This is a genomic window from Variovorax sp. PAMC28562 (assembly GCF_014303735.1).
GTDB lineage: Bacteria > Pseudomonadota > Gammaproteobacteria > Burkholderiales > Burkholderiaceae_C > Variovorax.
Genome location: NZ_CP060296.1, coordinates 1,533,548 through 1,643,727 on the forward strand (window position 1 = coordinate 1,533,548; position 110,180 = coordinate 1,643,727).

Below are 110,180 nucleotides of genomic sequence, written 5' to 3' on the forward strand. Positions count from 1 at the left end.
GACATCGAGGCGTTGCTCGGTGGCGGTGGCCGCGACTTCCTTCGCCTCGCGCGGCGTCTTGGGCAGATCGGGAAGACGTTCGGGCAAGGTCAACTTGGCGGCTTGCTCGTCGGTCAAACCCAGGATGCGAACCAGCTCCTCGCGCGCAGCGGTGGTGGCGTGCTGCGCCAGGGCGAGTTGGGTCGTCGCGTCTGCGTATAACACTTGTTGGCGTGCACGCTGGAGCTTGCTGAAGTTCCCAATGAGCTGCATCCGGCGCGCGAGTTCGGCGCTGGCCTGGGCCGCCTTGTTGACCTGCTCGGCGTACTGCAGCGACTGCTGGGCAGCCACCGCGCGGACCCAGGCCTGCCTGACCTGTGTGACCTGGTCGACAACGGCCCCGGTCAACTGCACCTTGGCCTGGTTGGCCTGACCCTTCGAAATCGACAGACGCTGCGGCAGCAGGATGAGGTCCACCAGGCCGAAGGACAACAGCCGTCCGAGCTCGAGTTCGCTGTTCAGGCGCATGCGCTCGAACGTGAAAATCGGGTTGGGCAGCCGGCTGGTCTGGTTGGCCGCAGCAATGTCGCCCCAGCTCTGGGCAATCAGGGCCTGGACCGACGGACTGTTGGCCAGTGCGAGCTGCACCGCGTCGCTTTGCGACAGCGGCTTGGCGAGCAATTCCTGAGACAACGCCGCGCGGCGATCCCGCTGCTCCTGGGTCCGGCTGAGCTCGAGCTTGCCGCCGGTGAATTGGTGCGTGTTGGCGTTCGTGTCGTTCAGGGCGTCGTCGATACCGACCGAGGCGCAGCCGGCCAGGAAAGCGGCCGCGAGGGCGATGGCCGTCAAACGCAAGGCGCGCTTCATGGCTTGTCCTTCTTCGCGGGCGCACCCGACATGCCGGGCATGCCTGGCATGGCCATCGAATGGCTTGGCGGCGAAGCGGGTAACGCGGCGCCGCTCTTGGGCGATTCGGCCCCGGTGTTGCCCGAGCCAGACGCTTCTTTGGCATAGGCCTGCCAGCCGCCGCGGCGGTAGACCGTCTCGTTGGCCTCTTTCCAGGGAATGGGCTTTTCGTCAGCGAAAGGCTGATAACCCTCGAGCGCGGACTTGTAGGTCAGGACGGGCGGCGTCGAGGTTGTCGGCGTTGTGGAGCCGGCAGGCGAAGGCTGAGCCACAGCGCGGACGGCGGTGAAAGTTGTCGAAGCTGCCATGGCAGCCGCGGCGAGAAAACGGAATGCTGCCAGCCGACCGGCCGACGATGAATGGAACATGGCGTCCTCGCAAGTTCATGAACGGAGTGCGTCAGTGGTGCCCGAAAAGGGCACGACGCAGGCGATGCATGAGCGTTCGCAGATTCCGTGACGGGACGCCACGGCCAGGCGAACGCGTTAGGCGCGAGGAGGTTTGTCGAGGACGCGGAGAGTCAATGACGCCACCGCAGAAAACGGTTCTGCCATTGCCGCAGGTGGCAAGGCGGGCGCGATCGCGACGGGCGTGGTGCCAACGAGTGCGACCGAGTGGCAGGCCCCGCAGGTGCCGCACTTGTGGGCCGAATCGGCGTCACTGGAAGCCTGATCGTGATGATGCGGCGTGCTCTCGACATCCGACGCCGAATCCACATGTCGACTGTCGTGCGCGTGCGACTGCGGTTTAACGTGTTCGTGCGGTACGACAGGCTCCAAAACTGTTTCTGCCATCGCCGGTACTTCACCCGCTGCGCAGAATTGCATGGTCGCAGCCGCATAGCCTTGAAAGGGCACTGCGAGCATCACAGCCCAGAGCAGAAGTTTTCGAACAAACGACATTCTCTGAAGTATGAACGTTGACACTGTGACAAGGTCAAGCGATTTTTGAGTCGAAGTTAGATCGCATGAGCCACGGAGCGTCAGTGCTCGTGCCGATGGTGCGCGTCCGGCACGTGCGCGTGCTTGTACGGAAGCGGTGTATGCACGTGCCCATGGGGCTGTGCGAGCCTCTTTCAAAATCGTCGTGCACGTGATCGTGATGCCCGTGCAGGCACCGAACGACGCGTATCCAATCTTCAAGAAAGAAGACGGGACGTCGCAGGGGCGCTTGCGCCCGCGGAGTAAATGCGCTTTGCGAATTGAAGGTGTTGGGGCTATCGATATGGCCCCGTATTCTTGCCGGACGTCTTGCTGCCTATCATTGCGTGTAGCAAGGCGAGCAAGGTCGCTTGCTCAAGGGCGGGTTCAAACAGAGGGGCGCGCAACGCGCACTGCGCAGCAAGACGATCGAGCATTGCCGGCTCGTCGCGACAGCGTTGCAGCAATGCGGCAAGGGCCGCGGAGTCGCCCAGTTCGAAATAGCCACCGTAATCCTCCCCCAACATTCCGATGTTTCCCGCGATCCGGCTGGCGAGCACCGGCGTTCCGCTGCACACCGCCTCCATCACCACGTGGGCGCCGCCTTCGATCACGCTCGGATGCACCAGTACGTGGGCTGCCTGGATGCGGCGGCGTGCGTCGGCATGCGGCAGGGGTCCAAGCCAACGGTAGGCTGGACATGCTCGCTGCGCCGATTTCGCTTCGATACTCCACGCCGGGTCCAGCGCGGCGCCGATGTGGTCCAGCAGGATGTCCGGACGATCAAGGAGTCGACGAGCTGCGCCGAAGTACGTCTGTGGCGCCTTCTCCGCGCGCAAGTGACCCACCATCAGCGCACGCAAATGCCGATGCGGCTTGCGAAGCGGTGCCAGTGAGCGGGTCGACTGGAAGCAGGCAGTGGCTTTGTCGCGGTACAGCACCGGCAGGTCGTCGACTGCGCGTTCGTGCAGCACCACCAGCCGGTCGGCCAGCGCCAGTGAGCGCTGTGCGCTCGCATCGAACTGGATGTCCCGGTACAGGTCCGTGCCCGTCAGAACCACTGCCAGAGGCTGGTGCGGTTGGGTGCCGCACCAGCGCTCGATCGACGCCGCCGAACGTCGCGCATGCAGCGCAACCATGACGTCGGCCGGCGTGCCGTCCCAGTGATCGACCAGCGCAATTCGATAATGTTCGCGCAACATCTTTGACCATCGCAAAGCTGTTTGCCAGTTGCCGTTGTTGGAACTGGCCAGCGCGGGTGTCACGATGCAAAGCGAAGGGCGAGCCATGAACGAGGTTATACCGGTGGACAACCTGGACAACCTGGACAACCTGGACGACACCATGACATTCACGAGCGCAGAGGCGATGCGCAAGGCCGGACCCGCTGAGATCGAGGCCGCGCTCACCCGAGGCCGCACCCAGTTGTTGAGCTTGTTCGACGGTTTCGAAAGGGGGCTCGGACCGAATGGCCTTCGGATTGCACAGGATGCTGCTGTGAATTTGCCGCTTTGGGAGTTGGGGCACATCGGCTGGTTCGAAGAGTTCTGGTTGTCGCGCAACACGGAGCGCGGCCTCGGGTTAGCTTGCGATCCTTTCGCACCACGACGCACATCAGTGCTGCCGCGCGCCGATGCGCTCTACGACTCGTCGAACGTCGCGCATGGCCTGCGCTGGCAACTTGTGCTGCCCGACCCTGCGGCCACGCTCAGCTATCTAACGGCAGTGCGTGAGGCCACACTGACCTTGCTCCGCGTTTGCAGCACCAAGGAAGAAGACCTGTACTTCTTTCGGCTCGTCCTGTTCCATGAAGACATGCATCGGGAAGCATGGCACTTCATGGCGCAGCGGCTTGGTATCGATCTTGGCCCTGGCATGACGGGTCGCGCGCCGCGCCCGGCAGTCGCCTCAGGTTCGTGGGACATTCCGGGCGGGCTGCGACATGTCGGTGTAGACAACGCCGGCTTCGCTTTTGACAACGAACTGTGCGCTGCAAACATCGAAGTGTCTGCGTTCAGCATCGATCGGGCGCCGGTGAAGTGGGACGCTTTCCTCGCCTTCGTCGACGGCGGCGGCTACACAGATGACAGCACCTGGACGCCGGCTGGTCGCGATTGGCGGCGGCACAGCGGTGCAACGCATCCGCTGCATCTGCGGCGCGGGCAAAGTGGATGGGAGCGATCTCAGTTTGGTCGTTGGTTACCTGTCGATCCGTTGGCACCGGCCGTGCAAATCACTGCCCATGAGGCGGAAGCGTGGTGCCGTTGGGCTGGTCGCCGCTTGCCAACCGAGGCCGAATGGGAAACCGCTGCGAAACTGGCTGTTGAGCAGGGAGAAGTCTTCGAATGGGGTGAGGTTTGGGAGTGGACTACGAGTCCGTTTGAGCCGTATTCGGGGTTCGTCCCGCACCCCTACCGTGACTACTCGCAGCCATGGTTCGATGGCCGGTCGGTGCTGCGCGGAGGATCGTTCGCGACTGTGCAGCACATGAAGCATCCAAGCTACCGCAACTTCTTTCCAGCGGACCGCAACGATGTGTTCGCGGGGTTTCGCAGCTGTCCTCAGCGGTCTTGGTGAAGGCGTGGGTCGTCGACTTCTACCTGAAGGGCATGACGTCGAACCCTTGCCGCGTGACCTCGGTTTGGCGCGACGTGTCAGCAGGCTGGGAATTCATTCAGGGTACGGTGAGCGCGACGACCGCGGCGCACTTAAGGTGCGCTGAAATACGGACTCCTCGATGGAGAGCGTTGATTGCGCCGCGCGCTGTTGCTCAGCTGGAGCCCAATGACTGCAGGGGACCCGTTGATTCAGCGGCTGACGCGGCTGCTTGGCAACTCGAAGAGTCTGGTCCCTCGCGGGCGGCTGCAAGTTCATGAAAAGTGCATCCATCGTCACGATGCAGCCAGATGCCCGGATAGGCCCACCCGCCGCTTGAGACACTTATCGGCGGTGGATGGGCAACGTGTTCAGCGGGATGCGCAGGTAAGACACGCCGTTTTCGTCCGCCGGAGGCAGTTGCCCAGCGCGAACATTCACCTGAATCGAGGGCAAGATTAGCGTCGGCACTTCTAGCGTGGCGTCGCGTGCCTGCCGCATCGCGACGAACTCGTCTTCGGTGATGCCGTCGCGCACATGGATGTTCAGGGCTTTCTGCTCGGCCACCGTCGTTTGCCAGTGGGCAGGCCGCGAAGCCGGCGGGTAGTCATGACAGACATACATCGTAGTCTCGGGAGGCAGGGCCAGAAGGCGGTGCATCGAGCGGTACAGCTGGTGTGCTTCCCCGCCGGGGAAGTCGGCGCGAGCGCTGCCGACGTCAGGCATGAAAAGCGTGTCGCCGACGAAGACTGAATCGTCGATGAGGTAGGCCATGTCGGCCGGGGTATGACCGGGCACCAGCATCGCCGTGGCCTCGACCTCGCCGATCCGAAACGTTTCACCGTCTTTGAACAGGTGGTCGAACTGGCTACCGTCGGGAAGGAAGCTTCGCTCCAGGTTGTAGAGCTTCTTGAAGGTGGCCTGCACCGTCCGAATGTTTTCGCCGATGGCGATGCGGCCACCGACGCGCTGCTGCAGGTAGCGCGCACCGGACAAATGGTCCGCGTGCGCGTGGGTCTCGAGAATCCAGTCGACATGGAGCGCGTGTTCGACGACATAGGCCAGCACCTGATCCGCCGAGGTGGTGCTGGTGTGGCCCGATTTGAAGTCGTAGTCGAGCACCGGGTCGATGACCGCAGCTCGCAGCGTGGCAGGGTCCCACACAACATAGGTCACTGTCCAGGTCTTCGGGTCGAAGAAGGCTTGTGTCGTGATTCGAGCGTTCATAGTGAACTCCGATTTTGGTTGTCGATATATTGAAGTATAGTATATGTATACATATAATGAAGAGAACCGATTGACCTGCTGTCCGCTCAACTTACTGCTGCACTGACGCTCCATGAAGCGCCCGAAAACCGTCATCGATCCCGAAGTCCTGCGCCATGCCGCAGACGAGGCTGTCAGCGCCCTCAAGCTGCTGGCCAACGTCGAGCGCATGCTGCTGCTGTGCCAGCTTTCGCAAAGCGAGATGTGCGTCAGTGAACTCGAAGAACATCTGGAAATCCGTCAACCAACGCTTTCACAGCAGCTCGGCGTTCTGCGCACAGAGGGGGTTGTCAGTACGCGCCGTCAGGGCAAGAACATTTTCTATAGCGTCGCCGATCCAAACCTGCTCGAGATCCTGGCTGTGCTCTACCGGCTCTACTGTCCCAAGGAACAATGATGTCCATCGCCTGGAATGAATTCACCCCCTGGTCCGCCTTGGCCGGAGGGATGCTCATAGGTCTGGCCGCGGCGATGTTCGTGCTGCTTAACGGCCGCATCGCCGGTATCAGTGGCGTCATCGGCGGGCTGTTCAAGCCGAACAAGGGCGACCTGGCCTGGCGTGCCGCATTCGTGCTGGGCCTCGTGGGTGCGCCCTGGGTCTATGAGTTGCTCGCGGCGCTTCCCCGACCCCGAATCGATGCGTCTTTTGGTGCTTTGGTGATCGCCGGCCTGCTGGTGGGTGTGGGCACTCGGTACGGGTCGGGTTGCACCAGTGGACATGGCGTGTGCGGGTTGGCGCGTTTGTCGCCGAGATCGATGGTCGCCACTGGGGCCTTCATGGTCGCTGGCTTCGCGACCGTGTTCATCATCCGCCATTGGCTTGGCATCTGAGGAGACATTGAATGACGGTTTTTACATCGTTGCTGGCCGGCCTCGTCTTCGGACTTGGCCTCATCGTGTCTGGCATGGCTAATCCGGCCAAGGTGCTGGGCTTCCTGGACCTGGGTGGCGCCTGGGACCCTTCGCTGGCCTTTGTGATGGCGGGCGCGATTGCCGTCGGAGCGCTGGCGTTCGCGATGGCCAGGAAGCGCACCGTGTCATTCCTCGGTGCGCCGATGAAGTTGCCCACGTCGCGCGAGATCGACAGTCGTCTGCTGATCGGCAGCGTCGTATTCGGTATCGGATGGGGTGTCGCCGGTTTCTGCCCCGGCCCCGGTCTGGTCGCACTGGGAATGGGCGAGGTCAAGGCGCTTGTCTTCGTAGCGGCGATGCTAGTGGGCATGGGCGCCTTCGAACTGCTCGAGCGGCGCAAGCAGCCTGCCGGCGTTCGACCCGCCTGAGTCAGAGCGATGTCCGCCGTCCTGGCTTGGCTGAGTACTCTGGTGACCATCGCAGTGTTGGTGGCGTACGAGACGGTGCTCATGGTCGCGCAGCGACGCCGCCCCGAGCGCATGGCACGCAGCGCGCATGCGGCGCTGCGGGAAGACTGGTTCATTGCCGTGTCGCAGAACCCTGGCTCGGAGATCCTCGCGGTGCAGACGCTGCGAAACATCGCTGATGTCGGCGACCATGACGGCATCGACAGCGATGCTTGGATTGATCGGCACTGTCACTCTTGCTGCACCCTCACTGCATGCGGGCTTGGATGAAGCGGCGATGCTGCCGAGCCTGACTCCGAAGCTGGTGCTCGAGCTCCTGTTGCTACCTTGAGCCGATGAACTGCACACCCCTTTGACAACGTCGGTCCCCTCGGCTTGCCTGCCTGCATGCATGCAAGTTCTGAGAAGATTGCCTATGGCTTATCAATTGCATTACTGGCCGACCATTCAGGGCCGCGGTGAGTTCGTGCGACTGGCGCTCGAAGCTGCCGGCGCCGAGTACGTCGACGTCGCGCGTCAATCGCCTGCGAAGGGCGTCGGCGAAGCGGCGCTGAGGCACAGCCTGCAAGATCCGAAGAATCCGCGCGCATCGTTCGCGCCGCCGTTCCTTGTCGATGGCGAAGTTGTGGTCGGGCAAACGGCCGCCGTCCTTCTATACCTCGGGTCGCGGCTCGGTCTCGCGGGCGCGGGCGAGGTCGATGGCCTGTGGACGCACCAGTTGCAATTGACCATCGCCGACGCGGTGGCCGAGGCGCACGACACGCACCATCCGATCTCGGTCGATGCCTACTACGACGACCAGCGTGCTGCCGCCTTGGAGCGCGCCAAGGCTTTTCGGGAAGAGCGCATGCCGAAGTTCCTGGGATGGTTCGAGCAGATCTTGCAGCGCAATCCGGCTGGCGATCTGCATCTGGTTGGCAGTGCGCTCACTTACGCGGACCTGTCGCTGTTCCAATTGGTCGCCGGTCTGCGCTATGCGTTTCCTAAGGCCACTGCACGCGTGCTGGCCGACACGCCTCTCGTTGCCAAGCTTCACGGCAATGTGAGTCGCCGCGAGCGGGTGCATGCCTATCTGCAGAGTCCGCGCCGCATTGCCTTCAACGAAGAGGGCATCTTCAGGCACTACCCGGAACTTGACGGCTAATCGTTCGGCTCGTCGTGGAGATCGCTGTTCGTGTGGTGGTCGCCATCATTTTTGCTCCCGTCTTTGCGGATGCGCAGCGCAGTGTCGTAGAGCGCGTTGCGCGGCGCGCCGCTTATCTCCGCGGCGAGGCGCACGGCGGTCTTCACCGGCAGCTCTTCGAGCAGCAGTCGCAGCACACGTTCGCCTTCCGCGCCATCATCGACAGCGACTGCCATCGGATGCAAAGCGAGTGCGAATTCCCCGCGCGTGCGGTCTCGTCCCGCGGTGAACCACGCCGGTAGCTCGCTGGCAGCCAGGGTAACGATCTCTTCGAATTGCTTGGTCAGTTCACGACCGATAGTGATCCGCCGGTCGCCCAGCACGGTCAGCGCTCTGGCCACGGCTTCGATGCGGTGCGGTGCTTCGAGCAAGACGACAGCGCGCGGTTCCAACGCGAGCGCTTGCACGGTCGTGTCGCGTTCGCCAGCCTTGCTTGGCAGAAAGCCCGCGAAGACGAAAGCGCTGCTGTCGTCACCACCCGCGACGAGACCCGCAGCGCTGATCAGCGTGGTAACGGCGCTCGCGCCCGGCAAGGGAAGCACGCGAAGCCCGGCTGCGCGCACGGCAGCCACCAGCCGCGCGCCGGGATCGCTCACGCCCGGCGTGCCGGCGTCGCTTACGTACGCGATGCGTTCGCCTTGAGACAGGCGTGCGATGACGCCCTGCGCCCCTTCGGCTTCGTTGTGCTGGTGCAGCGCGAGCAGCTGGCCGCCAGGTCGGTCGATGCCATAGGCCCGCAACAAGCTTTGCGTATGCCGAGTGTCTTCGCAGGCGACAGCGTCGACCATCTGCAAAACATGCAGCGCGCGCAACGTGATGTCGGCAAGGTTGCCGATCGGCGTAGCGACGACGTAGAGCGTGCTCTGGGGATAATCCTGCCTGCCCGCGGCATCGCCAGCGGCCGAGAGGGCTGCGCCGAACGACGCGGCGGTGATTGAAGCCAATGGTTTCTCCGGGACAACAACAGGATCGCAGGGATGGCGACAACTAAAACCACCAAGCAGCGTGGCGATGCAGCCGAAGACGCCGCGCTCGAACACCTGCAGGACGCCGGACTGGTACCGATCGCCCGCAATTATCGAACGCCGGGTCGCGGCGGCGGCGAGATCGATTTGATCATGCGCGATCCACGCGACGGCACACTGGTGTTCGTGGAGGTGCGGCAGCGAGCGAGCGGTACGCATGGCGGCGCCGGCGGCAGCATCACCGGCGTCAAGCAGCGCCGCATCATCTTCGCCGCGCGCCACTACCTCAGCCGGCTGCGCACACTGCCGCCGTGCCGGTTCGATGTGGTGCTGGTCGAGGAAAAAATCGAGTGGCTGCAAGCCGCCTTCGACGCGGGTCACTAATGGATCGAACGATTTGTTGCAGTGCCTGTCGCTATCATCCGACCCCAAATGCTTGAGCAACGGATACAGCAGCACTTCATCGACAGCGCCGACCTCAAATACCAGGCGGGCCCGGCGCTTAGCAAACCGATTTCGCAAGCGATGCAGGCGCTGCTGGCCTGCGTGACCAGCGGCGGCAAGGTGCTGACCTGTGGCTCCGGCGTGTCGGGGCTGCTGGCAGCGCAGTTCGCTGCTCACTTCGTCGGCCGGTTCGAGCGCGAGCGACCCGAGCTCGCCGCCATCGCCTTGCCCGGCGACGCCACCGATCCGGCGGCCGACACGCCTGGCGCCATCGACAGCGACCGCTTTGCGCGCCAGGTGCGGGCGCTAGGCCACGCTGGCGATGTTTTGCTGGTGCTGAGCGCCAGCGGCCAGTCGTCCGCGGTGCTGGCGGCGGTCACGGCGGCGCATGCGCGGGACATGACCGTCGTTGCGCTGTTGGGCCATGCGGCCGGCAGTGGCGGCGCCATCGGCCGCGCATTGCGCGAAACAGACGTACAGGTCACGGTGCCGCACGAACGGGCGGCACGCATCCACGAAGTCCACCTCCTCGCGCTGCATTGCCTGTGCGACGGAGTGGACGCCCAATTACTCGGAGAACAGGAAGGTTCCACATGACGATTCCAACGACATCGACCCGCAGCATCGCCACCGCGATGGCCGCACTCACGCTGGGCGCCGCCTTGGTGGCTGGCCTTTCCGGCTGCGTGCCGCTGGTCATCGGCGGAGCCGCGGCGGCCGGTGCCGGCCTGGTCGCGACCGATCGCCGCAGTTCCGGCGCCCAGCTGGACGACCAGGGCATCGAGCTTCGCGGCGCCGCACGCATCCGCGAGATCGCGAACGACGACATGAACGTCACGCTGGTGAGTTTCAACCGGCAGGTGCTGATGGTCGGTACCGTCGGCAGCGAGGCCGACAAGCGTCGTGCCGAAGAGGTCTTGCGACGCGTCGACAACGTACGGTCGGTAGTGAATGAACTCGTGGTCGGCCCGTCGAGCTCGTTCCCGCAGCGTTCCAACGACACCTACATCACCGGCAAGGTCAAGGCATCGTTGCTCGACGCCAAGGACATCTTCGCCAACTCGTTCAAGATCGTGACCGAGCGCGGCACCGTGTACATCATGGGCATCGCGACCCGTCGAGAGACCGATCGCGCGACAGACATCACGCGCGGCGTTTCGGGCGTGGACCGCGTCGTGCGCGTCGTCGAAATCGTCAGCGACGCGGAATTGGCGAACCAGGTCCGTGCAAACGGTGCACCGGCGCCGGTGTCCTCGCCGTCCTCCAGCGTCGCGCCGGCTCCGACCTCACGCTCGAACGTCCCGCTGCCCCCGATGGAGCCGATGCCTGCGCCGAGCGGCGGTATTAGCACCACGCCGGTCCGCTAGCAGAGGGAGCGCAGTTCCTATTTCAGCCTGGTGATCAGGCTGGAGGTATCCCAGCGCTTGCCGCCGGACTGTTGCACGTCGGCATAGAACTTGTCGACCAGTTGCGTCACCGGCAGTTGCGCGCCGTTGCGTTTGGCTTCGTCGAACACCAGGCCCAGGTCCTTGCGCATCCAATCGACCGCAAAGCCGAAATCGAACTTGCCCTCGATCATCGTTTTGCCGCGGTTTTCCATTTGCCAGCTCTGCGCTGCGCCCTTGCTGATGACACCGAGCACCGCTTCCATGTCGAGACCGGCGCGCTGGCCAAAGGCGATGGCTTCCGACAATCCCTGCACGAGTCCCGCGATGCAGATCTGATTGACCATCTTCGCCAACTGGCCCGCACCGCTGTCACCCAGCAGGGTCACCGCGCGTGCGAAGGCGTCGATCACCGGCTTGACCTGTGCGAACGTGGCGGCGTTGCCACCGCACATCACTGTCAGCGCGCCGTTTTGCGCGCCCGCCTGCCCGCCCGACACCGGCGCATCGATGAACTGCAGGCCCAGAGCCAAGCCAGCTTTGGACAACTCGCGCGCGACATCGGCCGAGGCCGTGGTGTGGTCGACGAACACCGAGCCCTTCTTCATGCCCGCAAAAGCGCCATCGGCACCCAGCACCACCGAGCGCAGATCGTCATCGTTGCCTACGCAGCAAAAAACGATGTCCGCATCGGCCACCGTTTCGCGCGGCGTTGCCGCATGACCGAGCTTGGCCACCGCGCCCGCTGCAGCAATCTCCTTTTGCCAGGCAGCGGACTTGGCGGCGGTGCGGTTGTAGACCGTCACACTGTGCCCCGCCAAAGCAAGGTGCCCGGCCATTGGGTAACCCATCACGCCCAGGCCGAGAAAAGCGACCTTGTGCGAAGGGACGAGGGAATAGATTTTGGTATTGAGGCTGCTCATGCCCCGAGCTTAGCGCCGCGAGCTCAGACTATGGCGAAATGCTCGGTGCCGGCAGACAGATCTTGCGACTTGGCGCGTCGGCTGTTCAGCTTGATCTGCAGACGCAGGTCGTTCGCCGAATCGGCATTGCGAATGGCGTCGTCGAAAGTGATCGCGTTGTTCTCGAACAGATCGAACAGCGCCTGGTCGAAAGTCTGCATGCCCAGGTTGCGGCTCTTCTTCATGATCTCCTTGATCTCGCCGACTTCGCCCTTGAAGATCATGTCGGAGATCAGGGGCGTGTTGAGCAAAATCTCGACCGCTGCGATGCGCCCCTGGCCGTCTTCGGTCGGAATCAGGCGCTGCGACACCAGGGAGCGCAGGTTCAGGGACAAGTCCATCAACAACTGGTTGCGGCGCTCTTCCGGAAAGAAATTGATGATGCGGTCGAGCGCCTGGTTGGCGCTGTTGGCATGCAGTGTCGCCATGCAAAGGTGACCGGTTTCGGCGAATGCGACGGCATGCTCCATCGTCTCGCGATCGCGGATTTCGCCCATCAAAATGACGTCGGGCGCCTGGCGCAGCGTGTTCTTGAGAGCGGCCTCCCAGCTGTCGGTGTCTATGCCCACTTCGCGCTGCGTTACCACGCAGTTTTTGTGCGGGTGCACGAACTCGACCGGGTCTTCGACGGTCACGATGTGGCCGTATGAATTTTCATTGCGCCAGTCGATCATGGCGGCCAGCGTGGTCGACTTGCCCGAGCCGGTGGCGCCGACCAGGATGGTCAGGCCGCGCTTGGTCATCGCCACGTCTTTGAGCACCTGCGGCATACCGAGACCGTCGATGGTCGGAAGCTTGGCGGGAATGGTCCGCATCACCATGCCGACCTTGCCCTGCTGCACGAATGCGTTGACGCGAAAGCGCCCGACACCGGTCGGCGAGATTGCGAAGTTGCATTCCTTGGTCCGCTCGAACTCGGCCGTCTGGCGGTCGTTCATGACCGATCGGGTGAGCGCCAGCGTGTGCTGAGAACCGAGCGCCTGGCCCGACACCTTGGTCACCTTGCCGTCGACCTTGATGGCCGGCGGAAAGTCGGCGGTGATGAACAAGTCGCTGCCGTTGCGGCTCACCATGAGCTTGAGCAGTTCGTTGATGAACTGGCTGGCCTGATCGCGTTCCATGTGTCTGCTCCGGAGAGATCCAGAAAAAAAATCAGCCCGGGAAGTTCTCGGGGATCTTGGCTTTGCCGCGTGCCTCGGCAGATGAAATCACGCTGCGGCGCACCAGGTCGGTCAGGTTCTGGTCGAGCGTCTGCATGCCCTGACCGCTGCCAGTTTGAATCGACGAGTACATCTGCGCAACCTTGCCCTCGCGGATCAGATTGCGAATGGCCGGCGTGCCCAGCATGATCTCGTGCGCCGCAACACGGCCCTGGCCGTCCTTGGTCTTGCACAGTGTCTGAGAAATCACCGCTTGAAGCGACTCCGACAGCATGGCGCGGATCATGTCTTTTTCTTCGCCCGGGAACACGTCGATGATCCGGTCGATGGTCTTGGCCGCCGACGAGGTGTGCAGGGTGCCGAACACCAGGTGGCCCGTTTCAGCCGCCGTCATGGCCAGGCGAATCGTTTCCAGGTCGCGCATTTCGCCGACCAGAATCGCATCAGGATCTTCACGCAGGGCAGAGCGCAGAGCGGCCGCGAAAGACAGCGTCATCGGCCCGACTTCGCGCTGATTGATCAGGCACTTTTTCGATTCGTGGACGAATTCGATCGGGTCTTCTACCGTCAGGATGTGGCCGTACTCGGTTTCGTTCAGGTAATTGACCATCGCGGCGAGCGTGGTCGATTTGCCCGAGCCGGTCGGGCCTGTCACCAGCACCAGGCCGCGCGGCTTCAATGCGAGTTCGCCGAAGATCTTGGGCGCGTTGAGTTGCTCCAGCGACAGGATCTTCGAAGGAATGGTCCGGAATACCGCCGCAGCGCCGCGCGACTGGTTGAAGGCATTCACCCGAAAGCGGGCCAGGCCATCGATCTCGAAAGAGAAGTCGACTTCCAGAAATTCTTCGTAGTGTTTGCGGTGCGTGTCGCTCATGATGTCGTACACCATGGCGTGCACCGCCTTGTGATCGAGCGCGTCGACATTGATGCGCCTCACGTCACCATGCACCCGGATCATCGGCGGCAAGCCAGACGAGAGATGCAAGTCCGAAGCCTTGTTTTTGACGCTGAATGCCAGCAGTTGGGTAATGTCCACGGGGTCCTCGAATGGGTCGGTGACGTTTTGATACGCTTTTGACGATTATGACGATGATTCGTGACAACCTCCAGCAAGTTACCTCCCGGATCGTGACGGCTTGCACAGCCGCCGGACGGGATCCGGCGAGCGTGCGCTTGCTTGCAGTGTCAAAAACCTTCCCCGCAGAGGCGGTCCGCGAAGCGTATGGAGCAGGTCAACACGCTTTTGGGGAAAACTACATTCAGGAGGGTGTGGGCAAGATCCAGGCCCTGGCGGACATTCGTGCCGAACTCGAGTGGCACTGCATCGGCCCGCTCCAGAGCAACAAGACGCGTCTGGTGGCCGAGCATTTCGACTGGGTCCACAGTGTCGACCGGTTGAAGATCGCGCAGCGCCTGAGCGAGCAGCGGCCGGCCGGTTTGCCACCGCTTCAGGTTTGTTTGCAGGTCAATGTCGATGGCGGCGCCAACAAGTCGGGTGCGTCGCCGGACGAGGCGGTGGCGCTTGCGCAGGCTGTTGCGGCGTTGCCACGGTTGCGACTGCGGGGGCTCATGGCGATCCCGGAACCGGCGGCCGGCTTCGACGCGCAGCGGGCGCTTTTCCTGATGGCGGCTGCGGTTTTCGACCGGATAAACGCAGCGGGCATCGCACTCGACACTCTGTCACTCGGCATGAGCGCCGATCTGGAAGCAGCCATCGCTGCCGGCAGCACGATGGTGCGCGTCGGCACCGCCATCTTCGGCGGGCGCTGACCGCGTCGGCATAACGCCCTGCGCTGCGCGCATAAGTCATGGCGCAGTCGCAGGGCAAGGTCTATCGTCGACGGCATCCACCCAACACACGGAAGCCTCGAATGAGCGAAAAACTTTCCTTCGTCAATCCCACACCCACCAGTCCGTGGGGGACATATTTGCAGCAGGTCGACCGTGTGATGCCTTACCTGGGCGACCTGGCCAAGTGGGCTGAAACGCTCAAGCGACCGAAGCGCGCGCTGATCGTCGACGTACCGATCGAAATGGACGACGGCCGGATCGCGCACTATGAAGGCTATCGCGTGCAGCACAACATGAGCCGCGGGCCGGGCAAGGGCGGTGTGCGTTTCCACCCCGATGTCACGCTGGAAGAAGTGATGGCGCTGTCGGCCTGGATGACGGTCAAGACGGCTGCGGTCAACCTGCCGTACGGTGGCGCCAAGGGCGGCATTCGCGTCGACCCCAAGAAGCTGTCGCTCAAAGAGCTGGAGAAAGTCACGCGCCGCTACACCAGCGAGATCGGCATCATCATCGGCCCGCACACCGACATCCCGGCGCCCGACGTCAACACCAACGGCCAGATCATGGCTTGGATGATGGACACGTATTCGATGAACACCGGTGGCACTGCCACCGGTGTCGTCACTGGCAAGCCTTTGCACCTCGGTGGTTCGCTGGGCCGCGTCAAGGCGACCGGCCGCGGCGTGTTCGTCACCGGCCGGGAAGCCGCTCGCCGCCTGGGCCTCGACCTGCGCGGTGCGCGTATTGCGGTACAGGGCTTCGGAAACGTGGGTTCTGTCGCAGCCGAGCTTTTTGTCGAGGCCGGCGCAAAGATCGTCGCTGTGCAGGATCACACCGGCACCATCGTCAACGAGAAAGGGCTCGACCTGGCCGAGCTGATTCCGGTGTCGCGCACGCCGGCCGGCGCGGTGAGCTTCAAGGGTGGCGACGTCGTGCCAAACGAAGCCTTCTGGGACGTGGCCTGCGACATCCTGATTCCAGCTGCTCTCGAAGGCCAGATCACCGCGGCACGTGCCAAAAAGACCACCGCCAAGCTGGTGCTCGAAGGCGCCAACGGCCCGACGGTGCCCGAGGCCGACGACATCCTGGCCGAGCGCGGCGTGCTGGTGGTGCCCGACGTGATCTGCAACGCCGGCGGCGTGACGGTGAGCTACTTCGAATGGGTGCAGGATTTCTCGTCGTTCTTCTGGGACGAAGACGAGATCAACGTGCGGCTCGACCGCATCATGATGAATGCGTTGAACCAGATCTGGGACACGGCCGACAAGCACAAGATCAGCTTGCGCACTGCCACCTATGCGGTGGCCTGCGAGCGCATTTTGATGGCGCGGCAGGAACGCGGTCTGTACCCTTGAGCTCACGTTCGAGCGTGAAGTAGGGGCGCCCGTTTCTGGGCGCCGGCAAGTCGCCGGTGATTTCGCCGCTAGCATCGACACGCCATGTCCACAGTCTTTTCTTCTCGCGCTTTCGTCTCTTTTTCTGCCGCGCTGGCTGTCGCCGCTGCGCTGCTTTTGTCCGGTTGCGGCGGCACGCCGAAGCCTGTCTCCTACGAGCCGGAAGAGTTCGATTCGACCACCACCCACACCCGCAGCTATTCGGCCAGCGAAGGACAAACCTGTGAAGCGGCGCGTCGCGCTCTGCTGAGTCAGGGCTACATGCTCACGGCGTCGAGCACCGACTTGGTGACGGGCCGCAAGAGCTTCCAGCCGACCGGTGAGGTACACGTCGAAGTCGAGTTGCGCGTGGTCTGCGCATCAGAGGTCGCCAAGGGTCACCGCACCGTGACCTTCGTGACGGCGCTGCAAGACCGCTATGCGCTGAAAAAAGTCAACAACTCGGCAAGCGTGGGTGTCGGCGCCATCGGCTCACTTTCGCTGCCGTATTCGTCGAGCGACGATGCCATGGTGAAGATTGCGAGCGAGACGCTGACCGACGAAGGCTTTTACGATCGCTTTTTTACGTTGCTCGAACGATTCCTGAAGGCTCAGCAGGGTAGCGAGCCCTCGGTATCGCCGGCGGCGCTGGGCGCGCCAGAGGCCATGCCGGCCGCGCCCGCCATTCCGGCAACAGCGCCACTCAAATAATCGACAGAGCGAAGGTTCAGGCCGCGCGGGCCGTCGCCAGCGCGGCTTCGAGCTGCTCGACGGTAAACGGTTTGGCGAGCCAGATGGTTCCGGGCATCGGATCGTCGGGCTGTATTTGCCCGCTCGCAAAAATCACCTGAATGCGATGGCCCGACGGCAGGCTTTGCACCAGGTCGTAACCCGACAGGGCAGGCAGGCCGATGTCGGTGAGCAGCACGTCGAACGCGCCGTCCATGAAGCGCGACTTGGCCACTTCTGCACTCTTGACGCCCGTGGCCCAGTGGCCGAGCAGCTGCAGCAGTTCGACGGTGGCCGACAGTGCCGCAGCGTCGTCCTCCACCACGAGTACCCGCAGTTTGCCCGGCACTGCGGACGCTCCCTCGGGATTCGGTGGATTGTCTCGGGCGTCGTTGGAGTGGGGCACGTCGGTCGTCATCGGAAAGATCCGGTCATGAATGAACTTTAGGGCCAGCGCCTGCGACATCGCCGTCTCCTCCGGCACAAGCTGGCGTAGGAGGCGCGCTTTTTTCAAGCAGGCCGCTCAATTACGCGTCACCGCGTCAGTGTCGACTTCCCAAAAAGACTCTCGATCAACGCCACCGCTACTTCCGCGGTCTGGTTCCGCACATCCAGTGCCGGGTTCAATTCGACCACATCGAGCGACCCCAGGCGCCCGGTGTCCGCCGCCATTTCCATGCACAGCTGCATCTCGCGATAGGTCGGCCCGCCGCGCACTCCCGTTCCCACACCGGGCGCATCCGCCGGATCGAGGCAATCGAGGTCGAAGCTCACGTGCAGGTGCGTGTCTTCGTCGACGTCTTGCAGCGCCTCGGTCATGGTGTGGCGCATGCCGTGCTCGTCGATGTGGCGCATGTCGAACACGCGCAGGCCCATGGTGCGGATCGCTTCCTTCTCGTCATCGTCGACGCTCCGAATGCCGATGAAGCGCACCGCTTCGGGAACGAGCGCCGCACGTTCGCCGCTCCAACCGGTCAGCGCGGCCGGGCCGTGGCCGAGCAGGCACGACACCGGCATGCCGTGGATGTTGCCGCTCGGGCTGGTGGTGTCGGTGTTGACGTCGGTGTGCGCGTCGAGCCACAGCACCCGCAGTTTCTGCCCGCGCTTGCGCACATGCCATGCGATCGCGCTGATGGAGCCGATGGCCAGGCAGTGGTCGCCGCCCAGCATCAGCGGCACGCGTCCGGCGCCCAACGCAGTGTCGACCGCGTTGTAGACCGCACGGTTCCAGGCGATCACTTCGTCCAGATGCCGCAGGCCATTGGTCGGTGCGGCCCAAGGCGTCGCCGGGCCAGCGAGGTTGCCGCGATCGACGACGGAAAAGCCCTGGCGCGTGAGCGTCTCGGCCAGGCCAGCGACGCGCAGGGCGTCCGGACCCATACCCGCGCCGCGCACGCTGGCGCCTACGTCGGTCGGGGCGCCGATGAGTTCGAGCGTGGCGGTCATGGTGTGGTGCGAGTCATGGCTCCAGCCTACCCTTGCGCGTGCAAAAGCTGCAAGCGACCGGGTGGAAACACTGAAGCCTCGGGGCCCTTTTTTCAGTGACTGCACGGTATCCTGACAAGCGCCTTTGAGAGCGTAATCAAGGAGACAACATGAAACACCTGAGCGGCCTCGACGCCACCTTCCTGCATCTTGAAACCCCTGAGATGCCTATGCACGTGGGTTCGCTCAACGTGCTGGACTTGCCGCCAGGCTACAAGGGCGATTTCTACGAGGACGCCAAGGCTTTCATGGCCAGCCGGATTCATCTGGCCGATGTGTTCACCCGCAAGCTCGCGCTGATGCCGTTCGACCTGTCGAATCCGGTCTGGGTCGACGAGGAAGACATGGACATCGACTACCACGTGCGGCACATCACGCTGCCCAAGCCGGGCACCAACCGCCAGTTGCAGCAGTACGTGGCGCGCCTGCATTCGACGCTGCTCGACCGCAGCCGCCCGCTGTGGGAGTTCTTCATCATCGACGGCTTGCAAAGCGGCCAGGCTGCGCTCTACACCAAGGTGCATCACGCTGGCATCGACGGGCAGGCCGGCGTCGCGCTCGGCAAGGCGATCTTCGATCTCGACGCGGTCGGCCGTGTCGTCAAACCGCCGCGGGCCCGTGCGCGCAGCAACAACTATTCGCTCGGCATGGCCGAACTCGCGGGCGCCGCGCTGCGCAATACGGCGCAGCAGTACGTGAAGCTGTTCAAGATGGCGCCCGCCTTTGCACGCGCCATCGGCGGCCTCGCCAAGCCGGACGAAAAAGCCGCCGAGAAATCGCTGACGACGGCACCGAAAAAGTTCAAGCTGCTGGCGCCGCGTACCCCGTTCAACGTGTCGATTACAAACCAGCGCACCTTCGCTGGCCGCACCATTTCGCTGGCCGAGACCAAGCACATCGCCAGGCATTTCGGCGTGACGCTGAACGACGTCGTCATGGGCACGGTGGCGGGCGCCATTCGCAAGTACCTGAAAGACAGCAACGAGCTGCCCGAAAAGTCGATGGTCGGCGCCATTCCGGTGAGCCTGCGCGAAGCCGGCGACGAAACCGCCAACAACCAGGCCAGCATGATCCTGGTGAGCCTCGCGACCGACATCAAGGACCCGGTGGCACGGCTGAAGCAGATCAACGCGTCGTCGAACGCGTCGAAGTCAACCATGAACAAGTTCAAGGCGGTCATCCTCGACGACTTCCCGATGTTCGGCGCGCCCTGGCTGATCTCCGGCGTGGCTTCGATGTTCGGGCGCTCGGGGCTGATCAACGTGATTCCGCCGGTCGCCAACGTCGCCATCTCGAACGTGGCCGGTGCGCCGTTTCCGATGTACTTTGCGGGCGCGCTGGTCACCTGCTACTACCCGGTGTCGATCGCCAGCCACGGCATGGCGCTGAACGTGACGGTGCAAAGCTACAACGGCCGCATGGACTACGGCCTGATCGCCTGCCGCCGTGCGGTGCCCGACATCACCGAGATCGGCGACTACATGCTGGCCGAGCACAAGACGCTGATGGATCTGGCCGGACCGATGGCGGCGGCGCAGCCGGTGGCTGCAGCCGCAACCGCTGCTGCAGCCCCAGCGCTCGAAGTCGTTGCGAGAGCGGTGCGCAAGCCGAACTTGAAAATCGTCGGCAAACCGGCCGGAAAACCTGCCGGCAAGAGCACTGCGAAAGCCGCGGCCAAGCCGATCCCGAAGCCGATCCCGAGACCGATCGTCAAGGCAGTGACCAAGCCCGCTGCCAAGTCAACGCGCAAGGCGCCGGTGCCGGCCAAGCGGGCGCGCGCCGGTGCGACCGCAAGCTCGTGAAATCATCAAAAAATTGGGGCAATTGGACTAACTTTCTCCCGCTTCTAGTTATCGCGGCCTAGGCATTGCCGAAGAAGATCGGGCCATCGCAAACCAGCGACCCGATCAACTTCAAGGAAATTTTCATGTCTACGCAAACCTTCTCTTCCGTTGCCGTCCATGTCGTCGGGCAGTACAACGAAGCCGGCAAGACGCTCGTGAGCGCCTACCGCACGGGCGCGCATCGTCTGCTCGGCGGCGCGGCTTCGCGCTTGTCTGCGCGCTTTGCTGCAGCCCAAAAGGTCACTGGCTTCCTGGCCAACCGGCTCGACATCGACACCAGCCGCGTCGTCGCGCTGATGGACCGTGTCGCTGCTGCCAGCACCAACGGCATCGAATCGGTCGCCGGCCGCGCTGCGCAGATCGAATCGCCGGTCGCCACGTCGATGTTCAAGACGCTGAACGCCATCAACCTGCCGATCGCCAACGTCTCCGCCCAAATCGCCGACAAGATCGTCGAGGGCGCCAAGCAGATCGAAGTGCGCGTGAGCGGTGTCGATCTGCCGAAGGCCGTTCGCACCGTCAAGGCCAAGGTCCGCGCCGCTGCAAAGCCGGTTCGCCGCGCTGTTCGCAAGGCAGCTTGAGGTGGTGACCAGGGCGCCGACTCCAAAACTGGCGCCTGCCAAAAAGGCTGCTGCGCCCAAGGCACCCGTTGTCAGAAAGCGGGCCGCTGCCGGCAAACCTGCTGGACCCGCCGCAATAGCCGCTGCATCCATAGCTGCACCTGCACCCAAGGCGAAACCCGGCAAGGCGGAAGTCTTGCTGCGTGCGGGACTGAAGGCGCTGGGCAACGTTCGCGACGATGTCGTCAAGCGCCAGACCAACGTCATCGAAGGTCTGCTGGGCATCCAGCCCAAAAGCGATGCCGTACCGGGCCGCGGCTTCCCTAGCCTCGACAGCTTCGGCATCCGTAAGTTCGAAGACGTTTTCGACCAACGCGTGGCAACGGCGTTGCAGCGGCTCGGCATGCCGACACCGCAAGAAGTCCAGGCGCTGCGAGACGAGGTGCGCGAACTTCGCGAGCAACTCGATCGAATCGGAGGGGCTGATCGTTCGGTTCGCACCGCGGCAAAGACGCCCGCCGCGCCATCCCGGCGCAGGCGCTGAACTCGTCAGCAGCGCGGCGGCTGTCTCATCACCTGTGGCAAGTCCCAACACACGCGACCGCATTCTGCTGACCAGCCTCGCGCTGTTCAACGCAGACGGTCTGGCTGCCGTGTCGACCCACAAAATCGCGGCCGAACTCGGCATCAGTCCAGGCAACCTGCACTATCACTTCAAGGCCAAGGCGCTCATCGTCGAATGGCTGTTCCGGCGTTTCGAGCAACGGCTCGAAGCGTTGAACACGTCGTCGACCTCGATCGCCGCCATCGACGATCTCTGGCTCGCGCTGCACTTGCGTTTCGAGGCCATCAACGAGTACCGCTTCATCTATCGCGACATGGCTTTCCTGTCGAGCGAGTACCCGTTGCTCGGCCAGCGGGCGCAAGACCTCACCGCGCACAACCTGGTCGCAGCGCAGGCGCTGTGCGAGGGGTTGGTGGTGTCAGGCGTGATCGAGACCAGCGCCGAGCAGGCCCGAATCCTCGCGCTGCAGATGGTTTTCACCACGACTTGCTGGCTGTCGTTCGAGCGGCTGGTGCCGGGGCGCGATGCCTTGGCGAAGGCCGACCCCGGGCTTGCGGCTTTCTACACGCTGACGCTGGTTTCGCCTTACGTTTCAAGCGAATCCAGGGCTTACCTTGATTACCTGCGCGGCAAATACCTCGGATAAATGGGCCTGATGTCCCACGGCCCGAGACACCCGCCAAGATCAGTTTCGACAACAATTCAGACAAGGAGAAATCACATGACCGTTGCCGCCCAAGCTGCAATCGACCCAAGCCGCCAGGAAGCGATCAAGCCGCCGTCGCGCCTGCTGCTGCTGGCGGAAGTCCGAGCGCTTTGGGAGACGGGTGCCGGCATCGCCATGTGGCCTCTGCTGCAACTCACGCCGCGCGGCGATGGCCATCCGGTGCTGGTGTTCCCGGGCCTGGTCGCCAGTGACACCTCGACCGGGATCCTGCGCCGCTACCTTGAAAGCCGTGGCTACGACGCGCATGGATGGGGTCTCGGACGCAACATGGGTCCGCGCGCAGGTGTCGAGGCCGGCATGGTCAAGTTGCTGCGAGAACTGCACGACAAGGACGGCCAGAAGGTGAGCGTCGTCGGCTGGAGCCTCGGCGGCGTGTATGCCCGCTTGCTGGCATCGGCACATCCTGAACTCGTGCGCAATGTCATCACACTGGGCAGTCCGTTTTCTGGCAGCCCGCGTTCGACCAATGCATGGCGCGTGTACGAAGGCGTGAGCGGCCAAAGCTCGCACGACCCCAAGCGCATGAAGTACGTCAGCCCGACGCCTCCGGTACCGACCACTTCGATTTTCAGCCGCACCGATGGCGTGGTGGCATGGCAATGCAGTCTTGAGAAGACCGGCCCGCAGTCGGAAAACATCGAGGTGATCGCCAGCCACATCGGCCTCGGTGCGCACCCTGCGGTGATGTACGCGCTGGCAGATCGCCTGTCGCAGCCTGAAGGACAGTGGAAGCCATTCAACCGCACGCTGCTCGGGCCCCTGGTCTACCCCAATCCCGATAGAACTTAACGCGTTCCGTTTGCCTGGGCTAATTAGTTACTTGCCCAGACATCCAGCACGTAGCGCTGCTTGACGAGCATCCCTGCCATCCACGTCGCACTGTCCTCTCCATGCTCGCGTGCGATGTCGCTCAAGGTACGGCGCACATCGGGCTCCATGCGCGAGCCGTCGCCACATACGTACACCGTGGCGCCAGCCACGATCAGTTTCCAGACTGAGCCGGCTTGCTCGCGAATCAGGTCCTGCACATAGGCCTTGCGCCCTCCGGCCCGCGAGAACGCGGTGTACAAGTCGACCAGGCCATCCTCTGCCCACGCCTTTAATTCATCCGCGTAGATGAAGTCCTGCTCGGGATGCCGGCAGCCGAAGAACAGCATCGCATCACCGATCACCGTGCCCTTGGCCTTCTGCGCAGCACGCTCCTGCAAGAAGCCGCGAAACGGCGCCAGCCCGGTACCGGGGCCGATCATGATGACCGGCTTGCTCGCGTCGTCAGGCAGGCCGAAGCCGTCCGCGGTGGTCGCACGGACGAAGCCATGCACCGTGTCGCCGGGTTCGGCGCGCGCGAGAAAGTTGGAGCACACACCCTCGAAGGTGCCGCGCCCCGATCGCGCCGGCGCACTCACCACACCGACCGTCACGCTGCAGCGCGACGCGTCGACTTTGGGCGACGACGAGATGGAGTAGTAGCGCGGCGACAGCGGCGACAGCATTTCGAGATACACCGCCAACGGCAACTCGCACGCCGGAAATTCCTCCAGAAGATCGAGCACCGATTTGCGCGGCATCAGCACTTCGCTCTTGTAGTGAGCCGCTGCCGCTTCGTCTCCACCTGTGCTCGCGCCCAACGCGTTCTGCGTGACCGGGCAACGGGTGTGCTCTGCCATGGTGCCGATCTGCTTGCGCGTGGCGACGTCCTGCAGTTCGACATAGTCGCCGAGCAGCCGCTCGACCGCGATCACTTCATCGACTGGCAAGAACGCCTTGCGCCCGGTGGCGGCTTTGAGCCGAACGTGCGCGTCGCGCGACAGGCCGAAGCGCTTCATCGCCCGCTCGACCTGGGCCGGGCTGTTGCGCGGCACCACGCTCAAATGGTCGCCGGCGCGATAGCCGACGCCTTCCGGCAGTGCGAGTTCGATGTGCCGGGTCGAGCGGTCGGACGGCGTGGCGCCGGTCGTGGTCTGCAACTCATCGTTGACGATGACGCGCAGCGCCACCGCACCGAGGGATTCGACCAGCCCGCTGGTCTGCGGCGGCGGCAACTCTTCGAGCGTGTAGAGCGCTTCGGCCTTCGCTGCGTTCGCGTCGGCCTCGATGTGGAAGCGGCTATTGAGTACCGGCCACAACGCGTCGGCCCAATCCTGGAAGGCGCCGTCCATGTCTTCGCGCGCATCGCCTTCGCCACGCGCATGGATGCGCTCGGCGCCGAGCTGCGCCAGCTTCTCGTCGATGCGCCGCGGCACCGCCTGGTACGTCGATGCCCAGTCGGTGTTGCCGCAGCCGAAAACGCTGTAACTCACGCCGTTCAACGAGTCGTCGGCTGAATCGAGCCAGCGCCAGAACTCGACGGCGTTGTCTGGCGCGGTGCCGTTGTACGACGCGCTGACGATCGCCACCGCACCGTTGGCCGGCAAGCGCTCTGCATAGTCGTCGAGCGATGCGATGGTGGTGGAGAAGCCGCGCATTTCTCCGGCCTGCGCGAGCTGCCTCGCGAGGTCTTCTGCAGAGCCGAGATTGGAGCCATGCAGCACCAGCAACGATGTACCGTGCCTTGCGCCGCGCGTTGTCATCGGCACTGCCAACGCACCCGCGACTTTCGATGCAGCAGCATCCGCCAGGGCCACACCGGGCCGGCTGCGCAACGCCATCGGGTCGCGCGGCTCGACTTTGATCTTGAAGCCTTCAGGCTTGATCGTCAGCGCCTCCTTGACCTTCAACTGGTAGTCGGTGTGATCGATCAGCCTGAAGCGCTGGATCACCACGCCGAGCGTGAGCACTGCTTCCTGCAAGGCGAACTGGCGACCGATGCAGGCGCGCTGCCCGTTGCCGAAGGGCTTGAACGCATTGGCTGGGCGCGTGCGCTCGGCTTCGCGGGTGAAGTGCTCGGGATTGAACTGGTCGGCGTTCTCGCCCCAGATGCCTTTGTCGCGATGCAGTGCGAGCGCATGCATGATGACCATGTTCTTCTTGTGGATCGTGTACTTGCCACCGATGGTGGTGTTCTCTTTGGCGCGCATCGAGATGGCCGGCGCGGTCGGGTACAGCCGCAGCGACTCCTTCAATATCTGCAGCACGTACTGCAGCCGATTCACCTGCGCATAGGTCGGCCGCACCGTGAGATCGGTGCCGAACACGCTGTCGACTTCGGCCTGCGCCCGCGCCAGCACGTCGGGATTCTTGATGAGAAAGTAAGTCGCGAAAGACAGCAATCCGCTGGTCGTCTCGTGGCCCGCGATCAAGAACTCGATGCACTCGTCGCGGATCATCTTGTCGTCGAGCTTCTCGCCGCTCTTCTTGTCGACGCCGGCGATCATGTAGCTCAGCAGATCGGGCTTGCTGGCGATGTCGGCCCCGCTCTCGCGCCGCTCCTTGATGATGTCCTCGACCATCGTGTGCATGTAGCGGATGTCCTTGCGCTGCTGCGCAAGCTGCTTCTTCATCATGAATTCTTCGAGCGGCAGGCCGCGCCGGTCTTGCACCGTTTCGAGCGTGCGCACCATCGCATCGACGAAGGGATGAAAGCCCTCCCGATAGAACGAGTTGAAGCGATAGCCGAAGCCGCACAGGCCGATGGTGTCGAGCGTCAGCGCGGTCATGTCGCGCGTGACGTCGACCTCGTCGTCGAAGTTGAGACGCTCCCACTTGGTGACGAGTTGCTCGGCGATGTCCAGCATCATCGGGTGGTAGGCCTGCATCGCGCGCTGGCTGAAGTTGGCCAGCAGGATGTTGTGCGGTTTGCTCCAGGTCGCCTCGTGCGTGTCGGAGGTGAAGAGCCCGTGCGATGCGGCACGGAGGCGCCGCAACGCGCCCTTGGTGCTCTTGTCGAAGCGCGCTTCTTCGCACAGTTCGTCGACCAGTGCAGGTGACGACACCACGATCACCGGCATGCCCGGCATGTCGAGCCAGTAGATGCCGCCCAGCTCCTGGGCGATGCGCCACATGTCCATCACGGGGGACGCGGAATCGATCGACAACAGATTGCCGACGAAGGGCTTCTTGGCCGGATGGGGAATCGGATAGAGCGCGTTGTTGCCTGCCATGGGGAGCCTTGTTGGAGTCTTGCAGAGACTTGCTTTTCGGGTCGAAATGACTCCCGCAGTATTGGGACCACGACGAGGGGCGACGTGGCGGGGTATTCCCTTAGCGCAGGCCGATCACGCGCCACGCGTAGGTGCACAGCGTGCGCACCATTTCGTCGGTCGACAGGCGCCCGTCGGGCCGGTACCAGGTGTAGCAAAAGCCGGGCAGGCTGCAAGCGGCCAGCGCGGTGATCTTGGCATCGCCGAAATCGAGGTCGCCGTCATTGCGCGCCTCTTCGAGCAGCGGACACATGCGATCGTAGAAATGGTGCGCCAGCTTGAGCGCTGCGGCCCGGTATTCAGGCCGATAGACCTGTGGCTCGCGGTAGGCGAAGAACGCGCAGGGGTGATGCGCGATGGTCAGGCGGATCAACCGCTCGATGCCTTCCATCACCTTGACCACGGCACGTCGGCGATCGTCCGCGGGGAAGTCCATCGCCGTCAGGCAATCGACGGCCGGGCGCCAGGACAGCGTCTCGAAGATCTCCTGCTTGTCGCGAAAGTAGTAGTAGACGAAGGGCTTGGTGACGCCGAGCGCGCGCACGATCTGCGCCATTGTCGTGTTGGCGTAGCCCTGGTCTGCGAAGAGCTGCGCCGCGACCTGAAGGATGCGCTCGCGTTGCTGGTCGGTGCGTTGCGTGGCGGCGCGCTGTCGGCCTGTGGCGGCAAAGGGTTTGCTCTGTGTTGCCGACGCTGTTCCCGAAGTTATACCCATCAGTAGGATTGTTGAAGCACCGTGCGGGCAAGGCAAGCACTCGCCTCTATCGATAACCCTGACAAAGACGCCATGGGGACTGCAGAAGACACGCGAACGACGGTGCCTGCCCAAAGACAAGGATCGAAGTGTTCAAGAAGGTATTGATTGCCAACCGCGGCGAGATCGCGGTTCGGCTGGTGCGCGCCATGCGCGATGCGGGCATCGCCAGTGTCGCGGTCCATGCGCAGGACGATGCGGCGGCTTTGCACGCGAGGTTGGCCGACACGGCGGTGGCGCTCGATGCGACGGGGCCGGCCGCGTATCTCGACATCGCCTGTTTCGTCGCCGTCGCGCGTGCGCATGGCTGCGACGCGGTGCATCCGGGCTACGGCTTCCTGAGCGAGCGGGCGGACTTCGCAGAGGCCTGCGCGGAAGCCGGCCTGACCTTCATTGGCCCGACGCCTGAGCAGCTCGCGTTGTTCGGCGACAAGGCGCGCGCGCGGGCGCTGGCCATGCGGTGCGATGTGCCGGTGATGCCGGGCAGCGCGGGCGCCGTCACTTTGGCGGAGGCGCGGAGCTTCTTCGCGGAGCAGCAGGCGCTGGGTGCCGCGATCATGCTCAAAGCCATCGGCGGCGGCGGTGGCCGCGGCATGCGCACGGTGTTGAACGCGGACGATCTGCCCGAGGCCTACGCTCGCTGTACGTCGGAAGCCAGAGCGGCTTTCGGCGTCGAGGGTGTGTACGTCGAGCGCCTGATGCGCAACGCGCGCCACATCGAGGTGCAGGTGCTCGGCGACGGTACATCGGTCGCGAGCCTGGGAGAGCGCGAGTGCACCTTGCAGCGGCGCTTCCAGAAGCTGATCGAAATCGCGCCGAGTCCATCTTTGCCCGAAGCACTGCGCGAGCAGATCACGCAGGCGGCACTTCGGATAGCGAAGGCAGTGGGCTATCGCAGCCTCGGCACTTTCGAATTCCTGGTCGACACCGAATCGACGACCTTGCCCTTCGTTTTCATCGAGGCCAATCCACGGCTGCAGGTCGAGCACACGGTGACCGAGGCGGTGACCGGGCTCGATCTGGTTCAGCTGCAACTGGATATCGCGAGCGGCGCATCGTTGCACGACTTCGGCATTGCGCCCGATCGGACCGTGCCGCAGCGTGGCTTTGCAGTGCAGTGGCGCATCAATGCCGAGACGCTGGACGCGCAGGGCAATGCACGGCCGTCGGGCGGCACGCTGACGCGCTTCGATCTTCCGTCAGGACCGGGCGTACGCGTGGATACGCACGGCTATGTCGGCCTCGCGCCATCGCCGCACTACGACACGCTGCTCGCCAAGCTGATCGTGCATTCGTCATCGCCAAAATTCGCAGACCTGTTGCGACGTTCGCACGGCGCGCTGGACGAATGCCGTGTCGATGGGCTTGCCACGAATCTTTCGCTGTTGCGCGCTCTGGCCGCACGGCCAGAGTTCGCGACGCAAGCAGTGCACACGCGTTTCGTCGAAGAAAATCTGGTGAAACTGCTGGCCGACGCGTCGCACATCGATCACGCAGTTGCTCCAGTCGAGCCGCCAATAGAGGGCATGGCCACTGCGGCACAGCACGAAAAACGAGATGCATCGATGGTCCGCGCACCGATGCCCGCCAAGCTCGTGCAGTTCGACGTGGTCGTGGGCGACGTGGTGCCTCTGGGTGCGCAGATCGGCGTGCTCGAAGCGATGAAGATGGAGCATCTGCTGCACGCGCCCTTCGCGGGCCGTGTCGTTGCACTGCGTGCGGCGCCGGGCGACTATCTTGTCGAAGGCCAGTCGCTGGTGCAGCTCCAAGCGATGGACGCCGAGGCAGTGCAGGCCGTTGCAGGCACCGCGCAAGACCTCGACACCCTCCGCCCCGATCTGCAAAAGGTGATCGACCGTCACGCGCCTACGCTCGATGCCAATCGCGGCCCGGCAGTCGCAAAGCGGCGAGCGCAGGGCGGTCGCACTGCTCGCGCCAACATCGCGGACCTCTGCGAGACCGTCGAGAACCCGGGCAATTTCATCGAATACGGTGCCCTCGCCATCGCAGCGCAAACACGCCGCCGCACGCTCGAAGACCTGGTCGCCAACACACCGGCCGACGGCATGATCACCGGCATCGGCAGCGTCAACGCAAAGCAGTTCGGCGCGGAGAAGTCGCGCTGCGCCGTGCTGGCCTACGACTACACGGTGTTGGCGGGCACGCAGGGCATGCGCAACCACCAGAAGACCGATCGAATGCTGTCGATCGCGCACCAGCTCAAGCTGCCGGTGGTGCTGTTCGCCGAAGGCGGCGGCGGCCGGCCGGGCGACACCGACATGCCCATCGTGGCCGGCCTCAACAATCACACCTTCAGCCAGTTCGCGGGCCTGTCGGGCAAGGTGCCTGTCGTCGGCATCGTGCATGGGCGCTGCTTTGCCGGCAACGCTGCCTTGCTCGGTTGTGCCGACGTCATCATCGCAACGAAGGCCAGCAACATCGGCATGAGCGGGCCGGCCATGATCGAAGGCGGTGGGCTCGGCACCTTCTCGCCGGAGCAGATCGGGCCGAGTGGCGTGCAGTCGAAGAACGGCGTGATCGACATCCTGGTCGACGACGAGGCCGCAGCCGTCGCGGCGGCAAAGCAATACCTCGCGTACTTTCAGGGCACGACCCAAGACTGGCACTGCGCCGACCCGCGCACCTTGCGCCACGTCGTGCCCGAGAACCGCCTGCGCGTGTACGACGTGCGCGCGGCGATGCGCGGCGTGGCCGACACCGGTTCGTTGCTCGAATTGCGCGCGGGCTTCGGCGCCGGCATCGTCACGGGGCTGGCGCGCATCGAAGGTCGGCCCATCGGGCTGATGGCGAACAACCCGCAGCATCTCGGTGGCGCCATCGATGTGGAGGCTGCCGACAAATCGGCGCGCTTCATGCAACTGTGCAACGCGCACGGATTGCCGATCGTCGCGCTCTGCGACACCCCTGGCTTCATGGTCGGACCCGAGATCGAAGCGCAAGCGCAAGTGCGCCATGTGTGCCGCATGTTCATGGTGGCGGCGCACCTGCGCGTGCCGTACTTCGCGGTCGTGCTGCGCAAGGGCTATGGGCTCGGTGCGCAGGCGATGACGGCCGGCGGTTTCGATGCGCCGGTGTTCACCGTGGCCTGGCCGACCGGCGAGTTCGGCGCGATGGGGCTCGAAGGCGCCGTGCGGCTCGGCTTCAGAAAGGAACTCGGCGCGGTAGCCGAAGGCGCGGAGCGCGATGCGCTGTTCAAGCAACTGGTGGCGCAACAGTACGCGAATGGTGAAGCCATCAACATGGCGCAGACGCTGGAGATCGATGCGGTGATCGACCCGGCCGACACGCGCAGCTGGTTGGTGCGCGGGCTCGAATCGGGATCGCGAGGGGTGCGCGAGGCCACGCCTTACGTCGACACCTGGTAACACCTGCGTATGGCGGCCGATCTCCCGACCCGTCATGCGGTCATGATGGCTCTCTACACTGAGCCACTTTGCCCGCATGAGTTCGATTTCGTTCCTTTTGCCGTCGCGACGACGGCCATGGCAGGCGGCCGTCGTCGCGTCCCTCCTCGCCACAACGGCTGTCTTGCCGTTCGCGGCTGCGCATGCTGCAGACAATGCGCCTCGCTGGACGGCCAGTTGGGCAGTCGCCGCCCGCGACTACAACGAGCCGTCTCCAGTGCCCGGCATCGCGACGCCGCCCGCACTGACGCTGCACGATCAAACGGTCCGTGTGCGTGTCGACCCTGCAGCCGGCGGCACGTCGGTGCGCGTGCGCTTTTCGAATGCGTTCGGCACCGCGCCGCTGCACATCGCGGCTGCGAGTGTGGCCCGCGGCACGGGCGGCGACGCGCTGTCGCCCGGGTCCATTCGGCCGCTCCGTTTCATGGGGCAGCGCGACGCCACCGTCGCACCCGGTGACCAGGTATGGAGCGATGCAGTGCGCCTCACCGTCACGCCGCGACAGCCGCTTGCGGTCAGTGCATACATCGATGCAGAGACGCGTGCCGCAACGGCGTACACGGGCCCCGCGCCGCTGAGCTGGCTGGTGCCCGGCGACGCGACCGGCACCGCGAAACTGCAGGGCGCCGTCGTGTCACCCTGGGGTCACTTCGTGACCGGCATCGATGTGGCGCGGGAGCCGACCGGAGCGTCGGCATCGACACCGCCTGTGGTCGTCGCGTTCGGTGACTCGATCACCTACGGCGTGGGCGCTGTCAGCGGCACCGACGGCAGCTACCCAACGCGCCTCGGCCAACGGCTGCGTGCGCAGCCGGGAGGCGTCATCGAGGCCGGCGCTACGACAAGAACCACCAGCGTCGCGAGCGTCATCAACGTCGGCATCGGCGGCAACCGCCTGCTCACCGACGGTATCGGGCAGAAGGCGCTCGACCGCTTCGATCGCGACGTGCTGTCGCAGAGCGGCGTGACGCACACGATCATCCTGATAGGCACCAACGACATCGGCCTGAGCAGTTTGCCGAGTGCCGCGCCGGTGAGCGTCGACCAGCTCACTGCGGGCCTGCAACGGCTGATGGACGCCGCGCGCACGCAGGGCGTCAAGGTGCTGCTGGGCACCGTCACACCGTTCAAGGGTTCGGGCTATTGGTCGATTGAAAACGAAGCGACCCGACAGGCGTTGAATCGATGGATTCGAGGTCGCCAAAACATCGCTGGCGTGGTCGATTTCGACGTCGCGCTGCGTGATCGCAAGGACGCGGTGGCAATGAATCCGAAGTACGACAGCGGCGACCACTTGCACCCCAGCGATGCGGGTTATGCGGCGATGGCCGAGGCAGTCGACGTGCGCGAACTGCAGCCCTGACCGCAAGAGTTGCTGAAACAGATACACACAAGATTTCGCGCGGTGCTTACACGTGCTTCACACCGCGCCAGCAGCATGAAGGTTCTTATCACTCATGAGGAGTCAGCCATGAAAAAACTTGCAATCACTTTCGCCATGGGCGCCGCTGCACTGGTGTCGATCGGCTCGCTGACTGTGCCGCTGGCCGCACAGGCGCAGCCTTCCATCACGATTCAAACCGCGCCGCCGCCCCCACGTGCAGAGCGTGTACCGCCGCCGCGCCGAGGCTACGTGTGGGCGCCCGGCCACTACGAAGCACGTGGACGACACTATGTATGGGTGCGCGGCGGGTATGTACGTGCTCGGCCCGGCTATGCATATCGCGCGCCGCATTGGCGTCAGGACGGTGGCCGATGGAACTACAACCGCGGCGGCTGGGATCGTGATGGCGATGGCGTGCCGAACCGCTTCGACAACCGTCCGAACAACCCGAATCGCAACTGATCGCGGCGGGCGCTCTATCGCTCAGAGCAGCCTGAACACCAATGGCATCAGCAGCGCCGCGAGCACCACTTGCAGGCCTAGCGCCAAGCCCGCATAGGCACCCGCATCTGCGTTGACATGCAGTGCCCGCGCGGCACCGATGCCATGCGCCGCAGTGCCGAGTGCGAAGCCTCGCGCGGCCCAGCCGCGTGACGTGGTCGCGATACGCAACGCATCGAAGAGGTACTTGCCCGAAAGCGCGCCGATCATCCCGGTCAGCACCGCGAACACCGCCGACAACGCCGGGATGCCGCCGATCTTTTCCGCGATGCCCATCGCGACCGGCGCAGTGACCGACTTGGGTGCAAGCGATAGCACCACGTCGTGCGGCAGCCCCACCGCCCAGCCCATCAGCAGCGCGGACCCGCTGGCCGCGGCGCCACCGAGCAAGGCTGCCAGCAACAGTCGCCCATAGCGCTCGCGCAATTCGGCGCGACGCAACCACAACGGCCAAGCGAGCGCGACGACGGCAGGTCCGAGCAGGAAGTGAATGAACTGCGCACCTGCGAAGTAGGTCGGGTAGTCGATGCCGGTCGCAAGCAACCCGCAGGCGATGACCACCACCGACCACAGCACCGGGTTGGCCCACGGCGCGTTGTCCAGTCGGCTGTACGCGGCTTGTGCCAGCAGATAGACCACGAGCGTGGCAGTGAGCCCGAACAGCGGCGTGGCGGAGAGATAGATCCAGAGTTCGACGAAGCGCGGCATGTCAGCTCTCCGTGACTTTGAGCGCGTCGTCGTCGACAGTCTGACGCCGGTCGGGCCAGTACAAGACCAGCGCCGTCACCGCGAGGCCGATCCAGGTCGACACTGCGATGACCACCAGCATGCGGCCGCCGTACTGGCTCAACAGCGACAGGTGCGTCATCACGCCGACACCCACCGGCACGAACAGCAGCGAAAGATGCGACAGCAAGAAGTTGGCGCACTCGCCGACCGATTCGCGCACCAGCGGAAACCGCAACGCGATCAACAGCAGGATGAGGCCAAGCACCGGCCCCGGCAGCGGCAACGACAAGCCGCGCGACGCCGCCTCGCCGATCGACTGGAACACCAGCAACCACGCCAGCCCGCGCAAGCCTTGCATCCGGCCGCTCTCAGAAGCGCGGAAGGTCGGCGAAAGGCAGTGTCTTGCCAGCGCGGAACACCTGTTTGCCGTACTCGGCGCAGCGCTGCAGCGTCGGGATCACCTTGCCGGGGTTCAGTAAGCCGGCCGGATCGAACGCACGCTTGACACCGAACATCATCTCGTTCTCAGCCGCGGTGAACTGCACGCACATGCTGTTGAGCTTTTCGACGCCCACGCCGTGCTCGCCAGACACGGTGCCGCCCATCGCGACGCTGGTCTCCAGGATGTCGGCACCGAACAGTTCGCAGCGGTGCAGCTCGTCCGGGTCGTTGGCATCGAACAGCACCAGCGGGTGCAGGTTGCCGTCACCCGCATGGAACACGTTGCAGCAGCGCAGGTTGTATTTGATTTCCATCTGCTGAATCGCCAGCAGGATGTCGGCCAGCCGCTTGCGTGGAATCGTCGAATCCAGGCACATGTAGTCGGGGCTGATGCGGCCCGATGCCGGAAAAGCGTTCTTGCGGCCGCTCCAGAACTTGAGGCGTTCGTCTTCGTTGGCGCTGACTGAAATGGCGGTGGCACCGCAGCGGCGCAGCACCGCCGTCATGCGGCCGATTTCTTCTTCGACTTCTTCGGGCGTACCGTCGGATTCGCACAGCAGGATGGCGGCGGCGTCGAGGTCGTAGCCGGCGTGAACGAAGCCTTCGACCGCGGCGGTCATGGGCTTGTCCATCATCTCCAGCCCGGCCGGGATGATGCCGGCTGCAATGACGGAGGCCACCGCGTCTCCGGCTTTGCGCAACTCAGCGAAGCTCGCCATGATGCAGCGCGCCAGTTGCGGCTTGGGCACCAGCTTGACGGTGACTTCAGTGGTGACGGCCAGCATGCCTTCGCTGCCGATGACCAGTGCGAGCAGGTCGAGCCCCGGGCTGTCGAGCGCCTCGCCGCCGAACTCGATGGCCTCGCCCTCGCACGTGAAGCCGCGCACGCGCATTACGTTGTGCAGTGTCAGCCCGTACTTCAGGCAGTGCACGCCGCCCGAGTTTTCGGCCACGTTGCCGCCGATGGTGCAGGCGATCTGGCTCGACGGATCCGGTGCGTAGTAGAGGTTGAATGGCGCCGCCGCCTCGCTGATGGCCAGGTTTCGAACGCCGCATTGCACGACGGCGGTGCGGCTCACCGGATCGATTTTCACGATGCGGTTGAACTTGGCGAGCGACAGGGTGACGCCCATGGTGTCGGGCATGGCGCCACCCGAAAGGCCGGTACCGGCGCCGCGTGCGACCACCGGCACGCCGAGCGCATGGCAGGTCTTGAGCAACGCCGCCACCTGCGCCTCGGTTTCCGGCAATGCGACCACCAGCGGCCGCGCCCGGTACGCCGTGAGGCCGTCGCATTCATACGGGGTGGTGTCTTCGTCGTGCCAGATCAGCGCGTGCGACGGCAGGTGCGCCTGCAGCGCGCGCACCACCTGCGATTGGCGCTCGGATTTCTGAAGCAGATCGTGCTGCGTGGGCGTGACGGGAGCGTTCATTCAGCCACTCTACGTCACGATGCCGAGCTCTGCTACTTGAAGACTACTGTCCGGTGTCCGTTGAGCAGCACGCGATGTTCGCTGTGCCATTTGACGGCGCGCGCCAGCACCTGGCTTTCGGTATCCCGGCCGCGTGCCGTCAGCGCTTCGACCGTGTCGGTGTGGTCGGCGCGGGTCACGTCCTGCTCGATGATGGGGCCTTCATCGAGGTCGGCGGTCACGTAGTGGGCGGTCGCACCGATGAGCTTCACGCCGCGGTCGTGCGCCTGGTAGTAGGGCTTGGCGCCCTTGAAGCTCGGCAAGAACGAATGGTGGATGTTGATGGCGCGGCCCGACAGCTTTTTGCACAGATCGTTGCTCAAAATCTGCATGTAGCGCGCCAGCACGACCAGTTCGGAGCCCTCGGCCTCGATGATTTCCATCTGCCTGGCCTCGGCCTGCGCCTTGGTCGTCGCCGTCATCGGGATGTGATGAAAGGGCACGTTGTAGCTGGCGGCCAGTTGATAGAAATCGCGGTGGTTCGAGACGATGGCGCGGACGTCGATGGCGAGCAGGCCGCTCTTCCAGCGAAACAGCAAATCGTTAAGACAGTGGCCGTCCTTGCTGACCAAAATGACCGTCTTCATCGGTTCGGCGGCGGCGTGCAATTGCCAGTGCATGCCGAACCCTCCGGCAAAGGTCATGAGTTGCTCGCGCAGCGCGGCTTCCGGGTGATCGCTGCAGGCGAATCGAACCCGCATGAAAAAGAGGCCGGTGGTCGGGTCGTTGAATTGCGCCGCCTCCTCGATGTTGCCGCCGCGCTCGAGCAAAAAGCCTGAAACGGCATGCACGATGCCGGTGCGGTCGGGACAGGAGAGGGTGAGGATGTAGGCGGGCATGGTCATCAGGGGCGTGATTGTCGCAAAATGATTTCCCTGCGCCGCGGGTCTGCCCGGCGGCCTTATTCACCACGCGTCAACATCGGGAGCGTTTCATGGCCTACAGCGACTTCAACATGGACAACCAGTGGTTGCCCTTCACGCCCAACCGTCACTTCAAGAAAGACCCGCGCGTTTTCGTCGCGGCCGACGGCATGGAATTCACCACGCACGACGGCAAGAAGGTCATCGACGGCATCTCGTCGCTTTGGTGCGTCGGCGCGGGGCACAACCGCAAACCGATCAACGAAGCCATCAAGAAGCAACTCGACACGCTCGACTACGCCACGGCTTTTCAGGTGAGCAACGACAAGGCGTTCAAGGCCGCAGAAATGATCGCCGCGATGGCGCCTGGCGACCTGAATCGCGTGCTGTTCTGCAATTCGGGCAGCGAAGCGGCAGACACCTCGATGAAGGTTGCGCTGGCCTACCACCGCGCGCGCGGCGAAGGCCATCGCAACGTATTCATCGGCCGCGAGAAGGGCTACCACGGCGTTGGTTTCGGCGGCATGTCGGTGGGCGGCATTCCGGGCAATCGCAAGGTGTTCGGCTCGGCGTTTTTGCCACGCGTCGACCACATGCGCTTTATCCATGATCCGGTGAATCACGCCTACATCCATAACGAGGAACCGGTTTGGAACGAAGATCCGCTGGTCGAGCTCGAGTCGCGCATCCTGCCGTTGCACGATCCGAGCAACGTGGCCGCGATCATCGTGGAGCCGGTGGCGGGTTCGGCGGGCTGGTACCTGCCACCCAAGGGCTACCTGCAAAAGCTGCGTGCCATTTGCGACAAGCACGGCATCCTGCTGATCTTCGACGAGGTCATCACCGGTTTCGGCCGCATGGGCACCAACTTCGCGGCGGACTACTACGGCGTGGTGCCCGACATGCTCAACTTCGCCAAGTGCGTGACCAACGGCGTCATTCCCCTGGGCGGCGTGATCTGCCGCGACAAGCTCTACGACGCACTGATGAAGACCGACGCGCCGGAGCACGTGGTCGAGTTTTTCCATGGCTACACGTACTCCGGGCACCCGGTGTCTTGCGCGGCAGCCATCGCCACGCTCGAGCTGTTCCAGAAAGAGCAGCTCTTCTCGCGCGCCGCCGAAATGGGCCCGGTGCTGGGCGACGCGTTCCACAGCGCCTTCAGAGGCCTGCCGAACGTCATCGGCATTCGCAGCCTGGGCCTGGCCGCCGCCGTCGAGCTGGCGCCCATCGCCGGCCTGCCGGGAAAGCGCGCCTACGACGTCTTTCTCGATTGCTTCCACAAGGGATCGCTGGTCCGGGCCGCGGGCGATGTGCTGGTGATCGCGCCGCCTTACATCGTCGAGAAATCGCACATCGACACGCTGGTCAACACGCTGGCGGATTCGATCAAGAAGTTCGCCTGAGCGGACGCCGGCGCGGCCAATGCGCCGGCACCGGCTTCCGTCAGCCCTTGCGCAAGGAGGCGCAGTAGTCCTTGTCGGGCAGCGCCGGGGTCATCCAGATCGCGTCGTAGCCCTTGGCCTTTCCTGCGCCGCCGGCCTGCAACTGGATCGATCTGATCGACAGATCGGTCGGCAGATGCTGCGCCACGCCGATCGTCTTGGTCGCGTGCCCTGCGCCGCTGATCAGCAGCACCGTCTTGCCCGGCTGGCGCGCTTTGACGATAGCCTGCGCCATGGCGCGGTCGCGTGCGATCTGCACGCGGGTCATCGGGCCGATTTGCGATTCGGGCAACAGGTCGCAGTGGCCGGCGCGGACGGCAGCTTGCTGCGTTTCGCGGCCGCTGTCCGAGAGCTGCGCGTCGAGCGACACGTCGGCCATCGCGTCCTTGATACGAGCCAGCGGCAGGTTGGCGCCGACCACCGGCACGCCGGCGCGCACTGCCACCATGATGGCCGGGCCGTAGTCGTCCCAGCCCCAGGCCTTGTCGTTCCATTTCAAGGCGTCCTGAACCTGGGCTTCGGTCGCGCCGGCCGGGAGCTTGGCCGTGCCGCTACCTTCTTCCGCCATCTCGATGGCGAGCGCGGCCAGCTTGCCCTGCGTCACCAGCGCTTCCACCGCCTCGCGTTCGATGCGGTGATGGTCGGCCGCGTCGTGCTGCTCCCCCAGCAGGATGACGTCGGCAGGCATCAAAGCGTCGATGCGCCGTGCGACGGGGACGTCGGCAGCGACGGTGCTGGGAGCGCCGGGGAGCATCGAGCAGCCGGCAAGCCACAAGGCGGCGCCGAACGAGACAACCAAAAGACGAGATGAAGTCCGCAACGAGGCCAGCCATCGAAACCGCATTGCGGACAAACGAGCCGAAGAATTGAGCGAATGCATCTGCGAATACTAGCGAGGAGCGAGGAAAGGAGCGCGCGGTTCAATCCATCTTGGCTCAGGCGCCGACTCGACGAATGCTCTCAATGAACGAGTACCGGTTTCTGCGCCAGCTCCGCATAGCCCTCGAGCGTGTCTTCGACTTCTTCCTGCGTTGGCGTGTTGATCTGCCAGGCAGTGATCTGTTGCTGGAACAGTTCGGCCCACGAGCCGTCGAGGTAGACCTCTTTGCCCGAGCGCTTGTCGACGATCTCGAAACCGTGGCGCGCCAGCACCGGCAGGTGCGGCGCCAGCGGCTTGTCGCCCTCTGTGGGCTGCACGTGCACGACCGCGTACGCGTCGGAGTCGTACAGCATGTGCATGGCGGAACTGGAAAGGATGTCGAGAGCGTTCATGGAGGTTAGATAGCAATCAACGCGCCAGTTTCAAGAATGGATCGCAAAAACAGGATTTTCGAGCGATTTTCCGGCGCGCAGACTTGCACCGATTGGTTTGCAACCCGCGCTCAACCTGGCGGCTTCATCGCAAGTTGTTCGCGCAGTTGCATGTCGGCGAAGTCGCCGTTGGGCTGGGTTTGCTTGATGCGGACGGGCAGGTAGCCGAGGTCTGGCGCCAGCCACAGCTCGATCCGGTCGTCGAATTCGCGACGCGCGCTGCGCGTCAATTTGCGCACCGTGAAATCGCCGGCCGGCAGGCTCAACTTCTCTTCGCCCTCGACATTGAAGGTCCAGATCTCGGCATCGCGCGAGCTGACCGTCTGGACCGAAATGGCGCTGCCGGCCGGATAGCGCGCCGGATCGCCGGCCAGCATCGCACCGAGCTGCAGCACCACGCTCAGTCGGTCCTGCGCGCCGGCCAGCAAAGGCACACTGGGCGCGTTGTTGCTGAAGACCACCTTGCCTTGGTCGCGCACGAAATGCGAGGCGATCTCGGTTTTGCGATTGTCTGAAAAGCGCTGCGGCTCGATACCGGTCGGTCCGATCACGCCGCTGCTGTGCTGGGTGCGCAGCGTGCGGAACAAAAAAGTGAGCGCCAGGCGCGCGTCGTAGGCGTTGCCGTCCTGCAGCCAGTCGAGCCGCCCGAAAACCCCCTGCATCGGCGACGTGCCTTGCTGGCCGGTCACGGCGAAGGCGAGTTGCACGGAACCGGGCACGCGCAAGGCCGTCGGGCCGGTCATGGCGCCTTGCGGGCTCGTGCCGCTGCCGGCGTTGCCTGCGGAGGCTGCGCCGCCGGAGCCGCCCGGCGCACTGGCGGCGGCTTCGGGCGCTGTTGCAGCCGTGGTGTCGGCGGGCGTCGGTTCGACGGCCGGCGCCTTGGCCGCTGGCTCGATCACGGGTTCGACGGCAGGCTGCGGCACGGCCTCATTCGGCGGTGGTGGTGGCCGCGGCGTTTCGACAGGCGCGCGTGGCTTGGGCGGCGTGATCGTCCGCGCGGCGCGTGGGTGTACCGGTTTTGGCGCGGACGCTGCTGCGGGCGTGCCTGCTTGTGCGGGCGTGGCAGCAGAACCAGCAGCAGGCTCCGCACTCGGCGGCGGCGCGATCACGATGGTCCGCGTGCTGAACTTGCCGGCCAGCGGTGCCGGCTGTGGACCGACGGCCATCGGCGTCAGTCCGAGCAGCGCGAGGTGGACCAGGGCGACCGCCAGCGTCACCGTCACCAGCGCGCGCCAGGGCGGCCGCGGCAGGTCGGGCAAGGGAGGAGCGGTCAACGATGACGACATGACGAATGGAGTGAAGCGCAAGGCAGCAGGTTCACCTTGTGTCATGAGCTCACTCGGTAAACTGCCGCCGCCGAGACAGTTTCTCCAGTTTCCCAGATTAGCAAGCCGCCACCATCATGAAACTCGCCACCCTGAAGGACGGCTCCCGCGACGGGCAGTTGGTCGTCGTGTCCCGTGACCTTACGCTCGCCCACTACGCCACCGGCATCGCCAGCCGGCTGCAGCAGGTGCTCGACGACTGGGGCTTCATGAGCCCGCAGCTGCAGGACCTGTACGACGCGCTCAACCAAGGCCGCGCACGCCATGCGTTTCCGTTCGATGCGGCGCAGTGCATGGCGCCGTTGCCACGGGCCTATCAATGGGCCGACGGTTCGGCGTACCTCAACCACGTTGAACTGGTGCGCCAGGCCCGCAACGCCGAAGTGCCAGAAAGCTTCTACGCCGACCCGTTGATGTACCAGGGCGGCAGCGATGATTTCCTCGGTGCGATGGACGAGGTGCCGGTGCCCAGCGAATCGATGGGCATCGACTTCGAAGCCGAAATCGCGGTCGTCACCGGCGACGTGAAGATGGGCGCGAGTCCCGAGCAGGCGCTCGACGGCATTCGCCTCGTGATGCTGGCCAACGATGTCAGCCTGCGCAACCTGATTCCTGCCGAACTCGCCAAGGGCTTCGGCTTTTTCCAGAGCAAGCCGGCCACCGCATTCAGCCCTGTGGCCGTCACGCTCGACGAGATCGGCACTGCCTGGCAAGACGGCCGCGTGCACCTGCGGCTGGAGAGCACCTGGAACGGCCGCAAGGTCGGCCTGTGCGATGCCGGACCGGAGATGACCTTCCACTTCGGCCAACTGATCGCGCATATCGCGAAGACACGCAACGTGCGCGCGGGCAGCATCGTCGGCAGCGGCACGGTAAGCAACAAGGGCGTCGAAAAAGACGGCCGCATGGACTGGCCGAAGGGCTATTCGTGCATCGCCGAAAAGCGCTGCATCGAGACCATTCAAGACGGCGCGCCCGCGACCGAGTTCATGAAGTTTGGCGACACCATCAAGATCGAGATGAAGGGGCTGGACGGCAAGTCGCTGTTCGGTGCGATCGATCAGGAGATCGTGATGGCGGGGGAGGTGGCTTTGGCCAATGTGACCAGAACCAGGCGCGGGGCGAAGTCGTTGACGGACGCGGAGGAGGCGGCTGCGGGTTTGGACGCCGAAGAAAACAAGGACTCGTGAACAACTGGTGAGTGCGACCTGTTGCCGAAGGTGGCAACTCGATTTCCGCCCTTATCATCCCCGCCAGCTGCGCACGGGGCATTCGACCCTGAGCAGCTTTCGTGCGATGGCAGCCGTCATGCGGCTTCACGCAAATCAAAAAAGATCAGGGAGTTTTTCCAATGCGTACGTTTACCTTGGCCGCCATCGTCGCGGCCACCACCCTTGTTGTCGGCTGCGAGACCATGAAGACGATGGACACAGCCAAGCTGACCGATGCCGGCAGTACGGCTTACAAGGCCATGTCGTTGAGCGATGGCGATATCGCTTCGATGTCGGACCAGTCGTGCGCCGCCATGGACCAGAAGAGCCAGATCGCCGCGCCCTCCAGCAAGTACGCGGTTCGCCTCGCACAGGTGGTGCGCGGCATGCCCACCAGCGTCAACGGCAAGACCGCCAACTACAAGGTCTACACAACCCCGAGCGTCAATGCCTGGGCCATGGCCAACGGGTGCATCCGCGTCTACAGCGGCCTGATGGACCTGATGAACGACGACGAGTTGCGCGGTGTGATCGGCCATGAAATCGGTCACGTGGCGCTGGGTCATTCGAAGGCGCGCATGCAGACGGCCTATGCCGCTTCTGCAGTCCGTGGCCTGGCGGCATCGGCCGGAGGTGTGGCAGCGGCTCTGTCGCAATCGCAGGCCGGTGATCTGGGCGAAAAGTTCATCAACGCGCAGTTTTCGCAGTCGCAGGAAAGCGCTGCCGACAACTACTCTTTCGATTTGCTGACGTCCAGCAAGCTCGAGCGCAAGGGGCTGGTTACGAGCTTTCAGAAGCTCGCGAAGTTGAGCGGCACGGCCAGCACCGGCAGCTCGATGATGAGTTCGCATCCGCCATCGGCCGATCGCGCAGCGGCCATGCAAAAGCGGCTGGACAGCGGCAAGTAAGTTCGAGACAGCCGCAGGCGTAGCTACTTCGCGAACGCCTTGCGCGACCCGTCTTCGAAGACTTCGTCGTCGCGCTGCAGCTTGCCGTTCTCGTCGAACGCACGTTCCCGCGTGACGCGGCCCTTGTCGTCGTAGACCGATTCGGCGACCAGCACGCCGTTGTCGTTGAAGCTCTGGTGCGTGCCGATCGGCATCTGCCGCGACGAGCGGCCGGCCGCAAGGTAGCGTCCTTGCATAGATCGCTGTCCGTTGTCATGGATTTGCGCCATGTCGACAGTGCGCGCGTCGCCCGTCCCCGCGTAGACCGACTTGCTGCGCGGCTGCCCATTCAGATAGAAGCTGTCGTCGATCAACGGTTCGGCGGCAGCGTTCCAACGCTGGTCGCGCACCAGCGAGCCTTGCTCCGAGAACTCTTGCTCGCGCTGCTTGACGGCGCCGCGTTCGACCAGCAACTAGAGTACCTCGCGCCGCTTCACACCTTCGGAGGAAAAGCGTCGCTCGGTGCGTTGGTTGCCCACGATCTCATCTTGCGTCTGGGGTTTGCCGTTGTCGTACAGGTTTTCGTTGCGCACGCGCTTGCCCGCGGCATAAGAGACGCGCATGCGCACCGTGCCTTTGCCATCGAACAACTCGACCTGCGACGGTGTACCGGCCGAAGCAAAGCCGCACAACTTGCTGTCGTCGATGACCGGTGCCAGCACGGGTTTGTCGGCACAACGCAGCGCCGACAACTGGCCGCGCTCCGTGTATTCGATATACGCACGTTCGCCGCTGCTGCCGGCCTCGGAGGACGCAAAACTCAGTCGCCGCAATTGCCCACTGGGATAGAAGCCGCGCACCAGCCCGACTTCGCTGCCATCGCTGTACACCGCGTCGCGCAGCATTTGGCCGGTGGCGGGGACGAACTCCCTCGCGCGGCCGTCCATGTTGCCCTTGGCGTTGACGCTGTGCTCTTTCAACAGCTTGCCTTTTTCGTAGTAGCGCACGATGCCCATGAAGACGCCGTTCTGCAACTGCTGCTCGCGTTGCACCTCGCCGGTGTCGCGGTCCTTGCAGCGGATGAGGCCGGTCTTTCCAGCCGTGGTGTTGCCGTTGGACGTGTTGATGGGTGCGCCGTCGAGCTCGCAGTCCTGTATGGCGTGTGCGGCGCCAGCGGCACCCACAAGACACGCGCCGATGAAAGCCAGCCGCCTCACTTGTCGTAGACCGTAGCGAGCGAGCGAAAGCCCTTGACCTCGATCGGATTGCCGAACGGGTCGCAAAAGAACATGGTCCATTGCTCGCCTGGCTGGCCTTCGAAGCGAACCTGCGGCTCCAGCACGAAGTCGGTGTGCGCCGCTTCGAGCCGCGCCGCCATCGCCTTCCAGTCGGGCAGTTCAAGCGCCAGGCCAAAGTGCGGCATCGGCACCATCACGTCGCCGACGCGGCCGGTGTTGGTGGTTGCGAAAGGCTCACCCAGATGCAATGAAATCTGGTGGCCGAAGAAGTCGAAATCGACCCAGGTGTCGGTGCTGCGGCCTTCGGTGCAGCCGAGCACGCCGCCATAGAAGCGACGGGCGACATCGAGGTCGCGCACATGAAAGGCCAGATGAAAAATGGTGTGCATGAGAGGTCTCGATCGCTGGAAAGCGGAGTGTGCCTCAAGCCATAATCGCAACCGATGTTCACCCCGCGCCGCCCTCGCTTCCACGTGCAGTTTCTTGCGCGCCTGGTGCTGGCGTGGTTTGCGCTGTCGCTCGGCGTGGCCATCGCGTCACCCGTCGTCAACCCGCAGGCGATGGAACTGGTGTGTTCGAGCGCCGGCGCGTTCAAGGTCGTGGTGCAAACCGACGATGGCGCGCAAGACCTGGGCACCATGCACATGGATTGCCCGCTGTGCATGCTCGCTGGTGCGCCGCCGCCTTTGCCGGTGGTCGCGGCCATCGCGCTTGCGTTGCCGCTCGGCCGGGCGGTGCAATCGATTCCGGCCGCGCGCATCGCCGCGGCCACTGCCGCGCCGCCACCGGCGCGCGCGCCGCCCGCTTTCTCCTGATCCTCTTGTCGATGTCGTAGCGCGCTGCGCCCGAAGAGGGTGCCGCGTCGCCGCCTTCCTTGCAATGGAGCGTCGCCTCGTGGCGACGTGGAGAATTTCACTTGAACAAGACCCTTCTTTCGCTCGCGCTCGGCGCAGCGTTCCCGTGGCTGGCGTTGCCGGCTTTGGCGCAAAACGCAGTGCCTGTCTCGAGACCCTCCGCCGCGCCGGCAGCATCCGCGGACGAAACCCCCGAGCGCGTGAAGTCGCTCGGCGTCGTCACCGTCACCGGTGGTCGCCCGACTTCGCTGCCCACGCAGATCCCCACCACCATCGAGGGCGTGACGCGAGAAGAAATCGAGACCCGCATCAACGCCACCGACAGTGAAGACGCGCTCAAGTACCTGCCCAGCCTGTTGGTGCGCAAGCGCTACATCGGCGACTACAACCACGCGATCCTGTCGACGCGCGCCTCCGGCACCGGCAACAGTGCGCGCTCTGCCGTCTATGCCGATGGCATCCTGCTGTCGAACTACCTGGGCAATGGCATCGCCAACGGCACCAATTACGCGCCGCGCTGGGGGCTCGTCACACCCGAGGAGATCGAGCGGGTCGACGTGATGTACGGGCCTTTTTCTGCCGCCTATCCGGGCAACTCGGCGGGTGCGGTGGTCGACTTCGTGACGCGCATGCCGACCAGGCTCGAAGCGCACGTCAAGGCCGGCTACTCGTCGCAGCCCAACGACCTCTACAGCACCAGCAAGACCTTCAACAGCTGGCAGACCAGCGCATCGCTCGGGAGTCGCAGCGGCGAGAACAACGAGGGTCCGTGGTCGTGGTGGGTCGACATCAACCGCACCGACAGCCATGGCCAGCCGCTGACCTTCACTACAGCCACGCTGGCCTCTGGCGTGGCTGGTACGCGCGGCACGCCCGTCGCTGGCGCGGTGGCCGGCCTGAACACCACCAACACGCCGTGGTACATCCTGGGTACCGGCACGGCGTATCACACGATCCAGGACCACGCCAAGATCAAGTTGGCCTATGACTTGACGCCGACCATCACCGCCAGCTACACACTGGGCTATTGGCAGAACACATCGGAGGGCCGCTCGGCCAGCTATCTGAACAATGCGGCTGGCTTGCCGGTCTACAGCGGCCCGGTCAACATCAACGGCCGCAGTTTCACGCTGGCGCCGACGGCCTTTGCGCTGACCAACGACAGCCAGACCCACACCATGCACAGCCTGTCTTTGAAGAGCCACACGCAGGGCGTGTTCGACTGGGAGGTGTCGGCCAGCCTGTACGACTACTCGAAAGACCAGCAGCGCGCACCGACCGTCGCATTGCCGCTGGCCGCTTTCGGGGGTGCCGGCACGCTGCAAGACCAGGGCGACGGGCGCACCGGCTGGAACACGCTGGCGGCCAAGGGCACGTGGCGCCCGCAAGGCGTCGGCGGTGCGCATATCGTCGACTTCGGTGTCGGGCGCGATGCGTACAAGCTGGGCATCCAGAAGTCCAATGTGGGGGGCAGTTGGGTCGACGGCCCGGCGCTTGGGTCGCTGTCGCAAGTCAGCAATGTCGGCGGCCGCACCGAGACACTCAACGCATGGGTGCAGGACAGCTGGCGTTTCGCGCCGAAGTGGAAGACGGTACTGGGCCTGCGTTACGAGGACTGGCAGGCGACCGATGGCTTCACGGCCACCACTGTGGCCAGCACGCTGCCTTATGCCAAACGCAGCGAGTCCGACGTGTCGCCCAAGGCGGCGCTGGCCTATCAGTTGACCGACGATACGGTGCTCAAGGCATCGGTCGGGCGCGCGGTGCGCTATCCGACCGTGGGTGAGCTGTATGGCGCGACATCGGGTGGTGCGCTGTCGTTCATCAACGACCCAACCCTGAAGCCGGAGAAGTCGTGGACCGGTGAACTGTCGCTAGAAAAAGACCTGGGCAACGGCACCGCGCGCGCTACGTTGTTCCACGAGACGACGAAGAACGCGCTGTTCAACCAGCTGATCCCCGGATCGACCGTCTCTCGCGTGCAGAACGTGGACAAGGTGCGCACCACCGGCGTCGAGCTGGCGTACACCGGGCAAGACGTGCTGATGAAAGGGCTCGATGTCGGCGGCAGCCTGACCTACGCGAACTCGAAGACGGTGGCCGATGCGGCGTTTCCTGCAGCGGTCGGCAAGTGGCAGCCGCGCGTGCCGCGCGTGCGCTCCACCGCGTACGCCACGTACAAGCCGGACGATCGATGGGCCTTTACCGTGGCAGCGCGCTACAGCGGCAAGCAGTATTCCGCCCTTGATAACAGCGACGTCAACGCCTATGCCTACTTCGGCGCCAGCAAGTACTTCACCGTCGATTTGCGCGTCCGCTACCAGATCGACAAGCAATGGTCGGCCGCCTTCGGCATTGACAACGCCAACAACTACCAGTACTGGAACTTCCACCCGTACCCGCAGCGCACCTACACGGCCGAACTTCGCTTCGACCTGTGACTCACACACACCAAAGGACTTCCTCAATGACCACTTCGACCGCCCTCAGAACCATTGCCGCTTGCGTATTGCTCACCGGCACCGCTGCCGCCCTGGCCCATGTCACGCTACCCCTCGGCGGCGCGACGGCAGGCAGCGACTACCGCGCGGTCTTCCGTGTCGGCCATGCCTGCAAGGATGCTGGGGCGACCACTGGCATCGGCGTGCGCCTGCCTGTCGGCTTCATGCTGGCGAATGCCGAGCCACGGGCCGGCTGGAAGCTCGACGTGCAGCGGGCTGCGGCCAATGCGGCGCCCGGAGAGGCCGAGGTGCGCTGGACGGCCGAGTCGCCGCAAAACGCGTTGCCGGGCAAAGAGCGCGCCGAGTTCGTGCTCAGCGGCAAGGCGCCCGCCGCGCCGGGGCCACTCTGGTTCAAGGTGCTGCAAACCTGCGATGTCGGCAGCACGGATTGGGCTCAAGTCCCGGCCAGCGGCACGTCGACCGACGGCATGGCTGCACCGGCGGCGCGACTGATGGTGGTCGCGGCGGGCGTTGCCACTGTCGACGTGCGGGATGCCTACGTGCGTCAGTCGGTGGCAGGGCAGAGTGGCACCGGCGCTTTCATGAAGCTGACCTCGCCATCGGGCTCACGGCTGGTCGGCATCTCGACGCCCGCAGCCGGTGTCGCAGAAGTGCACGAGATGAAGATGGAAGGCGACACCATGAAGATGCGCGCCGTGCCGGGCGGCGTCGACCTGCCGGCCGGTCAAACGGTAGAGCTCAAGCCAGGCGGCTATCACGTCATGTTGATGGACTTGAAAGCGGCCTTGCCCAAGGGCATATCTGTGCCGGTGACGCTGCGTTTCGAAGACGCCAAAGGCGCGAAGACTTCTCTGGAACTGAAGCTGCCCGTCGGTGCACCAGAAGGCGCTCCGGCCACCCCGATGCAGCACATGCACTGACGCTGAAAACGCGGTCCCCTGGAGTAAGCTGACGGCACAAAAAACCTCCAGGAGACACCTGCCATGACCGATGCAAGCAAGCCCTTTGCCTTCAGCCAGTTCGTTCCCGGCTTCGATTTCCTGAAGAACCTCGCTACCGGCAGTGCTGGCGGCGGTGGGACCGGCGGTATCGGCGCGGGAAATGGTAGTGCGCTGCCGGGGTTGTCGAGTTGGGTGGCGCCCACGCTGAGTGTCGAAGAGGTGGACAAGCGCATCCAGGAGCTGAAGACGGTTCAATACTGGCTCGAACAAAACGGCCACGCCCTCAAGGCCACGATTCAGGCGCTCGAAGTGCAGAAGATGACGCTGTCGACCCTGCGCGGCATGAATGTTCGGATGGAAGACATCGCGAGTGCGTTTACGCGAGCTGCCGCGCCTGCTGCCGAGGCCTCGGCGTCGCCATCGGCCTCTTCTTTTTTTACGCCATCGTCGTCACCTGCGGCTTCGAAGCCCGAGGGAGAGGCAGAGGCAGCAGCCGAAACCGACGCGAAGGCCGAAGGCGCACCCACAGGCGCTGCCGGCGTGGTCGATCCGTTGAAGTGGTGGGGCTCGCTCACACAGCAGTTTCAGGAGATCGCTGCGTCGGCACTGCACGACGCAGCGCAACTCAAGATGCCTGCCATGCCGAAGCCGCCGGCCGAAGCCGCAGACAAGTCCAAACCCAAAGCCAAAGCCGGCAGCCCGCTCACCGCAAAGAAGAAATCGCCCGCCTCTCGCAAGACCAGCCCGACAGGCAGAAAATCTCCAGAGAAACCCGCCGCGGCGCCCAGACGCCCGGTCGCAAAACGATGAACCCATGAAATTGTTTCCCACTGGTCACGCCACCCATCCGCAATGGCGCATGGCGGCCGGCCTCGTGCTCGCCCAGTTGCGAGCGCAAATGACTTTGCCCGACTACGCGTCGTCCCCGACGCTCGGGCTGCTCTACATTACCGATCACTACGGCGCCGATGCACAAGACATCCTGGCGCATTTGAGTGCCGAGCTGCCGGAGGTGATCGACTGGTCCGGCACCATCGGCATTGGCGTGGCGGCCAACAACGCCGAGTATTTCAACGAGCCTGGCATCAGCTTGATGCTGTGCGCGCTGCCGAGCGATCAATACCGCGTGTTCTCCGGCGTGGCGCCATTGGGCAGCGCCGAGATGAGCGGCTTCGAGGCGCACACAGCGCTGGTCCATGCCGACCCGGCCACGCCTGAACTCGCCGAGTTGATCACCGAAATGGCGGGTCGCACCAGCACCGGTTACCTGTTCGGCGGTCTCTCGTCTGGGCGCGCCGGTGCGCTGCAATTCGCAGTCGGGGGCAACGGAAACATCCGTGGACACGGTGCGGCGAGCGGCGTGTTTTCAGGTGGCTTGTCCGGCGTCGTCTTCGGCGAAGGTGTGCGACTGGTATCGCGTGTCACGCAAGGCTGCCAGCCGATTCGCTCGGGCGCTGCACGCGAACGAGAGATCACCGAGGCAGACGGCAATCTGGTGCTGAAGCTCGACGGTCAGCCGGCGCTCGACGTGCTGCTGGCCGACTTGCAGGTATCGCTCGAACGGCCGCAGGAAGCCATCGATGCTGTGCGCAATACGTTGATCGGCCTTGCCACGGCGGGCAGCGACGGCATTCGGCGCACCGGTGATCTCGGCTCCGACGTACTGGTGCGGCACATCATCGGACTCGATCCGACGCGTCGCGGCATTGCCATCGCCGACCAGGCTGAAGCCGGGATGCGACTCACGTTCTGCCGCCGCAACGCGCAGGCCGCACGCGCCGACCTGATGCGCATCTGCGCCGAGATTCGCGAAGAGCTCGAGCCCGAAGAACAGACACTGGCAGTGGCGAGTGCCGTCGCTGCCGGCGAAGCAGAAGCCGCACCGCATCCGGCACGCCGCATTGCAGGCGCGGTGTACGTGAGCTGTTCGGGCCGCGGCGGACAGCACTTCGGTGCCCCCAGTGCCGAACTTCAGATCGTTCGCCATGCGCTCGGTGACGTTCCGCTCGTCGGCTTTTTCGCAGCCGGCGAGATCGCGCGCCATCACCTCTATGGCTACACCGGCGTACTGACAGTTTTCACCAGCGAATAATCGGCGATCAGCGTGCGGTCGTTGACGGAAATGTGCCGCTGTCTCACCTTGTCTGACACATTGAATTGCGGGTCGCGCGAGACTCCGCGTGTCACTGCACAAGGGAAGAGACATGAAACGAAGCCTGCTTCGGCTGGACGAAGGTTTGTCCAGACTGATCGTATTTTCCGGCGCTCACGCGCTGCTGGGGCGCGACGGTGTTTGCGACGTCGTGGTCTCCGACACGAGCGTCAGCCGTCAGCACGCATGCATTGAAATGCCGGACGACGCGCCGGCTGCCATCCGCGATCTCCACAGCTTGAACGGCGTCTTCGTGAACGAACGCCTCGTCGACGAGCGGCAGGCTTTGCAACACCTCGATGTGTTGAAGATAGGCAAGACACGCTTTCGGTTCTTCGAGGTCGAGAGCTATCGCGACTCCGACCTGATGATCTCGAGCAGTTGAAAAACGCGAGGAGTCGGAGTCCGTGGGTGATCAGCTTGCCCGCGTAGCTCCTAAAAGTCACATGTCATTCACATGTGGATGTGAGGACTTTTACATTTCAATTTTTGTTTTGGCGGTATGTCACAGAAGCGTGTCAAGAACTGTGTCATCCCCTTTCCTCCTATGTAGAGGCTGAACACAATCGCCTCAGTTTCAAGCCTGTCACACAAAAAATCCCGGTCACCGGGGAGGAATTTCACAATGAACAAGTCTCACCGTTCCATCTGGACTGATGAAAGCGGCGTCGCCAATGTCGAAGTGACGGGCGATCGGTAATGCCCGCGCTCACCCCGGTCAGCACCAGCGCCAGCACCAGCGGCAGCGCAATGTCGTCCAGCAGGGCGCAGCCATACGCGTACGACACCGGTTCATCCGCAAAGACGATCGCATTGCTCGACCCGCTCGGGAGCACGCGTGCCCGCACCTGGAAAATTCTCAAAGGGCTTCGGCTTCTTGCGGCGCCGTTCGACCGTGCGAGCGATCTGTTGTCTTGCTACGTTTCAGGGCAACAGTTCGGGATGCTGGTTGTGAGCTTTGCCGGCTCGAGCGCAAGCGCTCGGACAGAGCTCGATTTGTTGTGTCGACTGGCAGGGGCACAAACGCCGATCGCGTTGCTCATGCAGCCGAACCAGGTCGAACTGGCGACCCACGTGATGGGCAGCGAGCGCAACGACTTCTTGCTGCTTCCCGCGAGCGACGACGAGCTACAGCAACGGTTGTCGCGTCTTCACGCCATGTGGGGTGTCAAGCCGGCAGATTGGTACCAAAACGAAACAGTGCCGCCAATGACCCGTCGGAGCTGATGTGCAGCCTGTGGGATCGAACGCTTTGTTCGGCGGACCCTCGGAAGCGCGCCTGCGCGTGGCCTTGCTCGAAGACTCGATCGACGAAGCCGATACGGTCACGGATCTGCTTCGGCGCAATGCGCACGATGTTGTGCACCTGGCCAATGGCGATGCCTTCTACGACCTGCTGCAGCGAGACAGCTTCGACTTGCTGATGCTCGACTGGAACGTGCCCGGTCTTTCGGGCTATGAAGTACTGCGACGAGTGAGGGGCGACATGGGCTCCAACGTGCCGGTGCTGATGTTGACTGCGCGCGCCGGCGAATTCGAAACGGTGCAAGCGCTCAACGGCGGCGCTGACGACTACCTCGTCAAACCGTGCCGACCCTTCGAACTGCTGGCCCGCATCAACGTGCTGATGCGCCGTTTGACGGTACCGACCCTCACGCAAAGCGTCGAGCAGACCGAAGGCATGCACTTCGATGCAGCGCAGCGGGTCGTGACGCGTGACGGTGTTGCAGTGAAGCTCACGCACAAAGAGTTCGAAGTCGCCCGTTTGCTGTTCAAGCACTTCGGTAGTCCGCTGTCGCGGGAGCACCTGAACCAGGCGATCTGGAATGGCCAAGCCATGGCACGCACCATCGACACGCACGTATCGCGCGTACGCACCCAACTCGGTCTCACGGTCGAGAACGGATTTCAGCTACAGGCGGTCTATGGCTTCGGATACCGGCTGGAACGATTGCGAGTGGAGGGCTGAACGTGCGCCGTCTTGGCGGAGTGTTTCTGAAGGCAGCATCTGCTTTGTCGTCTGCAGTGCGATGCCGGAAGCGCTAGCGGCGCAAGCGCGTGAACAGTTCGAACTCCCAGTTGCGCATGCCCAGCAGCAGCGTGTAGCCCTCGCGATCCTTCGGGGATAGCTTCTGGTCGGTCTGGTGCTGCTGCGCGAAGTCTTGCGCGACGCGCTGCAGTCGTTCGAGAAAAGCCGGCGCCAATGATTGGCTGATCGATCCGTGCACCAGCAGCAGGCCTTCTGCCGGCCCGTCGAAGCCGCCTCGGTAGTAGTCGAGCACCACGTTCTCGCGAAAGAACTCCATCACCGGCCCGTGCGGCCGCCAGCGAAAAGTCTTGGCAAGCTTGAGCCGATACCGGTTGAGCGGCCGCAGTTCGATGATGCCGATGCGGTCCAACTGCGCGAAACAGCCGATGCACTCCGCCTCGCTGATCCGATACGCGGTGACGATCTGCTCCAGCGTCCACTGGCTCAGCACGCTGATGGCGACCAGCAGCAGCTTCTTGTCGCGCACCACGGCTTTTTCCTGCTCCTGCGTGAGTTCCTTGAGCAGCGGCTGAGCATCGGCAACACGCCTCGCCAACTCGGCGAAATCCATCTTCAGCGCACGACAGATCGCGTCGACGCGCGACAGCGGCATGTCGCCCTTGGCCAGCATGCGTTTAACGCTCGATTCCGCCATGTCTAGCGCACGCGCCAGATCGGCGTAGGTCATGCGAGCGTTCTTCAGTTCGTTCTTCAGGGCGAGGACGAGGTCGACGGTGGTGCTCATAGGTTGCTCGCAGGTTCGGGCGGTTGAGTATTGAAAACTGGTACCGAGGGGCGTGAATTGGTACCCCGTATCGATTTTCGATGCCTGCGGAGCGATTGACAACTTAAATTCCGGCCGACTGCGAACCACTACCCGCCTACGGAGCCCACCATGCACCTGCCATTCTTGCCCGACCTGTCGTTACCCGCATCAACTCGCCGCGAGCGCATCTTGTTCGCCGCATTCGCATTGCTGGCGCTTTTCGCCGTTGCATGCCCTGCGTTCAGCGGGCCCGACGCGGTCTCTGTTTTTGCCGATGACCGTGGCTGGCACAGTTTGCCGAACGCGATGGACGTGTTGAGCAACCTGCCGTTCCTCGCGATCGGCCTGCTGGGGCTGCGGTGGCTTCGTTGGCTCGATCGGCCGGAGCTGTCTGCCACGCCGACAGCCGCATCGGCTGGAGAGCCGGTCGACCTCGGCGTGAGCCAACGTCTGGGCAACAGCTTCGACTGCGCCTGGATGTTCTTCGCCGGGCTGATCGCTTGCGCAGTCGCCTCGGTGGTCTATCACCTGCAGCCCGACACGTTGCGGCTCGCTGCCGACCGCGCCGGCATGGCGATCGCCTTCGCTGGACTCATCGGACTGGCCGTGTGCGACCGGGTAAGCCAGCGTGCCGGTTGGGCCGCCGCCTGGGCCACATTGGCAGGCGGGTTGCTGGCGGTGGCGATCTGGTTCGAAACAGGCAACGTCGCGCCGTGGGCCACGGTGCAGTTCGGCGGCATGGCGCTGGTGCTCATGCTGGCGTTGACCAAGCCGTTGCCCGAAGTGTCCGGAAGTGGGGGCGCGGTGGGGCTCAAGCTCGGTTGGGTCATCTTTTTCTACGCGCTCGCCAAGCTGTTCGAGCTGTCGGACCACGCGGTCTACGAGGCCACCCACCACATCGTGTCGGGCCACAGCGTGAAGCACCTCACGGCGGCGCTTGCCGGCTTGCCCGTGCTGCATGCTTTGCAGACCGTCGGGCGCAGGACCCTGCGGCACAATCCGGGCGCGGCCGCGATCACGGCCTGAGGAGCCCGCGAGGGACACATCGAATGACCACACCCGCTGCTGCCGTCACGGCCTCACCAGCTTTGCAAACGCCCGACGCCAACGCGCACGCCAACCAGTTCGCGTTGCTGAAGCAGCGGCGTTTCGCACCTTTCTTCTGGACGCAGTTCGCCGGCGCGGCCAACGACAACCTCTTCAAGTTCGCCTTCACCGTGATGGTGACTTACCAGCTGCAGTTGAGCTGGATGCCGCCGGCCATGGCGGGCTTGGCGATCGGTGCCCTTTTTATCCTGCCGTTCCTTTTGTTTTCCGCGACGTCTGGCCAGCTCACCGACAAGTTCGACAAGACGAAGATGATCCGCTTCGTCAAGAACCTCGAGATCGTGATCATGCTCATTGCGGCATGGGGCTTCATGAGCGCCAATGCGGTCGTGCTGCTTGGCTGCGTGTTTTTGATGGGGCTGCACTCGACTCTTTTCGGCCCGGTCAAGTTCGCCTACCTGCCGCAGGTGCTCGATGCGCGCGAGCTCACTGGCGGCAATGGCATGGTCGAGATGGGCACCTTCGTGGCCATCTTGCTGGGCCAGGTGGCGGGCGGGTTGCTGGTCGCGGTGCCGCAGATCGGGCACACGTCGGTGGCGGTCGCTTGCGTGTTGCTGGCTTTGGTCGGGCGCGGCGTGGCACAGGCGATTCCGCGCGCACCCGCGACCGACCCCAACCTCGTCATCAACTGGAACCCGTTCAGCGAAACCTGGCGCAACCTCAAACTGGCGCACGGCAACGTGGTGGTTTTCAGGTCGCTGCTCGGCATCTCCTGGATGTGGTTCTTCGGTGCGGTGTTCCTGAGCCAGTTTCCGAGCTTCGCCAAGGAAGTGCTGCACGGCGACGAGCAAGTGGCGTCGCTGCTGTTGGTGGTGTTTTCGATCGGCATCGGCACCGGCTCGCTGTTGTGTGAAACGTTGAGCCGGCGCCAGGTCGAGATCGGCCTGGTGCCGTTGGGCGCGATCGGCATGAGCATTTTCGCGATCGACCTGTACTTCGCTTCACGTGCCTTGCCGGCCCTGGCCGAGATGGGTATCGGCGACTTCTTAGTGCGCCCGGCGCACTGGCGCGTGATGGCCGACCTCGGACTCCTGTCGCTGTTCGCGGGTCTGTACAGCGTGCCGATGTACGCGCTCATTCAGTTGCGGAGCCAGCCGACACATCGCGCGCGCATCATCGCGGCCAACAACATCCTCAACGCGCTTTTCATGATCGCGAGTTCGGTGATTGCCGGCGCCTTGCTCGGCGCCGGCTTCACCATTCCGCAGATCTTCTTGTTCACCGGCATCGCCAACGCCATCGTCGCTTTCTACATCTTCATGCTGGTGCCGGAATACCTGTTGCGCTTCGTCTCCTGGGTGTTGTCGCGCTTCATCTATCGGTTCAAGGTGTGCGGCGACGAGCACATTCCTACCGAGGGCGCTGCTATCCTCGTTTGCAACCACGTGAGCTTCATCGATGCGGTGCTGCTGATGGCCGCGAGCCCGCGACCGATCCGTTTCATCATGGACCACCAGATCTTCAAGGTGCCGGTGCTGGGCTGGCTTTTCAAGCTGGCCAAGGCGATCCCGATTGCACCGAACAAAGAGAATCCTGCGGCCTACGAGTCGGCGTTTGCACAGGCCATTGGCGTGCTGCGCGAAGGCGACCTGCTGGCGATCTTTCCGGAAGGTGCGCTCACACGCGATGGCGAGTTGCAACCTTTCAAGGGCGGCATCATGAAGATCGTCGACATGGCGCGCAGCGAGGGCATGGAGGTGCCGGTCGTGCCGATGGCGCTGACCAATCTGTGGGGCTCTTATTTCAGCCGCATTGAAAAGCGAGGAGACAAAAACGTGGCGATGGTCAAGCCGTTCCGGCGTGGCCTCTTCAGCAGCGTCGGTCTGAATGTCGGTAGCGCCGCGGCTCCGGCCGACGTCCAGCCCGAACTACTGCAACAGCGCGTGCGTGCGCTGTTGACTGCATGAAGCACCCACGGAGCACTTTCTGAGCTGGCATCTACTGACCCTTCTGGGCGACAGCGGTCTGCTGTTGCCTTGTGCCGCGCTGATCGCGGTCTGGCTCGGCGTCTCACCACGCACCCGCAACGGCGCGATCCGCTGGGTCGTGATCTTCGGGCTCGGCAGCAGCATCGTTTTTGCGTCCAAGCTGGCGTTCCTCGGCTGGGGCATCGGCAATGCGCGGCTCGACTTCACCGGCGTCAGCGGACACACCATGCTGGCGACCAGCATTTGGCCCGTGGCGTTGTGGCTGATGGCCTCGCGCTGGGGCCATGCACCGCGTGTGGCCTTCGCCATCGCCGGCTGGTTGCTGGCCTTCGTCATCGGTGTCTCTCGATTGGTGCTCGAGGCCCATTCCATCTCCGAGGTGTTGGCGGGCTACCTGATGGGGGGCATCGTCAGCATCACCTTTCTGGCGATTCAACACAACCGGCCGCACCCGAAGCTGCGCTGGCCCTGGGTGGCGGTCAGCCTGGCGCTGCCGCTGGTGTTCGTGCCCATTGGAGCGCCCGCTCCGACGCAAGACTTGATCGAGCGGATAGCGGTCCGGGTCGCACATCTCGAGCGGCCCTTTACGCGCGACGATCTTCATCGGCACTGAGCCGTTGCTCGCTGCGCGGTATCTCCTGCGGATACCACGAGCCCATTGCGCCGCCACCAGCGCATGAATTCGCCTCCTTCATGCGGTGTGCGACCCATCATCCGCACACCTTCACTTTGCCGCGAGGCACTTCACCGTCATGAACCGCTCCAGTTGCCATTCTCGTGATCGCCGTCAGCACTGCAGCGAGTGCTGTCGTGGCGATACCGGCGGCGTCATCGACCGTGCGTTGCAGCACAAGGAGAGGCTGACGTGATTCGTCGAATCACCAACTTCGCGTCTTACGAGGCCGAGCGGGCTGCCAAGGTGCCCCGCTGGCAGCGCGTGCTGTGGGCGGCGTTGCGCATCGTGCTGCTGGCGCTGGCTGTCAGCTTGGCGGGGCTCTTTCTGTTCCCGACCAAGACGGCCCATGCTGAAGTTCAAAGCCATAAGCTGACCACCCTCACGTTCGGCCCGATCACCTCACTTACGCTGTAAATAAAAATGAGCAAATCCTTACGTCTTTCCGAAAAATGGTTTCGCCGCGGCCTCTGGCTGGTGTCGGTGGTGTTCGCCGGATTCTTGATCGGCCTCGGCAGCACGCTGGTCGGCGATTTGCCGCAGGTCGAGCGCGTGCGCCAGATGGACGACTTCATCGACCATGTTGCGGCCGATCCGCTGCGCGCCACCGTCAAGACTTCGGAGGCGGCAGAACATAAGGCATCGCAAGAGCTTGAACAGGCCGAGTTGCAGCTCAACGTCGCGCAGCAAGCAAGCCGGAATGCGCGCGAGACTTTTGGTAACTGGATCGCGACTCGGCGCGCCACCGCGCAGCCGGATCAGGACAGCGAGTTGATCGCACGCACCAAGGCGCTCGATGCTTTGAAGGCCGCCGAAGACAAAGCCGAGGTTCGCTTGAGCGCGCAGCAGCAGATCGCGCTCGACGCGCGGCAGGCACAGGAGCGTGCGCAGGAACAACTCGGGGTCCTCGAGCACGATGCCAACATCAAGCTCGAAGCCGAATACCGGCGTATCGAATTGCGCGTGTTCGGCTATCGGCTGGCGCTGACCTTGCCACTCCTCGCGGTTGCCGGCTGGCTCTTCGTGAAGAAGCGCAAGAGCACCTACTGGCCGTTTGTCTGGGGCTTCATCTACTTCGCGTTATTCGCATTTTTCGTCGAGCTGGTGCCTTACCTGCCGAGCTACGGCGGTTACGTGCGCTACATCGTAGGCATCGTCATCACGGTGCTGGTGGGGCGCTACGCGATCGTCGGCCTCAACCGTTACCTCGCTAAACAAAAGCTGGCCGAGCAGCAGCCCGATCAAGTCCGGCGCGAGGAGCTGAGCTACGACGTGGCGCTCGCGCGGCTCGCCAAAAGCGTGTGTCCCGGTTGCGAGCGCCCAGTCGACTTGAAGAGCACCGACATCGACTTTTGCCCACATTGCGGCATTGGCCTGTACGACCACTGCGGGCATTGCGCCGCGCGCAAGAGTGCCTTCTCGAAGTTCTGCCATGCCTGCGGTACATCGGCTGCGGCGTCGGCTACCAATTCGGCTGTGACCCCGCCGGCCGACTCCAGGGCGGCCGGTCGGCTGACAGGTCCGGTGGCTGCGCTGTAACAGGGTCGTCGCAGGCCCGTGATACAACGAGATGCTGCTTCGCGGTCACCGAAAGGTGCGGCGACGGCAGGTTCGGGAAGGGCCCGATTCAACCACCATCCTTCACCTTCTACGGAGCAAAAACATGAGCATTTTCGGCAGCATTTTTTCCAAGATTTTCCCTTCGGCCCATGCCGCTGACGCTACGGCCACGGCTGCTGCTCCCACGCCAGCACCTGCGCCTGCCGGTGCCCCGGCCGCGGCTGCACCACCACCGGCCATTCCGCTGGGCGACGTGGCCGCTGTGCTCGACGCCATGCCGGGCGCCAAAAACCTGAACTGGCGCACTTCGATCGTCGACTTGATGAAGCTGCTCGGCCTCGACAGCAGTCTGGACGAGCGCAAGAAGCTCGCCGCTGAACTGAGCTATGGCGAAGACACCAGCGACAGCGCCAAGATGAACATCTGGCTGCATCGCCAGGTCATGACCAAGCTGGCGGCCAACGGCGGCACGGTGCCAGCTGAGCTGCGCGACTGACCTGCGCTCATCCGCGCTCTGGCTTATGCCGGATGCGGACGACAAGAAGCCCGGCTTGCCGGGCTTTTTGCTTGGTGCATGGTCGGCAAGATCAGGTCCAGCCTGCATCGACCACGTAGTCCTGTGCCGTGCACATCTTCGAGTCGTCAGCAGCCAGAAAGAGCGCCATGCTGGCGATGTCTTCAGCCATGACGCGGCCCGGCAGGCACTGGGCCGCATCGATCTCGGCCGCCGACTCGGGCTTGACCCACAAGCGCAATTGCCGCTCCGTCATCACCCAGCCCGGCACGATCGAATTGACACGGATGTTCTGCTTGCCCAGATCTCGCGCCAGCGACCGCGTGAGCCCGCGTGCCGCAGCCTTGCACGCCTGGTACACCGGATAGCCGGCGCCCTTGATCATCCAACTGATCGAGCCGAAGTTGATGATTGATCCGCCGCCGAGCGAGCGCATGTCTCCGGCCACTGCTTGCGCCGCGAAGAACTGGTGCTTGATGTTGACCGCGACCAGCCGGTCGAAGTCTTCGCTGGTGACATCGGCCATGTCGTGGCGCCGGTCGTTCGCCGCGTTGTTGACCAGCACGCCGATCGGGCCGAAGTGTTTGCGTACCGTATCGATGGCGCCGTGCAGCGCGGCCACATCGGTGACGTCGCAGGTCAAGAAGAGGGCTGCATTGGGCCCTTTCAGTCGCGCAGCCAATGCGGCGCCGGCAACGGCGTCCAAGTCGCAAAAGCCGACTCGCGCGCCCTGCGCATGGAATGCGCTGACCAGCGCTTCGCCGATGCCGGTCGCACCCCCGGAGATAAACACGACGCGGCCTTCGAGCGACGGGTACCGCGCCGAAAGCGAAGCGGAAGGCGAGGTCGAGGGCGGGGGAGTCGAAGGCACGATGGACGATGTCATGCTGCAATTTTCGTCGACCTTGTTCACGCCCGATACCCGTGTGAACGAGAATGCCGCGATCGAGGCGATTCGCCCGCAGGACCTGCATGAACCCAGTCGAAGTCCCGGACCAGACAGCCGATGCTCTGGTGCATCTCGAAGCCGGCGCGCTGCGCATGACGCTGGCGCCATCGGTCGGCGGCGCCATCGCTGCCTTCTGGAGCGAACGCGACGGTGCGCGCACTGACTGGCTCCGGCCGGCGACGCCAGCGGCACTGGCGCAGCGCAACCCGTCTGGCATGGCGAGTTATCCGCTGTTGCCTTGGTGCAATCGCATCCGCGATGGCCATGCCCGCTTCGGCGTCCGGGAGATCGACGTGCCACCCGGACATCCCGCCTCGCCTTCAGGTCGTCATCCACTGCATGGCCTCGGGTGGCTGCGGTCCTGGACGGTCGACGAGGCGACGCCGGCGCGTGTAAAGCTCTCATTGCAGGTGAATGCCTGCGCTGCGTGGCCCTGGCGTTTCGAGGCATCGCAGGTTTTCGAGCTCGATGCGACTGGCTTGGTTGCGACGATTGTGCTGACCAACCGTGATGACGTGGCGATGCCGGCCGGCATCGGCCACCACCCTTACTTTCCGCACCACCCGGGCACGCGCCTGCAGACCGTGACCGACGCCATGTGGCGTGGCGATGCCGAGGTGATGCCCGTCGCGCTCGAAGCGACACCCGACGTGGCGATGCTGCGCGATGGCGTCGGCCTCGATGCGCTCGACCTCGACAACAACTTTGCCGGCTGGCAGCACAGCGCACGCATCGAGTGGCCCGGCAGCGGGCACGCCATCGTCATGGCGGCCGAGTCGCCGCTGGATTTCTTCGTGCTGTATTGCCCGCGCGGCGCCGACCACTTTTGCGCCGAGCCGGTAAGCCAATGCACCGACGCCATCAACCTGTCGGACCGCTACCCGGTCGAGACTTTGGGCGGCACGGTGCTGGCGCCGGGCGCATCGTTGACGGGTCGTTGGACGTTGCGTCCCGAAAACTAGATCCCGCGTGCGCGGTCGGCCTTGAAGCGTGCGCGCAAGTCGGCAAAGCGCCCCACGTCGAGCGCCTCGCGGATCTCTCGCATCAGGTTCAGGTAATAGTGCAGGTTGTGGATGGTGCAAAGCATCGGCCCGAGCATCTCGGCACAGCGGTCGAGGTGGTGCATGTAAGCGCGGCTGAAGCCATCGCGCCCGCCATCGTCCCAACTCACGCCTGATGTGCCTGCGCAGGCGTGGCAAGTGCAGCTCGGATCGAGTGGCTGCGGGTCGGTCTTGTGGCGCGCGTTGCGCAGCTTCAAGTCGCCATAGCGCGTGAAGATGGTGCCATTGCGCGCATTGCGCGTGGGCATCACGCAGTCGAACATGTCGACGCCATCGGCAACGCCCTGCACCAGGTCTTCCGGCGTGCCGACGCCCATCAGGTAGCGCGGCTTGTTCGTGGGCAGCCGGTGCGGCGTGTGCCCCATGATGTGCAGCATCTCTTCCTTTGGCTCGCCCACGCTCACCCCGCCGATGGCATAGCCGGGAAAGTCCATGTCGACCAGCGCGGCCAGCGACTCTTCGCGCAGGTTCTCGAACATGCCACCCTGCACGATGCCGAAGAGCGCGTTGGGGTTCTCGAGCCGCTCGAACTCGGTCTTGCAACGCGCGGCCCAGCGCAGGCTGAGTTCCATCGACGTGCGGGCTTCGGCCTCGGTCGTGATGTGGCCTGCGGTGTCGTACGGCGTGCACTCGTCGAACTGCATCGCGATATCGCTGTTCAGGATGGTCTGGATCTGCATCGAGACTTCGGGCGTCAAGAAGAGCTTGTCGCCGTTCACGGGCGATGCGAACTTGACGCCTTCTTCGCTGATCTTGCGCATCGCGCCGAGCGACCACACCTGGAAACCGCCCGAGTCGGTGAGAAGCGGCTTGTTCCACTTCTCGAACTGATGCAGTCCGCCGAAGCTCGCCATCACGTCGAGTCCCGGACGCATCCACAGATGGAAGGTGTTGCCCAGGATGATCTGTGCGCCCATCTCTTCCAGGCTGCGCGGCATCACGCCCTTGACGGTGCCGTATGTCCCGACGGGCATGAATATCGGCGTTTGCACGACACCGTGGTTGAGGGTGAGCGTGCCGCGTCGCGCGTGGCTTGCCGGGTCGGTCGCGAGCAGGTCGAACTTCAGGCGGGGCAGGGTGGACGTGTCGGTCATTTTTTTGGGGAGGGCAGCAACATGAGGATGGTGCGATTGAGGTCTTCGACCACCAGCAGGCGGCCCTGGCGGTCGACGGCAATACCGGTGGGCTTGCCCATTGGGCGCACGCCGGGCTTGGGGTCCCAGCCCGAGAGCCAGTCGATCGGCTTGCCTGAAGGCAGCCCCTGCGCGTTGAGCTTGTAGCCGACCACGCGGTGACCCGGCGGTTGGTGGCCGCGCCATGCGACCAGAACCTGGCCGGCGAAGCGGCTGCCAGTGGGGCCGACCATCATCTGCAGTGGCGCGACGTGCGCTGGCCAAAGCATGAGCGGAGCTTCGGTCGTCTTGCAGTCGTACCGGTCCTCGTAGCCACGCGCGGGCTGGCGATTGCCGACGCAGTAAGGCCAGCCGTAATCGCGGCCGGCCTGCAGGCGGTTGAGTTCTTCGGGCGGCTGACCGACTTCTTCATAGTCGATGGAGTTCTCGCCTTGCAGCACCGTGCCCTTGGCCGGCCCGTCGGGCAGGACGGTCAGCGCGACCGAATTGCGCAGGCCTGTCGCAAAAGGCTTGAAGCTCTGCAGCTTGAAACCCGGCGTCGCCAACACGGCTTCGTAGACCGCAGCGCGAGGCTTCGGTCTGGCCAGGTCCGGGCAAGGCAGGGGGAACTGCTTCGCCGTGTCACGGCAATTGTCGGAATCTGAGCCGACGTTGACGAAGAGATGCCCGTCCGGCGCGAACGCCAGTTCCTTGAGAGGATGCGTGCCGTTGCCGGGCAGGCCGTCGATCAACGGCTCGCGCTGCAGCGCGCCGCCGAGAGCAGGGATCGGCGTGCGCCAGATCGCGCTCGACTCGCCGATGTACGCCTTGCCGTCCGGTCCGATGACGAGTCCCAATGGGCGATCGAGCTGCTCAGCCAGTACGGTGAACCGCGCCCGCCGCGGGGCCGGGCCGTCGGTCGGCAGCGTCATCTCGAGCAGTCGGCCATGGCGCGGCTCCCATGAGCCCATGTCGACCACCCAGTAGCGGCCCGGCGCAACTTCGAGGATGCGGCGCGGTGCGCGCAGGCCCTGGGCCTCATCGGCCAGCAGCGCGACGCAGGTGCCGGTAGGACTCGTGATGTCGAGCCGTGCGTAGTCGCCGCACATGCCTTGCGGTGTGTAGCCGCGTGCTTGACCGGCGAAAGGCGCCAGCCCGCACAAAGCCAGCGCGGCAAACGATGCAAAGCGGGTGAAGGTCATGACGGTGCGCGCGCCAGAAGCATGGCGTCACCGTAGCTGAAGAATCGATAGCGCCGAGCGATGGCGTGCGCATACAGCGCCATCACGTGTTCGTAGCCGGCGAAGGCGCTGACCAGCATCATCAAGGTGCTCTTCGGCAAATGGAAGTTGGTGACCAGTACATCGACATGCTGGAAGGCGAAACCGGGCGTGATGAAGATGCGCGTATCGCCCGAAGCCTCACCGCTTCTCGCCCAAGATTCGAGCGTCCGCACCGTGGTCGTGCCAACGGCGACGACTCGGCCGCCGCGTGCCTTGCAGGCGGCAATGGCGCGCTGCGTGGCTTCGGGCACTTCGTAGCGCTCGGCGTGCATCGTGTGCTCTGCGATGTTCTCGGTCTTGACGGGCTGGAAGGTGCCGGCGCCGACGTGCAGCGTGACGCTCGCGCGCTCGATGCCGCGGGCCGCGAGTTCCGCGAGCAGGGCTTCGTCGAAGTGCAATGCGGCCGTCGGCGCAGCGACCGCGCCAGGCACGCGCGCGAACACGGTCTGGTAGCGGCTCTCGTCGTCGGCCGAATCGGTGTGGGTGATGTAAGGCGGCAAGGGCACGTGACCGCAACGGCTCATGAGCGCGTACGGGTCGTCGCCGGCGTCACTGTCGAAAGCGAAGCGGAACAGCGCGCCTCGTTCATCGGGCCAGCGTCCGAGCAGCGTCGCGTTGAAGCCGCCGACCATCTGCAGCGTGGTGCCGACCAGCGGCTTTTTGCTGACCTTCATGTGAGCCACGACTTCGTTGCCGGTGAGCACGCGCTCGACCAGAAGCTCGAGCTTGCCGCCGGTCGGTTTCTCGCCGAAGAGGCGGGCCTTGACGACGCGCGTGTCGTTGAAGACCAGCAGGTCGCCCGCGCGCAGCAGCGAAGGCAGGTCCTTGAAGATGCGATCGACCACCGTGCCTGCTGAGCCCGCTGTAGCCGCGGTGCTATCAAGCAGGCGGGACGACGTGCGTTCGAGGGCCGGGTGTTGTGCCACCAGTTCAGGGGGCAGATCGAAGTCGAAATCGGAGAGCGTGAAGTTGCGCATGCGCTTGAGGGCTGGACAGGCCCGTTCCAAGGTGGCGGCGAGTGTGCCGAGGAAAAATCAGGACGGATTGTCCCACCCCCGATTCAACGCCACCGGTTCCCAAACTCAAATCTTGTTCAGGCGGCAGAATCGATTGCATGATCTCTTCATCCGACTTCGCGGCGCCGGTTCGTTTCGGCACAGGTCCCGCCCATGTGCTGGTCACCGGCGGGACCGGGTTCATCGGTCGACTGCTGATCGAGGCGCTGCAGGCCGACGGGCACTCGGTCAGCGTCTGGACGCGCGATGCGACGGCGGCCACGCAGCTCTTCGGCACGGGCGTGCGCTGCGTCCGGCGACTCGAAGAAATCCCGCCCGTGCCGGCCGTCGATGTGATCGTCAACCTGGCGGGCGCGCCCGTCATCGGCCCGCGCTGGACCACACACCGTCGAGCCGAGTTGCTGGCCAGTCGTGAAGGGCTGACGCAAAAGCTGGTCGAGTGGATCGGCACGCGGGCGGTCAAGCCTTGGCTGATGCTGTCGGGATCGGCCATCGGCTACTACGGGGTGCAGTCACAAGACGACACTGCCGAGCTGACCGAGTCGAACCCGCCGCAAAACATCTTCATGTCGCTTTTGTGCCAGCGCTGGGAGGCCGCAGCGCACACGGCGGCACGCCATGGCGTGCGCGTGGCGTGTCTGCGGTTCGGTCTGGTCCTGGGTCATGGCGGGGCGCTGCCCAAACTGCTTGCGCCGATCCGGCTCGGCGCCGGTGGACGGTTGGGAACAGGGCGGCAATGCACGTCGTGGATTCACGTGCATGACATTGTTCGCGGCATGGCGCACGTGTGGCGCGTCGCGGCGCAGCCCGATGCCCCGCTGGCACCGCAGGCCTATAACTTCACTGCGCCGGGTCACCTCTCGCAGGAGGCGTTCGCGCGTACCGCGGCGCAGGTTCTGCATCGGCCCTGCTGGCTGCCGACCCCAGCCTGGCCGGTCCGGCTGGCGCTGGGCGAGCAGGCGGACGTGCTGCTCGAAGGACAGCGCGTGGTGCCGGCGAACCTCGAGAGAACCGGCTTCCGCTTTCGCTTCCCGGATGCGCTGAGCGCGTTGCAGGATCTTTGCTGACCGTGCCCAAGGCGTCGCTCCGGAAGAACAAGTCAGCGCCGGCGACGGCGGGTATGGCGGTCGCGACCCCCGCGGCTACAGCCGGACCACCCGCGCCACCTGGCGCCGGGCTCAGCCTCGTTCAGCGCGCACTGCGCAAGCTCGGCCTCGTGCGCGACATCGACTTCGCGCTCTACCTGCCGATGCGCTACGAAGACGAAACGCGCATCGTGCGGTTGGCCGACGCGCGCGAAGGTGACCTGGCGCAGGTCGAAGGCGTGGTGACCGAAAGCGAAGTCGCGTTTCGTCCGCGCCGCCAGCTTCTCGTGAACATCGACGACGGCAGCGACACCTGCCAGCTGCGCTTCTTCAACTTCTATCCATCACAGCAAAAGCAGCTCGAAGTCGGCGCGCGGGTGCGGGTGCGCGGCGAGGTGCGCGGCGGGTTTATCGGCCGCACGATGATGCATCCGACCGTCAAGGCGGCAGGCACTTCGTTGCCCGATGCGCTGACGCCGGTCTACTCGACCATCGCGGGGCTCGCGCAACCGGTGCTGCGGCGCGAGGTGAGATCGGGCCTCGCGCGTGCTGCGCTAGACGAGACCGTGCCGGAGTCCGTCGGGATTTCGATCGATGCGCAAGAGGTGTGGGACTTGCGCCGCGCGCTGTCGTTTCTGCACTACCCGACGCCCGACGTGGCGATGGCAACGTTGGAAGACCGAAGTCATCCTGCCTGGCAGCGCATCAAGGCCGAAGAGTTGTTGGCACAACAGCTGTCGCAGTTGCAGGCACGGCGCGAGCGCGCCGCGCAGCAGGCACCTCCGCTGCGGTCGATGACGTCCGCCACGTCGTTGCACGCGCAGTTGATGGCGGTGCTGCCGTTCGGCCTGACCGGCGCGCAGCAGCGAGTCGGCGAAGAGATCACGCGCGACCTGGAACGGTCGATTCCGATGCATCGGCTGCTGCAGGGCGACGTCGGCTCTGGCAAGACAGTGGTCGCTGCGCTGGCGGCCGCACGCTGTATCGACGCCGGCTTTCAATGTGCGCTGATGGCGCCGACCGAGATCCTGGCGTCGCAGCACTTCGGCAAGTTGGTGGGCTGGCTCGATCCCTTGCTCGCGGAGCGCGGCTTGCGTGTGGCGTGGCTGACCGGCAGCCAGAAGAAGAAGGAGCGCGACGTCATGTCGGCAGCGGTGGAGAGCGGCGAGGCGGCGCTGGTCATCGGTACGCACGCCGTCATCTCGGAGAAGGTGCGCTTCAGGCGACTGGCGCTGGCCATCATCGACGAGCAGCATCGCTTCGGCGTGGCGCAACGGCTGGCGCTGCGCGGCAAGGCCGTCGGGCACCTCGAGCCCCACTTGCTGATGATGAGCGCCACGCCGATTCCGCGCACGCTGGCGATGAGTTACTTTGCCGATCTCGATGTGTCCACGCTCGATGAGCTGCCGCCCGGCCGCACGCCCATCGTCACCAAGCTGGTGGCGGACCACCGCCGCGACGAAGTCGTCGCGCGCATTCAGGCGCAGCTTTCGCAAGGGCGGCAGGTCTACTGGGTCTGTCCGTTGATCGAAGAAAGCGAAGCGGTCGATTTGCGCAATGCGACAGAAACGCGCGACGAGTTGGCAGACGTGCTGGGTCAGCCGGTCCATGTCGGTCTGCTGCATTCGCGCATGTCGACGCCAGACAAGCAGGCGGTGATGGCTGCCTTCACCGCCAATCAGATCCAGGTGCTCGTCAGTACGACGGTGATCGAAGTCGGCGTCGATGTGCCGAATGCGTCGCTGATGGTGATCGAGCACGCGGAGCGCTTTGGGCTGTCGCAGTTGCACCAGTTGCGCGGGCGGGTTGGTCGCGGCGCAGCGGCATCGGCCTGCGTTTTGCTCTACGCGCCGAACGAAGCCGGCCGCGTCGGCGAGGCGGCGCGCGCGCGCTTGAAGGCAATGGCGGAAACCGGCGACGGCTTCGAGATCGCACGTCGCGACCTCGAGATTCGCGGACCCGGCGAGTTTCTCGGGGCGAAGCAATCCGGCGCGCCCCTGCTTCGCTTTGCCGATCTCGAAACAGACGCGTTGCTGCTCGATTGGGCGCGAGATCTCGCTCCTCGTATGCTGGATCAATACCCTGAGCTAGCGCAGAAGCACGTGGACCGCTGGCTCGGCACCAAAGCCGAATATCTCAAAGCATGAGCTCGCTAGCCTACGGGGCGACTGCGCATAATTGTCGGAAGCTATGACCCTTACCGAACTCAAATACATCGTCGCAGTGGCGCGCGAACGCCACTTCGGCAAGGCCGCCGAATCCTGCTACGTCTCTCAGCCCACGCTGTCGGTCGCCATAAAGAAGCTTGAGGACGAACTCGAAGTGAAGCTGTTCGAGCGCAGCGCAGGCGAGGTCACGGTCACACCGCTGGGCGAGCAGATCGTGCAGCAGGCGCAGAGCGTGCTCGATCAGGCCGCCAGCATCAAGGAGATTGCCAAGCGAGGCAAAGACCCGCTGGCCGGCGCATTGAACCTCGGCGTGATCTACACGATCGGCCCTTACCTGTTGCCCGACCTGGTGCGCCAGGTGATCACCCGCACGCCGCAAATGCCGTTGATGCTGCAAGAAAACTTCACCGTGAAGCTGCTCGAAATGCTGCGCGCCGGCGAGATCGATTGCGCCATCATGGCCGAGCCTTTTCCGGACAACGGCCTGGCAATGGCCGCGCTGTACGACGAGCCCTTCATGGCCGCACTGCCGATCAACCACAAGCTAGCGGGGAAGGATTCGATCACTTCCGAAGAACTGCGCAACGAGACGATGCTGCTGCTCGGAACCGGCCATTGCTTTCGCGATCACGTGCTGGAAGTCTGCCCCGAGTTCGCGCGCTTTTCGAGCAATGCCGAAGGCATCCGCAAGAGCTTCGAAGGCTCGTCTCTGGAAACCATCAAGCACATGGTGGCTTCCGGCATGGGCGTCACGCTGGTGCCGCGGCTGTCGGTGCCAGCAGAGGCGCTCAAGCCCAGGGGCAAGGGCAAGAAAGACAACGAGCAGATGGTGCGCTACCTTCCGGTCGTCGATGGCGAAGGCCGCGAGCCGCCGACGCGCCGCGTGGTGCTGGCATGGCGCCGCAGCTTCACACGCTACGAGGCGATCGCCGCGCTGCGCAATGCGATCTATGCGTGCGAGCTTCCGGGTGTGAAGCGGCTGTCTTGAAGGCACAGACCATCGCTGCCATAGCGACGTGCTGTTGCGGTACCAGCGCTCCGCTCACAGAATCTTAATTTTGAACTTACATCGAAAAGAGATCACTTCGTCATGACCAAAGATCTGAAAAAAGCTAAATCGTCCAACCCCGTGGCTGCGTCCGGCAAGGTGCCCAAGAAGGGCGGAACGGTGGTGTCGACGGAGTCGGGCAGTCGCAACGCGCCGATCATCAACATCGGGATCGAACGGCAAGACCGCGCGGACATCGCCGAGGGTTTGAGCCGCGTGCTGGCAGACACCTATACGCTCTATCTCACGACGCACAATTTCCATTGGAACGTGACCGGCCCGCATTTCAACTCGCTGCACGCGATGTTCATGGGTCAGTACACCGAGCTTTGGAATTCGACTGACGTGATTGCAGAACGCATCCGCGCACTCGGCCACTACGCACCGGGCTCGTATGCCGAATTCAGCAAGATCGCTACCGTGCCCGATGTGCCGCAGCATCCGCCGAAGGCGATGGAGATGGTCCGCATTCTTGTCAAGGGCCACGAAACCGTCTCGCGCATTGCGCGCGAGTTCATTCCGGTGGCCGAAGAAGCCGGCGACGACCCGACCGCCGACATGCTGACCGCGCGCTGCACCGTGCACGACCAGACGGCGTGGATGCTGCGTTCGCTGCTTGAAGACTGAGGCGATGGCCTGTTCGAGAAACGCCGCGAAACCGGCTTTGCCGAGCCGCTGGCGTTGCCCCCTCGGGCGGGGAAGCGGCTATACGAAGTGAGCAAGCTAAGGGGGCGGCATGTCTACCTTGATCTGATTCGCTGGAATCGGCCCGCCGGTTGGTTGCTGCTGCTCTGGCCCACGCTGGGTGCGCTTTGGTTCGCCGCCGATGGTTGGCCGGAGTGGCACTTGTTGATCGTGTTCGTGCTCGGCACGTTTCTGATGCGCAGCGCGGGCTGCTGCATCAACGACGTGGCCGATCGCGATTTCGATCGCCATGTGAAGCGCACCGCACAGCGGCCGGTGACGAGCGGAGCGGTGTCGGTGAGAGAAGCATTGACGCTGGGGGCAGTGCTGGCGTTGCTTGCTTTTGCTCTGGTGCTCACAACCAACTGGCTGACCGTCCTCTGGTCATTCGCGGCGCTCGCCATCACGCTCGCGTATCCCTTTGCCAAGCGCTTCGTCTCGATCCCGCAGGCGGTTCTCGGCATAGCTTTCAGCTTCGGCATCCCGATGGCGTTCGCGGCGGTGCAGTCGGTAGTGCCGGCCTTCGTCGTGCTGCTGCTCGTGGGCAATCTGTTCTGGGTGCTGGCCTACGACACCGAATACGCGATGGTCGACCGCGACGACGACTTGAAGATCGGCATGAAGACCTCTGCCATCACCTTTGGGCGCTTCGATGTTGCTGCGGTCGTGGCGAGCTATGCGGCCTTTCTGTTGCTGTGGACCATTGCGGGTGCGAGCCGCGGTCTGGGCCTGGTCTTCTTCATCGCTATTGTCCTGGCTGCCGCGCAAGCCGCCTGGCACTGGCGCCTGGTTCGCACGCGCACGCGCGACGGCTGCTTCAAGGCATTTCGCCTGAACCATTGGCTCGGCTTCACTGTGTTCGCGGGGGTCGTTGCCGGCTATGCGCTGCGCTGAGCGCGCTTCGCTCGAAAGGCTGGCTTTGGCCGGCAATCAACCTTTGCCGAATTCTTCACCCAACTCCGCCGCGCGTTTTTGCGCCGCAAGAATGGCGGTCTTGAACTGGGCTTTTACGTCAGCGGCTTCAAGAGACTTGATGGCAGCGTAGGTCGTTCCACCCTTCGACGTCACCCGCTGTCGCAACACCGACGGCGCCTCCGTTGCGCTCTTGGCCAACGCCGATGCGCCGGTGAAGGTGCCGATGGCCAGGCGCTGCGCCTGGTCGGCAGGCAATCCCATCTCGATGCCCGCCTCTGTCATTGCTTCGATGAAATAGAAGACGTAGGCCGGGCCCGAACCGGACATCGCCGTCACGGCGTCGAGATCGCTTTCAGCGTCGACCCAGAGCAGTTCGCCGGTCGGTGCCAGCAGCTGTGCGACGAGCGCTCGGTCTTCGCTGCTCGTTGCCGGTCGGGCGAAAAGGCCGGTCATGCCCTGGCCGACGAGCGCTGGCGTGTTGGGCATGGCACGCACGATGCGCTCGCTGCCCAGCCAGCGCGCGATGCTGTCCGAGGTAATGCCCGCCGCGACGCTGAGGTGAAGCGCATCGGGTGCGAAGGCGCGCACCGGTTTCGCCGCGTCCGCAAAGGTTTGTGGCTTGACGGCCCACACGACGACGGCGCAGCGCGCGAGCGCAGGGTTCGCTTCAGTCAGAGCTGCGATGCCAAACTCATTTGCAAGCCGCGTTCGGGCCTCGTCGAATGGCTCGACCACCTCGAAAGTGCCGGCCACCGTGCCTTGCCGAATCAAGCCACCGATGATGGCGCTCGCCATGTTGCCGCCACCGATGAAGGCGATCGGCGGGAGTGGTGTGGCGGCGTTGCGGGGCAGAAAGGTGACGGCGATGGTCATGTGGTCATGGGTCGGTCGATAAATTCGAATGCGGCGAATTGGGTAATTTGCAGCGGATTGAAATTGTCGTCGCTGACGACCACCAGCGTGCGGCGCCCGTTGGCCAGCGGCGGGCCCCAGCACATGCCCTCACTGTTGTCGAGGCGCGAAAGGCCTAGCGTCGCAAAGTCGGCGACGAGCGTCTTGTTCGCTGGGCGATGGTTGGATGGCGTCAAAGTATCGAGCGCCAGCACGTCGCTGGCGGTGCTCGTGTCGATCTCGTAGAGACGCAATGAATTGCCGACGCCGACCGCGTACGCCCGCTCCAGAACCAGCATGCGGTGTGCATCGATCATCAGCACCTCGCTGACGCCGTTGTCCGCGAAGCCACCTGGAAAGGTAGGGCGTTGCGGGATGGCGTCAGGGATGTAGGCGATCTGTCGCGTTGCGCGGCCCGAAGCGAGATCGATCTGCGTGAAGCGGCAGGGCCCACCGGGGGCTTCGAGTGTTGGCACGGGCCCGTCTTCTATCAGAGCGTTTTCCATCGCCAGCCAGGCGTGGCCGCCGTCCGGCGTCAGGGCAAGGCCTTCGAACCCGAGGTTGTCGCGTGGTCCGCGTCGCATGGAAGCATCGGCCTTGAACATCGAAGGCAACGTGAACTCGCGCAGGAAGCGGCCATCGCGTGTCGATTCATAAAGCGCCGGGCCGAAGCCGCGCGCCACGTCGCCTTCGCTCGACCAAAGAATCGTGCCTGTCGCAGGACGCAACCTGAGGGACTCCGGATCCGGAACGGGCGTGCCCTCGACGGCCTTGGCGCGCCCTGGCCACGGCCCGCTGCCCGGACGCTGCAGGAAAACGACGGAAACTGGTTCGGGCGGCGCGGTGGCTGGATCACGCCATCGCGCCGTATAGAACCGAACTGGCGCGAGATCCGATCGGTCATCACTCAACAGCAGATACTCACTGTTCGCGGCGTCGAAGTCGATTCCTGAGAGGCCGCCCGTGGGCGTTTCCGCTATTTGGATCCGGTGCGGCCAACGGGCTTCAGCGATCAGGCGCAAGCGGACGGGTGAAAGCGGACCGGCGGTCCACTGGCCGCTCGACGAACCGTTACAGCCAGTCAACCCGAAGACGATTGGGTTTGCCGAGAGCAGCATGGCAAGCAGGCGGCGACGCGTCATCGCCGTCGAGATGGCTTGGTGCGGGTCGTTGTGTTGCTTGGGATGCACAGACTCCAGTCTAGTTTCTGGCTTCCACCGGCCCAGCGCAGTTGACGCACCGTCGAACGCATGGCACAATCGCGGGCTTCGCTCTAAACGAGTGAAGCTTCTGCCCAGCGGAAGTGCCCCGAGTGGTTCGGGGTGCGGACGACGGGCCCAAGACTGACTGCAGTGAACCCGCCTTCGGGTTCGCATCGGTACAAGTTGGGAACTATTCGAAATGATCCAAGCTGAATCCAGGCTCGAAGTAGCCGACAACACAGGGGCGAAATCCGTCCTGTGTATCAAGGTGCTGGGTGGCTCCAAGCGACGTTACGCCAGTGTGGGCGACGTTATCAAGGTCAGCATCAAGGAAGCCGCTCCGCGTGGTCGCGTCAAAAAAGGCGAGATCTACAGCGCGGTCGTGGTTCGCACTGCCAAGGGCATCCGGCGCGCCGATGGTTCCCTCGTCAAATTCGACAGCAACGCAGCCGTGTTGCTCAACGCAAAGCTGGAGCCGATCGGCACCCGCATCTTCGGACCGGTGACGCGCGAGTTGCGCACCGAAAAGTTCATGAAGATCGTGTCGCTGGCTCCTGAAGTTCTGTAAGGACAACAACGCCATGAACAAGATTCGCAAAGGCGACCAGGTTATCGTGTTGGCCGGTCGTGACAAGGGTAAGCGCGGTGTCGTTTCGTTGCGCAAGGACGACTCGCATCTGATCGTCGACGGCATCAACACCGTCAAGAAGCACACCAAACCGAACCCGCTCAAGGGTACGACCGGTGGCATCGTCGAAAAGACTATGCCTATCCACCAATCCAACGTGGCGATCTTCAATGCCGCGACCGGCAAGGCCGATCGTGTGGGCATCAAGATCGCGGACGGCAAGCGCTTTCGCGTCTTCAAGTCCAGCGGCGACGAAATCAAGATCGCCTAAGGGGTACTCACATGGCACGTCTCCAAAAACACTTCCGCGAAAAAGTCTCCAAAGACTTGATCGAAAAGTTCGGCTACAAGTCGCCGATGCAGGTCCCGCGCATCACCAAGATCACGCTCAACATGGGCGTGGGTGAAGCGGTTGCCGACAAGAAGGTTCTCGACAATGCTGTCGCTGACCTGACGAAGATCGCCGGCCAAAAGCCAGTCGTCACCAAGTCGAAGAAGGCCATTGCCGGATTCAAGATTCGGGAAATGCAGCCGATCGGTTGCATGGTCACGCTGCGCGGTGTGCAGATGTATGAGTTCCTGGACCGTTTCGTGACCGTGGCGCTGCCGCGTGTCCGCGACTTCCGCGGCATTTCCGGCCGTGCTTTCGACGGTCGTGGCAACTACAACATCGGCGTCAAAGAGCAGATCATTTTTCCTGAGATCGAATACGACAAGGTCGATGCCTTGCGCGGTCTCAACATCAGCATCACGACAACGGCCAAGACCGACGAAGAAGCCAAGGCGCTTCTCGCTGGTTTCCGTTTCCCGTTCAAGAACTGAGGCGAACCGTGGCTAAACAATCTTTGATCCAGCGCGAACTCAAGCGCGACAACTTGGTCGCCAAGTACGCCGCGAAGCACGCGGAATTCAAGGCAATCGCAAACGATGCCAAGAAGAGCGACGAAGAGCGCGCCGCAGCCCGTCTGGGTCTGCAGAAGCTCCCGCGCAATGCGAACCCGACGCGTCAACGAAATCGTTGCGCCATCACCGGTCGTCCTCGCGGCACGTTCCGTCAATTCGGTCTGGCTCGCGCCAAGATCCGTGAACTGGCTTTCGCTGGCGACATCCCCGGTGTCACCAAGGCTAGCTGGTAAGCCCGGCAGGAGCAAACAACATGAGCATGAGTGATCCCATTGCCGACCTGCTGACGCGTATCCGTAACGCGCAGATGGTGGCGAAGCCCAATGTGTCGATTCCATCTTCCAAAGTGAAGGTCGCGATCGCACAGGTGCTGAAAGACGAAGGCTATATCGATGGTTTCGAGGTCAAGACCGAGTCGGGTAAGTCCGAACTGGTCATCACCTTGAAGTATTACGCTGGTCGCCCGGTCATCGAGCGCATCGAGCGTGTGAGCCGTCCCGGTCTGCGCGTCTACAAGGGCAGCGCTGCCATTCCACAAGTCCAGAACGGCCTCGGCGTCGCCATCGTCACTACCCCACAGGGCGTGATGACCGACCGCAAGGCGCGCGCTACCGGTGTCGGTGGCGAAGTCCTGTGCTACGTCGCCTAACCGAGACATCGAGGAGTTACTGAAAATGTCCCGCGTAGGAAAAATGCCCGTCGCCATCCCCGCAGGTGTGGATGTGTCGATCAAGGATGACCAGATCAGCGTCAAAGGCTCGGGCGGAACGCTCAGCCTGCATCGCAATGTGTTGGTCAAAGTCGTCAGCAATGACGGCAAGCTCAATTTCGAGCCCGCCAACGATTCGCGTGAAGCGAATGCGATGAGCGGCACGTTGCGCCAGCTGGTCAACAACATGGTTGTCGGCGTCACCAAGGGCTTCGAAAAGAAGCTCAATTTGGTCGGTGTCGGCTACAAGGCCGCTGCATCCAATAACAAGTTGAATCTGCAAGTCGGTTACTCGCACCCGGTCAATATCGACATGCCTCAAGGCATCACGGTAACCACTGCGACCCCGACTGAAATCGTGATCAAGGGTGCCGATCGCCAACGCGTCGGCCAGATCGCCGCCGAGATCCGCGCTGTTCGTCCGCCTGAGCCTTACAAGGGTAAGGGCATCCGATATTCGGACGAGAAGATCGTGATCAAAGAGACCAAGAAGAAATAAGGGGCAGCAAAATGATGTTGACCAAAAAAGCACAGCGTCTGCGCCGCTCGCGCCAGACCCGCATTCGTATCGCGACCCAGGGCGTTGCCCGTCTCACGGTGAACCGCACCAACCTGCACATCTACGCCACGGTCATTTCCGACGACGGCTCCAAGGTGATTGCGACTGCATCGACGGCCGAAGCCGAAGTTCGCACGTCGTTAGGCGGCGCAGGCAAGGGCGGCAACGCCGCTGCCGCTACCGCGGTTGGCAAGCGCATCGCTGAAAAGGCGAAAGCGGCCGGCGTTGACAAGGTCGCTTTCGACCGTGCAGGTTTTGCGTACCACGGCCGCGTCAAGGCGTTGGCTGAAGCGGCACGCGAAGCCGGCCTGCAGTTCTAAGCGCAAGCAGCGAGTTCAAGGAATTCAAGATGGCAAAAATTCAAGCACGCACCCAGAACGAAGGACCGGAAGACGGTCTGCGCGAGAAGATGATCGCGATCAACCGCGTCACCAAGGTGGTGAAGGGTGGTCGGATCCTCGGTTTTGCAGCACTCACCGTGGTCGGTGACGGCGACGGCAAGGTCGGCATGGGCAAGGGCAAATCGAAGGAAGTGCCGGCTGCAGTGCAAAAGGCTATGGAAGAAGCGCGTCGCAACCTCTTCAAGATTTCGATCAAGAACGGCACACTGCATCATCGCGTGACCGGTCACCATGGCGCTGCATCGGTTGTCATGATTCCGGCCCCAAAGGGCACGGGCATCATCGCTGGTGGCCCGATGCGCGCTGTGTTCGAAGTCCTGGGTATTACCGACATCGTGGCCAAGAGCCATGGTTCGTCAAACCCCTACAACATGGTTCGCGCCACGCTCGACGGTCTGAAGAACTCGACCACGGCATCGCAAGTCGCTGCCAAGCGTGGCCTGACCGTCGAAGAAATCTTCGCGTAAGCGAAGAGATACCAGAAGACTCCCATGACGACGCAACAAACAACCCTCAAGGTGACCTTAGTGAAGAGCCCGATCGGCACCAAGGAATCGCATCGCGCTACCGTGCGTGGCCTCGGCCTGCGCAAGATCAACAGCGTGAGTGAGCTGCAAGATACGCCCGCAGTGCGCGGCATGATCAACAAGATCAGTTATCTGGTCAAAGTTCTGTAAGAGAGACTGATATGGAACTCAATGGCATCAAGCCGGCCGCCGGCGCCAAGCACGCAAAGCGTCGCGTTGGTCGCGGTATCGGCTCCGGTATCGGCAAGACCGCAGGTCGCGGTCACAAAGGTCAAAAGTCACGCGCAGGCGGCTTCCACAAGGTTGGTTTCGAAGGCGGTCAAATGCCTTTGCAACGGCGCTTGCCTAAGCGCGGCTTCAAGTCGCATCTGCTGAAGTACAACGCTGAAGTCACGCTGACTGCTCTCGAGCAACTCGGTCTGGCTGAAGTCGACATGCTGGCGCTCAAGCAAGCAGGTCTGGTCAGTCAGATGATCAAGGTCGTCAAGATCATCAAGACCGGCGAACTTACCAAGGCTGTCAAGCTGACGGGCGTGGGCGCTACTGCCGGCGCCAAGGCTGCAATTGAAGCTGCCGGCGGCAGCGTCGCCTGATTTCCTCTTCGGACTGAAAGAACCTCTTCGTGGCAACTAACGCGGCAACGCTCGCAAAAACAGGCAAGTTCGGCGACCTCCGTCGTCGGCTCGTTTTTTTGCTGCTCGCCCTCGTGGTCTATCGCGTCGGTGCGCACATCCCTGTTCCGGGCATCAATCCTGATCAGTTGGCGCAGTTGTTTCAAGGTCAGCAGGGTGGCATCCTGAGCCTATTCAACATGTTCTCGGGCGGTGCGTTGTCGCGCTTCACCGTGTTCGCCTTGGGGATCATGCCGTACATTTCGGCGTCGATCATCATGCAGTTGATGACCTATGTGTTGCCCACCTTCGAGCAAATGAAGAAGGAAGGCGAATCGGGACGTCGCAAGATCACTCAGTACACGCGTTATGGCGCGCTTGGTCTCGCAATGTTCCAGTCGTTCAGCATTGCGGTCGCGCTGGAATCCTCTGCGGGCCTGGTCATTGCACCTGGTTTCGGTTTCCGCATCACTGCGATGGTGAGTCTCACGGCAGGTTCGATGTTCCTGATGTGGCTCGGCGAGCAGATCACTGAGCGTGGTCTTGGCAACGGCATTTCTATCCTGATCTTTGCTGGCATTGCGGCGGGGTTGCCGAACGCGGTGGGGGGCTTGCTTGAGCTGGTTCGTACCGGCGCCATGAACGTGATCGTCGCTTTGTTCATCGTCGCCGTTGTGGCGGGTGTGACTTACTTCGTGGTGTTCGTGGAACGCGGTCAGCGGAAGATTCTTGTGAACTACGCCCGCCGACAGGTTGGGAACAAGGTCTACGGCGGCCAATCGTCCCACTTGCCGCTCAAACTGAATATGGCCGGCGTGATCCCGCCGATCTTTGCTTCGTCGATCATTTTGCTTCCGGCAACAGTAGTCGGTTGGCTGAGCACAGGTGAAGGTGGCTTCCGTTGGATCAAGGACGTGGCTGGCGCGCTGCGTCCGGGTGAACCGATCTACGTGCTGCTGTATGCCGCTGCAATCGTGTTCTTCTGTTTCTTCTACACAGCCTTGGTGTTCAACAGCCGCGAGACGGCCGACAACCTCAAGAAAAGCGGCGCCTTCATTCCTGGCATTCGCCCGGGTGATCAAACGGCCCGCTATATCGACAAGATTCTGGTTCGCCTGACGTTGGCCGGCGCGGTGTACATCACCTTCGTTTGCTTGCTGCCCGAGTTCCTGATTCTGAAATACAACGTGCCGTTTTATTTCGGTGGGACCTCTCTGTTGATCATCGTGGTCGTCACGATGGACTTCATGGCCCAGGTACAGAACTACATGATGTCTCAGCAGTATGAATCGCTGCTCAAGAAGGCGAACTTCAAGACGTCGTAGCGCTGGGTTTCAGTATTGAGTTCGGGCGTTAGAGCGCCACGTTTAAAGTTTTAGGAGAATCAAATGAGAGTTTCGGCTTCGGTCAAACCCATCTGCCGTAATTGCAAGGTCATCCGCCGTAAAGGCGTGGTGCGTGTGATTTGTACCGACCCGCGCCACAAGCAGCGCCAGGGTTGATCCAAGAGTATTAGAGGACGCACATGGCACGTATTGCTGGCATTAACATTCCACCGCACAAGCACGCTGAAATTGGCCTGACCGCCATTTTTGGTATCGGTCGCACGCGCGCCCGTCAAATCTGTGAAGCGAGCGGTATCGAATATTCGAAGAAGATCAAAGATCTGACCGACGGCGATCTCGAAAAGATCCGCGATCAGATTGCGCTCTTCACCATCGAAGGCGATCTGCGCCGCGAGACCACGATGAACATCAAGCGATTGATGGACATCGGTTGCTATCGTGGCTTTCGCCATCGTCGCGGCCTGCCGATGCGCGGCCAGCGCACGCGCACCAATGCCCGTACCCGCAAGGGTCCGCGCAAGGCCGCGCAGTCCCTGAAGAAATAAGGATAGACCAGCATGGCTAAAGCTCCTGCAAACAACGCCGCACAGCGCGTTCGCAAGAAGGTTCGCAAGAACGTCGCGGACGGCATCGCTCACGTGCACGCCTCGTTCAACAACACCATCATCACGATTACCGATCGTCAGGGCAACGCCCTGTCATGGGCTTCGTCGGGTGGCCAAGGCTTCAAAGGCTCGCGCAAGTCGACGCCTTTCGCTGCGCAGGTCGCGTCCGAAGTGGCGGGCCGTGCTGCTGTCGAACAAGGCATTAAGAACCTCGACGTCGAGATCAAGGGCCCTGGTCCCGGTCGCGAATCGTCGGTGCGCGCTTTGGCTGCGCTGGGCATTCGGATTAATTCCATTGCCGATGTGACGCCAGTTCCGCATAACGGCTGCCGCCCTCAAAAGCGTCGCCGGATCTGATCGCTTTGCGGTCAGGCGTTGAGGCGCTCCAGCCTCATCGCCCGGCGCAGTCTGCCTCGCGGCGGCTGCGCATTTTGTTTTTATCAAGCCCACCGCCATCGGCACGCCGCTGATGGCTCCCGCAGTTCAAAGCTGCGGCAGATGACACAAAGGAAATCACGTGGCACGCTACCTCGGCCCCAAGGCCAAACTTTCCCGCCGTGAAGGCACTGACCTATTCCTGAAGAGCGCTCGCCGTTCGATTCAAGACAAGGCCAAGTTCGATTCCAAGCCCGGCCAGCACGGCCGCACTTCGGGTCAGCGCACCTCGGACTTCGGTCTGCAACTGCGTGAGAAGCAGAAGGTCAAGCGCATGTACGGCGTGCTTGAAAAGCAGTTTCGCCGCTACTTCGAAGAAGCCGATCGCCGCCGCGGCAACACGGGTGCCAATCTCCTGTTCTTGCTGGAATGCCGGCTGGATAACGTTGTCTATCGCATGGGGTTTGGCTCGACCCGCGCTGAAGCACGCCAACTCGTGTCGCACAAGGCGATCACGGTGAATGGCCAGTCAGTCAACATCCCGTCGTACCTGGTCAAGACCGGCGACGTGATTGCTGTGCGCGACAAGTCGAAGAAGCAGACCCGGATTGCCGAAGCGTTGCAGTTGGCTCAGCAAGTCGGCATGCCGGCTTGGGTCGAGGTCAACGCCGACAAGGGCGAAGGCACCTTCAAGAAGGTTCCTGACCGCGACGAATTCGCAGCCGACATCAACGAATCGCTGATCGTCGAACTGTATTCGCGTTAAACGGACGATAACGAGGCTGCTGCGCCGCCTCGTCCTTGTGATTTTTTTGTTCCCTCCGCGCTGCACCGCGACAGGGCACTTCACCAGCCTTACCGGTGTAACGAACCGGGGGTATTGAGAGGAAGTCTGCATGCAAACCACCCTGCTGAAACCCAAGACCATCCAGGTCGAGCAACTTGCGCCGAACAAGGCCAAGGTTACTCTCGAACCTTTCGAGCGGGGCTACGGCCACACGCTCGGCAATGCGCTGCGCCGCGTTCTGCTGTCGTCCATGGTCGGCTATTCGGCCACCGAAGTGACTATTGCCGGCGTTCTGCACGAATACTCGTCAATCGACGGTGTGCAAGAAGACGTCGTCAATATTTTGTTGAACCTCAAGGGTGTGGTGTTCAAGCTCCACAACCGCGACGAAGTCACGTTGAGTCTGCGCAAGGACGGCGAAGGCCCGGTGTTGGCTTCTGACATTCAGACGCCGCACGACGTTGAAATCATCAACCCGGATCACGTGATCGCGCACCTGTCGCAAGGTGGCAAGCTCGATATGCAGATCAAGGTCGAAAAGGGCCGCGGTTACGTTCCGGGAACGATGCGCCGCTATGCGGATGAGCCGACGAAGTCGATTGGCCGCATCGTGCTCGACGCATCGTTCTCGCCAGTCAAGCGCGTGAGCTACACCGTCGAAAGCGCTCGTGTAGAACAGCGCACCGATCTGGACAAGCTGCTTGTCGAGATCGAAACGAACGGGGCGATCACCGCTGAGGACGCAGTGCGCGCTTCGGCGAAGATCCTGGTCGAACAACTCGCAGTGTTCGCACAGCTCGAAGGTGGCGAACTTGCCGCTTTCGACACCCCAGCGCCGCGCAGTGCACAGCAGTTCGATCCGATCCTGCTGCGTCCGGTCGACGAACTTGAGCTCACAGTGCGTTCGGCGAACTGCCTGAAGGCCGAGAACATCTACTACATCGGTGACCTGATTCAGCGTACCGAAAACGAGTTGCTCAAGACCCCGAATCTGGGTCGTAAGTCGCTCAACGAGATCAAGGAAGTCCTCGCTTCGCGCGGCCTGACCTTGGGTATGAAGCTCGAAAGCTGGCCGCCGGCCGGCCTCGACAAGCGTTAATTTTCAGAGAGCCTTCAAAAAGCTCAGTGCACGGGCAGTACCTGATACGGCTGCCTTTTTAATAAAGTAAAGGAAAGCACTATGCGCCACGGTCACGGCCTCCGCAAACTCAATCGCACCAGCTCGCATCGTCTTGCGATGCTGCAAAACATGATGAACTCGCTCATCGAGCACGAGGTCATCAAGACCACGCTGCCGAAGGCGAAAGAACTGCGTCGCGTCATCGAGCCGATGATCACGCTGGCCAAGAAGCCGACGCTTGCGAACAAGCGCCTTGCATTCGACCGTCTTCGCGATCGCAACAGCGTCGTCAAGCTTTTCGCCGACCTTGGCCCGCGCTACAACACGCGTCCCGGTGGCTACACGCGCATCCTGAAAATGGGTTTCCGCGTCGGCGACAACGCACCGATGGCGCTGGTTGAGTTGGTCGATCGCCCAGAGATCAAAGAAGATGCGTCTGCCGAGCAGAACGCCGCTGAATAAGCTATAATTCCATCTTGCCGCGCGATGGAGCAGCCTGGTAGCTCGTTGGGCTCATAACCCAAAGGTCGCAAGTTCAAATCTTGCTCGCGCAACCAATTTAAAAGGCCCTTTGAGAAATCAAAGGGCCTTTTTTCTTTGGGTCATGACACCAAGAAATGGCAGGTCATCCGCTGAGCGCGTAACACGATCGAATCCAATCTGTGCCGTGGACTCAGTGGATTTGGCTTAACGGCGCTCTCGGTCTACCCTGCCCGAAGACGCCAGCGTGCAGTTCAGTCCGGCAGAACCGCGGTCACTTCGATTTCCACTTTCGCTCGCGCTTCAACCAGCGCGGCGACCTGCACACACGTCATTGCCGGAAAGTTGCGGCCCATCGCATCGCGATACACCGGCCCCAACTCGCTGAGCCGTGCGTTGTATTCGTCGCGATCGCTGATGTACCAGGTCATCCGAACCATGTGCTCTGGCCCGGCACCGGCTTCACGGAGCACCTCGGCGACGTTGCGCAGTGCTTGACCGGTCTGGACTATGAAGTCGTCGCTCTCGAACCGCTGCTGCGCGTTCCAGCCGATCTGGCCGCCAACGAAAATGGTCGTGCCGCGCGCAGCGATGCCATTCGCATATCCTTTGGGTGCCGTCCAGCCCGGCGGTTGAAGGAATTTCATCATGGTATTTGTCTGAGTCGAAATCGTTGGAGCTTGCCCGTTTCGGTGCGAGGCAGCACCGTGACGAACTCGATCTCCCTCGGGTATTTATACGGCGCTATGGTCGCCTTGACATGGTCTTGCAACGCCTTGACGAGCGCCGCGTCACCGGTCTCGCCCGGCTTCAACACGCAATAGGCCTTGACGATGGTTCCGCGGTCGGCGTCGGCCTTGCCGACCACGCCGCACTCCGCAACCGCACGGTGTTTCAGCAGCGCGTCTTCGACCTCGGGGCCGCCGACGTTATAGCCCGCGGTCACGATCATGTCGTCGGCGCGTGCCTGGTAGAAAAAGTAGCCGTCGTCGTCCTGCATGAACGCATCGCCGGGGTAGTTCCAGCCGTTCTTCACGTACTCGGTCTGGCGCGCATCGTCGAGGTAGCGGCAACCCACCGGGCCGATGATCGCCAGCTTGCCGACAGTGCCGCGCAGCACCTCGTTGCCTTCATCGTCCACAACTTTCGCGGTGAAGCCGGGCACGGCTTTGCCGATCGCGCCGCGCCGCACCTCGTGGTTCGCCGCCGAAATATAAATGTGGAAGACCTCGGTGCCACCGATGCCGTCGAGCATCTCGATGCCCGTCGCGTCTTTCCAGAGTTGGCGAGTCGCATCGGGCAAAGCTTCACCGGCGCTTACGCAGGTGCGCATCGACGGCACGCCTTGCTGCTTTGCAAACGGTGCCATCTGCCGGTAGAAAGTCGGGGCTGTGTAGCAGATGGTCGCGCCGATCTCGTTGATCAGCTTGACCACGCCTTCAGGCGTGTATGGCGCATCGTGAAAGTAGACAGAAGAGCCCGCCCACATCGGATACACCAGCAGCCCGCCGAGCCCGAAGGTGAATGCCAGCGGCGGCGAGCCGATCACGATGTCGTCGCTGCGAGCCTTGAGGATATGCCGCGGCCAGGTCTCGCACATGGCGAGCACGTCGCGATGCGTCGTTACAGGCGCCTTCGGCTTGCCTGTCGTGCCCGACGTAAACGCCAACAGCGCGACATCGTCCGCCGACGTCGGACACGCCGCGAAGACGCCGCTCTTGGCCGCAGCGAGCGACGACAAAGACGCGGGATCGTCCGGAAGGTTGAACGCAACGATGGTCAACAGCGACGGATATTCGCGCTGCGCCGTTTCCAGCTCAGCGATCAGCTTGCCGTCGCACAGAGCGAGCACAGGCCGCGCCTTGTCGATGATTTCGCCCAACTCCTTGGCGCGCAGCATCGGCATACTCGCCACGGCGATCATGCCGGCCTTCACCACGGCCAGCCACGATAGCGCCATGGCGACCGAGTTGCCACCACGCAGCAGCACGCGGTTACCCGGCACCAGTCCGAAGTCTTCGACAAGCACCTGTGCGATGCGGCTGACCTCAACTGCAGCCTCGGCATACGTCAGCGTCTGCTGAGGTGAACGCAGCATCGGTTTGTCGCCGAAGCCTTTGGCCGCTGCCTTGTCGAGCAGCTCTTCGACCAAGTTCAACTGGTCGGGCAACTGCAACTCGGGTAAGTCGTACCGAAACATCGGCAATTGCTCAGCCGGCGGTAACCGGTCGTGCACGAATCGATCCACTTGCGCACTCAAAGACATAGGGGACTCCACGCTCATCCCTTGAGGACAGACTTGCCGATGATCAATTGCTGTACCTCGGTCGCGCCCTCGTAGATGCGCAACGACCGGATGTCGCGGTACAGACTCTCAACTTTCGTGCCCACTTTCACGCCGAGGCCGCCGTGCATCTGCAACGCCATGTCGATCACGCGGCTCGCGTTTTCGGTAGCGCACATCTTGGCCATGGCGGCGGCTGCAGAAACGTCGCCGACAGCCGTTGCGCCGCGTTGTTCGGCGTCGTCGCGCATCCACGCAGCGCGGTAGGTGAGCAGGGCGGCGCTGTCGATCAGCGCTGCCATCTCGCCGAGCTTGGCTTGCGTCAGTTGAAAGTCTGCCAGCGTCTGGCCGAACATTTTTCGATGCTGGGCATGGTGCACCGCTTCGGCCAGGGCGCGCCGCCCCATGCCAAGTGCGGCCGCTGCGACGGACGCGCGAAAGATATCGAGCGTACGCATGGCCAGCTTGAAGCCGCCGTTCCGGTCGCCCAGCTGTGCCTCGCGAGGCACGCGGCAATCTTCGAAGCGAAGTGTGGCCAGCGGATGCGGCGCCATCACTTCGATGTGCTCGGAAGCGTCGAGGCCCGAGAGCGTCGCATCGACGATGAACGCCGTGATGCCCCGCGTCCCGGCGCTCGGTTCTGTTTTTGCGAAAACGCAGTAGAAGTCGGCGATGCCGCCGTTGCTGATCCAGGTCTTTTCGCCGTCGAGTCGCCAGCCATCGACAGTGGCGGTTGCTCGCATGGCCATTGCTCCGACGTCCGAGCCAGCTTCGGGCTCGCTCAGCGCGAACGCGGCGATCTTGCGACCGCTAGCGACCGCGGTCAGGTACTCGGCGTGATGTGCTTGCGTGCCAGCCAATGTGATGGCACCGCTGCCCAGGCCCTGCATCGCAAACGCGAAGTCGGCAAGCGGCGAATGGAAAGCCAGTGTCTCGCGCAGCAACACGAGCGCGCGCGAATCCAGTCGCTCCAATGCACCGCCCGAGGTCGCGGGCACGCAGTAACGCAGCCAGCCGCCATCGCCCAGCTTGCGCACCCACTCACGGCAGGCTGCGCGGTCATCTCGCTCGTCCACACGCTGTGCCGCAGCCCATGGCAAAAGGTCGTCCGCTAGCGCACGGTGCTCATTGCCAAAAAAAGGCAACGCAAGGTGTGCGGTCGAAGGTGGTGCCGGAGGCGAGGCGAAGGCTGACATGATCGCTCAATCCCCTTGGAACACGGGCTTGCGCTTGGCGGAGAACGCCTCGTACGCACGCTTGAAGTCTTCGGTCTGCATGCAGATCGCCTGCGCCTGCGCTTCGGATTCGATCGCCTGATCGATGGTCATCGACCACTCCTGCGCGAGCATCGTCTTCGTCATGCCGTGCGCGAAGGTCGGGCCTTCAGCCAGATCGCGGGCAACTGCTGTTGCGGCCGCAAGCAGTGCATCGCCGTCATGCAGCGCGTTGAAAAATCCCCAGGCAAAACCCTCTTGCGCCGTCATTGCGCGCCCAGTGAAGAGCAGCTCCGATGCACGACCCTGGCCGATCATGCGCGGCAACAGTGCGCAAGCGCCCATGTCGGCACCGGCCAGGCCCACGCGAGTGAACAGGAACGCGGTGCGCGTTGCGGGCGAGCCGTAGCGCAGGTCGCAGGCCAGCGCGATCATCGCGCCCGCGCCGGCGCAGATACCGTCGATGGCGCCAATGATCGGCTGCGGACATTGCCGGATCGCCTTGACCAGGTCACCCGTCATGCGCGTGAACTCGAGCATCTCCGGCATCGTCATCTTGGTAAGCGGCCCGATGATTTCATGCACATCGCCGCCCGAGCAGAAGTTGCCACCCGCACCTGTGACGACGATCGCCTTCACGTCGGTCGCGTAGTTCAGCGCGCGGAACAGGTCGCGAAGTTCGGCGTACGAGTCGAACGTGAGAGGGTTCTTGCGCTCGGGGCGGTTCAGCGTGATGGTGCCGACGCCGGCTTCGTACGACCACGCGAAATGCCTGGCCACGTATCCGGCCTTCGCCTCGAATTGCGCGCGCATGGGGCTGCGCTCACCGATGTAATGTTTCATTTTTCGGCCTCTGCCAACGGGCTGCTGGAATGTTGCTTCACCTTGCCGAGCAGGCGGTGAAGTTGCGTGATCTCTTTGCTGCTCAGTCCGCCGAAAGCCTCGACGATCCAGTGCTCATGCTGCTCGGCCATGTCGATGAAGGCCTTGCGTCCGCGCACGGTAAGACGCACGCGCCAGGCACGGCGGTCGCCGGCCACGTCGACGCGTTCGACCAGGCCTTCCGTGACCAGCTGGTCGGTGATACCGGTCACGTTGCCGCCGGTCACCATCATGCGGCGCGACAGCTCGTTCATCTTCATGCCATCGGGTGCGCGCTCGAGCTGCGACATCAGGTCGAAGCGCGGCAGCGTCGTGGCAAAGCGTTCGCGCAGCCCGTTACGCACCTGCTTTTCGATCAACTGGGTGCAGGTCAGCATGCGCAGCCAGAGCCGCAACTCGTCGGGGTGTTCGCTGTGGGCGCGGGCTTCGAGGTCCATCTTTTTATTCCTCGGGCGGCAACGATTTCGAGGCCGCCGCGCTGGCTGCAGCAGCACTGGCGGCGGCCAGCATGTCTTTCTGCTTGGCGATCTCGCGGTACATCTGGTCGCGCCCGCTCAGGTATTGCTTCGGCCATTCGACCGCGCGGCTCTGCAACTTGGCCGCTTCGTGCAGCGTCCACGCCGGATCGGCCAGATGCGGCCGCGCCACCGCGCACAAGTCAGCACGGCCTGCGGCGATGATGCTGTTGGCCTGATCGGCATCGGTGATCGCACCCACTGCGATGGTGGCGATGCCGACCTCGTTGCGGATGCGATCGGAAAACGGTGTCTGGTACATGCGGCCATAGATGGGAGCCGCGGCGCGCGTGGTCTGGCCCGACGACACGTCGATGACATCGCAGCCCGCCGCCTTGAAGGCCCGCGCCATCGCGATGGCATCGTCGTCGGTGTTGCCGCCAGGCGCCCAGTCGTGCGCCGAGATGCGCACGCTCATCGGTCGCTCTGCCGGCCATGCGGCGCGCATCGCGGCGAAGACTTCTAGCGGATAGCGCAGGCGATTTTCCGTCGCGCCACCGTACTCGTCATCGCGCAGATTGGTCAGCGGGCTCAGGAACGCAGAGAGCAAATAACCGTGTGCGCAATGCAGCTCGAGCCAGTCGAAGCCAGCCTCGGCCGTACGCCGCGTCGACGCCACGAACTGCTCTCGCATCAGGTCCATGTCGGCACGCGTCATCGCTGCCGGTAATTGATTCTGTTCGCCATAGGCCAGCGCGCTGGCAGCCAGCAGAGGCCAGTTTCCGGCTTCGAGCGGCTCGTCGGTGCCTTCCCAGCCCACACGCGTCGAGCCCTTCGGGCCGCTGTGGCCCAGCTGCATGCCGATCTTCGCGCTGCTCTGGCCGTGCACGAAGTCGACGATGCGCCTGAACGCAGCCGATTGCGCGTCGTTGTACAGACCGGTACAAGCCGGCGTGATGCGGCCTTCAGGCGTCGGGCTCGTCATCTCGACGAAGACCATCGCCGCGCCGCCAAGTGCACGTGCGCCAAGGTGCACAAGATGAAAGTCCATCGGCACGCCATCGACCGCGCTGTACATCGCCATCGGCGAGACGACGATGCGGTTCTTCAGCGTAAGGCCGCGCACAGTGAGCGGCATCAGCATCGGCGGGATCGCCTTCTTGCCGCCGGCCAGCCATTGCTCGTAACCACCGAGCCAGGCGGCATCGCGCAGGCGCAGGTTTTCGTGGCTGATGCGCTGCGAGCGTGTCAGCAGCGAATACGCGAACTGCTCGACCTTCATGCCGGTGTAGCGGCCAACGTTCTCGAACCATTCCGTCGAGTTGCGCGCCGCATTCTGGATCTTCAGTACCTCGACGCTGCGGTGCGCTTCGTAGGCGGCCAGGACCTCGTTGATGTTCTCGCCGAGCGCAAATTCGTTCGCCAGATCGATGGCGTCTTCGAGCGCGAGCTTGGTGCCAGAGCCGATGGAAAAGTGCGCGGTGTGCGCCGCGTCGCCCATCAGCACGACCGGCACCGTCTTGCCGGCCACCTCGATGCGGTGCACCCAGTGTTTGCACACCACGCGCGGAAAGAGAATCCAGTTGGCAGAGCCACGCAGGTGCTGCGCATTGCTGATGAGCGCGTGGCCACCGAGGTACTTAGCGAAGAGCTTCTCGCAGAAAGCGATGGCCTCCGGTTGCTCCATGGCGTCGAGTCCGTGCGCCTTCCAGACCTCTTCGGGCGTCTCGACGATAAAGGTCGAGGTGTCGTCGTCGAACTGGTACGCGTGCGCTTGAAACCAGCCGTGCTCGGTCTGCTCGAAAGCAAAGGTGAAGGCGTCGAAGGTCTGATGCGTGCCGAGCCAAACGAAGCGGCATTTGCGCAGATCGACGTCGGGCTCGAAGGTCTCGGCGTAGCGTTGACGAATCCGGCTGTTCAGTCCGTCGCAGGCGATCACCAGGTCGGCGTCGTACTTCGCCGCTGCTGCCTGATCGTCGGCTGCATCGGTTTCGAACACGAGGTCGACGCCCAAAGCCAGGCACCGCTCTTGCAGGATGTTGAGCAGGTGCTTGCGGCCGATGCCGCAAAAGCCATGGCCGCCAGAGCGAACCGCTTCGCCTTTGAAGAAGACCTGGATATCGTCCCAGTGGTGGAACGAGTTGCCGATCAGCGTTGCGCTGGCATGGTCGGCGGCGTCGAGATTGGCGAGCGTCTGGTCGCTGAGCACCACGCCCCAGCCAAAGGTATCGAATGGCCGATTGCGCTCCAGCACCGTGATTTGCAGCGACGGCTGGCGTGCTTTCATGAGCAGTGCAAAGTAGAGCCCTGCGGGGCCACCGCCGATACAAAGGATGCTTTTTAGGCTGTTCATGGATGAATAGTTTAGGCATAAACATTCCTGTGTCAATGAACATTGAGGCTCGCTCCACAAGCAGAAGACGCTGAAATTCACTAGGATATTTAGACCATGCAAAGCCTGATTCCCAAAATCGAGTCGCAGCTTGCGGCACTTTCTGTCCCGATCGCCTTGCAGTTGCCCGATGGCCGGAGGGTCTCCGCACCAGGCTCTCGCGTCACCTTGGCTTTCTCCGAATGGTCGGCCCTGGCCAAGCTCGCTGGCCGACAGATAGGCTCCATCGGGGAGGCTTATGTCGAAGGTAAAGTGCAGATCGAAGGCGCCATGCGAGACCTGTTCGACGCCGCGGTCGCGTTGGTGCCAAGCAACCCGATCGAAAAATCCGACACCAGCTGGTGGAGCCGCCTGCAGCGGCACGCCAAGTCGCGTGGCTCGCACTCGCTGCACAAGGACGCGAAGCAGATCGAATTTCACTACGACGTCTCCGACGACTTCTACGCACTCTGGCTCGACCCGCGCCGTGTGTACTCGTGCGCTTACTACCGCACCGCCGACATGACACTGGCGCAGGCGCAAGAAGCCAAGCTCGACCACATCTGCAAGAAGCTGATGCTTCAGCCGGGTGAGCGCTTGCTGGACGTGGGCTCGGGCTGGGGTGGCTTGTTGCTGTGGGCTGCCGAGCACTACGGCGTCGACGCCACCGGCATCACGCTATCGAAAAACCAGCACGCGCACGTGCAGCAGCTCATCGAGGAAAAGGGCCTGCAGAGTCGTGTGCGCGTCGAGCTGAGCGACTACCGCACTCTCGACGAGACGCAGCCCTTCGACAAGATCTCGTCGATCGGCATGATGGAGCATGTCGGCGCGGCCAACATGCCGACCTACTTCGCGAAGATCCATGCGTTGCTGAAGCCGGGCGGCTTGGTCATGAACCATGGCATCACTTCCGGTGGCCTCGACTACCAGCAGCTGGGCGCCGGCATGGGCGACTTCATCGAGAAGTATATTTTTCCGGGTGGTGAGTTGCTGCATGTCACCCACGTGCTGCGCGACATGGCAGCGTCGGGGCTGGAAATGGTCGACACCGAAAACCTGCGGCCGCACTACGCGCGCACGCTCTGGGCATGGTCGGACTCGCTGGAGTCCAAGCTCATCGAGGCCCGCGAAGTGCTGGAGCACACCAGCAATCGCGCTGGCAACGCAGAGCGCATCCTGCGCGCCTACCGCCTCTATCTGGCCGGCTCGGCAATGAGTTTCGAGCAAGGATGGATTTCGCTTCACCAGATGCTGGCGACCAAGCCGGACGGTGACGCGGCGACGGGACGTTTGCGCGGTGCGCAATCGGTGTACCCTTTCGCCCGTGATTACATCTACAAGTGAGTGAGACGACCATGCTTTATCGGTTCAAGTCCCGGGCCTCGCCCGATTTCGTGATGCTCGAAGTGCACGCGCGCCAGCTGTTCGAGGTCATCGGCAAAACGCCGTCGCCCAAAGGCGTCGTGACCGTCGAGCAAATTCCGGCGGCCATCGCTGCGCTTCAGGCGGCCATGACGACCGAGAGCGGCAATGCGCACAACAACGACAACTTTGCGGTCGAAGGCCATGCCGCCGACGCTGAAGCACAGCACGTCGGCCTGAGCCAACGCGCTTCGCCGCTGCTTCACATGCTGAAGGACTCGCTCGCCGACAGCAAGGACGTTACCTGGGAGGTTTGATCAGTCCACCGTGGCGCCGCTGGTCTTCACGACCTTGGCCCATTTGACGTGCTCATTGGCGATCAGCGTGGTGAACGCTGCTGGCGTGTCGCCACTCGGGATCGCGCCTTGCAACTGCATCTTCTCTTTCATGGCGGGTGTGGCCAGTGACTTGGCCACTTCCTGCTGAATGCGGTTGACGATGTCGGGCGACGTGCCGGCCGGCGCCAGCAGGCCGAACCACGAGCTGGCCTCGAAGCCCTTGAGCTGCGGGCCACCGACCTCTTCCACAGTCGGCACGTCGGGCAATGCCGACGAGCGCGTCGCGCTGGTCACGGCCAGCGCCTTCAGCTTGCCGCCCTTGATCTGTTGCATCGACGAGGGCAGGTTGTCGAACATCACATCTGCACTGCCGCCCACCATGTCCATCAACGCCGGACCCGAGCCGCGGTACGGGATGTGGATCATGTAGGTGCCGGTCATGCTCTTGAAGAGCTCGCCGGCCAGGTGGATCGAAGTGCCGCTGCCGCTCGATGCCATGTTGAGCTTGCCCGGATTGGCCTTGGCGTATTTGATGAAGTCGGCCACGCTGTTGATGTTCAGGGCCTTGGCTTTTTCGGCATTCATTTCCATCACGTTCGGGACCGCGGCGACCAGCGTGATCGGCGCGAAATCCTTGATCGGGTCGAACGGCAGCTTGGGGTAGAGCGCCCGGTTGATGCCGTGCGTTCCGACCGTGCCCATCAACAGCGTGTAGCCGTCGTTCGGTGCGCGCGCGACGATTTCGGCGCCGAGATTGCCGCCGGCGCCGGGGCGGTTGTCGACGATAAATTGCTGGCCGAAGGCTTTGGAGAGTTCTGGCGCGACCGCGCGGGCCAGGATGTCGGTCGTGCCGCCGGCGGCGAACGGCACGACGATGCGAACCGGTTTGGTCGGCCAGGTGCTTTGGGCAAAGGCCGAGTGGGTGGACAGCGCAGCGGTTGCCAATGCGAGCGCAGACACGGCCAGCGCGGTGCGACGGGGGATCTTGGTGAATGAAGTCATATGCTCATTTTCACAGGCGAAGCCGCTACAGGCTACCGTGGCGATGGCGTTGCTTCACGGGCTCGCGCGATGCGGCCCCGAAGCGTTTTTCGATGCGTTCAGCCCCTCAGGCGCTGCGCTCTGCCAGCGCGCGTGCCGCGGCCACGATCGCATCGGCGCTTACCCGCGACTGCGCTTCGAGCACCGCCGAATAGCCAACGGGAATGCGTGGCGCACCGAGCCGTGCGATCTTGCAACCGGTGGCCTCTGCCGCTGACGCTGCGATCTCGGCACCGAAGCCGGCCGCTTGCACCGCCTCGTGCACGACCAGCAAGCGCTTCGTTCGGGCACACGATGCGAGCACGGTGTCGCGATCCCACGGCCACAGCGTGCGCAGATCGAGCAGATCGACCGTCACGCCTTGATCGGACAGCGCGTCGCACGCGGCGGCACAAGCCAGCAGCTGCTTGCCCCAGCTGACCATCGTCAGCGTGTCGCCGCTGCGCCGCCGCGTGGCCTGGCCGAGCGGCACCTCCAATGCAACGTCTACCGGGCCCCTTGCGCCCCACAGCGCCTTGTGCTCGATGTAGACAACCGGGTCGCCGCATTGCAGCGCGGCGCGCAGCAGGCTGTAGTTGTCTTGCGGTGTCGACGGGCTCACCACGACCACGCCGGGCAGGTGCGTGAACCAGGCTTCGAGCGACTGCGAATGCTGCGCGGCGGAGGCGTCCCAGATGCCGCCCGGCATGCGCGCTACCAGCGGCACGCGCCCTTGGCCGCCGAACATGAAGCGGTTCTTGGCTGCCTGGTTGACCAGTTCGTCCATGCCGCACAGCGCGAAGTCGACCACGCGCATTTCGACCACCGGCCGCAAGCCTGCGAGGGCCATTCCGACGCCGGCGCCCATGATGGCGGCCTCGCTGATCGGCGTGTCGATAACGCGGTCGGGTCCGAAGCGCTGCTGCAGTCCCCGGTACTGGCCGAAGATGCCGCCGCGACCGACGTCTTCGCCGATCACGACGACGTTGGCATCGGCTTCCATTTCGTGTTGCACCGCGAGCGCCGCGGCCTCCGCATAGCTGAGTTCGATCAATGCCATTGGCCGGCTCCGATGGTCTGGATGTCGGTGTAGGCGGCGCTAGGGTCGGGCCATGGGGCTGCGTCGGCGGCGCTGAGTGCGCCTTCGACTTCGGCATGCGCTTCGGCATCGATGCCGTCCAGCGCAGAGGCGGTGATGCCTGCTTTCAGGCATTGCGCGCGCGCATTGGCGATCGGGTCGGTCTCGAGTGCCGCCGCCAGTTCAGCGGGGTCGCGATAGGCCGCAGGGTCGACCGACACGTGGCCTTTGACGCGGTAGGTGAGCGCGTGCAGCAGGCGCGGCCCGCCGCCGCTTCGCACTTCGGCGACAAGCCTCGCGGCCGCCGCATGCACCGCGAACACATCGTTGCCGTCGACCTGCGTGGCCGCGATGTCCATCGATTGCGCACGCGCTGACGCGCCATCACCTGCGGTCATCGGACCGCTCGCGGTGGTGGCGCTCCATCGGTTGTCTTCGCAGACGAACAGTACCGGCAAGCCGTAGACGCGCGCCCAGTTGAGCGACTCCAGAAACGGGCCGCGGTTGATCGCGCCATCGCCGAAAAAACAAACTGTGATGGCATCGCGCTTCTGCAGTTTTTGCGCGTGCGCCGCGCCGACAGCGATGGGCAGGCCCGCCGCCACCACGCCGTTGGCGCCGAGCATGCCGACCGAGAAATCGGCGATGTGCATCGAGCCGCCTTTGCCGCCGTTGAAGCCGGTCGCCTTGCCGAACAGCTCGCACATCATTCGCGTCAGGTCGGCGCCTTTGGCCAGCGTGTGGCCGTGGCCGCGATGCGTCGAGGTGAGGTAGTCCGTCACGTTCAAGTGCGCGCAGACACCCGCCGGTACCGCCTCTTGTCCGGTCGACAAGTGCAGCGGGCCGCGCACCTTGACGAGGCCCGCCGCCTCTTGCCCATAAGCGCTCACGCCCCCCTGGCTGGCGATCTCCGCCGCATTCTCGAAAGCGCGAATGCGCACCATCGTGCGGTAGAGCGCACGTCGTTTGTCGTCTGACACCAGCAAATCCATATCGGCTCCAGCGCAGAACCGCCTGCGCAAGCCGGCAGATCGTATCGACCGTGACGCGTGGTCGTGAGCGGGCTTACCCGGCTGACGTGTTGGTGTCAGGGACGACGCAGTCGGTGTGCGACCACCGATACAGCCGCCGATACAGCATGCCGCGCGATACCTTCAACTGGCGTGCAGCCTGCGCGATGTTGCCGCCGTGCGCGGCGAGCGCGTCTTCGATCAGCTTGCGGCTATGGCCGCGCAACGTGTCTGCTTCTGAAGGTGATGCGGCTGCAGGAATGACTGGCGTGTCGGCCGGCGTCGTTGCTGTCTTCATCGTTGTTGTCGAAGCGGCTGTCTCTGCAACTTCAATGACCTGGATCGCGCGTCCGGCGTCGGCGATCCGTGCCGCCCGCAGAGGCGTCGCATGCCTGAAGTCGATGCCGTCGCGCCCTTGCCATGTCGCCTGAAGCCAGACCGACAAGCCGCTCGTCAGCCGCACCGGTTGCGGCCCTTTGCTGCGCCCGAGCCGAAGCAACGCGCGCAGGTCGAGTCCGAACAATCGCTCGACATCGCCCGGGCCACTCCCACCGCAATGCCGCGGTTGAATCAGGCCCGCACCGGCAGTGTTCATCCATGCCACCGTGCCATCCGTCGCGATACCGGCCAGCCCTTCGAGCGGCGTGCCGAAGAGCGAGGGGCTGGCCTGAAAGCGCAGCACCAGATGGTCGTGCGACTGCGCCTGCAGCAGCCGGTTCTCGATGGTGGTGGCGAAGAGCGCCACCATCGACGCCGCATCGAAACCGAAGCGCCGCGATTCGGCGGTGACGTCGAGCACGCCGGCAAGATGGCCATGCACATCGCGGATCGGTGCGGCGGCGCATTGCATCGTGCTGAGGCAGTCGTAGTAGTGCTCGGCACCGTTCACCGTGCAGGCCTGGCCGGTGGCGGCCACGATGCCCGGCGCGCTGGTGCCGATCACGCTCTCGGCGATGTTGATGCCGACGCGCGCGGTCTGTCGCAGGATGGGTTGCTGCGCGGCCGCATCGTGTTGTGTCGCATGCACGATCACGCCTTGCGCGTCGGTCAACAGCACGCGGCAATCGGTGCCGGCGAGGGCGCTTTCCATGCTGTGCAGGTCGAGCTGCGCGGCCGCCAGCAACTCGCGGTTGCGGCCGAGCGTGGCGTGCAGGCGGCTCGGCGTGACGGCATCGAACACCACTGCGCGGCGCGTGTTTTGATGCGCGCGGTTGCAGCGCATCCACGACTGGATCACCGCCTCGCCGACCAGGCCCGAGGGCCGCACGCCTTCTTCGAAAAACTGCCGACGCGCCAATGCGGTCCGCTCTGCGGCCGTGTTTGCGAAGAGTTGCCAGGGCGCGCGCGTGGTGCTGGTGGTCGTCAAGGGCATGTCCGAATGTGTTCCGCAATGGAACAGTCGTGCTTCAGGGAATTCCCGAAGATGAACAAAGCCGCCGTGCGCGCGATCCTCTGGGTCACAACGACAGGAGACATCACGATGAAGATCCCCCATGCCGTGCGCATGCTCGGTGCGCTGCTGTGCCTTGCCGGCGCTGCCGCCATAGCGCAGAGCAGACCACCGGCCAAGCCGCCGTCGAAGGTCGACGCTGCCTTCATGCGCGCCAATGCCGCCAAAACGCCCGACTGGCCGAGCTACGGCCTCGACTACGCCGAGACGCGCTTCAGCAAGCTCGACCAGGTCAATGCCGGCAACGTGAAGGACCTGGGGCTGGTCTGGTCGTACGACCTGCAATCGACGCGCGGTGTCGAGGCCACGCCGCTGGTGGTCGATGGCGTCATGTACGTCACCGCGTCTTGGAGCGTGGTGCACGCGATCGACGTGCGCACCGGCAAGGCGTTGTGGACTTACGACCCCAAGGTCGATAAGGCGAAAGGTTACAAGGGCTGCTGCGACGTGGTGAATCGCGGCGTCGCGCTGTGGCAGGGCAAGGTCTACGTTGCGTCTTACGACGGTCGCCTCATCGCGCTCGATGCGGCAACGGGCAAGACGGTGTGGGAGAAGGACACCATCGTCGACCACAGCAAGTCGTACACCATCACCGGCGCGCCGCGCGTGTTCAAAGGCAAGGTCGTCATCGGCAACGGCGGCGCCGAGTACGGCGTGCGCGGCTACGTCACCGCTTACGACGCTGGCACCGGCGACCAGAAGTGGCGCTGGTTCATCGTGCCGGGCGATCCGTCGAAACCGTTCGAAGACGCGTCGATGGCCAAGGCGGCCAAGACCTGGGACCCTTCGGGCGAATACTGGAAAGCGGGCGGCGGTGGCACCGCGTGGGATTCGATCACCTACGACCCCGAACTCAACCTCATGTACGTCGGCACCGGCAACGGCTCGCCGTGGTCGCACAAGGCGCGCAGTCCGGGTGGCGGCGACAACCTGTACCTGGCGTCGATCGTCGCGCTCAATCCGGACACCGGCAAGTACGTGTGGCACTACCAGGAAACGCCCGGCGACAACTGGGACTACACCTCGACGCAGCCGATGATCCTGGCCGACATCAAGATCGACAACAAGCCGCGCAAGGTGATCCTGCACGCGCCCAAGAACGGCTTCTTCTTCGTGCTCGACCGCACCAACGGCAAGTTCATTTCAGCGAAGAATTTCACCGAGGTGAACTGGGCAACCGGCTACGGCAAGGACGGCCGACCGATCGGCGTGGCCGCGGCGCGCGACGGCACCAAGCCCAATGATTCGATCCCCGGCCCATTCGGCGCGCACAACTGGCAACCGATGTCGTTCAACCCGATGACCGGCCTGGCCTACTTGCCTTCGCAACACGTCCCGCTCAACCTGATGGACGACAAGGACTGGAAGTTCAATGAAAACGCTCCCGGCCGTCCGCATGCGGCACTGGGCTGGAACACCGCCAAGTTCGCCAATGTGGAGCCACCGACCAGCAAGCCGAGCGGACGTCTGGTCGCCTGGGACCCGGTCGCGCAGAAGGAGGTGTGGGGCGTGGAGCACGTCTCGCCATGGAACGGCGGCACGCTGACGACGGCAGGCAACCTCGTCTTTCAGGGCACGGCCGACGGGCGAATGGTCGCCTACAACGCAAAGACCGGCGACAAGCTCTGGGAAACACCGACCGGCACCGGGATCGTCGCCGCACCGTCGACCTACATGGTCGACGGCAAGCAGTACGTATCGATCGCGGTGGGATGGGGCGGTGTCTACGGCCTGGCGCAGCGCGCGACCGAGACCAACGGACCGGGCACCGTCTACACCTTCGCTGCGGGCGGCAACGCGGCCAAACCCGACTTCGTCCAGTACCGAATGGACAAGCTGGTGCAAGGCGTCAAGTACGACCCGGCCAACGTCACGGCCGGCACCTACCTGTACGTGAGCAACTGCGTGTTCTGCCACGGCGTGCCGGGCGTGGACCGCGGCGGCAACATTCCCAATCTCGGCTACATGAACTCGAGCTACATCGAAAACCTCGACAAGTTCGTCTTCCATGGCGCTGCCATGGAACGCGGCATGCCCGACTTCACCGGCAAGCTGACGATGGAAGACGTCGAGAAAATCAAGGCGTTCATTCAAGGCACGGCCGATGCCATCCGGCCGAAGTAATTGCGCACCCTGAGGGCGCGCGCAACACGCTAGTCGGCGTACGCGCCGGCGGCCTTGATGATCGGGCCCCACTTGGCGATCTCGGCAGCCACGAACTTCTTGTGGTCTGCCGGCTCGACGCGCTTGTCGGCCATCACAACGGCGCCGAGGTCTTCTTCGCGCTTGATGAAAGCGGGGTCCTTGAGCGCGACTTTCAGTGCCTCGTTGATCTTTTTGGTCACTTCCGGCGGGGTGCCCTTGGGCGCATAGAGCCCGTGCCAGATGGTTACCTCGAAATCCTTGAGGCCCGACTCGGCGAGCGTCGGCAGGCCTTTGAGCGCCGGGGTCGTCAGGCGCTTGGGCGTGGTCACGGCATAAGCCTTGACGGTCTTTGCCGTGATCTGGCCGGTGGTGTTGGTGGTCTGGTCGCATAGCAGGTCGATCTGGCCGCCCATCAGATCCGCGATGGCAGGGGCGGTGCCTTTGTAGGGCACCGGCGTCATCTCGACCTTCATCGCACTCTGGAACAAGAGGCCACAGAGTTGCGATGCGGCACCCAGCCCGGCGTTGCCGAGGTTGATCTTTCCCTTGTTCTGGCCGATCCAGGTCTGCAATTCCTGAAAGTTGTTGGCCGGCAACTGGGGCTTGCCTATGAGCGTCATCGGCACCTCGTTGATCATGCCGAGGTAATCGAAGTCGGTCTCGACGTTGAACGGCAGCTTGCGGTAGAGCGCAGGCATCGTCGACATGCCGATGTGGTTGAGCAGCAGCGTGTAGCCGTCAGGGGTGGCCCGCGCCACCTTGGCGGTGCCGATGGAACTGCCCGCGCCCGCCACGTTGTCGACCACGATGTTGGTGCCGAGCGGCTTGGCAAGGGCTTCAGCGAGGTCCCGCGCCACGCGATCGGTCGGGCCTCCGGCGGCAAACGGCACGACGATGGTCACCGTCCTTGCGTTCGGGTAGGTCTGGGCATGCGTGGCAACGGCGGTCAGTGCCATTGCGGCGATCGCAAACAAGGTCTTCATGGGTGTCTCCCGGATGAAAAATGCCGATGGTATCGGCTGACCAGACCCTGACCTATACCGACTAGCCCTTAGATTGGTGCCCGGCCACGCGCTTCGTGCGCCAGCACTTTTTGCAGCGCCTGCTCGAAGGACGTGCGTGCGGCGCCGGCCACTGCCGTCAGATGTTTGTGCAATGCGGCGTCGGCGGCGTTCGACGAGGCGCAATCCACGCTGTAGCGTTCGAATCCGGCGAGTTGCAGCGCAATCTCGGCCACATGTCGAAGGCACTCGCATGCGATCGTCGACGGGCGTTCGGCAAATTCAGTCAGTTTTTCGTCACTGAACCGTCGCGGCGCAGCGTGCCATTCCATGTTGAAGGGCAATGCGTTGTCGGACTCGTTTCGCATCAGTTGCGAAAGATCGCGGGCGGTGGCGGGTTCGCGGCGGACCCTTACCCCGACCTTGCGCAACGCCTCGACAGTGCCCTCGGCGGTGAAGTTGTAAAGGACTGCCGTCGTGCCGGCGTTGAGAGACTTGGCGAGCGCCAGCACGCGATCGACCGATGCGGGTTGCAGCGATGCGAGCCGGACAAGCAAGACGTCGATGCTGCCTTCAGCGGTCGGGTGCAACTCGGCCTGGTCCAGGTCTTCGTAGACCGCCCGCAACTCGTACCCCATGACCGACTCGAGTTTGTGCGCCGCACTGCGACCGACGACGACAACGCTTCGAGTCGCGACCGGAGCGCCTGAGATGGCGATCGAAACACCTTCGCCGAGCGACTGGAGGGCGGCGAGCTCGAGGTTGGCGATCGTTCCGATGGCGTGCCCGTTGTGGGTCAGTTGTCGAAGCAACTTGAGACGTGACACGTCATGGCTCGAATAAAGGCGCTGCCCGGTCGACGTTTTCGATGCCGACACCACGTCGTAGCGGCGCTCCCAAACGCGAAGTGTTGCTACCGGCAGCCCGGCCAGGCGCGCAGCCGTTCCGCTTCGAAGGCTTGCATTTGGCGTGGGGTCGATGGGGTCAGTGTTGAGCGGCATGGTCGAGAAGTTGAAGAGGCTATTGCCTACACATCATAGCGAAAGAATGAAGTGGATTTGAATCGCTAATCTCTAAGATAGCGGTAAATAGCGTGTCATAAACCGTACATGACAAGGTTATTTGGCTAATATTCGATTCAAGAAGTGTTCAAAACAGGTGCAAATATGACTCAAGAGAACGTTGTCACACAAAATGAAGTGGTTGTGTACTTCGACGGCGCGTGTCCGGTTTGCTCCAGCGAGATCGCCTATTACCGCCGCCAACCGGGTGCGGACACCTGCCAGTGGATCGACGCTTCGAACTGCGCAGAAACGGATCTGGGGCCAGGCCTGACCCGCGCTGCCGCCTTGAAACGCTTTCACGTGCGCCGGCCCGATGGAACGCTCGCGGACGGTGCCCGCGGCTTCGGCGTCTTGTGGCAAGCACTGCCCCGCACAGCGTGGCTGGGGCACATCGTTTCGTTCGGTCCGATGCCCATCGTGCTCGATTTCACTTACCGCGGCTTTCTGGCGGTCCGGCCACTCTGGCGCAAGACGCCGTCCGAATTGCCCGCGACCTCAGCGACCCCGGTCGACACCACCAACGAGCACGCGGGCGAACCGCGTCCGGTGCAGAGCGGCTCGGGCGCCTTCGGCGCACTAGTTCGCCGTCTCTGATTCACCTTCCATCTCCAAAAGGAAAAACCGATGTCAAGCCGCAAAATTCGTCCCGCCATCGCGGTCATTGGGGCAGGGATAGCCGGGACGTCCTGCGCCGCGGCGCTCCTGCGTGCCGGGCACGACGTCACGCTGTTCGAGAAATCGAACAACGTCGGCGGTCGAATGGCCACCCGACGCGTTCAATGGACCGACGCTTCCGGCGTCGAGAGGTCGACTGATCTCGACCATGGAGCGCAACAGTTCAGTGCGCAAAGCCCGCGCTTCCGGGCGGTCGTCGCTCGCGCAGAGGCGGCTGGGCAAGCCGAGTTTTGGCAGCAGCGCGTGTATGCGGCGTTCCCCGAGCCGAGGATGCGACTTCGGGTCATGCCGGTTCCCGACATGCCTTCGTTCTGCCGAAACCTGCTCGGCGGCGTGCCCATGCGCATGGGCCAACAAGTGCAAAGGCTGCAACGGGGGGTCGATGGTTGGCGCCTCGTATTTTCGGACGGCGAGTCGGCTGGATTGTTCGACCATGTGATGCTGGCCATGCCGCCGGCCCAGGCCGCGCTGTTATTGGCGGGACACAAGGACGATTGGGCCGACGCACTTGCAGCCGTTCCCATGACGCCATGCTGGACGCTGATGGCCGTCACCGACGATGTCGATTGGCCCTGGGATGCCGCCGAGCCGGAAAACGGCCCCCTCGCAGTGGTGACGCGCAACGACCGCAAGCCGGGTCGCGACGGCGCTGTCGGCTGTGCCAGTTGGGTAGCCCACGCCACGGCCGCCTGGAGCGAGGCGCATCTGGAAGACGATCCCAAAGCCGTCGTGCAGATGTTGCGTGCTGCACTCACCGCGTTGATGCCTCCGGATTCGCAGCGCAAGTGGCAGCATGTAGGCGTGCATCGCTGGCTGTATGCCTCACTTGGACAGCCATCGTCGGGGCACTCCGAATGCTGGTGGGATCCGGTGATCGGCCTCGGCGTTTGCGGAGATTCATTCGGCGCAGGCACGGTCGAGGCGGCCTGGCGTTCCGGGGACGAGCTTGCAGACACAGTGGCTGCCAGCCTCGACACGGAACTGATCGTGGTCGAGGAGATCCCGCAAGTGATGGCGCGGGTCCGGATTACGCAAGAGATCCATTGAACCCCGGCGGCGGCGCGGCTTACCTGTAGCTGCGCGCGTCTTCGATCACCTTGCCATCGTTCGGAAGACTGTTCGGCGTTACGCATTCGACCGCGCCGCGCAGCTTCGTGACTTCGCGAATCGTTTCCGCCACTCGCGCTTCCAGTCCTTCGGGTGCGCCGTCGCACTCCAGCTTTAGCGTCATGCGGTCGTCGCCCATCTCGCCTTCGACCACCAGACGTGCGCGCCGCACTTCCGGAAACCGGCTTGCGATGTCCGCCACTTGCGATGGGTGGACGAACATGCCGCGCACTTTGGTGGTCTGGTCGGCGCGGCCGAGCCATCCCTTGATACGTTTGTTGGTACGGCCGGTGGGGCAATCGCCGGCCAACACTGAAGACAAGTCGCCGGTGCCGAAGCGCACCAGCGGGTAGTCTCGATTGAAGGTGGTCACCACGATCTCGCCGACCTCGCCATCGGGCACGGGGTCACCGGTGCCGGGCCGCACGATCTCCACCAGCACGCCTTCGTCGAGCACCAGGCCTTCGCGCGCGCTCGTTTCGTAAGCGACCAGGCCCAGGTCGGCCGTTGCGTAGCACTGCGTGCCGCGTACTCCGTGCGCATCGATCCAGTCGCGCAGGCTGGGTGGAAAAGCCTCGCCCGACACGAGCGCTTTTTTGAGTCTGGGGAGCGGCGTTTTCAGCTCTGCAGCCTTCTCGAGAATGATCTTCAGGAAGCTCGGCGTGCCAATGTAGCCCTCGGCCTGCAGATCGACCATCGCGTCGACCTGCTGCTCGGTCTGGCCGATGCCGCCGGCAAACACCGTGCAGCCCATCGCGTGCGCGCCGCTTTCCATGATCGAGCCCGCAGGGGTCATGTGATAGCTAAAGCAGTTGTGCACCAGCTCGCCGCTGCGAAAGCCTGCCGCGTGCAGCGCGCGTGCCGTCCGCCAGTAGTCGCGCGCTTCGCCTTCGGGTTCGTAGATGGTGCCTGGGCTCGCGAACACGCGCGGCATGCGCGAGCCACGCGCGATCGCCGCGAAGCCGCCGAACGGGTCGTTCGCGCGTCGTTCTTTCTGCAGCGCGAGCAGTTCCGATTTGCGTGTGACCGGCAACCGGGACAGCGCTTCGCGCGACGTGATGTCGGCCGGCTTCACGCCATCGAGAATCTTCGCGAAGGCCGGCGCTGCAGTCTGCGCCTGCATGATCTGTTTGGGCAATGCGGCGAGCAAGTCGCGCTCGCGTTCGGCCGGGTCGCGCACTTCGAGCGCGTCGTAAAAATCTGTCGTCATGCCAACCACCGCTTTCTGCGCTTGTAGCTCTTCACGTCGCGAAAGCTCTTGCGGTCTGCGCCACCGACGCCGAGGTAGAACTCCTTGACGTCTTCGTTCTCGCGCAGGCTCTTCGCCTCGCCGTCCATGACGATGCGGCCGTTTTCCAGGATGTAGCCGTAATCGGCGTAGCGCAGTGCCATGTTGGTGTTCTGTTCGGCGAGCAAAAAGGTCACGCGCTCTTTTTCGTTCAGGTCTTTGACAATGCCGAACACCTCGTCGACGATCTGCGGCGCGAGGCCCATCGACGGTTCGTCGAGCAGCACCATGTTCGGTGCGGCCATCAGCGCGCGGCCGATGGCGCACATCTGTTGTTCACCGCCCGATGTGTATGCGGCCTGCGAAGAGCGGCGCGTTTTCAGGCGCGGAAAATACGTGTAGACCTTCTCGAGCGTCTGCGCTATGGCGGCCTTGCCGTCGGTGCGCGTGTAGGCACCCGTCATCAGGTTCTCTTCGATGGTCAGGTGCGCGAAGCAGTGCCGGCCTTCCATGACCTGCACCAGCCCGCGCTTGACCAGGGCCGAGGGTGTCAGCGCTTCGATGCGCTCGCCGCGCAGCTCGATGGTGCCCTTGGTCACCGCGCCGCGCTCGGCTAGCAGCAGATTGCTCACCGCCCGCAACGTGGTCGTCTTGCCGGCACCGTTGCCGCCGAGCAGCGCCACGATCCCGCCCTCGGGCACCTTCAGCGACACACCCTTCAGCACGAGGATCACGTGGTTGTAGATCACCTCGATGCCGTTGACTTCGAGCAGCGGCTTGGCCGTCGGTGCAATGGATGTGGCTGAAGATTCCATGGGCGTTCTTTACGCGGTAGTTCGCTGTCGCTTGGAAGCTTGCAGCCTTAGCTGCAAGAACGCGCCTTGACGTTCTTGTCCTTGGCGTACTTTTCGGAGAACTCCTTGACAAGCGGGTCGATGAACTTCTTGTCCGACTGGTACCAGTCGGACTTGTTCTCCCACTTGCTGCCGTCCCACGTCACGATGCGCGCCCAGTCGGTGCCCATGTGGTTGCTGCAGGATGTCTTGACCGGCCGCATGATTTCGCCGAAGCCCAGCGCCTTCAGCTTGTCGGCCGTGAGGTCGAGGTTTTCATAACCCCAGCGCACCTGCTCCGACGTCAACGCCTTTCCCTTGCCGTACTTTTCCTGCGCGGCGCGAATGGCCTCGACCTGCAGCATCGAGATCATCATGCCGCGCGTGTGCGCCAGCGTGCCGACGCCGTCTGCCGCACCGGTGCCCTGACCCTTGTCGTAGACGAACTTCCTGAGGTCGTCCTGCACCTTGTCCTTGGCTGCGCTGTTGTGGATGGTGATGGCGTTGTAGCCCTTGGCACCGGCGCCGATGTCCTTCACGTCGTGATCGGAGCCGGCCCACCAGATCGCGTACATCTTCTCGCGCGGGAAGCCGCTGGCCTGTGCTTCACGGATGCCGGCAGGCGTCATTACGCCGGCCGACCAGAACAACACGTAGTCGGGCTTCTGCTGGCGAATCTGCAGCCAGACCGACTTTTGCTCGACGCCGGGCGGCGTGACCGGGAACAGCGAGAGCTCGAAGCCTTCGGCTGCGGCGCGCTTTTGCAGCAGCGGGATCGGCTCCTTGCCGTAAGGCGAGTCGTGATAGACCAGCGCGATCTTCTTGCCCTTGAGGTTGCCTTTTTCTTTCTTGGCGATGTCCTGGATCATCACGTCGGCAGCAGTCCAGTAGGTGCCGAGCAACGGAAAGTTCCACTCGAACACCGTGCCGTCGACCGACTGCGACAGGCCGTACCCGGGCGTCTCGATCGCCACCTTGTCTGCGTAGGCCTTGTCGGTGACGGCGAAGGTGATGCCGGTCGATTGCGGATCGAAGCCCGACGCGCCGGTGCCCTTGCCCTTCAGGCGCTCGTAGCACTCCACGCCCTTGGCCGCGTCGTACGCCGTCTCGCATTCTTCATACGTGAGCTTGACGCCGTTGACGCCACCATCACGCGCATTGACGAGCTTCAAGTAGTCCTGCTTGCCGTCGGCCCACGGGATGCCCAGGGGAGCGAACTGACCGGTGCGGTACACCAGCAGCGGCACGAACTGTTCGGCAGTCTGCGCCTGCGCGATCGAAGTCGCGGCGACCATCGAAAGTCCCGCGACGGCGAAGGCCGCGGTGCGAGCGAAGTTCATCAATCTCATGGCTTGTCTCCTTTTATTGAGCACATCAAAGTGCAGGGTTGGAACGACGTTGAAAACGGTGAGTGAGCGGGTTCAGTGCGGTCAATGCGGGAAGGGCCACAGCCGCAGCTTCTGTCGCGCCGTCGACCACAGCCGCGCCAGTCCGTGCGGCTCGACGATCAAGAAGAAAACGATCAGTGCGCCGAAAATCATGTGCTCCAGATGCGACGCCGTAGCGGTCGATATCGACAAGCCGAGCCAGTGCGGCACGTAGTTCAGGAGCAGCGGCAGCATCACGATGAAGGCAGCGCCAAAGAAGGCGCCGGCAATCGATCCGAGCCCGCCGATGATGATCATGAAGAGCAACTGGAACGACTTGTCGATGCCAAAGGCCGCCGGCTCCCATGCACCCAGATGCACGAAGCCCCACAGCGCACCGGCCACGCCGACGATGAAGCTGCTGACCGCAAACGCAGTGAGCTTGGCGTACACCGGGCGAATGCCGATAACGGCCGCGGCCACGTCCATGTCGCGCATTGCCATCCACTCGCGGCCGATGGCGCCGCGCACCAGGTTCTTGGCCAGCAGGCCGAACACCACGACGAAGCCGAGACACAGCAAATACTTTTGTACCGGCGTGTTGAACTCGAAGCCCAGCATCTGCAGGGTACGCACGCTGACCGAGCCGGAAGACGAGTCGTTGGTGACCCACTTCACCCGGTTGGTGAACCAGTCGATGAAGAACTGCGCGGCCAGCGTCGCGACCGCCAGGTACAGCCCGCGGATGCGCAGGCTCGGTATGCCGAAGAGCACGCCCAGCACCGTGGCGGCCAGCCCGCCGCCGAGGATAGCGATCAACAGCGGCATGCCCTCGACGCGCGCCTGCAGGTTGAAGGCCGCGTACGCGCCAATCGCCATGAAGGCGCCCGTGCCGAGCGAGATCTGCCCGCAATACCCGACCAGGATGTTGAGCCCGATGGCCGCCAGCGCGAGGATCAGAAAAGGGATCAGCACCGCGCGAAAGCTGTAGTCGCTCACCGTGAGCGGCACCACGACGAACGCGATGACCGCCAGCGCCAGCATCGCCCAGCGGTCTTGCGCGATCGGGAACAGCGCCAGGTCGGCCCGGTAGCTGCTCTTGAATTGACCGTTTTCTCTGTAGAACATAGTGGCGGTTTCGTCAGACGCGGTCGATGATCTTGTCGCCGAACAGACCTTGCGGGCGGATCAACAGAACTGCGAGCGCCAGCACATAAGCGAACCAGTTTTCGATGCCGCCGCCGAGGTACGAGCCCAGATAGATCTCTGAAAGCTTCTCGCCGACGCCGATGATCAGCCCGCCGATGATGGCGCCGGGTACCGAGGTGAGGCCACCGAGAATCACCACCGGAAACGCCTTCAGCGCGACCAGCGAAATCGAGTACTGCACGCCGAGCTTGCTGCCCCAGATCACGCCTGCGACCAGCGCGACGATGCCGCCGACCGACCACACGATGACCCAGATTCGGCCGAGTGGAATGCCGATCGACTGCGCCGCCTGATGGTCGTCGGCCACGGCGCGCAGCGCGCGACCGGTGCGCGTCTTCTGGAAAAACAGGGTCAGCAGAATGACCAGCGTTGCCGCAGCGACCGCCGAGTACATGTCTTCCTTGTTCAACAGCAAGCCGCCTTCGAAGATGTTCTCCAGAACCAGCAGCGGATCTTTCGGCATGCCGACGTCGATCTTGTAAGTCGCACTGCCGAAGATCAGCTGGCCTGCGCCGTCGAGCACGTTGCCGATTCCGAGCGTCGCCATCAGCAGGGTGATGCCCTCCTGGTTGACCAGCCGCCGCAACGCGAAGCGCTCGACCAGCCAGGCGACGCCGACCATGCACAGGGCCGCTGCGATGAACGCCAGGATGTTGGCCAGTACCAGGCTGCTGAAGCCGAACCACAGCGGGAACCATTCGGAGAACCGTGCCATCGCCAGCGCCGCGAACAACACCATCGCACCCTGCGCGAAGTTGAAGACGCCGGACGCCTTGAAGATCAGTACGAAGCCCAGCGCGACCAGGGCGTAGAGCATGCCGACCATCAGGCCGCCGAACAGGGTCTCAAGAAAAAAGCCCATGTCAATGTTCCACGCCCAGGTACGCCCGGATCACGTCTTCGTTGTTGCGCACTTCGTCCGGCGTACCGTCGCCGATCTTCTTGCCGTAGTCGAGCACCACCAGGCGGTCGCTGATGTCCATCACCACGCCCATGTCGTGCTCGATCAGCACGATGGTGGTGCCGAACTCGTCGTTGACGTCGAGGATGAAGCGGCTCATGTCCTGCTTTTCTTCCACGTTCATGCCGGCCATCGGCTCGTCGAGCAACAGCACCTGCGGCTCCATCGCCAGCGCGCGGCCGAGGTCGACGCGCTTCTGCAAGCCGTAGGGCAGCTGCCCCACCGGCGTTTTGCGAAACGGCTGGATCTCCAGGAAGTCGATGATGCGTTCGACGAATTCGCGCTGCTCCAGCTCTTCGCGTTCGGCCGATCCCCAGCCGAACGGATTGCGAAAGGCTTGCGCGAGCAGGCTGCTCTTCATCTTCAGGTTGCGGCCCGTCATGATGTTGTCGAGCGCGCTCATGCCCTTGAAGAGCGCCAGATTCTGGAAGGTGCGTGCCACGCCCATTTCGGCTACCTGGCGCGAGTTCATGTGCGTGAAGGTCTGGCCGCGGAAGGTGATGGAGCCTTGCTGCGGCTGGTACACGCCGTTGATGCAGTTGAGCATCGAGCTCTTGCCCGCGCCGTTCGGCCCGATGATGGCGCGCACCTCGTGCTCGCGCACATCGAAGCTGATGTCCGTCAACGCCTTCACGCCACCGAAGCTGAGCGAGATGTTCTGCACGTCGAGGATGACCTCGCCGACTTTTCTATTTGCTTGCCCGGGGCGGCCCGGCGCGGCGCTCATGCGGCCGCCTTCACTTCAGCGAAGCGCTTCGCATCGACGATCTGCAGAGTCGCGCTGACCGATCCGGTGCGGCCATCTTCAAACTTCACTTGCGTCTCGATGAACTGCTCTGTCTTGCCCGTGTAGAGCGCCTCGATCAGCACCGCGTACTTCTCGGCGATGAAGCTGCGCCGCACCTTGCGGGTGCGAGTCATTTCGTCGTCGTCGGGGTCGAGTTCCTTGTGCAGCACCAGGAAGCGCGCGATCTGCGTGTCGGCCATGCCGGGCTCGGATGCGAGGTCTGCGTTCACCTTGGCCGTGCATTCGGCGATGAGCGTCAGCACCTCGGGCTTGCCGGCCAGATCCACGTAGCCGGCATACGCCAGGCCGCGTCGTTCAGCCCAGTTGCCGACCGCTTCGTAGTCGATGTTGATGAAGGCGCACACGGTGTCGCGCGCATCGCCGAAGCACACCGCTTCCTTGATCTGCGGAAAGAACTTGAGCTTGTTCTCGATGTAGTTGGGCGCGAACATCGCGCCACCGGCCATACGACCCACATCCTTGGCGCGATCGATGATGCGCAGGTGGCCTTCGCTGTCGAGCACGCCGGCATCGCCGGTGTGAAAGTAGCCATCGGCATCGAGCACTTCGGCTGTCGCGTCGGGCCGCTTGTAGTAGCCCTGCAGTACCGACACGCCGCGCACCAGCACTTCGCCGTTGTCGGCAATGCGCAGCTCCATCCCAGGCGCCGCAGTGCCGACGGTCTGAAGCTTGACCTTGCCGTCCTGCTGCATGCACACGTACGCGCAGGTTTCGGTCTGGCCGTAGAACTGCTTCAGGTTGACGCCGATAGAGCGATAGAAACGAAACAGGTCGGGCCCGATGGCGGCGCCCGCGGTGTACGCCACGCGGATGCGGCTCATGCCCAGCACGTTGCGCAGCGGCCCGTAGACCATCAGGTTACCGACCGCGTACAGCGCGCGGTCCGTCGCACTGACCGGCGCGCCGTTGAGGATGTCGGCACCGACGCGTTGCGCCAGCGCCATGAACTTGGCATACAGCCATCGCTTGGGCGCGGCCGCGTCTTCCATGCGGATCGACACGGCGGTGAGCAAGCCTTCGAACGTACGCGGCGGGCCGAAGTAATAGCTCGGCCCGATCTCGCGCATGTCGTTCATCACCGTGGCCGCCGACTCGGGGCAGTTCAGCGTGAAGCCGCCGACCAGCCATTGCGCCACCGAAAAAAGATGGTCGCCGACCCACGCCATCGGCAGGTAACTCATGATGTTGTCGCCGGGGCCGAGTTTGTCGCTCACCACGCCGCCCTGACCTGCGGCGATGAAGCTCGCATGCGTCTGGCACACGCCCTTGGGCCGCCCAGTGGTGCCCGAGGTGTAGAGGATCACGCCGACATCGTCGGCATTGCCACTCGCCACCGCGGCGTCGAAAAATCCCGGATGCGCCGTGTCGAAAGCACGGCCCAATTCGCGCAGTTGCTCGTAGCCGATCAGCCCCGGCTGGTCGTAGTGACGCAGGCCTTTGGGGTCGTCGTAGATGATGTGGCGGATCTGCGGCAAGTCGGGTTGCGCGGCCAGCTTGCCTTGCTGGATTTCGCGGCACTCCAGCAGCTTGTCGACTTGCTCCTGGTCTTCGACGATGACGAACTCGATCGAAGCGTCTTTCAGCATGAAGACCATCTCGGTCGCGACCGCGTCCTGATAGAGCGGCACCGGCACGCCGCGCAGGCTCTGCGCCGCGACGACCGCCATGTACAGGTGCGGCCGATTCGCGCCGACGATAGCGAGGTTATCGAAAGTCTTGAAGCCGAGGCTCGCGAGGCCGCAGGCGATTTCACGCACCTCCTGCGCGGTCTCGCGCCAGGTCCAGGTCTGCCAGATGCCCAGGTCTTTCTCGCGCACTGCCGGCGCGTCGGGCCGCGCTTTCGCATGCGCCTGCAGCAGGCGGGGAAAGGTGGGTGGCTTGGACGCCGGAGCGAGCAGCGAAGCGGTGGAAAGGGTCGGCACAGTGGGCCGGATCGTAGGCGCCACTTTGACGCCGGCTTGTCGTTCCAACGACAATCTAAGGGACAGTACTCCCCGGACTTTCCCGATGAAGCCCAGCCCATGACGATCGGCAACACCGCCAGCAGCGGCTCGATTCGCGACACGGTTCGCGCCGCGCACCCGCACGAGCTCGACAATATTCCGTGGCTGCACACGCTCACGCCGGCCGAGCGAAAGCGTGCCGAAGCCGCCGTGGTGGTCGGCGATGCCGATGCCGGCGAATTGGTGTGCCGCGTCGGCCGCTCGCCGACCTATTGGTTCGGCGTGGTCGAGGGGCTGCTCAAGATGAGCAACGACAACGCCGACGGCACCTCGATGACTTACAGCGGACTGCCGCCCGGCGGCTGGTTCGGCGAAGGCACCGTGATGAAGCGCGAGCCGTACCGCTACAACATCCAGGCGCTGCGACGCAGCCTCGTCGCCGGCCTGCCGATCGACGAGTTCCACTGGCTGCTCGACCACTCGATCGGCTTCAACCGCTTCGTGATGAACCAGCTCAACGAGCGGCTGGCCCAGTTCATCGCCGCGCGCGAAGCCGACCGCCTGAACAACCCCGACGCCCGCGTCGCCCGCAACCTGGCCGCGCTGTTCAACCCGGTGCTGTTCCCCGGTGTCGGCGAGCTGCTGCGCATCACGCAACAAGAGTTGGCGTACCTGATCGGCCTGTCGCGCCAGCGGGTGAACGAGGCGCTGCGAACGCTGGAAGGGCAGGGCGCCATTCGGGTCGAGTACGGCGGTGTGCGGGTGACCGATCTGGTTGCGCTGCGCGCGGGCGGCCTGCCAGGGACGCGCTGGCCAGTGAAGACGGCAAAGCCGGTCAGTCCAACCCATGCGATTCACCCGATGCCGCCCAAAGCCCGCTGATCCCCGTCGTCAGCCCACGCTCACTACACTGCAATCCCGCCTTGCGCGTCTTCGCTTTTTGCCCGCTGCACTCATGGAAATTCTTGTCCTGGTGATCCTGATCGCCGTCACCGCCTGGGTCCTCAAATCGAAAGAACAGGCCCGCCGCATCGCCCTCCTGGGCGGCCAGCTCGGCAAGTACCAGATCGAAAAGCTGATGGAGAACCTCACCGAGGGCTACATGCGATGCCTCGCCGAAGACGATGCCGAGCGTCGCGATCAGATCTGGAGCATGTTGAATACAGCCGAGGCCGCGCTGGCCGATCAGTTCGGCCGTTTTGCCGCCGGCTTCGGGCGCATCGACGAGGCGCAAACCCGTACGAGCAAGCTGCCGCTCGCGCTGCCATTGGCCGACCGGCTTTTCCCCAACGCGACCTTCGATGCACGCAAGGCCTTTGCCATTCACGCGCAGGGCATTGCCGACGCGGCCAGCAACGCGCTCGGCCAGACGCCCAAGCGCAAGGCCTTCACGATGTCGGCGGAACTGTTCTTGATGCAGCACACCTGCCACTGGTTTTGTCGCTCGAAGTCGGTGGCCTCGGCGCGGTTACTGGCACGGCACCAGACCTCGTATGCGCTGGCGCTCGATTCGGTCGCGCCGGCCACGCGCAAGGCTTACCAGGCGCTTGTCGGCGGCTGACCCGCGCTTGACCGGCCGTCGGCTGGGCGTCTAATTTCACCGTCGCGTCGACTTTGTCACGCAGTGTTTCCGATGAGTCGCGCGATGATGGCGCCATGCTCAGAACCGCTGCACTCCTGATCACGCCGCTGGTGACC

General features: G+C 63.6%; 117 protein-coding genes and 1 tRNA gene (2 of these 118 running past the window's edge). 69 read left to right on the top strand and 49 right to left on the bottom strand.

Annotated features, from left to right (window positions below; translation table 11 throughout):
• The 4 genes from H7F36_RS07260 to senB all read right to left on the bottom strand — a co-directional run.
• Positions 1–846, bottom strand: partial view of a TolC family protein gene (locus tag H7F36_RS07260; protein ID WP_187054044.1) — the 5' portion only. 582 nt of this gene lie to the left of the window's left edge; 846 of the gene's 1,428 nt are visible here — the first part of the coding sequence; its start codon is at positions 844–846; the stop codon falls past the left edge of the window.
• A complete protein-coding gene (locus tag H7F36_RS22140; RefSeq protein WP_261802518.1) occupies positions 843–1,253 on the bottom strand; it encodes a hypothetical protein in 411 nt (136 codons plus the stop codon). The genes H7F36_RS07260 and H7F36_RS22140 overlap by 4 nt, the downstream gene beginning before the upstream one ends.
• 117 nt (positions 1,254–1,370) lie before the next feature.
• Positions 1,371–1,787 (bottom strand): hypothetical protein, encoded by a 417-nt coding sequence (locus H7F36_RS22025; RefSeq protein WP_222620444.1) that lies wholly within the window; start codon positions 1,785–1,787, stop codon positions 1,371–1,373.
• Between the two features lie 314 nt (positions 1,788–2,101).
• On the bottom strand, positions 2,102–3,070 hold the full coding sequence (gene senB, locus H7F36_RS07270) for a selenoneine biosynthesis selenosugar synthase SenB (protein ID WP_315971446.1): 969 nt from the start codon (positions 3,068–3,070) through the stop codon (positions 2,102–2,104).
• 1 nt (position 3,071) lies between these two features.
• Between senB and senA the strand changes: the two genes are divergently transcribed.
• Entirely contained in the window at positions 3,072–4,382 is a 1,311-nt protein-coding gene (gene senA / locus H7F36_RS07275; protein WP_261802519.1) for a selenoneine synthase SenA, read from the top strand.
• Positions 4,383–4,745: 363 nt separating this feature from the next.
• Here senA and H7F36_RS07280 read toward each other — a convergent pair whose 3' ends face one another.
• Entirely contained in the window at positions 4,746–5,627 is an 882-nt protein-coding gene (locus H7F36_RS07280) for an MBL fold metallo-hydrolase (RefSeq protein WP_187054045.1), read from the bottom strand.
• A gap of 112 nt (positions 5,628–5,739) precedes the next feature.
• Between H7F36_RS07280 and H7F36_RS07285 the strand changes: the two genes are divergently transcribed.
• From H7F36_RS07285 to H7F36_RS07305, 5 genes are all read left to right on the top strand, one after another.
• Positions 5,740–6,063, top strand: a complete 324-nt coding sequence (locus tag H7F36_RS07285) for an ArsR/SmtB family transcription factor (protein WP_187054046.1) — start codon at positions 5,740–5,742, stop codon at positions 6,061–6,063.
• Positions 6,063–6,497, top strand: coding sequence for a YeeE/YedE family protein (locus H7F36_RS07290; protein ID WP_187054047.1), 435 nt, complete (start codon positions 6,063–6,065; stop codon positions 6,495–6,497). The genes H7F36_RS07285 and H7F36_RS07290 overlap by 1 nt, the downstream gene beginning before the upstream one ends.
• 11 nt (positions 6,498–6,508) lie before the next feature.
• Positions 6,509–6,946: a YeeE/YedE family protein gene (locus H7F36_RS07295; protein ID WP_187054048.1), complete on the top strand. Its 438-nt coding sequence runs from the start codon at positions 6,509–6,511 to the stop codon at positions 6,944–6,946.
• A 9-nt stretch (positions 6,947–6,955) separates the two neighbouring features.
• The gene (locus H7F36_RS07300) at positions 6,956–7,255 is read left to right on the top strand and encodes a DUF599 family protein (protein ID WP_315971447.1); all 300 of its coding nucleotides are present in this window, start codon (positions 6,956–6,958) and stop codon (positions 7,253–7,255) included.
• 145 nt (positions 7,256–7,400) lie between these two features.
• Entirely contained in the window at positions 7,401–8,129 is a 729-nt protein-coding gene (locus H7F36_RS07305; protein WP_187054049.1) for a glutathione S-transferase, read from the top strand.
• On the opposite strand, the gene rsmI is transcribed toward H7F36_RS07305, so the two are convergent.
• Complete coding sequence (gene rsmI / locus H7F36_RS07310) at positions 8,126–9,112, bottom strand: 16S rRNA (cytidine(1402)-2'-O)-methyltransferase (protein WP_187054050.1); 987 nt, start codon at positions 9,110–9,112, stop codon at positions 8,126–8,128. The two genes, H7F36_RS07305 and rsmI, sit on opposite strands and share 4 nt — an antisense overlap.
• Before the next feature lie 33 nt (positions 9,113–9,145).
• Between rsmI and H7F36_RS07315 the strand changes: the two genes are divergently transcribed.
• From H7F36_RS07315 to H7F36_RS07325, 3 genes are read left to right on the top strand one after another with little or no spacing between them, the layout of a single operon-like run.
• On the top strand, positions 9,146–9,517 hold the full coding sequence (locus tag H7F36_RS07315) for a YraN family protein (RefSeq protein ID WP_187054051.1): 372 nt from the start codon (positions 9,146–9,148) through the stop codon (positions 9,515–9,517).
• A gap of 48 nt (positions 9,518–9,565) precedes the next feature.
• On the top strand, positions 9,566–10,174 hold the full coding sequence (locus H7F36_RS07320) for an SIS domain-containing protein (RefSeq protein ID WP_187054052.1): 609 nt from the start codon (positions 9,566–9,568) through the stop codon (positions 10,172–10,174).
• On the top strand, positions 10,171–10,944 hold the full coding sequence (locus H7F36_RS07325; protein WP_187054053.1) for a BON domain-containing protein: 774 nt from the start codon (positions 10,171–10,173) through the stop codon (positions 10,942–10,944). The genes H7F36_RS07320 and H7F36_RS07325 overlap by 4 nt, the downstream gene beginning before the upstream one ends.
• 17 nt (positions 10,945–10,961) lie before the next feature.
• On the opposite strand, the gene H7F36_RS07330 is transcribed toward H7F36_RS07325, so the two are convergent.
• The 3 genes from H7F36_RS07330 to H7F36_RS07340 are packed head-to-tail and all read right to left on the bottom strand — an operon-like array spanning position 10,962 to position 14,120.
• Entirely contained in the window at positions 10,962–11,885 is a 924-nt protein-coding gene (locus H7F36_RS07330) for an NAD(P)-dependent oxidoreductase (RefSeq protein WP_187054054.1), read from the bottom strand.
• A 23-nt stretch (positions 11,886–11,908) separates the two neighbouring features.
• Complete coding sequence (locus H7F36_RS07335) at positions 11,909–13,045, bottom strand: PilT/PilU family type 4a pilus ATPase (protein ID WP_187054055.1); 1,137 nt, start codon at positions 13,043–13,045, stop codon at positions 11,909–11,911.
• Between the two features lie 31 nt (positions 13,046–13,076).
• Complete coding sequence (locus H7F36_RS07340; RefSeq protein ID WP_187054056.1) at positions 13,077–14,120, bottom strand: type IV pilus twitching motility protein PilT; 1,044 nt, start codon at positions 14,118–14,120, stop codon at positions 13,077–13,079.
• Between the two features lie 47 nt (positions 14,121–14,167).
• On the opposite strand from H7F36_RS07340, the gene H7F36_RS07345 reads away from it, so the two are divergent.
• From H7F36_RS07345 to H7F36_RS07355, 3 genes are all read left to right on the top strand, one after another.
• Complete coding sequence (locus H7F36_RS07345; protein ID WP_187054057.1) at positions 14,168–14,854, top strand: YggS family pyridoxal phosphate-dependent enzyme; 687 nt, start codon at positions 14,168–14,170, stop codon at positions 14,852–14,854.
• A gap of 101 nt (positions 14,855–14,955) precedes the next feature.
• Positions 14,956–16,230 carry a Glu/Leu/Phe/Val family dehydrogenase gene (locus H7F36_RS07350; protein WP_187054058.1) on the top strand — a complete coding sequence of 425 codons (1,275 nt, stop codon included), beginning with the start codon at positions 14,956–14,958 and terminating at the stop codon, positions 16,228–16,230.
• Between the two features lie 84 nt (positions 16,231–16,314).
• Positions 16,315–16,959 carry a DUF2242 domain-containing protein gene (locus H7F36_RS07355; protein WP_187054059.1) on the top strand — a complete coding sequence of 215 codons (645 nt, stop codon included), beginning with the start codon at positions 16,315–16,317 and terminating at the stop codon, positions 16,957–16,959.
• A 16-nt stretch (positions 16,960–16,975) separates the two neighbouring features.
• On the opposite strand, the gene H7F36_RS07360 is transcribed toward H7F36_RS07355, so the two are convergent.
• Both H7F36_RS07360 and rocF read right to left on the bottom strand, forming a co-directional pair.
• Positions 16,976–17,395, bottom strand: coding sequence for a response regulator (locus tag H7F36_RS07360; RefSeq protein WP_222620445.1), 420 nt, complete (start codon positions 17,393–17,395; stop codon positions 16,976–16,978).
• Between the two features lie 116 nt (positions 17,396–17,511).
• Positions 17,512–18,423 carry an arginase gene (gene rocF / locus H7F36_RS07365; protein ID WP_187054061.1) on the bottom strand — a complete coding sequence of 304 codons (912 nt, stop codon included), beginning with the start codon at positions 18,421–18,423 and terminating at the stop codon, positions 17,512–17,514.
• Positions 18,424–18,572: 149 nt separating this feature from the next.
• On the opposite strand from rocF, the gene H7F36_RS07370 reads away from it, so the two are divergent.
• From H7F36_RS07370 to H7F36_RS07390, 5 genes are all read left to right on the top strand, one after another.
• Positions 18,573–20,264 carry a WS/DGAT/MGAT family O-acyltransferase gene (locus H7F36_RS07370; protein WP_187054062.1) on the top strand — a complete coding sequence of 564 codons (1,692 nt, stop codon included), beginning with the start codon at positions 18,573–18,575 and terminating at the stop codon, positions 20,262–20,264.
• Between the two features lie 125 nt (positions 20,265–20,389).
• Positions 20,390–20,887, top strand: coding sequence for a hypothetical protein (locus tag H7F36_RS07375; RefSeq protein ID WP_187054063.1), 498 nt, complete (start codon positions 20,390–20,392; stop codon positions 20,885–20,887).
• A 175-nt stretch (positions 20,888–21,062) separates the two neighbouring features.
• On the top strand, positions 21,063–21,410 hold the full coding sequence (locus H7F36_RS07380) for a phasin family protein (RefSeq protein ID WP_261802520.1): 348 nt from the start codon (positions 21,063–21,065) through the stop codon (positions 21,408–21,410).
• A 34-nt stretch (positions 21,411–21,444) separates the two neighbouring features.
• Positions 21,445–22,077: a TetR/AcrR family transcriptional regulator gene (locus H7F36_RS07385; protein WP_187054065.1), complete on the top strand. Its 633-nt coding sequence runs from the start codon at positions 21,445–21,447 to the stop codon at positions 22,075–22,077.
• Between the two features lie 75 nt (positions 22,078–22,152).
• Complete coding sequence (locus H7F36_RS07390) at positions 22,153–22,947, top strand: esterase/lipase family protein (protein WP_187054066.1); 795 nt, start codon at positions 22,153–22,155, stop codon at positions 22,945–22,947.
• A 23-nt stretch (positions 22,948–22,970) separates the two neighbouring features.
• Here H7F36_RS07390 and H7F36_RS07395 read toward each other — a convergent pair whose 3' ends face one another.
• Together H7F36_RS07395 and H7F36_RS07400 are read right to left on the bottom strand one after the other, a co-directional pair.
• Entirely contained in the window at positions 22,971–26,198 is a 3,228-nt protein-coding gene (locus H7F36_RS07395) for a bifunctional cytochrome P450/NADPH--P450 reductase (RefSeq protein ID WP_187054067.1), read from the bottom strand.
• A 100-nt stretch (positions 26,199–26,298) separates the two neighbouring features.
• The gene (locus H7F36_RS07400) at positions 26,299–26,952 is read right to left on the bottom strand and encodes a TetR/AcrR family transcriptional regulator (protein WP_187054068.1); all 654 of its coding nucleotides are present in this window, start codon (positions 26,950–26,952) and stop codon (positions 26,299–26,301) included.
• Positions 26,953–27,080: 128 nt separating this feature from the next.
• Between H7F36_RS07400 and H7F36_RS07405 the strand changes: the two genes are divergently transcribed.
• The 3 genes from H7F36_RS07405 to H7F36_RS07415 all read left to right on the top strand — a co-directional run bounded on the left by H7F36_RS07405 (position 27,081) and on the right by H7F36_RS07415 (position 32,262).
• On the top strand, positions 27,081–30,377 hold the full coding sequence (locus tag H7F36_RS07405; protein WP_187054069.1) for a carboxyl transferase domain-containing protein: 3,297 nt from the start codon (positions 27,081–27,083) through the stop codon (positions 30,375–30,377).
• A 76-nt stretch (positions 30,378–30,453) separates the two neighbouring features.
• Positions 30,454–31,779, top strand: a complete 1,326-nt coding sequence (locus tag H7F36_RS07410; RefSeq protein ID WP_187054070.1) for an SGNH/GDSL hydrolase family protein — start codon at positions 30,454–30,456, stop codon at positions 31,777–31,779.
• Between the two features lie 108 nt (positions 31,780–31,887).
• The gene (locus H7F36_RS07415; protein ID WP_187054071.1) at positions 31,888–32,262 is read left to right on the top strand and encodes a YXWGXW repeat-containing protein; all 375 of its coding nucleotides are present in this window, start codon (positions 31,888–31,890) and stop codon (positions 32,260–32,262) included.
• 21 nt (positions 32,263–32,283) lie between these two features.
• On the opposite strand, the gene H7F36_RS07420 is transcribed toward H7F36_RS07415, so the two are convergent.
• The 4 genes from H7F36_RS07420 to purU are packed head-to-tail and all read right to left on the bottom strand — an operon-like array spanning position 32,284 to position 35,788.
• A complete protein-coding gene (locus H7F36_RS07420; RefSeq protein WP_187054072.1) occupies positions 32,284–33,009 on the bottom strand; it encodes an LrgB family protein in 726 nt (241 codons plus the stop codon).
• Between the two features lies 1 nt (position 33,010).
• Complete coding sequence (locus tag H7F36_RS07425) at positions 33,011–33,388, bottom strand: CidA/LrgA family protein (protein WP_187054073.1); 378 nt, start codon at positions 33,386–33,388, stop codon at positions 33,011–33,013.
• Positions 33,389–33,398: 10 nt separating this feature from the next.
• Positions 33,399–34,904 (bottom strand): FAD-linked oxidase C-terminal domain-containing protein, encoded by a 1,506-nt coding sequence (locus H7F36_RS07430; RefSeq protein ID WP_187054074.1) that lies wholly within the window; start codon positions 34,902–34,904, stop codon positions 33,399–33,401.
• 32 nt (positions 34,905–34,936) lie between these two features.
• Positions 34,937–35,788: a formyltetrahydrofolate deformylase gene (gene purU, locus H7F36_RS07435; RefSeq protein ID WP_187054075.1), complete on the bottom strand. Its 852-nt coding sequence runs from the start codon at positions 35,786–35,788 to the stop codon at positions 34,937–34,939.
• Between the two features lie 89 nt (positions 35,789–35,877).
• Between purU and H7F36_RS07440 the strand changes: the two genes are divergently transcribed.
• Entirely contained in the window at positions 35,878–37,212 is a 1,335-nt protein-coding gene (locus H7F36_RS07440) for an aminotransferase class III-fold pyridoxal phosphate-dependent enzyme (protein WP_187054076.1), read from the top strand.
• A gap of 40 nt (positions 37,213–37,252) precedes the next feature.
• Here H7F36_RS07440 and H7F36_RS07445 read toward each other — a convergent pair whose 3' ends face one another.
• From H7F36_RS07445 to H7F36_RS07455, 3 genes are all read right to left on the bottom strand, one after another.
• The gene (locus H7F36_RS07445) at positions 37,253–38,005 is read right to left on the bottom strand and encodes a ChaN family lipoprotein (protein ID WP_261802521.1); all 753 of its coding nucleotides are present in this window, start codon (positions 38,003–38,005) and stop codon (positions 37,253–37,255) included.
• Between the two features lie 206 nt (positions 38,006–38,211).
• Positions 38,212–38,490, bottom strand: a complete 279-nt coding sequence (locus H7F36_RS07450; RefSeq protein WP_187054845.1) for a DUF3567 domain-containing protein — start codon at positions 38,488–38,490, stop codon at positions 38,212–38,214.
• A 143-nt stretch (positions 38,491–38,633) separates the two neighbouring features.
• A complete protein-coding gene (locus H7F36_RS07455; RefSeq protein ID WP_261802522.1) occupies positions 38,634–39,893 on the bottom strand; it encodes a DUF3108 domain-containing protein in 1,260 nt (419 codons plus the stop codon).
• A 71-nt stretch (positions 39,894–39,964) separates the two neighbouring features.
• On the opposite strand from H7F36_RS07455, the gene H7F36_RS07460 reads away from it, so the two are divergent.
• Together H7F36_RS07460 and H7F36_RS07465 are read left to right on the top strand one after the other, a co-directional pair.
• On the top strand, positions 39,965–41,077 hold the full coding sequence (locus H7F36_RS07460) for a fumarylacetoacetate hydrolase family protein (protein WP_261802523.1): 1,113 nt from the start codon (positions 39,965–39,967) through the stop codon (positions 41,075–41,077).
• Between the two features lie 161 nt (positions 41,078–41,238).
• Positions 41,239–42,006 (top strand): M48 family metalloprotease, encoded by a 768-nt coding sequence (locus tag H7F36_RS07465; protein WP_187054078.1) that lies wholly within the window; start codon positions 41,239–41,241, stop codon positions 42,004–42,006.
• A gap of 23 nt (positions 42,007–42,029) precedes the next feature.
• Here H7F36_RS07465 and H7F36_RS22145 read toward each other — a convergent pair whose 3' ends face one another.
• From H7F36_RS22145 to H7F36_RS07475, 3 genes are read right to left on the bottom strand one after another with little or no spacing between them, the layout of a single operon-like run.
• The gene (locus H7F36_RS22145; RefSeq protein WP_261802524.1) at positions 42,030–42,458 is read right to left on the bottom strand and encodes a hypothetical protein; all 429 of its coding nucleotides are present in this window, start codon (positions 42,456–42,458) and stop codon (positions 42,030–42,032) included.
• Positions 42,459–43,202 (bottom strand): toxin-antitoxin system YwqK family antitoxin, encoded by a 744-nt coding sequence (locus H7F36_RS22150; protein ID WP_261802525.1) that lies wholly within the window; start codon positions 43,200–43,202, stop codon positions 42,459–42,461. It lies immediately after the preceding gene.
• A complete protein-coding gene (locus tag H7F36_RS07475) occupies positions 43,199–43,612 on the bottom strand; it encodes a VOC family protein (RefSeq protein ID WP_187054079.1) in 414 nt (137 codons plus the stop codon). The genes H7F36_RS22150 and H7F36_RS07475 overlap by 4 nt, the downstream gene beginning before the upstream one ends.
• Before the next feature lie 54 nt (positions 43,613–43,666).
• On the opposite strand from H7F36_RS07475, the gene H7F36_RS07480 reads away from it, so the two are divergent.
• The 8 genes from H7F36_RS07480 (at position 43,667) to H7F36_RS07515 (ending at position 51,601) form a co-directional block, all read left to right on the top strand.
• Positions 43,667–44,038 carry a DUF2946 family protein gene (locus tag H7F36_RS07480; protein ID WP_187054080.1) on the top strand — a complete coding sequence of 124 codons (372 nt, stop codon included), beginning with the start codon at positions 43,667–43,669 and terminating at the stop codon, positions 44,036–44,038.
• A 101-nt stretch (positions 44,039–44,139) separates the two neighbouring features.
• On the top strand, positions 44,140–46,518 hold the full coding sequence (locus tag H7F36_RS07485) for a TonB-dependent receptor (protein ID WP_187054081.1): 2,379 nt from the start codon (positions 44,140–44,142) through the stop codon (positions 46,516–46,518).
• Between the two features lie 26 nt (positions 46,519–46,544).
• Entirely contained in the window at positions 46,545–47,459 is a 915-nt protein-coding gene (locus H7F36_RS07490; RefSeq protein WP_187054082.1) for a copper chaperone PCu(A)C, read from the top strand.
• Positions 47,460–47,522: 63 nt separating this feature from the next.
• Positions 47,523–48,290, top strand: a complete 768-nt coding sequence (locus H7F36_RS07495; protein WP_187054083.1) for a PhaM family polyhydroxyalkanoate granule multifunctional regulatory protein — start codon at positions 47,523–47,525, stop codon at positions 48,288–48,290.
• Positions 48,291–48,294: 4 nt separating this feature from the next.
• Positions 48,295–49,572 (top strand): FIST C-terminal domain-containing protein, encoded by a 1,278-nt coding sequence (locus H7F36_RS07500; protein WP_187054084.1) that lies wholly within the window; start codon positions 48,295–48,297, stop codon positions 49,570–49,572.
• A 112-nt stretch (positions 49,573–49,684) separates the two neighbouring features.
• Positions 49,685–50,017 (top strand): FHA domain-containing protein, encoded by a 333-nt coding sequence (locus H7F36_RS07505; protein ID WP_187054085.1) that lies wholly within the window; start codon positions 49,685–49,687, stop codon positions 50,015–50,017.
• Positions 50,018–50,331: 314 nt separating this feature from the next.
• Positions 50,332–50,859: a hypothetical protein gene (locus tag H7F36_RS07510; RefSeq protein WP_187054086.1), complete on the top strand. Its 528-nt coding sequence runs from the start codon at positions 50,332–50,334 to the stop codon at positions 50,857–50,859.
• 25 nt (positions 50,860–50,884) lie between these two features.
• A complete protein-coding gene (locus tag H7F36_RS07515) occupies positions 50,885–51,601 on the top strand; it encodes a response regulator transcription factor (RefSeq protein WP_187054087.1) in 717 nt (238 codons plus the stop codon).
• A gap of 73 nt (positions 51,602–51,674) precedes the next feature.
• On the opposite strand, the gene H7F36_RS07520 is transcribed toward H7F36_RS07515, so the two are convergent.
• Positions 51,675–52,406 (bottom strand): helix-turn-helix domain-containing protein, encoded by a 732-nt coding sequence (locus H7F36_RS07520; RefSeq protein WP_187054088.1) that lies wholly within the window; start codon positions 52,404–52,406, stop codon positions 51,675–51,677.
• Between the two features lie 150 nt (positions 52,407–52,556).
• Between H7F36_RS07520 and H7F36_RS07525 the strand changes: the two genes are divergently transcribed.
• The 6 genes from H7F36_RS07525 (at position 52,557) to H7F36_RS07550 (ending at position 58,191) form a co-directional block, all read left to right on the top strand.
• On the top strand, positions 52,557–53,453 hold the full coding sequence (locus H7F36_RS07525; RefSeq protein ID WP_261802526.1) for a hypothetical protein: 897 nt from the start codon (positions 52,557–52,559) through the stop codon (positions 53,451–53,453).
• Positions 53,454–53,476: 23 nt separating this feature from the next.
• Positions 53,477–55,441: an MFS transporter gene (locus H7F36_RS07530; RefSeq protein WP_187054089.1), complete on the top strand. Its 1,965-nt coding sequence runs from the start codon at positions 53,477–53,479 to the stop codon at positions 55,439–55,441.
• 64 nt (positions 55,442–55,505) lie between these two features.
• The gene (locus H7F36_RS07535; RefSeq protein WP_222620446.1) at positions 55,506–56,075 is read left to right on the top strand and encodes a phosphatase PAP2 family protein; all 570 of its coding nucleotides are present in this window, start codon (positions 55,506–55,508) and stop codon (positions 56,073–56,075) included.
• Positions 56,076–56,327: 252 nt separating this feature from the next.
• A complete protein-coding gene (locus H7F36_RS07540) occupies positions 56,328–56,552 on the top strand; it encodes a hypothetical protein (RefSeq protein ID WP_187054090.1) in 225 nt (74 codons plus the stop codon).
• Positions 56,553–56,558: 6 nt separating this feature from the next.
• Positions 56,559–57,674, top strand: coding sequence for a serine endopeptidase (locus H7F36_RS07545; RefSeq protein ID WP_187054091.1), 1,116 nt, complete (start codon positions 56,559–56,561; stop codon positions 57,672–57,674).
• A 124-nt stretch (positions 57,675–57,798) separates the two neighbouring features.
• Positions 57,799–58,191: a DUF3597 domain-containing protein gene (locus H7F36_RS07550; RefSeq protein ID WP_187054092.1), complete on the top strand. Its 393-nt coding sequence runs from the start codon at positions 57,799–57,801 to the stop codon at positions 58,189–58,191.
• Between the two features lie 91 nt (positions 58,192–58,282).
• Here the strand turns inward: H7F36_RS07550 and H7F36_RS07555 are convergent, their stop codons facing one another.
• On the bottom strand, positions 58,283–59,095 hold the full coding sequence (locus tag H7F36_RS07555) for an SDR family NAD(P)-dependent oxidoreductase (RefSeq protein WP_187054093.1): 813 nt from the start codon (positions 59,093–59,095) through the stop codon (positions 58,283–58,285).
• Between the two features lie 86 nt (positions 59,096–59,181).
• Between H7F36_RS07555 and H7F36_RS07560 the strand changes: the two genes are divergently transcribed.
• On the top strand, positions 59,182–60,120 hold the full coding sequence (locus H7F36_RS07560; protein WP_187054094.1) for an aldose 1-epimerase: 939 nt from the start codon (positions 59,182–59,184) through the stop codon (positions 60,118–60,120).
• Here H7F36_RS07560 and tgt read toward each other — a convergent pair.
• Genes tgt through queA form a run of 3 tightly spaced genes read right to left on the bottom strand, consistent with a single transcriptional unit; the run spans position 60,117 to position 63,591 of the window.
• On the bottom strand, positions 60,117–61,313 hold the full coding sequence (tgt, locus tag H7F36_RS07565) for a tRNA guanosine(34) transglycosylase Tgt (RefSeq protein WP_187054095.1): 1,197 nt from the start codon (positions 61,311–61,313) through the stop codon (positions 60,117–60,119). The two genes, H7F36_RS07560 and tgt, sit on opposite strands and share 4 nt — an antisense overlap.
• Positions 61,310–62,533 (bottom strand): PQQ-dependent sugar dehydrogenase, encoded by a 1,224-nt coding sequence (locus tag H7F36_RS07570; protein WP_187054096.1) that lies wholly within the window; start codon positions 62,531–62,533, stop codon positions 61,310–61,312. The genes tgt and H7F36_RS07570 overlap by 4 nt, the downstream gene beginning before the upstream one ends.
• Positions 62,530–63,591: a tRNA preQ1(34) S-adenosylmethionine ribosyltransferase-isomerase QueA gene (queA, locus tag H7F36_RS07575; RefSeq protein WP_187054097.1), complete on the bottom strand. Its 1,062-nt coding sequence runs from the start codon at positions 63,589–63,591 to the stop codon at positions 62,530–62,532. The genes H7F36_RS07570 and queA overlap by 4 nt, the downstream gene beginning before the upstream one ends.
• Before the next feature lie 137 nt (positions 63,592–63,728).
• Here queA and H7F36_RS07580 point away from each other — a divergent pair, with 137 nt between their 5' ends.
• From H7F36_RS07580 to ubiA, 5 genes are all read left to right on the top strand, one after another.
• Positions 63,729–64,697, top strand: coding sequence for a TIGR01777 family oxidoreductase (locus H7F36_RS07580; protein WP_187054098.1), 969 nt, complete (start codon positions 63,729–63,731; stop codon positions 64,695–64,697).
• A 53-nt stretch (positions 64,698–64,750) separates the two neighbouring features.
• Entirely contained in the window at positions 64,751–66,862 is a 2,112-nt protein-coding gene (gene recG / locus H7F36_RS07585) for an ATP-dependent DNA helicase RecG (RefSeq protein ID WP_187054099.1), read from the top strand.
• A gap of 43 nt (positions 66,863–66,905) precedes the next feature.
• Positions 66,906–67,871: a LysR substrate-binding domain-containing protein gene (locus tag H7F36_RS07590; RefSeq protein WP_187054100.1), complete on the top strand. Its 966-nt coding sequence runs from the start codon at positions 66,906–66,908 to the stop codon at positions 67,869–67,871.
• 102 nt (positions 67,872–67,973) lie between these two features.
• The gene (locus H7F36_RS07595) at positions 67,974–68,558 is read left to right on the top strand and encodes a DNA starvation/stationary phase protection protein (RefSeq protein ID WP_315971448.1); all 585 of its coding nucleotides are present in this window, start codon (positions 67,974–67,976) and stop codon (positions 68,556–68,558) included.
• An 87-nt stretch (positions 68,559–68,645) separates the two neighbouring features.
• A complete protein-coding gene (ubiA, locus tag H7F36_RS07600; protein ID WP_187054101.1) occupies positions 68,646–69,509 on the top strand; it encodes a 4-hydroxybenzoate octaprenyltransferase in 864 nt (287 codons plus the stop codon).
• A 36-nt stretch (positions 69,510–69,545) separates the two neighbouring features.
• On the opposite strand, the gene proC is transcribed toward ubiA, so the two are convergent.
• The gene (gene proC, locus H7F36_RS07605) at positions 69,546–70,403 is read right to left on the bottom strand and encodes a pyrroline-5-carboxylate reductase (protein WP_187054102.1); all 858 of its coding nucleotides are present in this window, start codon (positions 70,401–70,403) and stop codon (positions 69,546–69,548) included.
• Positions 70,400–71,680, bottom strand: a complete 1,281-nt coding sequence (locus H7F36_RS07610) for an esterase-like activity of phytase family protein (RefSeq protein WP_261802527.1) — start codon at positions 71,678–71,680, stop codon at positions 70,400–70,402. Before H7F36_RS07610 ends, proC begins: the two co-directional genes overlap by 4 nt.
• A gap of 142 nt (positions 71,681–71,822) precedes the next feature.
• Between H7F36_RS07610 and rplN the strand changes: the two genes are divergently transcribed.
• From rplN to H7F36_RS07700, 18 genes are all read left to right on the top strand, one after another.
• Positions 71,823–72,191, top strand: coding sequence for a 50S ribosomal protein L14 (gene rplN, locus H7F36_RS07615; protein ID WP_187054103.1), 369 nt, complete (start codon positions 71,823–71,825; stop codon positions 72,189–72,191).
• A gap of 13 nt (positions 72,192–72,204) precedes the next feature.
• On the top strand, positions 72,205–72,522 hold the full coding sequence (gene rplX, locus H7F36_RS07620; RefSeq protein ID WP_187054104.1) for a 50S ribosomal protein L24: 318 nt from the start codon (positions 72,205–72,207) through the stop codon (positions 72,520–72,522).
• Between the two features lie 11 nt (positions 72,523–72,533).
• Positions 72,534–73,073: a 50S ribosomal protein L5 gene (gene rplE, locus H7F36_RS07625; protein ID WP_187054105.1), complete on the top strand. Its 540-nt coding sequence runs from the start codon at positions 72,534–72,536 to the stop codon at positions 73,071–73,073.
• Between the two features lie 8 nt (positions 73,074–73,081).
• Complete coding sequence (rpsN, locus tag H7F36_RS07630) at positions 73,082–73,387, top strand: 30S ribosomal protein S14 (RefSeq protein WP_068630277.1); 306 nt, start codon at positions 73,082–73,084, stop codon at positions 73,385–73,387.
• Positions 73,388–73,407: 20 nt separating this feature from the next.
• On the top strand, positions 73,408–73,803 hold the full coding sequence (gene rpsH / locus H7F36_RS07635) for a 30S ribosomal protein S8 (RefSeq protein WP_187054106.1): 396 nt from the start codon (positions 73,408–73,410) through the stop codon (positions 73,801–73,803).
• A gap of 25 nt (positions 73,804–73,828) precedes the next feature.
• Positions 73,829–74,362, top strand: a complete 534-nt coding sequence (gene rplF, locus H7F36_RS07640) for a 50S ribosomal protein L6 (RefSeq protein WP_187054851.1) — start codon at positions 73,829–73,831, stop codon at positions 74,360–74,362.
• Positions 74,363–74,376: 14 nt separating this feature from the next.
• The gene (rplR, locus tag H7F36_RS07645; RefSeq protein ID WP_187054852.1) at positions 74,377–74,742 is read left to right on the top strand and encodes a 50S ribosomal protein L18; all 366 of its coding nucleotides are present in this window, start codon (positions 74,377–74,379) and stop codon (positions 74,740–74,742) included.
• Positions 74,743–74,771: 29 nt separating this feature from the next.
• A complete protein-coding gene (gene rpsE / locus H7F36_RS07650; protein ID WP_187054107.1) occupies positions 74,772–75,290 on the top strand; it encodes a 30S ribosomal protein S5 in 519 nt (172 codons plus the stop codon).
• 24 nt (positions 75,291–75,314) lie between these two features.
• Positions 75,315–75,500, top strand: coding sequence for a 50S ribosomal protein L30 (gene rpmD, locus H7F36_RS07655; protein ID WP_187054108.1), 186 nt, complete (start codon positions 75,315–75,317; stop codon positions 75,498–75,500).
• Between the two features lie 11 nt (positions 75,501–75,511).
• Entirely contained in the window at positions 75,512–75,943 is a 432-nt protein-coding gene (rplO, locus tag H7F36_RS07660; protein WP_187054109.1) for a 50S ribosomal protein L15, read from the top strand.
• A 29-nt stretch (positions 75,944–75,972) separates the two neighbouring features.
• Entirely contained in the window at positions 75,973–77,286 is a 1,314-nt protein-coding gene (secY, locus tag H7F36_RS07665) for a preprotein translocase subunit SecY (RefSeq protein WP_187054110.1), read from the top strand.
• Between the two features lie 63 nt (positions 77,287–77,349).
• Complete coding sequence (gene rpmJ / locus H7F36_RS07670) at positions 77,350–77,463, top strand: 50S ribosomal protein L36 (protein WP_017760906.1); 114 nt, start codon at positions 77,350–77,352, stop codon at positions 77,461–77,463.
• Between the two features lie 23 nt (positions 77,464–77,486).
• Positions 77,487–77,852 (top strand): 30S ribosomal protein S13, encoded by a 366-nt coding sequence (rpsM, locus tag H7F36_RS07675; protein WP_093243005.1) that lies wholly within the window; start codon positions 77,487–77,489, stop codon positions 77,850–77,852.
• A 12-nt stretch (positions 77,853–77,864) separates the two neighbouring features.
• Positions 77,865–78,269 carry a 30S ribosomal protein S11 gene (gene rpsK, locus H7F36_RS07680; protein WP_009124825.1) on the top strand — a complete coding sequence of 135 codons (405 nt, stop codon included), beginning with the start codon at positions 77,865–77,867 and terminating at the stop codon, positions 78,267–78,269.
• A 160-nt stretch (positions 78,270–78,429) separates the two neighbouring features.
• Complete coding sequence (gene rpsD / locus H7F36_RS07685; protein WP_187054111.1) at positions 78,430–79,053, top strand: 30S ribosomal protein S4; 624 nt, start codon at positions 78,430–78,432, stop codon at positions 79,051–79,053.
• A 130-nt stretch (positions 79,054–79,183) separates the two neighbouring features.
• Complete coding sequence (locus H7F36_RS07690) at positions 79,184–80,173, top strand: DNA-directed RNA polymerase subunit alpha (RefSeq protein ID WP_187054112.1); 990 nt, start codon at positions 79,184–79,186, stop codon at positions 80,171–80,173.
• Positions 80,174–80,254: 81 nt separating this feature from the next.
• On the top strand, positions 80,255–80,656 hold the full coding sequence (gene rplQ, locus H7F36_RS07695; protein WP_187054113.1) for a 50S ribosomal protein L17: 402 nt from the start codon (positions 80,255–80,257) through the stop codon (positions 80,654–80,656).
• An 18-nt stretch (positions 80,657–80,674) separates the two neighbouring features.
• Positions 80,675–80,751 (top strand) — tRNA-Met (locus H7F36_RS07700).
• A gap of 177 nt (positions 80,752–80,928) precedes the next feature.
• Here H7F36_RS07700 and H7F36_RS07705 read toward each other — a convergent pair.
• Genes H7F36_RS07705 through H7F36_RS07730 form a run of 6 tightly spaced genes read right to left on the bottom strand, consistent with a single transcriptional unit; the run spans position 80,929 to position 87,862 of the window.
• Complete coding sequence (locus tag H7F36_RS07705) at positions 80,929–81,324, bottom strand: RidA family protein (RefSeq protein WP_187054114.1); 396 nt, start codon at positions 81,322–81,324, stop codon at positions 80,929–80,931.
• Positions 81,321–82,934 (bottom strand): AMP-binding protein, encoded by a 1,614-nt coding sequence (locus H7F36_RS07710; protein WP_187054853.1) that lies wholly within the window; start codon positions 82,932–82,934, stop codon positions 81,321–81,323. The genes H7F36_RS07705 and H7F36_RS07710 overlap by 4 nt, the downstream gene beginning before the upstream one ends.
• 20 nt (positions 82,935–82,954) lie before the next feature.
• Positions 82,955–84,154 carry an acyl-CoA dehydrogenase family protein gene (locus tag H7F36_RS07715; RefSeq protein WP_187054115.1) on the bottom strand — a complete coding sequence of 400 codons (1,200 nt, stop codon included), beginning with the start codon at positions 84,152–84,154 and terminating at the stop codon, positions 82,955–82,957.
• 6 nt (positions 84,155–84,160) lie between these two features.
• The gene (locus H7F36_RS07720) at positions 84,161–85,015 is read right to left on the bottom strand and encodes an enoyl-CoA hydratase family protein (RefSeq protein ID WP_187054116.1); all 855 of its coding nucleotides are present in this window, start codon (positions 85,013–85,015) and stop codon (positions 84,161–84,163) included.
• Entirely contained in the window at positions 85,012–85,491 is a 480-nt protein-coding gene (locus tag H7F36_RS07725; protein ID WP_187054117.1) for a MarR family winged helix-turn-helix transcriptional regulator, read from the bottom strand. The genes H7F36_RS07720 and H7F36_RS07725 overlap by 4 nt, the downstream gene beginning before the upstream one ends.
• 4 nt (positions 85,492–85,495) lie before the next feature.
• Entirely contained in the window at positions 85,496–87,862 is a 2,367-nt protein-coding gene (locus H7F36_RS07730) for a bifunctional salicylyl-CoA 5-hydroxylase/oxidoreductase (RefSeq protein WP_187054118.1), read from the bottom strand.
• Between the two features lie 96 nt (positions 87,863–87,958).
• Here H7F36_RS07730 and H7F36_RS07735 point away from each other — a divergent pair, with 96 nt between their 5' ends.
• The gene (locus H7F36_RS07735; RefSeq protein ID WP_187054119.1) at positions 87,959–89,227 is read left to right on the top strand and encodes a class I SAM-dependent methyltransferase; all 1,269 of its coding nucleotides are present in this window, start codon (positions 87,959–87,961) and stop codon (positions 89,225–89,227) included.
• Entirely contained in the window at positions 89,224–89,562 is a 339-nt protein-coding gene (locus H7F36_RS07740) for a DUF1840 domain-containing protein (RefSeq protein ID WP_261802528.1), read from the top strand. The genes H7F36_RS07735 and H7F36_RS07740 overlap by 4 nt, the downstream gene beginning before the upstream one ends.
• Here H7F36_RS07740 and H7F36_RS07745 read toward each other — a convergent pair whose 3' ends face one another.
• From H7F36_RS07745 to H7F36_RS07760, 4 genes are all read right to left on the bottom strand, one after another.
• Positions 89,563–90,585, bottom strand: coding sequence for a Bug family tripartite tricarboxylate transporter substrate binding protein (locus H7F36_RS07745; RefSeq protein WP_187054120.1), 1,023 nt, complete (start codon positions 90,583–90,585; stop codon positions 89,563–89,565).
• 106 nt (positions 90,586–90,691) lie between these two features.
• Positions 90,692–91,663 carry an alpha-ketoacid dehydrogenase subunit beta gene (locus H7F36_RS07750; protein ID WP_187054121.1) on the bottom strand — a complete coding sequence of 324 codons (972 nt, stop codon included), beginning with the start codon at positions 91,661–91,663 and terminating at the stop codon, positions 90,692–90,694.
• Positions 91,654–92,673 (bottom strand): thiamine pyrophosphate-dependent dehydrogenase E1 component subunit alpha, encoded by a 1,020-nt coding sequence (locus H7F36_RS07755; RefSeq protein WP_410003071.1) that lies wholly within the window; start codon positions 92,671–92,673, stop codon positions 91,654–91,656. The genes H7F36_RS07750 and H7F36_RS07755 overlap by 10 nt, the downstream gene beginning before the upstream one ends.
• 73 nt (positions 92,674–92,746) lie before the next feature.
• Positions 92,747–94,063, bottom strand: a complete 1,317-nt coding sequence (locus tag H7F36_RS07760) for a helix-turn-helix domain-containing protein (protein WP_187054122.1) — start codon at positions 94,061–94,063, stop codon at positions 92,747–92,749.
• A 108-nt stretch (positions 94,064–94,171) separates the two neighbouring features.
• Here H7F36_RS07760 and H7F36_RS07765 point away from each other — a divergent pair, with 108 nt between their 5' ends.
• On the top strand, positions 94,172–96,265 hold the full coding sequence (locus tag H7F36_RS07765) for a PQQ-dependent dehydrogenase, methanol/ethanol family (RefSeq protein WP_187054123.1): 2,094 nt from the start codon (positions 94,172–94,174) through the stop codon (positions 96,263–96,265).
• Positions 96,266–96,294: 29 nt separating this feature from the next.
• Here H7F36_RS07765 and H7F36_RS07770 read toward each other — a convergent pair whose 3' ends face one another.
• Together H7F36_RS07770 and H7F36_RS07775 are read right to left on the bottom strand one after the other, a co-directional pair.
• On the bottom strand, positions 96,295–97,269 hold the full coding sequence (locus H7F36_RS07770; protein WP_187054124.1) for a tripartite tricarboxylate transporter substrate-binding protein: 975 nt from the start codon (positions 97,267–97,269) through the stop codon (positions 96,295–96,297).
• Positions 97,270–97,337: 68 nt separating this feature from the next.
• Entirely contained in the window at positions 97,338–98,288 is a 951-nt protein-coding gene (locus H7F36_RS07775) for a MerR family transcriptional regulator (protein ID WP_187054125.1), read from the bottom strand.
• A 165-nt stretch (positions 98,289–98,453) separates the two neighbouring features.
• Between H7F36_RS07775 and H7F36_RS07780 the strand changes: the two genes are divergently transcribed.
• Both H7F36_RS07780 and H7F36_RS07785 read left to right on the top strand, forming a co-directional pair.
• Complete coding sequence (locus H7F36_RS07780) at positions 98,454–98,945, top strand: thiol-disulfide oxidoreductase DCC family protein (RefSeq protein WP_187054126.1); 492 nt, start codon at positions 98,454–98,456, stop codon at positions 98,943–98,945.
• Between the two features lie 30 nt (positions 98,946–98,975).
• A complete protein-coding gene (locus H7F36_RS07785; protein ID WP_187054127.1) occupies positions 98,976–100,073 on the top strand; it encodes an NAD(P)/FAD-dependent oxidoreductase in 1,098 nt (365 codons plus the stop codon).
• A gap of 19 nt (positions 100,074–100,092) precedes the next feature.
• On the opposite strand, the gene H7F36_RS07790 is transcribed toward H7F36_RS07785, so the two are convergent.
• The 7 genes from H7F36_RS07790 to H7F36_RS07820 form a co-directional block, all read right to left on the bottom strand.
• The gene (locus H7F36_RS07790) at positions 100,093–101,343 is read right to left on the bottom strand and encodes a phenylacetate--CoA ligase family protein (RefSeq protein ID WP_187054128.1); all 1,251 of its coding nucleotides are present in this window, start codon (positions 101,341–101,343) and stop codon (positions 100,093–100,095) included.
• Positions 101,340–102,176: an ABC transporter ATP-binding protein gene (locus H7F36_RS07795; RefSeq protein ID WP_187054129.1), complete on the bottom strand. Its 837-nt coding sequence runs from the start codon at positions 102,174–102,176 to the stop codon at positions 101,340–101,342. The genes H7F36_RS07790 and H7F36_RS07795 overlap by 4 nt, the downstream gene beginning before the upstream one ends.
• Before the next feature lie 47 nt (positions 102,177–102,223).
• The gene (locus tag H7F36_RS07800; RefSeq protein WP_261802622.1) at positions 102,224–103,489 is read right to left on the bottom strand and encodes an ABC transporter substrate-binding protein; all 1,266 of its coding nucleotides are present in this window, start codon (positions 103,487–103,489) and stop codon (positions 102,224–102,226) included.
• Positions 103,490–103,624: 135 nt separating this feature from the next.
• Complete coding sequence (locus H7F36_RS07805; protein ID WP_187054131.1) at positions 103,625–104,689, bottom strand: branched-chain amino acid ABC transporter permease; 1,065 nt, start codon at positions 104,687–104,689, stop codon at positions 103,625–103,627.
• 13 nt (positions 104,690–104,702) lie between these two features.
• On the bottom strand, positions 104,703–105,632 hold the full coding sequence (locus tag H7F36_RS07810; RefSeq protein ID WP_187054132.1) for a branched-chain amino acid ABC transporter permease: 930 nt from the start codon (positions 105,630–105,632) through the stop codon (positions 104,703–104,705).
• Position 105,633: 1 nt separating this feature from the next.
• The gene (locus H7F36_RS07815) at positions 105,634–106,458 is read right to left on the bottom strand and encodes an ABC transporter ATP-binding protein (RefSeq protein ID WP_187054133.1); all 825 of its coding nucleotides are present in this window, start codon (positions 106,456–106,458) and stop codon (positions 105,634–105,636) included.
• Entirely contained in the window at positions 106,455–108,461 is a 2,007-nt protein-coding gene (locus H7F36_RS07820) for an AMP-dependent synthetase/ligase (protein ID WP_261802530.1), read from the bottom strand. The genes H7F36_RS07815 and H7F36_RS07820 overlap by 4 nt, the downstream gene beginning before the upstream one ends.
• Positions 108,462–108,560: 99 nt before the next feature.
• Between H7F36_RS07820 and H7F36_RS07825 the strand changes: the two genes are divergently transcribed.
• From H7F36_RS07825 to H7F36_RS07835, 3 genes are all read left to right on the top strand, one after another.
• Complete coding sequence (locus H7F36_RS07825; protein ID WP_187054135.1) at positions 108,561–109,364, top strand: Crp/Fnr family transcriptional regulator; 804 nt, start codon at positions 108,561–108,563, stop codon at positions 109,362–109,364.
• A 73-nt stretch (positions 109,365–109,437) separates the two neighbouring features.
• Positions 109,438–110,043 (top strand): hypothetical protein, encoded by a 606-nt coding sequence (locus H7F36_RS07830; RefSeq protein WP_187054136.1) that lies wholly within the window; start codon positions 109,438–109,440, stop codon positions 110,041–110,043.
• A gap of 95 nt (positions 110,044–110,138) precedes the next feature.
• Positions 110,139–110,180 carry the 5' portion of a hypothetical protein gene (locus H7F36_RS07835; protein WP_187054137.1) on the top strand. Its footprint extends 165 nt past the window's final position, so only the first 42 of its 207 coding nucleotides appear in the window; its start codon is at positions 110,139–110,141; its stop codon lies beyond the right edge, outside the window.

What these genes read in the sequence shown, in the direction of transcription:
- H7F36_RS07560 (WP_187054094.1), top strand. Translation starts at nt 59,182, where the DNA reads ATGAACCCAGTCGAAGTCCCGGACCAGACAGCCGATGCTCTGGTGCAT.
- H7F36_RS07450 (WP_187054845.1), bottom strand. Translation starts at nt 38,490, where the DNA reads ATGCACATGCTGTACGACTCCGACGCGTACGCGGTCGTGCACGTGCAG.
- H7F36_RS07810 (WP_187054132.1), bottom strand. Translation starts at nt 105,632, where the DNA reads ATGGGCTTTTTTCTTGAGACCCTGTTCGGCGGCCTGATGGTCGGCATG.
- rplX (WP_187054104.1), top strand. Translation starts at nt 72,205, where the DNA reads ATGAACAAGATTCGCAAAGGCGACCAGGTTATCGTGTTGGCCGGTCGT.
- rpmJ (WP_017760906.1), top strand. Translation starts at nt 77,350, where the DNA reads ATGAGAGTTTCGGCTTCGGTCAAACCCATCTGCCGTAATTGCAAGGTC.
- H7F36_RS07425 (WP_187054073.1), bottom strand. Translation starts at nt 33,388, where the DNA reads ATGCAAGGCTTGCGCGGGCTGGCGTGGTTGCTGGTGTTCCAGTCGATC.
- H7F36_RS07360 (WP_222620445.1), bottom strand. Translation starts at nt 17,395, where the DNA reads ATGACGACCGACGTGCCCCACTCCAACGACGCCCGAGACAATCCACCG.
- H7F36_RS07430 (WP_187054074.1), bottom strand. Translation starts at nt 34,904, where the DNA reads ATGAACGCTCCCGTCACGCCCACGCAGCACGATCTGCTTCAGAAATCC.
- H7F36_RS07330 (WP_187054054.1), bottom strand. Translation starts at nt 11,885, where the DNA reads ATGAGCAGCCTCAATACCAAAATCTATTCCCTCGTCCCTTCGCACAAG.
- proC (WP_187054102.1), bottom strand. Translation starts at nt 70,403, where the DNA reads ATGACCATCGCCGTCACCTTTCTGCCCCGCAACGCCGCCACACCACTC.
- H7F36_RS07715 (WP_187054115.1), bottom strand. Translation starts at nt 84,154, where the DNA reads ATGTCAGCCTTCGCCTCGCCTCCGGCACCACCTTCGACCGCACACCTT.
- purU (WP_187054075.1), bottom strand. Translation starts at nt 35,788, where the DNA reads ATGACCATGCCCGCCTACATCCTCACCCTCTCCTGTCCCGACCGCACC.
- H7F36_RS07550 (WP_187054092.1), top strand. Translation starts at nt 57,799, where the DNA reads ATGAGCATTTTCGGCAGCATTTTTTCCAAGATTTTCCCTTCGGCCCAT.
- H7F36_RS07765 (WP_187054123.1), top strand. Translation starts at nt 94,172, where the DNA reads ATGAAGATCCCCCATGCCGTGCGCATGCTCGGTGCGCTGCTGTGCCTT.
- H7F36_RS07750 (WP_187054121.1), bottom strand. Translation starts at nt 91,663, where the DNA reads ATGGCATTGATCGAACTCAGCTATGCGGAGGCCGCGGCGCTCGCGGTG.
- H7F36_RS07510 (WP_187054086.1), top strand. Translation starts at nt 50,332, where the DNA reads ATGCCCGCGCTCACCCCGGTCAGCACCAGCGCCAGCACCAGCGGCAGC.
- rpmD (WP_187054108.1), top strand. Translation starts at nt 75,315, where the DNA reads ATGACGACGCAACAAACAACCCTCAAGGTGACCTTAGTGAAGAGCCCG.
- senA (WP_261802519.1), top strand. Translation starts at nt 3,072, where the DNA reads ATGCAAAGCGAAGGGCGAGCCATGAACGAGGTTATACCGGTGGACAAC.
- H7F36_RS07755 (WP_410003071.1), bottom strand. Translation starts at nt 92,673, where the DNA reads ATGGATTTGCTGGTGTCAGACGACAAACGACGTGCGCTCTACCGCACG.
- H7F36_RS07290 (WP_187054047.1), top strand. Translation starts at nt 6,063, where the DNA reads ATGTCCATCGCCTGGAATGAATTCACCCCCTGGTCCGCCTTGGCCGGA.
- H7F36_RS07805 (WP_187054131.1), bottom strand. Translation starts at nt 104,689, where the DNA reads ATGTTCTACAGAGAAAACGGTCAATTCAAGAGCAGCTACCGGGCCGAC.
- rplN (WP_187054103.1), top strand. Translation starts at nt 71,823, where the DNA reads ATGATCCAAGCTGAATCCAGGCTCGAAGTAGCCGACAACACAGGGGCG.
- H7F36_RS07505 (WP_187054085.1), top strand. Translation starts at nt 49,685, where the DNA reads ATGAAACGAAGCCTGCTTCGGCTGGACGAAGGTTTGTCCAGACTGATC.
- rplR (WP_187054852.1), top strand. Translation starts at nt 74,377, where the DNA reads ATGTTGACCAAAAAAGCACAGCGTCTGCGCCGCTCGCGCCAGACCCGC.
- H7F36_RS07460 (WP_261802523.1), top strand. Translation starts at nt 39,965, where the DNA reads ATGAAACTCGCCACCCTGAAGGACGGCTCCCGCGACGGGCAGTTGGTC.
- H7F36_RS07690 (WP_187054112.1), top strand. Translation starts at nt 79,184, where the DNA reads ATGCAAACCACCCTGCTGAAACCCAAGACCATCCAGGTCGAGCAACTT.
- H7F36_RS07465 (WP_187054078.1), top strand. Translation starts at nt 41,239, where the DNA reads ATGCGTACGTTTACCTTGGCCGCCATCGTCGCGGCCACCACCCTTGTT.
- H7F36_RS07780 (WP_187054126.1), top strand. Translation starts at nt 98,454, where the DNA reads ATGACTCAAGAGAACGTTGTCACACAAAATGAAGTGGTTGTGTACTTC.
- H7F36_RS07735 (WP_187054119.1), top strand. Translation starts at nt 87,959, where the DNA reads ATGCAAAGCCTGATTCCCAAAATCGAGTCGCAGCTTGCGGCACTTTCT.
- H7F36_RS07490 (WP_187054082.1), top strand. Translation starts at nt 46,545, where the DNA reads ATGACCACTTCGACCGCCCTCAGAACCATTGCCGCTTGCGTATTGCTC.
- H7F36_RS07815 (WP_187054133.1), bottom strand. Translation starts at nt 106,458, where the DNA reads ATGAGCGCCGCGCCGGGCCGCCCCGGGCAAGCAAATAGAAAAGTCGGC.
- H7F36_RS07720 (WP_187054116.1), bottom strand. Translation starts at nt 85,015, where the DNA reads ATGAAACATTACATCGGTGAGCGCAGCCCCATGCGCGCGCAATTCGAG.
- queA (WP_187054097.1), bottom strand. Translation starts at nt 63,591, where the DNA reads ATGCGCAACTTCACGCTCTCCGATTTCGACTTCGATCTGCCCCCTGAA.
- H7F36_RS22140 (WP_261802518.1), bottom strand. Translation starts at nt 1,253, where the DNA reads ATGTTCCATTCATCGTCGGCCGGTCGGCTGGCAGCATTCCGTTTTCTC.
- rplF (WP_187054851.1), top strand. Translation starts at nt 73,829, where the DNA reads ATGTCCCGCGTAGGAAAAATGCCCGTCGCCATCCCCGCAGGTGTGGAT.
- rpsM (WP_093243005.1), top strand. Translation starts at nt 77,487, where the DNA reads ATGGCACGTATTGCTGGCATTAACATTCCACCGCACAAGCACGCTGAA.
- H7F36_RS07770 (WP_187054124.1), bottom strand. Translation starts at nt 97,269, where the DNA reads ATGAAGACCTTGTTTGCGATCGCCGCAATGGCACTGACCGCCGTTGCC.
- H7F36_RS07520 (WP_187054088.1), bottom strand. Translation starts at nt 52,406, where the DNA reads ATGAGCACCACCGTCGACCTCGTCCTCGCCCTGAAGAACGAACTGAAG.
- H7F36_RS07400 (WP_187054068.1), bottom strand. Translation starts at nt 26,952, where the DNA reads ATGGGTATAACTTCGGGAACAGCGTCGGCAACACAGAGCAAACCCTTT.
- H7F36_RS07420 (WP_187054072.1), bottom strand. Translation starts at nt 33,009, where the DNA reads ATGCCGCGCTTCGTCGAACTCTGGATCTATCTCTCCGCCACGCCGCTG.
- H7F36_RS07795 (WP_187054129.1), bottom strand. Translation starts at nt 102,176, where the DNA reads ATGGAATCTTCAGCCACATCCATTGCACCGACGGCCAAGCCGCTGCTC.
- H7F36_RS07445 (WP_261802521.1), bottom strand. Translation starts at nt 38,005, where the DNA reads ATGCTCCCCGGCGCTCCCAGCACCGTCGCTGCCGACGTCCCCGTCGCA.
- H7F36_RS07730 (WP_187054118.1), bottom strand. Translation starts at nt 87,862, where the DNA reads ATGAACAGCCTAAAAAGCATCCTTTGTATCGGCGGTGGCCCCGCAGGG.
- H7F36_RS07495 (WP_187054083.1), top strand. Translation starts at nt 47,523, where the DNA reads ATGACCGATGCAAGCAAGCCCTTTGCCTTCAGCCAGTTCGTTCCCGGC.
- H7F36_RS07345 (WP_187054057.1), top strand. Translation starts at nt 14,168, where the DNA reads ATGACGATGATTCGTGACAACCTCCAGCAAGTTACCTCCCGGATCGTG.
- H7F36_RS07590 (WP_187054100.1), top strand. Translation starts at nt 66,906, where the DNA reads ATGACCCTTACCGAACTCAAATACATCGTCGCAGTGGCGCGCGAACGC.
- H7F36_RS07280 (WP_187054045.1), bottom strand. Translation starts at nt 5,627, where the DNA reads ATGAACGCTCGAATCACGACACAAGCCTTCTTCGACCCGAAGACCTGG.
- H7F36_RS07415 (WP_187054071.1), top strand. Translation starts at nt 31,888, where the DNA reads ATGAAAAAACTTGCAATCACTTTCGCCATGGGCGCCGCTGCACTGGTG.
- H7F36_RS07325 (WP_187054053.1), top strand. Translation starts at nt 10,171, where the DNA reads ATGACGATTCCAACGACATCGACCCGCAGCATCGCCACCGCGATGGCC.
- H7F36_RS07375 (WP_187054063.1), top strand. Translation starts at nt 20,390, where the DNA reads ATGTCTACGCAAACCTTCTCTTCCGTTGCCGTCCATGTCGTCGGGCAG.
- H7F36_RS07800 (WP_261802622.1), bottom strand. Translation starts at nt 103,489, where the DNA reads ATGGTCGCCGCGACTTCGATCGCGCAGGCGCAGACTGCCGAACAGTTC.
- H7F36_RS07595 (WP_315971448.1), top strand. Translation starts at nt 67,974, where the DNA reads ATGACCAAAGATCTGAAAAAAGCTAAATCGTCCAACCCCGTGGCTGCG.
- rplO (WP_187054109.1), top strand. Translation starts at nt 75,512, where the DNA reads ATGGAACTCAATGGCATCAAGCCGGCCGCCGGCGCCAAGCACGCAAAG.
- H7F36_RS07350 (WP_187054058.1), top strand. Translation starts at nt 14,956, where the DNA reads ATGAGCGAAAAACTTTCCTTCGTCAATCCCACACCCACCAGTCCGTGG.
- H7F36_RS22025 (WP_222620444.1), bottom strand. Translation starts at nt 1,787, where the DNA reads ATGTCGTTTGTTCGAAAACTTCTGCTCTGGGCTGTGATGCTCGCAGTG.
- H7F36_RS07305 (WP_187054049.1), top strand. Translation starts at nt 7,401, where the DNA reads ATGGCTTATCAATTGCATTACTGGCCGACCATTCAGGGCCGCGGTGAG.
- H7F36_RS07410 (WP_187054070.1), top strand. Translation starts at nt 30,454, where the DNA reads ATGAGTTCGATTTCGTTCCTTTTGCCGTCGCGACGACGGCCATGGCAG.
- rocF (WP_187054061.1), bottom strand. Translation starts at nt 18,423, where the DNA reads ATGACCGCCACGCTCGAACTCATCGGCGCCCCGACCGACGTAGGCGCC.
- H7F36_RS07825 (WP_187054135.1), top strand. Translation starts at nt 108,561, where the DNA reads ATGACGATCGGCAACACCGCCAGCAGCGGCTCGATTCGCGACACGGTT.
- rpsK (WP_009124825.1), top strand. Translation starts at nt 77,865, where the DNA reads ATGGCTAAAGCTCCTGCAAACAACGCCGCACAGCGCGTTCGCAAGAAG.
- H7F36_RS07570 (WP_187054096.1), bottom strand. Translation starts at nt 62,533, where the DNA reads ATGACCTTCACCCGCTTTGCATCGTTTGCCGCGCTGGCTTTGTGCGGG.
- H7F36_RS07315 (WP_187054051.1), top strand. Translation starts at nt 9,146, where the DNA reads ATGGCGACAACTAAAACCACCAAGCAGCGTGGCGATGCAGCCGAAGAC.
- H7F36_RS07370 (WP_187054062.1), top strand. Translation starts at nt 18,573, where the DNA reads ATGAAACACCTGAGCGGCCTCGACGCCACCTTCCTGCATCTTGAAACC.
- H7F36_RS07775 (WP_187054125.1), bottom strand. Translation starts at nt 98,288, where the DNA reads ATGCCGCTCAACACTGACCCCATCGACCCCACGCCAAATGCAAGCCTT.
- H7F36_RS07705 (WP_187054114.1), bottom strand. Translation starts at nt 81,324, where the DNA reads ATGATGAAATTCCTTCAACCGCCGGGCTGGACGGCACCCAAAGGATAT.
- H7F36_RS07355 (WP_187054059.1), top strand. Translation starts at nt 16,315, where the DNA reads ATGTCCACAGTCTTTTCTTCTCGCGCTTTCGTCTCTTTTTCTGCCGCG.
- H7F36_RS07525 (WP_261802526.1), top strand. Translation starts at nt 52,557, where the DNA reads ATGCACCTGCCATTCTTGCCCGACCTGTCGTTACCCGCATCAACTCGC.
- H7F36_RS07455 (WP_261802522.1), bottom strand. Translation starts at nt 39,893, where the DNA reads ATGACACAAGGTGAACCTGCTGCCTTGCGCTTCACTCCATTCGTCATG.
- rplE (WP_187054105.1), top strand. Translation starts at nt 72,534, where the DNA reads ATGGCACGTCTCCAAAAACACTTCCGCGAAAAAGTCTCCAAAGACTTG.
- H7F36_RS07530 (WP_187054089.1), top strand. Translation starts at nt 53,477, where the DNA reads ATGACCACACCCGCTGCTGCCGTCACGGCCTCACCAGCTTTGCAAACG.
- H7F36_RS07285 (WP_187054046.1), top strand. Translation starts at nt 5,740, where the DNA reads ATGAAGCGCCCGAAAACCGTCATCGATCCCGAAGTCCTGCGCCATGCC.
- H7F36_RS07745 (WP_187054120.1), bottom strand. Translation starts at nt 90,585, where the DNA reads ATGACTTCATTCACCAAGATCCCCCGTCGCACCGCGCTGGCCGTGTCT.
- H7F36_RS07475 (WP_187054079.1), bottom strand. Translation starts at nt 43,612, where the DNA reads ATGCACACCATTTTTCATCTGGCCTTTCATGTGCGCGACCTCGATGTC.
- H7F36_RS07335 (WP_187054055.1), bottom strand. Translation starts at nt 13,045, where the DNA reads ATGGAACGCGATCAGGCCAGCCAGTTCATCAACGAACTGCTCAAGCTC.
- H7F36_RS07390 (WP_187054066.1), top strand. Translation starts at nt 22,153, where the DNA reads ATGACCGTTGCCGCCCAAGCTGCAATCGACCCAAGCCGCCAGGAAGCG.
- H7F36_RS07500 (WP_187054084.1), top strand. Translation starts at nt 48,295, where the DNA reads ATGAAATTGTTTCCCACTGGTCACGCCACCCATCCGCAATGGCGCATG.
- rpsH (WP_187054106.1), top strand. Translation starts at nt 73,408, where the DNA reads ATGAGCATGAGTGATCCCATTGCCGACCTGCTGACGCGTATCCGTAAC.
- H7F36_RS07545 (WP_187054091.1), top strand. Translation starts at nt 56,559, where the DNA reads ATGAGCAAATCCTTACGTCTTTCCGAAAAATGGTTTCGCCGCGGCCTC.
- H7F36_RS07440 (WP_187054076.1), top strand. Translation starts at nt 35,878, where the DNA reads ATGGCCTACAGCGACTTCAACATGGACAACCAGTGGTTGCCCTTCACG.
- H7F36_RS07295 (WP_187054048.1), top strand. Translation starts at nt 6,509, where the DNA reads ATGACGGTTTTTACATCGTTGCTGGCCGGCCTCGTCTTCGGACTTGGC.
- H7F36_RS07300 (WP_315971447.1), top strand. Translation starts at nt 6,956, where the DNA reads ATGTCCGCCGTCCTGGCTTGGCTGAGTACTCTGGTGACCATCGCAGTG.
- H7F36_RS07395 (WP_187054067.1), bottom strand. Translation starts at nt 26,198, where the DNA reads ATGGCAGGCAACAACGCGCTCTATCCGATTCCCCATCCGGCCAAGAAG.
- H7F36_RS07480 (WP_187054080.1), top strand. Translation starts at nt 43,667, where the DNA reads ATGTTCACCCCGCGCCGCCCTCGCTTCCACGTGCAGTTTCTTGCGCGC.
- H7F36_RS07580 (WP_187054098.1), top strand. Translation starts at nt 63,729, where the DNA reads ATGATCTCTTCATCCGACTTCGCGGCGCCGGTTCGTTTCGGCACAGGT.
- H7F36_RS07790 (WP_187054128.1), bottom strand. Translation starts at nt 101,343, where the DNA reads ATGACGACAGATTTTTACGACGCGCTCGAAGTGCGCGACCCGGCCGAA.
- H7F36_RS07725 (WP_187054117.1), bottom strand. Translation starts at nt 85,491, where the DNA reads ATGGACCTCGAAGCCCGCGCCCACAGCGAACACCCCGACGAGTTGCGG.
- rplQ (WP_187054113.1), top strand. Translation starts at nt 80,255, where the DNA reads ATGCGCCACGGTCACGGCCTCCGCAAACTCAATCGCACCAGCTCGCAT.
- H7F36_RS07830 (WP_187054136.1), top strand. Translation starts at nt 109,438, where the DNA reads ATGGAAATTCTTGTCCTGGTGATCCTGATCGCCGTCACCGCCTGGGTC.
- H7F36_RS07320 (WP_187054052.1), top strand. Translation starts at nt 9,566, where the DNA reads ATGCTTGAGCAACGGATACAGCAGCACTTCATCGACAGCGCCGACCTC.
- recG (WP_187054099.1), top strand. Translation starts at nt 64,751, where the DNA reads ATGGCGGTCGCGACCCCCGCGGCTACAGCCGGACCACCCGCGCCACCT.
- H7F36_RS07760 (WP_187054122.1), bottom strand. Translation starts at nt 94,063, where the DNA reads ATGCCCTTGACGACCACCAGCACCACGCGCGCGCCCTGGCAACTCTTC.
- H7F36_RS07555 (WP_187054093.1), bottom strand. Translation starts at nt 59,095, where the DNA reads ATGACATCGTCCATCGTGCCTTCGACTCCCCCGCCCTCGACCTCGCCT.
- H7F36_RS07785 (WP_187054127.1), top strand. Translation starts at nt 98,976, where the DNA reads ATGTCAAGCCGCAAAATTCGTCCCGCCATCGCGGTCATTGGGGCAGGG.
- tgt (WP_187054095.1), bottom strand. Translation starts at nt 61,313, where the DNA reads ATGACCGACACGTCCACCCTGCCCCGCCTGAAGTTCGACCTGCTCGCG.
- rpsE (WP_187054107.1), top strand. Translation starts at nt 74,772, where the DNA reads ATGGCAAAAATTCAAGCACGCACCCAGAACGAAGGACCGGAAGACGGT.